This window comes from Nonomuraea sp. NPDC050022 (assembly GCF_044460705.1).
Lineage (GTDB): Bacteria > Actinomycetota > Actinomycetes > Streptosporangiales > Streptosporangiaceae > Nonomuraea.
Map to the genome: position 1 here is coordinate 973,346 of NZ_JBITKE010000003.1, position 106,411 is coordinate 1,079,756.

Genomic DNA, 106,411 nt, shown 5'->3' on the forward strand with positions numbered 1-106,411 from the left:
GTAGCGGCGTGCGGGGGGCTCCGCGGCGAACTGCATCAGCCGGGCGAGCCGCCGGGGCAGAGATCCGCCGGTGGTCCGGTCCGCGATCAGGTCGCCGATGCGGCCGGTCGCCATCGCCAGCGGGCGCGGCATGACCGGTATCCGCCCGGCCTGCCCCATCCGAACGTAACGCTGATATCCCCCGAAGCTCTCGTCGCCGCCGTCACCGTTGAGCACCACGGTGACGTGCTTCCGGCTCAGCTGCGCGACGTAGAAACTGGGGATGGCCGAGGCGTCGGCGAACGGCTCGTCGAAGTGCCAGGCGATGCGCGGCAGAACGTCTAGCAAGTCGGACGTGACGACGAGCTCATGATGCTCGGTGCCATATCGCTCCGCCACCATCCGGGCCTTGTGCCGCTCGTCATAATCACTGTCCTCGAAACCGATGCAGAATGTGCGTACCTGTTCCTGGCTCTGCATGGCCATGGCCGCGACCACCGCGGACGAGTCGACCCCGCCGGACAGGAACGCGCCGATGGGACGCTCACTCACCATTCGGATGCGGGTGGCCTCCAAGAGCAGCTCACGCAGCCGCTCCTCTTCCCCTTCCTCATCCAGCACCGGTCGCGGCGAACTGTCCAGCGCCCAGTAGCGGTCCACGGAGGCGTTTCCGCGTTCCCAGACCAGCAGATGGCCGGGCGGAAGTTTGTGTACGTCCTGGTAAATGGACCACGGCGCCGGGACGTACTTGTACGTCAAATAGTGGTCCAACGCCACCGGATCCACCTCGCGGCGCAGGCGTGGATCCTGCGCCAAGGACTTCAGCTCCGATCCGAACGCCAGTGAGTTGCCATCCGAACGCCAGTAAAGGGGCTTCTTCCCTACGCGGTCACGCGCGAGGACCAGTCGTTCTCGCGCGCGGTCCCAGATGGCGAAGGCGAACATCCCCCTGAGCCGGTGGACCATCTCGGTGCCATGCTCCTCGTAGAGGTGGACCAGGCACTCGGAATCACCTGTCCCGCGCAGCCGGTGCCCTCGTGCGGCCAGGTCTCGCCGCAGCTCGGCGAAGTTGTAGATCTCACCGTTGAAGACGGCGACGACCTGGCCGTCCTCGCTGTAAACGGGCTGGTCACCCGAGGCCAGGTCGATGATCGCCAGCCGGCGCATGCCGAGGGCCGCGTGCTCGTCGCTGTGGAATCCGTCGCCGTCGGGACCACGGTGCACGATCACCTCGCACATGCGGCGCACCAGCGCCGGGTCGGGCCGTGTCGTCGATACGATCCCGGCTATCCCGCACATCGGTCCTCCATCAGTGGACGCAAAAACCGTATTCCTCGACCAGGCGATTGACCGCGCGACAGGATTTTCCGCATTCCGCGGAACGGCGCCGCCAGATATTTGTCGACGCGGCGGCCTGGAAAGCCACATGATTCGCTGGAAACGGATCATAGATCACCGTGGACCATGCACCGCGACATCCCACCGGGGTGGGCGTGGCTCCAGATCATCAACCGTTTCGTCCGTTTCTCCCGACTGACATCGTCTGCGGACTGCGCGACCGGCGCAAAACACATCGAAGACGACTATTCGCCGGTTGCTCGCGTTTACGCAACACGCCTTCCCACCGCAAGTGCCCGCCCGATCATTCTCGGTATCATGGCTGGCGGAACATATCGGCGGGACGGTCGAGACCATCCCGGATTTCCCACCCGCATACCTCGATGCCGTCGGCGAGACGCCAAAAGGCAACAGGATGCAAAGGGCTTCTATTCCGGTTCACAGCGACTCTCGCTGGACCGGCCAATTTCTCTGTACTCAGGTGAGGAGAACCGATCGATGAAACCCATGGATACCGTGGACAGACCGGCCGGGAAACGCATCGTCGTGACGGGAGTCGCCGGGTTCATCGGCTCCCACATCGCGAGGTCGCTGCTCGACGACGGCCACGAGGTCATCGGAATCGACCATTGCCTGGGCCATCCGCCGGAGATCACCGAGCGGAATCTTCGACTCAACGAGGCCGGCGACCGCTTCACGCTGATTCGCGGCGATCTTGCGGAGATCCCCCTCGAACCCCAACTCGATGGGGCCGACACGGTCTTCCACATCGCGGCCCGGCCCGGCGTCCGCCCCTCATGGGGAGCCGAGTTCCCCAGCTATGCGAGGAGCAACATCGTCGCCACTCACCTCCTGATGGAGGCGGCCGCCCGTACCGCTGTCCGCCGTGTCGTGGTGTCGTCCTCCTCGAGTGTGTACGGCGGTGCGCCGAACGGACCGGTAACCGAAGCTGACCTCCCCGCCCCGCTCTCGCCCTACGGGGTGACGAAGCTCGCCGCGGAGCAGTTGGCCCTGGCTCACGCGCGGCGCGGACCATCCGGGCCAACGGTCGTGGCGCTGCGCTACTTCACGGTCTACGGTCCGCGGCAACGTCGTGACATGCTGATCAGCAAGTTGATCGAATCGGCGCTGTCCGGGAAGACCGTCACGATTCTGGGCGACGGCAAGCAGCGAAGGGACTTCACCTTCGTCGCGGACGCCGTACAAGCCAATCTGATGGCCATGCGCGCGGAGGTCGAAGCGGAGGCGCTGAACATCGGCACCGGTGTCACCACCTCGGTGCTCGACGTGGCCGACCTCGTCGGCGACATCGTCGGGCGGCCGGTCGTCCTGGAGTTCGGGAGCGGACAGGCCGGCGATGTGCGGGACACGCATGCCGATGTCTCCCTGGCGAAAGACGTGATCGGCTATCAGCCCACGATCGATCTGCGAACCGGGCTGACGACGCAGGTGGAGTGGACCCTCAAGAACGAAGTCATTCCCGCACCGGAGTAGTGGAAGATCGCCGGGTTTCGCGTGCGGACCGCGGGATCCGGCCATTCCGGCAGCTCGGCCATCCCCCGCCCTTGCCTCAATAGCCGTGTCGTCGGCGCGGCGCGCGACTACGGCCGTTCCGCTCGCCATCGGTGACGACTTCGTCGTAGAGACGCTCGAACCACTCCGCTGTCTGGGTTATGTCCACAGGATCGGCGGTGTTCCGGATCCCTTCGCGAAGCTGGGCGTGCGTGTCCGGCCGCATGGCCCGAAGGATGGCCTCAGCGAGCGCGTCGGGGTCTCCAGCCCTGGTGAGCAGGCCGTTGCGACCGTTGTCGATCAGGTCCGGCACCCCGCCCACGGCTGTGGACACGACCGGCACGCCGGCCGCCAGGGCCTCCATGACGACGACAGGCAGCCCTTCGTGCGCGGAGCTGAGCACGAGCAGATCGGCCGAAGCGATCAGGCGGGCAGCGTCCGGCACATGTCCGAGGAGCCGCACGTTGTCTGACCCCAGCTCGGCGACCCGGCGAGCCGTCTCCTCATACAAGGGTCCGGTGCCGGCCAGCAGAAAGACGGCGCGCGGATCGCGGCCGACCACCTTGGCCGCCGCCTCGATGAGCACGCCGTGCTGCTTCTGCGGGCGGAAGTTGCCGACATGTGCGATGAGGAAGGCGGACTCGGGAACATTCCACTCCTGCCTCGTCCGCGCGGCCTCCCCCGCCCGGCGGCGCATCTCCGCGACGTTGATGCCGTGGATCCTGGTCACCAGGTTGCGCGCACCCCGGCTGACGACGGCCCGCGCGACCTGCGGCGAGACGGCCACGGTACGGGCGTCCAGCCATCCTGTCGCCCGGTCGAGCAGCATCGTCGGCAGGCGGTAGCGGACGTTGTGCACGGTCGAGATCAGCGCGGGCCGCGGCCTGGACAACCGCGACGTCACCCGGAGCAGCGACGCGGGCAGGGGTGAATGGAGATTGAGAACGTCCGGCCGCAGGCGCCTGACCTCCACCGCCAGACGGGCGAGGCGGAGCCGCCGCGGCCAGGCGGCGAGACTGATCACCTCTGTCCCCGCCGCGCGCAGCCGCTGGATGAGCTCGTCGGTCTTCGCGCCCTGGCATATGACCGTGTAGCGCACGCCCGTGGCGGGCGCCGCCAGCAATCGCTCGACGAGCAGCATCTCCGCGCCGCCGACCCCCAGGTCCTTGATGACCTCGCAGACGTGCAGGCTCCTCATGACGCGACCTCCGATGCCCTTGGCATGATTCTTCTGATTCAAGCGCGGTAGCTCCAGCCGGCCGCGCGCCAGCGTTCCGGTGCCAGCGCGTTGCGCCCGTCCAGCACATTCCGGCCGCGCACGACGTTGCTGAGCAGTGCGGGATCCATGTCTTGGAACTCGGTCCAGTCGGTCAACAGCATGACGAGGTCGGCCTCCGACGCGGCCGTGACAATCGTGTCGGCGTACTCGATCTCAGGGTGAGCAAGCCGTGCGCTGGTCATCGCGACGGGATCGTGCATGGTCACCCGCGCGCCCTCGCGATGGGTGGCGACCGCCACCGCCAGCGCGGGAGAGTCTCGGACGTCGTCGGTGTTCGGCTTGAACGCGGCACCGAGGACGCAGACCCGCCTTCCCTCGTACGTGCCTCCGAGAAGTTCCCGGCCGAGCGCGAGGGCGCGGTCCCTGCGGCTCAGATTGATGGCGTCGATCTGCCTGATGAACGTGGCGACCTCGTCCAGGCCAAGGTCCGTCGCGCAGGCATACAGGGCACGAACGTCTTTGGGGAGGCAACCGCCACCGAAGCCGAGCCCAGGGCCCAGGAAGCGTCGGCCGATCCTGTCGTCATAGCCGAGCGCCTCGGCGAGCGGCAGCACGGCACCGCCGGTGGCCTCACATATCTGCGCCATGGCGTTGATGAATGAGATCTTCATCGCGAGAAAGGCGTTGGCCGAGACCTTGACGAGCTCGGCAGTGGCGTAGTCGGTCACCACGAGGGGACAGCCGTCCTCGATGATCGGCTGGTAGACGGCCCGGAGCAACTGCTCCGCCCACTGGGACTCCACCCCGAAAATGAGCCGATCGGGTTGGAGCGTGTCCTGAACCGCGTGCCCTTCGCGAAGGAATTCCGGATTCCACGCCACCTCAACTCGGCCGCCGTCGGTCTGATGGCGGACGACATCGGCCATGCGCCGCGCGGTTCCAACCGGCACCGTGGATTTGCCCACGATGATCGCCGGTCCGCTCACCCGCCGCGCCAGCTCGGCGAAGGCCGTCTCGACCCATCGCAGATCCGCGTTGAAGGAGCCGGGAAGCTGCGGTGTTCCCACGCAGACGAAATGGACGTCCGCCTCGGCGACATCGTCGTACGAGGCGGTGAAGCGAAGCCGGCCCGCCTCCACGCTTTTGCGCAGCAACTCGCCGAGGCCAGGCTCGAAGAAGGGCAGCTCGCACGCCGACAGCCTCGCGATCTTCTCCTTATCGATGTCCATGGCGACGACATCGTGCCCGAGCTGTGCCATCCCCACCGCGTGGGCGGTGCCCAGATATCCGGCGCCGATCACGCTCACTTGGAGGCGGTCGGACGACTCGAGGGACTGCGAAATCTTCACTCGGGTCGAATCTTGGCGTATCAGCGTATGATCCTGCAAAGTTTCTCCCTCGCTCGGTAATTGAAGGTGCTGGTCCCGCGATGTCGTCCTCGTCCACGTCGCCCGAGACCAACCAGATCACCTTACTTTCTTACTCGGAGACGCCTGATAACGCGGCGGCCAACGACTGAAAGACATGGCAGAGCTTCCTTAAAATCCCGCCAAATGTGGTCGGCACCGAGCGCGGAATGTGCCAGGCACCATGTGAGCTTCGGGAAGGTCGAAACGGACGTATCCGGTCGACGGGCGACAGGCTTTGGAGATCGGCCCACGACCGGCATCGCCCCCTGGGGACGTAGACACGCCGGTATGTGTGCCACGGGTAGATATCCGCGATCGGCGATCGTATTGTTGACGGCGTTGCCCGGCCAGCGATCGCACCTTTGTCAGCCGAGGGCGATTTCCACGTTTTGGTGCGGATCCAGCGTTGCGCGGATGCCCGCGACGCGCTCTTTGGAGCATCTCTCAGAGCGGAGTGAAGTCATGACGGTAAATTCAGTGGACAAGACCACCCAGGACCGCTTCGCCTTCGGCGACAACTGGTTGAGCTTCCTCGAACTGGTCGACGAACACCGGATCGCCATGGCCGTGACGTCGCTGAGGGACGCCCTCGGGGTCGCCGACCTCAGCGGGCGCACCTTCCTGGACATCGGCTGCGGCAGCGGCCTGTTCTCGCTGGCCGCGCACCGCTTGGGGGCGAAGGTCCACTCTTTCGACTTCGATGTGAATTCCGTCGCCGCCTCGGCGAAACTGCGTAGCATATTCGCGCCGGAAAGCGCTTGGAGCGTGGCGCAGGGATCCATTCTCGACGAAGCTTACACACAATCTCTGGGCCTGCACGATGTCGTATACTCCTGGGGAGTGCTGCACCACACGGGTGCCATGTGGCGGGCGATCGAGGCGGCCTCCCGACTTGTCGCGCCGAATGGGCTGCTGTACATCTCGATTTACAATGATCAAGGGCTGGAAAGTCGTCTGTGGTGGTACGTTAAACGCCGCTACGTGCAGTCCGGTCGCATCTCGCGGGCCCTGCTCATTCTCATCTTCCGAGCATATTTCGGCCTTCGTTCGGCCTTGGCCAGGCCGGTGAAACGGGCGTGTGCCGTCGGGCTCCCCGCTGCTGTCCGGCCTCGCGGAATGTCCACGCGCCACGATCTGATCGATTGGATCGGCGGTTTCCCCTTTGAAGTGGCCTCGCCCGGGGAGATTTTCGACGTCTTGCGCAAGCGCGGCTTCGAGCTGCGTTACCTGAAGACTTGCGCGGGTCATGGCTGCAATGAGTATGTGTTCGCGCGAACCGCGGCTGGGCTTGACGGCCCGGTTGGCTGATCGGTCGGACGGCCGCTGCCGCTGCTGACTGGGAGCGACGGTGGCTTGGGTTGAGCGCGGGGGTCGCGCCGGCGGGTGTCGGCGACGGTCGCCGCGTTCTGCCATGTCCAGGCGATCAGGCCTAAGGGCTCCCCGGGGTTCGTCACACGACCGCATCAAGCCCTGTAACGGTCCGTCGTGGCTGAGGTCCCTTGATGGGATACCCCCTCCGGGGGAGCAGAAGAAACCGGCCCGTCGTGCCCGACGTCCCCAGGTCGGGCACCCCCTCCCGGGAGAGCAGAAGAAACCGACCCGCCGTGGCTGAGGTTCCTGCGGAGGGACGCCCTCTTCGGGAGGGCGGAAGAACCGATGCCCGGCGAACGTTTGTGGGCGCCGTGCTACCCCGGCTGACGTGCTTCCGAGGAGGGAGCCGGGGGCGTCGGCTTCGCGTCGTCAGAGGGTGCTCCCGGCGGCTGGTCCGCCGTGGGGAGCCGGTAGACGGCGTAGTCGCCGTCACGGAGCCGGAGGTCGGCGAAGGCGGCGAGGTTGGCGTCGGGGCTCAGCCGGTGCTCGTCCACGAAGAGCCATCGGACCCCGTAGTCGTCCCGCAGGCGCCGGATCGCCTCCGCTGAGGGTGCCTGGAACACCGCTTCGTTGGCCTGGAGCCGTTCGCCATCCCAGAATGGGCGGGTTTCCACTACCTCGCCCGGGCGCCAGCTGTCCATGTTGGTCACCGTGTAGGCCCAACCCTCGACCAGCACCCGCCGCTCGCTCAGCGCTGTCGCCCAGAACGCGCGGCTGTCGCAGGGGTTTTCGTAGCCCATGCGGCAGTGCACGTTCGTCGCGATGAGATCGTCGACACCCGAGTGCGCGCGCAGCCACCGCCCAGCGGTGAAGGCCCCCTTGGGAATCGCCTGCAGCGGCACTGTCCCGTTCCGAACCTGAACGGCGGCCACCCCACCAGGTGGGTTAGCGGTCGCCCCGGTCGGGTTCTGGGCGGTGGTCACGGGGCTTCTGAAGGTGCCGGGCATGACGCGGGCGAACCAGGCGGCGGGCGTGCCGGCGGCCGTGACCATGCAGATCACCAGGGCACAGGTACGGAGCCCGCTCTGGCGTGCGGCCCGCAGCACGACGACGGCCAGCAGGACCACGCCCAGCAGGACGAGGTACGGCAGGAACAGGACGGTGTAGTCCGCGCCCGGAGCCAGCGGGAGCCTGACGCCGCAGAGCGTCCGGATGGCGTAGACGGCCACCACCCCCACACCGGCCGCGCACGCCATCGCCGTGAGCCGCACGCGCGCCTTCCGTACGATGAGCATGAGCCCGTAGACCGCGAGCATGGCCAGGTAGGGATAGGACGCCTGGAGGAAATACCCCTCCGACTGATGCGGATGGCCGAGCACCAACGCCGCGGCGAGACCGGCCGCGCTCATGCTGAGCACCAGCACCACCACGGGCCGCGCGAGCAGGTTCGGCCGGCCCGCGAGGCCGACGATCCCGCACCACGTGATGACCCCGCAGAGCACGCACAGCAGGGCGGCGCCGATCGTGACGGCCGACGGCGGCTCGGCCCCGGCCGCCAGGCCGGTCATACCCCGCAGGGTCAGGCGCATGATCGACAACGGATCGAGCACGATCCCCTGCCGTGCGCCGCCGAACAGCACGCACTGCGCGAACAGCAGGCACGCCGCGGTGAGGCCGAGTGCGGCGAGCGGGCGCCGGGGCAGGCTGAACCACTTGACCGTTTCGACCAGCGCGACGGCCACGAGGCCCACCACGAGCAGCGGCAGATAGGTGGCCTTCGCCCCCATGACCGCCGCGAGCAGGATCCCCAGGAGGACCCATCTGCCCCGAGGCTGCGGCTTTTGGCCGAGAAGGTCGATGAGGAGCAGAACGATCGGGGCGAAGAACAGGGCGCCGAAGGTCTGGGTCGGGCTCGACCATGACTGCACGGTCTTCCAGGTGAACACTCCGGTGGTCTCGCCGAGATACAGGCTCGGCGCCGTGATGAAGATGATGCTCACGAGGCCGGCCAGCGCTCCCCCGTACGAGCGCGTTATGCGGCGGCCGACCATCCCGAGGACGACGATGAGGGCGGCGAGCATGGGCAGGATGGCCAGGCGGAAGAGCAGGACCAGTGGCTCCACCCCGGTGACCCAGCTGGCGGCCGCGAGATGCGCGTAGACGAACCAGTGGTAGACGAGGGGTTCGCCGGCGACCGTCGGCACCATGGGCGGCATGTGGTGCTTCAACTCGCCGACCAGGGCCAGGTGGAAGGGCATGTCGATGAACGACGTGCCCATCGCCGGCCAGGTGAGGGCTTGGGTTCTGAAGACGTTGACGGCCGACCACACGATCAGATAGATCATGGTCAGCGCGGTGCACCATGACCACCACAGCGGTGTCCTGCCCGCGCCGGGGGCGCCCTTCCAATGTCCGCGCAGCCGGGGGACGGCGAGGAAGAGCACGTAGGTGCCGATCGGCCAGGCCATCACCAGCAGCGGCATGCCGAGCGCGCGTGCCGGGATGTACGTGAGAACCTCCAGCGCGTAGCCGAGTATCAGGCCGAGCGCGAGCCCCTCCGTCAGCGTGGGGGCGCCCCGGTACAGCGCCCGGACCCACAACAGGCCCGGCAGCGCGAGGCCCACGGCGATGTAGAGGCTGAAGAGAGCCAGGTCGGTGGCGGAGACGCCATAGAACCCCAGCGCGACTCCGACGCAGGCGACCACGGCCGTCGCGGGAAGCCAGATCGAACAGCGCTTCAGCAGCGACGCGCGTTTCCTCCCGGACGGTGGCCGGGCCACGCCCGGCTCCGGCGTGGGTGCGTAGGAAGGCGGCGCGGAGCGCGGAAAGGGTGGAGCGTCGGCCATGAACGCAAGCTTGACCACACCGGCGCCGCGGAAAGATGCGAACGCCCGAGTACGGCGATGTTCTTGCCGGTCCTTGGCGGGTTCTTAAGGATCGCGAGGTGCTCCGGCCCGAGTTTCGGCCTCGGGCCGGAGGACTTCCGTACGATGGTGCTAACTCGTGGCGTCGAACAGCACGTCGACCCAGTAATTGGTGAGCTGGTAGGTATTGGCGGGGAACGTGAGCGGCGGTCCGTATTTGTACACCCCGTTGCTTCCCGCCACCTCCACACCGGCCGGTGCGTAGAGCGGACCGCGGCCATATCCCGTAGTGAAGTACGGCCTGGTTATGGAGTAGTTTCCCGGATTCATGGAATAGGCGGTCACGTACGTGGTGTTCGCGACGAGCGGGACCGGTGTCGCGAAATTCACCTGTTGCCATCCGGATGGAGTCTCGTTGGTGAAGGTCGCGCTCGCGAGCAGCGTGCCGTCGGCCGCCCACAGAGACCCGACGTGGGTTCCCGTGTTCTGCGGAGCCTTGTAGAACCGGACCCCGGTGGCGACCCCGTTCGAGGTGGGACGGAACTTCGCCCCGACGACGACCGCCTTGGTGTCACCGGTGGAATCGATCGCCGGCTGCGCCGTCTCGTCCCACAGCGTGCTCGACGGGGAGAACACCACGTCTACCCAGTAGTTCGTGGCCTGGTAGGTACTGGTGGGAAAGGCGGGCGTCGCGGTGTACGAATAAACGCCGTTACCTGGGGTGACAGCGCCGTTCGCCAGCCCGATGAGCAGCCCGGACGAATACTGCTGGTTGAAATACGGCCGGGTTACCGAATACCTCCCGGATGTCGTGTGGTATGCGGCGACATAGGTGGTGTTGGCACTCACCGCGACGGGCGTCGAAAAGTTCACCTGCTGCCAGCCGCTCGCCGATTCATTGGTGAACGTCGCTCTGGCCAGAAGCTGACCCGTGGAGCTCCAGAGATCTCCCGTGTGCGTTCCGGTGTTGAGCGTCCCCTTGTAAAATCTGATGCCGGATATGTGGCCCGGACTGGTGGGCTGGAATTTCACGCCCAGCTCCGTCGCGGCGGGATCCGACTGCGAAACGGTGGCGGGTGTCGCGGACGGCGGCCACGTGGTGCACGGGCATGGTGTGGTGATGGTGACGGGCCTCTGGGTCGGCGTGGTCTGGAGATTCCCACTGTCGTCGACCGCTCGCGCCAATATCGTCACCGGCCCGGCCGAGCCGGTCGTCCAGCTGTACTGCCAGTCCGTGAGCCCTTTCGCCTGGAACCACCTGGTGCCGCCGTCTGGGGAGACTTCGACGCCCCCCACCTGACCGCCCCCGACGTCGACCGCCGTCCCCCGGATGGAGACCGTGGTGCCGCTCGGCACGGTGGCGGCGGCGGACGGACTCGTGATCGTCGTCGTCGGAGGGGCCGTGTCCGGTGTCGGGACCCCCGGAACCAGGCCCGCCTGCAGGCTCGCCGGCTGCAGGTTCATGTCGGCGAAGAGATTGACGGTCGCCTGCTGCATCCGGATGTCCGTAGGCGTCCCAGGGCGGTAGTGAACTGCGTCGAGCCCCCACGACCACTGCACGGTGCCCGCGCCGAAGACGCGCGCGCCGCTGGAGTGCCGGTAGAGGATCAGATTGTGGGTCGCGACCCCGGCGCCGTACGAGCCACCGAAGTTGAGCAGGATCTTGTCCAGCCGGCCTATCGTGGCGCTGGAGAATTTCACCGAACCCGCGGGAGTCGTCAGGTTGTCGGGCGCCGCATCCCATTCATAGCCCAGCGTTCCGGCTGGAAAGATCGCTGTCTGGCCGGGCAGGAGATTCGCCACGGACGTGTTGCGCCACAGCCGCATGCTCCGGTAGGCCGCGGGAACGGCCACCGAGTCGGAGACGGTCCCGTTGACCTGGAACATGGTGCCCGTCACGGCATTCTCCGGCCGGCCGCCGTTCGACGGCGGCGAGAAACGCGGGTCACGCCAGGTGCCGGTCCATTGTGTACTCGGGTCGATCTTGGCGTTCGCCAGCGTTTCCTTGTAACAGACGAGGGTCCGGAAAGCGAGGACAGGTCCGGCGATACTGCTCTCCCACCTGGTCTTCCAGAACATCTCGTTTCCCGAGAAGAAGGCGAGATTGACCGCGCTGGCGCGGGCGGCCTCGACATTGTTCCGCATTTCCAGGGACCAGTACTCGTCGTGGCCGACCGACAGGAACGCGCGATGTTCGAGCAGCTCCGCCCCCATCCTGGCGGTGTCGACGCTGGTGGCATAGCTCACGTCATAGGCATTGGCCTCAAGCCATCTGACCATGGGGTATTCGGAGTTGAAGAAGAAAGACTCCGCCGAGCCGCTGACGTCGGCGCTCCGGTTGAGGAACGGCCGGTTATAACTGACCTTGAAGGCACGCCCCGCCGGGCTTCCGGTGTACAGGCTGTTTCCGCCGTAGTCGTTGTACGCCTGCCACGTCGAGTCAGAGGTCTGGACCAGGACGTCCGCGCCACGCGTGTCATCTCGGATCACGAAGGTGATCTGGCTCTCGCCGGGGGTGCCGTCTTCGCGTACCAGCTTGGCGAGATAGACGCCCGAAACGACGGTGTCCGGCACCGCCCAGGACGCGGAGACGTCCCAGTTCCCGCAGTCGACCAGGCCGGTGACATCATCGCTCACGCACGTGGGCTGAACCTGAGGCAGCGTGGCGGACGGCTGCAGTGTGGTGATCAGCCGCGCGCCCATGCCGCTGTAGTAGCCGATGCGATAGACGTCCAACCGGTAGTCGGTGGCGTCTGTATCGATCTTGAAGTCGACGGTCGTCCCTTTATTGACGCTCATATCCGCCGCATATCCCTGAATGCTGGGACTGCCTGCCCCCACGATGTCCCACTCGCTCGGCGGATTGCCGGGAAGAGAATTCTCCAGGCAGATGACCGAGGTCGGCGGGCAGGTCGCCGGCCGAGCGCCCTTCTTCCTGAGCGGGCCCGGCGGGCGGCCGTGGGCCACCTTGATCGCTTTCAAATCCTTGCGCGTGGCCTTGCTGATCCGAGCGCCCACGGGGGCGGACTGCGGCGTCCCTCCCCCGAGGCTCACCGTCGCGCCCTGGCCCGGGTGGGAGGCGAGGTTCGCAGTGATGCCGACCACGCCGCTCTCCTTCACCGGTGCCTGGGCGGCGCCGAGGATGGCGAGCGCGGCCGCAATGCCCGCACTCAGAAGAAGGGGTGGGCTACGAAAGGCGCGCCATCGCAAACCGGTCTTTTTTTCACTTTGTTGCATGATGCATCCCTCGATCGCGCTGATTTCAGCAGGTCGCGGGGGGGTCATGAGCAAATAAATACAACGATGCCCGGTTCTCTCGTGAACCGGATGAGGGAAGGGCGATTTCCCAGCAGGACGGACGTCGATGTTGATTCAACGCTAAGAACTCAATCGCCGCAGAGATCGGCATATCTCCGGAGAACGCGAGCCATCACCCTTTGGCCCGGACAAGGAAGCGGCAAGAAACAACCGTGAGCAGGGGGACAAGCCCGATCGAAGCGCTCGCCGCACCAAGCTTGCGGCCATGGACAAGATCTTGCCTGTCAACGGTTCGGCGCCGAGCACCGTGGAGACAGCGCATCCGGCTCGGCCCGCACGGACCACCCGGCGCCCAGCGCGTTGGAGGCCCGCGCTGTCGGGACGGCTCGCGGCCGCCTCCGTGACGGCTTTCACCGCTGCCGTACTGATCCGCTACGGAGTATCCGTCACGGACATGGCCTTGTTCGCCGTCTACGTCGCCTTGGGGCTGGCGCTGCCCGGGGTCCTGGTGATCAGAGTTCTGTACCGCGGCCCACGCACGGCGGCAGAGGAGATCGCCCTGGGCCTGGCCTTCGGTTACGCCGTGGAGATCCTGGTCTACATAGGCGCTCGCGCGATCGGAATGCCACTGCTCGTCGCGGTGTGGCCGTTGACCACTTACGCGCTCTTCCTCGCGGTCCCGTCCCTGCGCGGGCACTGGCGGGCGGGATCCCGCCCGGCGACTCCCCTGTGGTGGTCGTGGTGCCTCGCCCTGGTCATCGCCGTCCTGGTCGCCGGGAGCGCACTGAAGTTCTTCGGCACCCACGCCATCACCTGGCCCGGTCTCGGGGCGTCGTATCCCGACATGCCGTTCCATCTGGCGCTGGTCGGCGAGTTGAAGCACCATGTGCCGCCTTCGGTGCCGATGGTGGTGGGTGAGCCTCTCGCGTACCACTGGTTCGTGTACGCGCATCTGGCGGCGGCGAGCTGGCTGTCCGGAGTGGAGCCTCTTGTCCTTCTATACCGCTTGGCCATGCTGCCCATGCTGGCCGGGCTCGTCGTCCTGGCCGGCATGACCGGGCGCCGCGTCACGGGCTCATGGATCGGTGGGGCAGTCACCGTCGTGGGCACGGTCTTCGTCGGCGCCCCGACCCTGTATCTGGGCACGAACGGGGTGTTCACCTGGGGAGGGGTTCCGGACACCGCGTGGATCAGCCCCACGCAGACGCTGGGCGCCCTGTTGTTCGCTCCCCTCGTCCTCGTTCTCCTGGACCTTCTCGAGCGCCGGCGGCCCGACACCGGCAAATGGTTGCTGGCCGGGCTCTTCCTGGTGGTTCTGACCGGTGCCAAAGCCACCTATCTGCCCCTGCTCGGCGCTGGGCTGGTGCTCGTGGCGGCGGTCGAGGTGATGAGGCGACGCCGGCCGTCCACGAACGTACTGATCATGCTGGGCATGACCACGGCCTGCATCCTGTTCGCGCAGTTCGTCCTGTTCGGCCGGGAGCGGCAAGGGCTGGTCGCGGACCCTCTGTCCTTCATGCGCATGACCTGGAGCAAACTCACCGGCCTGACCACGCCCTCGCCGGGCTCGCTGCTCGGCCTCACCTTGGTGTACCTGCTCTGCTGGGCCGTGACCTGGTCCGGCATCCTCGGGCTGTTGAGCAGGCCGCGGCTGCTCCTGCGACCACGGGTGAGCCTCATGCTCGGCATGGGCGCGGCCGGGCTCGGCGCGGTGCTGCTCCTCGGGCACCCCGGCCAGAGCCAGCTCTTCTTCTTCTGGGGGGCCTATCCCTATCTGGCCGCCGTCGCGGCTTACGGGATCCTCATCCTCCTGCGGCGAGCACGGGTATCGCCCAAGGCGGTCATGTGCTCGATGGGCGCGGGACTCCTCGCCGCCTACCTGCTGCCCCTCCTCTGTGGCGTCACGATTCCGCTGAGCGCCGGCCAGGACGATGGGATCCTGTACCGGCCCTATCTCACCCTGGTTGCCCTGGCCGTACTGGCGGGCCTCCTCGTGGCGATCCTCAGGGGACGCGCTCGCGCCGCGGCCCTCGTGATCGTCGCGTTCACGACCATCGGACTGCCCGCGTACTGGCACGCCCGCGTCCTTTCCGCCGTCGACAACGTCACCGGGGACGATCCCAACCCGGTGGTCAGACCGGTGGAGAACCGGGTGATCCCCCAGGGAGCCCTGGCCGCCGGACGGTGGCTGCGCGACCACTCCGGGCCGGACGACCTGGTGGCCACGAACACGCACTGCCGCCTGGGGTACGAGAACCCGTGCGACACCCGCTACCCGTGGGTGGCCGCGCTGTCGGAACGGCATGTGCTGGTCGAGGGCTGGGCCTACACGGCCACGAACCTGAGCCGCTGGCGTCCGGGGCTGCTGCCGGAGGGTCTGCCGTTCTGGGACACCGAACTGATCAAGCTGAACGACACCGCCTTCCAGTCGCCGAGCCAGTCCTCCATGCGAACCCTGCGAGAGCGCTACGGGGTGCGCTGGCTCTTCGTCGACGAGCTTCGGGGAAAGATCAGCCCGCGGATCGGCGAGTTCGCGGAGTTCCGGTTCCGGTCCGGAGATTACGCCGTCTATCGGCTGCCGGACGGCTCGGTATGAGGTGGGCAGGTAAGGCTTGTGTAATGCCTCATCCAGCCACCAGGCGCCACGCGTGTCGGCCGATCCGGCCCGTTGTTCACTGCGTTCGTGAACGCATCCGGCCTGACGGCGATCCCCTTCAACGTGCCGCATATCTCGGAGAACGAGCTCGACTATCTGGCGGAGGCCGTACTCCAGCGGTTCACCCGCGGGGACGGGCCCTTCACCCAGCGAGCCACCCGTCTCCTCGCGGAGATCACCGGGGCCCGCCAGGTGCTGCTGACCACCTCGTGCACACACGCGCTGGAGATGTCGGCGCTCCTGCTCGATCTGCGGCCCGGCGACGAGGTGATCATGCCGTCGTTCACCTTCATGTCGACGGCCAACGCCTACGCGCTGCGCGGCGCCGTCCCGGTGTTCGCCGACTGCCGCCCTGACACGCTGAACCTGGACGAACGGCGGCTCGAAGCCGCGATCACCGACCGCACCCGGGCCATCGTGGTCGTCCACTACGCGGGTGTCGGGTGCGCGATGAAGGAGATCGGCGAGCTCGCGGAACGGCACGGGCTCGCGGTCATCGAGGACAACGCCCATGGACTGGGCGGGTTCTACCAGGACCGTCCGCTCGGGTCGTTCGGCCGCATGGCCACCCAGAGCTTCCATGAGACGAAGAACATCCAGTGCGGAGAGGCCGGCGCGCTGCTCCTGAACGACGCCGACCTCGGCGAGCGCGCGGAGATCGTCAGGGAGAAGGGCACCGACCGGAGCCGGTTCTTCCGCGGACAGGTGGACAAGTACCGGTGGGTCGACATCGGGTCCAGCTATCTGCCGTCGGACGTGCTCGCCGCGCAGCTCACCGCCCAGCTGGAGTCGTTCGACAAGATCCAGTTCCGGCGCCACTACGCGTGGGACCGGTATCACGAGGAACTGGCGGACTGGGCCGCGGAGAACGGGGTCGCCCAGCCGACGATCCCGGACGAGTGCCTGCATCCGGCGCACTTGTACTACCTGCTGCTCCCCGACCTGGCGAACCGGCAGGCCTTCATCGCTCATCTCGCCGAGCGTGGCGTGCAGGCGGCCTTCCACTACCAGCCGCTCCATGATTCACCCGCCGGCCTGCGGTACGGGCGGACGGCCTCGGGTGGCTGCCGGGTCACCGAGGAGGTCGCCGACCGTCTCGTACGGCTGCCGCTCTTCGCCGACCTGGACGACGCCCACCTGTCCCGCGTGATCGACGCGGCCCGAGCCTACGAGGTGCGCTGATGGCCTGGAACGACGTGATCGAGGCGGGGGCCGTGCGGACGCGGGAGTCTCCGCTAGAGTCCGCGCGGTTCGGCTGCTCGATCGAGCGGCTCGCCGTTTCCGGATCGTCGTTCGCCGCGGTCCGTGAGGCCGTCGTACGATCCGCCGCGGACGTGATCATCCTTCGCTACCCGGCCGAGTACGTAGGCTGGTACGCCCGGCTGACCGCCCTGGGCCGGACCGCAGTCTTCGCGGACTCCCTGGTGTACTGGCGGCTGCGCGCCGGCGAGGGCCGGGCGCCGGAGGCGTCACCCGATCTGCGGGCGGCGCAGCTTTCCGGAACAGCCGTGATCGAGGATCTGGTGTCCGACATCTTCCCCTCGTACGGAAACCACTACCTGGCCAATCCCCTGTTCGACGCCGCCGACGCGCTCGCCGGCTACCAGGAATGGGCGCTGCGCTCGGCCGCCGAAGGGGGCTGCCTGGCACTGCTGGATCGGCCTGCCGCCGGGGCGGCCTCGCGTGTCCTCGCGCTGGCCACCCTGGACGAGGCCGAATCCCGGACGGAGATCCTGCTCGCCGGCGTGGTCTCGAAGGCGCAGGGACGCGGCCTGTACGCCCACCTGCTCAAGGCGGTCGAGGACCGCACGCTGGCGCGCGGCGGGGACGACGTCGTCATCTCCACCCAGGGGCACAACACGCGCGTGCAGCGGGCGTGGGCCCGATACGGGTTCGAGCCCGTACGGACGGTCCTCACTGTTCATCTGGTCCGGAGCGCGCTCCTGCCTGGGCCGGAACACTAGGACCGGCGGGACCCACGTCGGCGGAGGCGGTCGGTCCGACGCGCTCGCGCACGACGTAGGTCGGCCGGCCCATGCCGCTGCCATGAATGCGGCCGATGTACTCCCCGAGGACCCCGATGGAGATGAGTTGCGCGGAGGAGAAGAGCGCGACCATCGAGGCGATCGTCGTGAAGCCGGCCACCGTGGTCTCTCCCGTGGCGAACCGCCACAGGACGGCGCCGCCCAGCAGCAGGCCGACGATGCCGACGAGGAATCCGAGATAACTCGCCGCCCGCAGTGGCGCCGTGCTGTAGCCGAGCAGCATGTTCACCGCGTGCCGGATCAGCAGCCGCGGCGAGTAGTTGGAGCGCCCGTGATGGCGTTCGTTCATGCGTACGCTGACCGACCCCACCTTGGAGGTGGCCCAAGACAGGGCCACGTCGACCGAGGCATGCGGCCCCGACAGCTCTTGGAACCCGTCGCGCAGCCGCGTACGAAAGGCGCGGAAGGCGCTGATCGCGCGGGCGGAGCGGATGCCCAGCGCGCTGGACATCCCGGCTTTCACCGATCGGGAGGCGAAGCTCCGGAGAAAGCCGTGCTCCTCACGGTAGGAGACGCCGTAGACGAGGTCGAGACGGTCACCCTCAAGGGCGGCCAGCAGGAGGGGGATCTGCTCCGGCGGATGCTGCAGGTCGTCATCCATCGTGACGACGACCTCGAAGGCCGCCTCCCTGATGCCGGCGATCAGCGCGTTGTGCTGACCGTAGTTACGGGAGAGGTGGATCGCCCGCACGGCCTCGTTCCGCCGGGCCAGCCCGGCGGCCGTCGCCCAGGTGTCGTCCGGGCTGCCGTCGACGACGAGGATCACCTCGTGCCGGACGGATGCCTCGCTCATGGTCGACAGGATTCTGGCCACCAGCGCTGGAAGAGTGCGCGCGGATCGGTAACACGGAATTACCACCGACACCGACATTGATCCCCCGATCATCCAGTGTGAGCCGGTTACAATCGTGCCGCCCCCACCACGTGACGATCTGGAGTGCGGGCGACATGGTTGACGTGGAGAGCCACACCAAAAGCGACAAGAAGCAGCATTTCTGGTGGCGGGCTCTGATCTCCACTTTTGCTGGAAACCGCATCACATACCTAATGGCCGGCGCCATGACGGCAGTTGTCTATTACTGTCTCCTTGGCCTAGCATTGCTCGCCGCCGAGAGTGCGGTGCCCTACCTTGTCCTGGTCGTGACCAGCCACTTCGTCACTGTGGTGATCGTCTACCCGTGGTATCGACTGGTGGTGTTCCGGGTCTCCGGCGACTCCTGGCTGCGGGGGTACCTGCGATTCTATGTGGTCGGCCTGAGTTTTCTCGGGGCGTCCCTCATCAGCCTGCCGATCCTCGTGGGCTTCATCGGAATTCCCATCATGATCGCACAGGGCTTGATAATTCTCATAAGTCCCCCGCTAAGCTACCTGATACACCGAACATGGACTTTTCGTGATCGCGGATCCATCTAGTCTCGGCAACGTGCCGGGCGTTCTTCGACAAACGCGCGGAACCGCGCAGTTCCCCCGGTGGGGCTCGGCATAAACTCCAGCGGACAGGCGGCCATCGCCGCCATGTCCTCCTCGCGGAAGGACTCAGGGAGCCGATGAAGGCGCTCGTTCTAGCGGGTGGCAAGGGGACGAGGCTGCGCCCGCTCACCCATACCTCAGCGAAACAGCTGGTCCCCGTGGCCAACAAACCGGTCCTGTTCTACGGGCTCGAAGCGCTACGGGACGCGGGCATCACCAGCGTGGGCATCATCGTCGGCGACACGGCCGCGGAGGTGCGCGAGGCCGTCGGAGACGGCTCGCAGTTCGGTCTCGAGGTCACCTACATCCCGCAGCAGGCCCCCTTGGGGCTGGCCCACTGCGTCCTGATCGCCAGAGAGTTCCTCGCCGACGAGCCGTTCGTGATGTACCTGGGCGACAACTTCCTGGTGGGCGGCATCACCGCCCTGGTCGACGCGTTCCGCCAGGCCGACCATGACGCGCAGATCCTGCTCACCAAGGTCGCCGAACCGCAGTTCTACGGCGTGGCCGAGCTCGGGCCGGAAGGCGAGATCATCGGGCTGGCGGAGAAGCCGGAGCACCCGCGCAGCGATCTGGCGATCGTCGGGGTCTACATCTTCTCCCCGGTCATCCACGAGGCCGTCCGGCGCATCACCCCGTCCGCGCGCGGCGAGCTGGAGATCACCGATGCCGTCACGTGGCTGATCGACAACGGCTTCCGCGTCCACTCCCACTTCGTCAACGGCTACTGGAAGGACACCGGCCGGCTGCAGGACATGCTGGAATGCAACCGGATCATCCTCGAACAGATCGAGCCTGACATCCGGGGCACCGTAGACGGCCGGAGCGAGATCACCGGGCGAGTCGTCGTCGAGCAGGGCGCGGTGGTGGAGAACTCCGTACTCCGGGGGCCCATCGTGATCGGGGCCGACTCCAAGATCGTCTCTTCCTTCGTCGGCCCCTTCACCTCGATCGGGGCCAGTTGCGTGCTGGAGGACGCCGAGATCGAGTACTCGATCGTGCTCGACAGTTCGTCCATCCGCGGCGTGTCGCGCATCGGGCATTCCCTCATCGGGCGCAACGTCGAAGTGAACCGCGCGGAAGGCATGCCGAACACCCACGAGCTCATGGTCGGCGATCACAGCAAGATACAGGTGCGTACATGAGGATTCTGGTCACCGGCGGCGCCGGCTTCATCGGATCGCACTACGTGCGGTCGCTGCTGCTCGGCTCGTATCCGGGCTACGAGACCGTGAACATCACCGTTCTCGACAAGCTCACCTACGCCGGAAATCTCGCCAATCTCGCACCGGTGGCCGGACATCCCGGCTACCGGTTCGTTCACGGAGACATCACCGACCTGGAGCTGCTCGCGCAGATCGTTCCCGAGTGCGAGGTGATCGTGAACTTCGCGGCCGAGACGCACGTCGACCGGTCCATCACGGGTGCCGGCGACTTCCTGACGACGAACGTGCTGGGCACGCAGCGACTCCTGCAGGCGGCGCTGGAGACCGGCGTCCGCACGGTGGTGCACGTCTCCACCGACGAGGTGTACGGGTCGATCGCGGAAGGATCCTGGTCCGAGGACGAGCCCCTGCTGCCGAACTCGCCGTACTCAGCGGCCAAGGCCGGCAGTGACCTGCTCTGCCGGGCCTATCACCAGACCTACGGCCTCGATGTCCGGGTGACCCGCTGCTCCAACAACTACGGCCCTTACCAGTACCCGGAGAAGCTCATCCCGCTCTTCGTCACCAACCTGCTCGACCGCGAGCCGGTCCCCCTCTACGGCGATGGGCTGAACGTACGGGACTGGCTGCACGTCGACGACCACTGCCGGGGCATTCAGCTGGTGCTGGAGAAGGGCTCGCCGGGAGAGACGTACAACATCGGCGGCGGCACCGAACTCACCAACCGGGAGCTCACGGAGCTGCTGCTCAACGCGCTCGGGATGGGCTGGGAGATGGTCAGGAACGTGCCGGACCGGCTCGGGCACGACCGCCGCTATTCCGTCGACTGCGGCAAGCTCCGAGGGCTCGGCTACGAACCTCGTATGGGGTTCGCGGACGGCCTGGCCGCGACGGTGCGCTGGTACCAGGACAACCAGCGGTGGTGGCGGCCGCTGAAGGCTCCTGCCACGCCTCGATCCATGTGACGGTCCGTGGTGACTGAGGTCCCTTGGGAGATCCCCCCTCCCAGGGGAGCGGAAGACCACGGCCCGCCGGGGCCGGGGTCCCTCAGGGGATTCCGGGGGAGAGCAGAGGAAGACGGCCCGCCGTGGCAGGGCCTCATGGGCGGACACCCCCTCCGGGGGGAGAGGGAGTACGCCCGTCGTCACCGCACTATGGGGTGACGGTCTGGGTCACCGGGCCTGACGTGCTCGGGGCCAGGTGGATTAGGGCCTCGTGGTCGAAGACGTCGCCGCCCAGATAGACCGCGACGATCCGATGCTGCCCCGGGGCCAGGCTCGACGTCGTGAACATCGCACGACCGGTGCTGGTGTTGAGGAATACCGAGCCGAGAATGGTCGAACCTTCCTTGAAGACCACTTCGCCGAAGGGGGTCTGGCTGCCGCTGACCCGTGCCACGGTGGCGGTGAACGTCACCGGCTGTCCAGCGGCGGAGGGGTTCGGGGAGCTGGTCAACGTGGTGGTGGTCGGCGGGTCGTCGGGAAGGCTGATCTGGGTGGCCGGGATGCTGTCGGTGCCGGTGATGTTGACGGAGCCGTTCAGGGAGAAGACCCGGCCCTGGACGTTGGCACCGAAGTTCACGGTGGCGTTGCCCTGGGCCAGCACGTTGCCGCGGAAGGTGCTGTACACCCCCAGCGACGTAGCGCCGGTGGACTGCCAGAAGATGTTGTCGGCCTGCGCGCCGCGCAGCAGGGCGATATTGCTGACCCTGGCGGTGGTGAGAGTGGCCGCTCGGAAGATGAAGGTCGCGGCCGGATCCCCCTGGGCGTCGAGGGTGAGCGTGCCGTTGATCACGAAGGCGCCGTTGCCGGCGTCGTACAGGCCGGGCCCCTTGGTCGTACCGCCCAGCTCCCCCGGCACCGTGGAACCGCCGGACCGCCCGGCGATGTCGTTGTAGGCGGCGACCACGTCAGACTTGACCGCCGCCGCGGTCGCGTTGCCCAGCTGCCGGTTACCGTTCACGGTGCCGGGCGGGAAGCCCGTCAGCGTGCTGTTGGGACTGATCGCCAGATCTCCGGAGACCGTGGTCAGATGCGCGTTGTTGACCGACATCCCGGCCACAACCCCGTACGGCTTCCCACCGCCGATGTTCACCGGCGGTGTCGCGCGCGCGCCCTCCGGCAGAGTCACCAGGACGACCGCGGTCACCACTCCTAGCGACAACCGACCGAACTTCCCCGAAAAACGGGACAAATCAACATTCGCCATGAGCCGATCCCTATATCCGCGACCCGGGGAAGATGCTCCACCGGTCATATGACGCTGGATATTCGACATTAGCGGGCATCGATGCCGTTCCAGAGAAATGACATGCGACGCGGCCCGTGTCGTATTCACGCCAGAGACATGACGCGGCCCGGTCGTGCGGAAGCGCACGACCGGGCCGGTGGAGAATCACGGATTCGCTAGGAGTCGAATACCGGATCGACCCAGTAGTTGGATGATTGGTAGGAGGTCGCCGGGAAGGTGTTGGTCCCCCCGTAGGTGTACACCCCGTTCGGGTCCGTACCGTTCGCCAGCGCGGTGAGCGGGCCGTTCGTGAATGCCGAGGTGAAGTAAGGCCGGTTTACCGAATAAAATCCCGATGTAGTGTGATATGAGGCCACATAGGTGGTGTTTGCGGTGATCGCGACAGGCGTCGGGAAATTCACCTGCTGCCAGCCAGAGGGCGTCTCGCTGGTGAAGACCGCGCTCGCGAGCAGCTGACCACTGCTGCTCCACAAACTCCCGGTGTGAGTGCCAGTGTTCGAAGCGCCCTTGAAGAACCGGATGGCGACGATGTTCCCGCTCGTCGAGGCGCGGAACTTCACGCCGACCGTGACCGCCTGCGTATCAGGCTGAGACTGGACGGCCGGAGTTGCCGCTTTGTCCCACAGGCTGTCCGCCGGCTCGAATACGACGTCGACCCAGTAGTTGGTGGACTGGAAGGAGGTCGTCGGGAAGGTGCTGGTCGCCCCGTAGGTGTACACCCCGTTCGGGTCCGTACCGTTCGCCAGCGCGGTGAGCGGGCCGTTCGTGAATGCCGAGGTGAAGTAAGGCCGGGTCATCGAATAATATCCCGACGTGGTGTGATATGAGGCCACATAGGTGGTGTTGGCGGTAATCGAGACAGGCGTTGAGAAATTCACCTGCTGCCAGCCGGAGGCCGTCTCACTGCTGAAGACCGCGCTCGCGAGCAGCTGACCACTGCTGCTCCACAGACTCCCGGTATGAGTTCCCGTGTTCAGGGAGCCCTTGAAGAACCGGATGCCGATGATGGTCCCGCTCGTCGAGGCCCGGAACTTCACGCCGACCGTGATCGCCTGCGTGTCGGGTTGAGACTGCACGGCCGGCGTGGCCGATCTGTCCCACAGGCTGTCCGACACATGCTGAACCACTTCCGGCGAGAAGCTCGGCGCGAAGTGGATCAGTGCCTCGTGGTCGAAGACGTCCCCGCCCAGGTAGACGGCGGTGAGGTGGTGATCCCCCGCGCTGAGGCTCGGGGTCGTGAGCGTGGCCGGATTGTCGGCGTCCTGGTAGCCCGAGCCGAGTACGGTCGAGCCGTCCTTGAAGACCACTTCGCCGGCAGGGGTCAGAGTGCCGCTGACCGGCTGCACGACCGCGGTGAGGAGAACCGGCTGCCCCCTCCAGGAGGGGTTGGGCGAGGTGGTCAGGGTCGTCGTGGTCGGCGGGTCGTTGGGGAGGGTGATCTGAGTGGCCGGGGTGCTGTCGGTGCCGGTGATGTTGATGGAGCTGTTCAGGGAGAAGATGCGGCCGTTGGTGTAGGCACCGACATTCACCGTGACGGCGTTCTGGGCCAGCACGTTGCCGCGGAAGGTGCAGTAGTTGCCCAGCGTCACGGTGTCGCTGAACTGCCAGAAGACGTTGTCGGCCTGCGCGCCGCGCAGCAGGGCGATGTTGGAGACGTTGGCGGCGGTCAGGCTGGTCGCCCGGAAGATGAAGACGGCGTTCGGATCTCCCTGCGCGTCGAGGCTGAGTGTGCCGCTGATCGCGAAGACGCCGGTATTGGAGGCGTACAGGCCGGGCCCCTTGGTCGTGCCGCCCAGCTGCTGCGCCACCGTGGCATCCGGGGTCCGCCCGGCGATGTCGTTGTAGGCGGCGACCACGTCGGCCTTGGCCGCCGCCGCGGCCGCGTTGCCGAGGTCCCGGTCACCGTTGACGGTGCCGGGCGGAAAGCCGGTCAGCGTACTGCCCGGACTGATCGCGAGGTCTCCGGTGACCGTGGTCAGATTCGTGTTGGTGACCGACACCCCGGCCACGACCGCGTAGGGCTCCGCGACACCGATGTCCACCGGCGGCGTCGCGCTCGCGGCCTGCGGCAGCCCCACCACCGCACCTGCCACCAGCACGACCGCCGCACTCACCCCCATCCACAACCGACCGACATTCCCCGGCGAGCGGGAATATCTGACTTTGCTGGTCGCTTCGCGCTTGAGAGCTTCGGGGAGGGCCTTGCGGGCTGCTCGATCGGGCGCATCGCTATGTGATTTTGACATGCGCCACAACTCCTCACTTTATCTTGTGCTACTCAGGCAATCGGCTGGCTCGCCGCAGCCTGCGGCTCGTCAAGAACACATACGGCGAGCGTCGCCGCTCGCCCGGTTCGTCGCGTTTGCCATAAATGCGGCTAAAGTCCAGCCATAAGAGATGCGACCCGAATGTCGCCGATCCCGTTGAAGACGCTACGACATCCGGGAGGACCACGCCTTGAACGGCATGGCGCGAAAAACCTATATGTGATCAAGAAAAGCCTAGGATAGCGTCCTATTGGACCGCTCTTTACCCTTCAATACCCGGTTGCCACACTTACCGGAAAGCTTGAACAAGGTATCCCCGTACGGGCGACTTTTTCTTGGGCGCGCGGAAATATTCCGCTTAATGCCCTTATGCACCCCTAATCGCTGGCCTTGCCATGGAAACGCCATCAGACGACACGCCGGGCATCACCATCAAATCGGCGATATAAGAACTCCGGCCTCCTACAGTCGGATCGTGTCTCATCTCGATGTAACGGGGGCTCCTGACATGGGAGAGAAACTGGTGGTCGTCGGCCAAGGCTATGTCGGCCTGCCGCTGGCGATGCGGGCGGTCAGCGCGGGATTCGACGTCGTGGGCATTGACGTGGACCAGTGGCGGATCAAGCGGTTGGCCGCCGGCGAATCCTATGTCGAGGACATCGGGGACGACGAGCTGATCGCCGCGCACCGCTGCGGCCGTTATCTGGCGAGCACCGATTACGCCGACGCCGAGATGTTCGACATCTGTGTGATCACGGTGCCGACGCCGCTTCGCGAGGGTGTGCCCGATCTCCGGCACATCGCCACGGCCGCCCAATCCATCGCGCCGCTCCTTCGGCCGGGCGCCACAGTGGTGCTGGAGTCCACGACTTATCCCGGAACCACCGAGGAATATCTCCTGCCCCTGCTTCAGGAAGGCTCCGGACTGCAGGCGCCCGAGGATTTCTACCTTGGCTACAGCCCCGAACGGATCGACCCGGGAAACACCCGCTGGCGGCTGGAGAACACCCCGAAGATCGTGTCCGGCATCGACGAGTCCTCGCTGAAGAGAGTCCAGACTTTCTACGAGCGCATCGTGCGCGATGCCGTTCCCGTCTCCTCGGTCCAGGTGGCCGAGCTGAGCAAGCTCCTGGAGAACACCTTCCGGCACATCAACATCGCCCTGGTGAACGAGCTGGCCATCTTCGCGCGGCAGCTGGGGATCGACGTCTGGGAGGCCATCGACGCCGCCTCCACCAAACCGTTCGGCTACATGCGCTTCACCCCGGGCCCCGGCGTCGGCGGGCACTGCCTGCCGATCGACCCGTCCTACCTGTCGTGGAAGGTCAAGCGCAGCCTGGGGCACAACTTCCGGTTCGTGGAGCTGGCGAACGACATCAACGACCACATGCCGGATCACGTCGTCCACCGGCTGACCCTCGCGCTGAACCAGCGCTCCATGCCGATCAAGGGCAGCCGGGTGATCGTGCTCGGCCTCGCCTACAAAAAGAACGCCGGCGACTGCCGCGAGTCGCCGGCGATCGAGGTGGCCAGGGCCCTGCGCAAGCTGGGCGCGGATGTACGGGCCGCCGACCCGCACGTGGACCACTTCCTGCTGCCGCAGGGGATCGCGATCATCGACGCCACGCGCCAGGAGCTCGCTCGGGCAGACGCGGTGCTGATCCTCACCGACCACGACTGCTTCGACTACGAGATGGTCGAGCAGGTGAGCGCCTTCGTCTTCGACACGCGCAACCGCTGCCGGGGGTCCAACGTCGAGCGGCTGTGAAACCCGGAGGGGACTACAGGTAGCCCCCTCCGCCGTTCCTAGAGCATGGCCTTCATCGAGTCCGCGGCCGACAGCACGTACGGCTGCTCGGCCATGACCGCCGCCCAGTTGTCCGCCAGCGACTCCGGCGTGAGCTCGTCCGACTTCCAGCCGGGCCCTTCGGCCACGAACACCCGCGCCACCCGGCCGCCGCCGACGCTGAACACCTCACCGCTCGGCTCGCACGACTCGTGTACGAGGTAGGCCACCAGCGCGCTGACCCGCTCGGGCGTGAACTTGGCCTCGAACTCGGCCGGCAGCAGCGACTCGGTCATCCGCGTCCAGGCGATCGGCGCGATGGCGTTGGCCTTGATGCCGTTGCGGGCCCCCTCGATGCCGAGCGTCTTGGTCAGGCCGACCAGGCCCATCTTGGCGGTGGAGTAGTTGGCCTGGCCGAAGTTGCCGAACAGGCCCGCCGGGCTGGAGGTGTTGACGATCCGGCCGTAGCCGGCCTCCTTCATGTACGGGTAGGCAGCCTGGCTGACCAGGTAGGAACCGCGCACATGTACGGCCAGCACATTGTCGAAGTCCTCGACCGCCATCTTCCCGAACGACCTGTCACGCAGGATGCCCGCGTTGTTGACGACGATGTCGATCTTGCCGAACGCGTCGACCGCGGCCTGCACGATCGCCCTGGCCCCTTCCGGCGTGGCCACGTTGTCGGCGTTGGCGATGGCCTGACCGCCGTTCTTGGTGATGAGCTCGACCACGTCGGCGGCGGGACCCGCGGAGGCGCCGGTGCCGTCGAGCGCGCCGCCCAGGTCGTTCACGACGACCTTGGCACCCCGCTCGGCCAGCAGGAGCGCGTGCGACCTGCCGAGGCCGTGCCCGGCTCCCGTTATGATCGCGACCCTGTCATCGAACCGAAGCATCGAACCTCCAGCGCAGGAGAACAACGTTCTAGTAATGGCACAATAACCCGAGTCCGCCGCACTACGACTGATCGTCGCGGATAGTGATCAGAAGGTTCATTCTCTGCTAGAGTTCTGGGCTTCTCATGGGCGGCGACCCCCAGAGCCTGTCCGCCCTCCACCGGGCCTTCGGAGGCCGGACATGCCGGTAAACGCGCCCCTTCGCGTGGTTCAGTGGGCCACGGGAGCCGTCGGCCGCTATGCGCTGCGCAGCGTGCTCAGCAGGCCGGGCCTGGAGCTCGCGGGAGTCCTCGTCTATGACCACGACAAGATCGGCAAAGACGCCGGCGAGCTGGTCGGCCTGCCGTACACCGGCGTGAGCTGCACGGGCGATCCGGAGCGCGTCATGGCCATCGAGGCCGACTGCGTGCTGCACATGCCGCTGCCGTCCTTCTACTTCGGCCCGGACCGGGGTCTGGACCTGGAGACCATCTGCGCGCTGCTCGCCTCGGGCAAGAACGTCATCACGACCACCGGCTTCGTCTACCCCAAGTCGTACGGTCCCCGGGTGGTCGAGCGCATCGAGGCCGCCTGTGACAAGGGCGGCACCACGCTCCACGGCACCGGCATCAACCCGGGCTTCATGAGCGACTTCCTGCCGCTGGCGCTGACCGGGCTGTCGGACCGGGTCGACCACATCTATGTACGCGAGTCGTCGGACTTCCGCGGCCACCCCTCGCGCCAGGTCGTCGTGGACCTGGTCGGGTTCACCCGCACGGCCAAGGACTACGCCGAAGCGGTCCGGCCGTTCCGTACCTTCCAGCGCTCGCTCTTCGCCGAGAGCGTGCAACTCGTGGCCGACGCGCTCGACGTGCGGCTGGACGAGGTGGAGGAGCGGGACGAGTTCGAGGTGGCCGGGCGGGAGTTCGAGATCGCGGCCGGCCGGGTCGAGGAGGGCGCGGTGTGCGCCTCACGCTGGGTGTTCTCGGGGCTGGTGCGGGGGCGGCCGTTCATGACGGTCGAGGTGGTCTACAAGGCCGACGCCGGCAAGGTGGCGCGCTGGCCGGAGCCGGGCTTCGCGATCCACATCGAGGGGGTGCCGCAGATGACGATGTCGATCGACGAGGTCTCCCACGGACTGGCCGCCGCGGCCGCCCACGCCATCAACGCCATCCCCGCCGTCTGCGCCGCGCCGCCCGGCATCCGCACCCTGCTTGATCTCCCCCTCCCCACCGCACGCGACCGGGTCCGCATCCGGTAGGCGGGCCACGTGCGGCGGGGAAAGAGTCAGTTGTGCGGGAGGAAGCGCCCGTACTGCCCGCGGTGGTAGAGGAGCGGCCGGGCTGGGGTGGTCTGGGCGGCGGTGACCAGGCCGACCACCAGGGTGTGGTCGCCTATCTCCACGGTCGTGTGCGGAATACAGATGAGATGTGCGGAGACGTCCTCCAACAACGGCGTGTCGTGCGGGCCGGGCTGCCAGCGGGTGGGTTCGGCGAAGCGGTCGATGCCGCGCCGGGCGAAGCGGGTGGCCAGGTCGTGCTGGTGGCCGGCCAGGACGTTCACCGCGAAATGGTCGGCCAGCCGGAGCCAGGGCCAGGTGGTGGACGACTGGTCGACGTAGAAGGACACCAGTGGCGGATCAAGGCTCACCGAGGAGAACGAGGTCGCCGTGAGGCCTACCGGGACCCCCTCCGGTCTGGCCGTCACGATGACCACTCCGGCGGCGTGCTGGGCCAGGGCCGTACGGAACTCGTCGCGATCCAGGGAGATGGTCATCTCAGCGCTCCCTCCCTAAACGCTCCCTCCCTAAACGCTCCCTCCCTGAACGCTCCCTCCCTGACCGTTATCTGCGGCACGACCCGATCCGCCCAGCGGGCCAAGGGCCCGTCGTCTCCTGGCAGCTCCGACTCCAGAAGGGCCAGGCCGGGGGTGGGGACGAAGGCGCCCAGCTCCACCAGGAGCGGGCGGAAGTGGACCTCCACCGCCAGGGCGTGCTTGGGGTCGCCCACGACGAGGATCGGCAGGGCCGCCGTACCGGCCAGGGCGTTCGGCGGCAGCCGGTCGAGGAACGCCTTGAGCAGGCCGGTGTAGGTCGCCTTGTAGGTGGGGCTGGCCACGACGGCCACCGAGGCGCTGGTGAGGAGTTCGAGGGCGATCTCCACGTTCGCGGTGCTCTGCGGGAGGAGCAGTTCCGGAGCAAGGGCCGACAGGTCGATGACGTCCCTCGGACCCGTGTGGCCGAGCCGGGCGGCGATGGCGTCGGTCGCCGCGACCGCCGCTCCCAGCGTGCGCGATCCGGAGCGCGGGTTGCCGACGACGGTGACGATGCTCATGAGGCGGTGGCCAATCCGTAGTGGTCGCGAAGGGTTCGGGCCTCGTAGTCCTTGCGGAACAGGCCGCGGATCCGCAGTTCGGGGACGACCTGCTCGACGAAGTCCGCGAGGCCGCCGGGCAGGTGCGGGGGCATGATGTTGAAGCCGTCGGCCGCGCCGTTCTCGTACCATTCCTGGAGCTGGTCGGCGATCTGCTCGGGCGTGCCCGCGACGACCCGGTGGCCGCGGCCGCCGGCGAGCTTGCCGATGATCTCGCGGATCGACAGGTCGCCGCGGGCCGCCAGGTCCTTGATCAGCTTGATGCGGCTCTGCTGGCCATCCGGGTTGGGCGGGATGTCCGGTAGTGGGCCGTCCAAGGGGTGGGCGGTGAGGTCGACGCCGAGGATGTTCGAGAGCTGCTGCACGCCGTACGCCGGGACGATGAGGTCTTCCAGCTCCTTCTCCAGCCGCAGCGCCTCGCGCTCGGTCGAGCCGATGATGGGCGAGACGCCGGGCAGGATCTTGAGGTCCTGGGGCCGGCGCCCGTACGCGGGGAGCCTGCCCTTGAGGTCGGCGTAGAACTCCTGGGCGTCCTCCAGGGTCTGCTGCGCGGTGAACACCGCCTCCGCGAACCGCGCCGCGAACTCCTTGCCGTCCTCCGACGACCCGGCCTGGACCAGGAGGGGGCGGCCCTGGGGCGAGCGCTGGACGTTCAGCGGGCCCTGGACCTTGAAGTGCGTGCCCACGTGGTCGATCGGCTGGACGCGGGAGAGGTCGGCGTAGACCCCGGTGCGCCGGTCGCCGACGACCGCTCCGTCCGCCCAGCTCTCCCAGAGCGCGTTGGCCACCTGGAGGAACTCCTCCGCCCGGTGGTAGCGCTCGCTGTGCGGCGGGCGTTCGATGCCGAAGTTGCGGGCCTCGGCCTCGCCGGCGGAGGTGACGATGTTCCAGCCCGCCCGGCCGCCGCTGATGTGGTCCAGCGAGGCGAACTTGCGCGCCACGTGGAACGGCTCGTTGTACGTCGTGGACACCGTGGCGATCAGGCCGATGTGGTCGGTGACGGCGGCCAGGGCGGCGAGCAGGGTGAGGGGCTCCAGCCCGCCGAGCGCGTTGTGCCGGACATTTCCCCACAGGGCGAGGCCGTCGGCGAGGAACACCGAGTCCAGCTTGCCGCGTTCGGCGATCCGGGCCAGCTCCTGGAAGTGCCGGATGTCGGTGATGCGGCTCGGCTCGGTCAGCGGGTGCCGCCACGCGGCCTCGTGGTGGCCGACGCCCATCAGGAAGGCGTTCAGGTGCATGGTCACGTGGTCCTCCAGGTGGAGAAGCGTCGCTCCAGGCGTACGAGGAGCAGGTTGAACAGCAGGCCGAGCACCGAGATCGTGATGATCCCCGCGTACATGTCGGGCACCCGGAAGTTGTACTGCGCGTAGTTGATGAGGTAGCCGAGCCCCGCCTTGGCGCCGACCATCTCGGCGGCGATCAGCACGAGGATCGAGTACGCCCCGGCCAGGCGGATGCCGGTGAAGATGGTGGGCACCGCGGCGGGCAGGATGACCTTCTGGAACAGCCGGTACGGCCCGAGCCCCATGGACCTCGCCGACTTGATCAGGAGCGGGTCGACGCTTTTGACGCCCGCGATGGTGTTGAGCAGGATCGGCCAGGCGCAGGCGTACAGGATGATCGACACCTTGGACGTCTCCCCCAGCCCCAGGACCAGCACGAACACCGGCAGCAGGGCCAGGGCGGCGGTGTTGCGGAACAGCTCCAGGACCGGGTTCAGCAGCTCGGCCACCGGGCGGTACCAGCCGATCAGCAGGCCCAGCGGGATGGCGACCACGATGGCCGCCCCGAACCCGGCCAGCGACCTGGCCAGCGAGGCCTGGGCATGGTCGGCCAGCTCGCCGCTGCGCAGCAGGTCGTACCAGGCGGTCAGGACGTCGCTCAACGGCGGGAGGAAGGTGGGGTCCACCACCTGGGCCCTGGGCAGGATCTCCCAGACGGCGGCCAGCACGACGATCGCGGCGGACGCGTTGACCACCCGGCGGATGATGCCCGGCAGGCTTCGGCGCCGGACAGTGGCGGGACGCACCGGCGCGAGGGTCCTGACAAGGAGGCGGTCGTCCTCAAGCGGGGAGGCCGAGAGGCTGAGTGAGGGTCTGGCCAACGGGGGTCACCTCCTCGCGCAGCAGCGTCCAGATGGCGTGGCGGTACTCGCCGAACACCGGATCGGCCCGCAGGTCCCCCTCGCGGGAGGCGAACGAGACCGGTACGACGGCCCGGATCCGACCGGGGCCAGGCGTCATGACGGCCACCCGCTGCCCCAGGTAGACGGCCTCGTCGATGCCGTGGGTGATGAACACGATGGTCTTGCCGGTCTTGTTCCAGATGCGGAGCAGCTCCTCCTGGAGGGACTCGCGGGTCTGGGCGTCGAGGGCGGCGAAGGGCTCGTCCATGAGCAGGACGTCGGGGTCGTAGGCGAGGCTGCGGGCGATGGCGACCCGCTGCCGCATACCGCCCGAGAGCTCGTGCGGGTAGCGCTCGTCGAAGCCGCGCAGCCCGACCAGGTCGAGGTAGCCGCGGGCGCGCTCACGGCGTTCGCGCCGCGGCACCCCCTTGGCCTCCAGCCCGAACTCCACGTTCGCCACCGCGGTCCGCCAGGGGAACAGCGCGTACTGCTGGAAGACGATGCCCCGGTCGAGTCCCGGACCGGAGACGGGGACGCCGTCGATGCGGATCTCGCCGCGCGTGGGCAGGGTCAGGCCGCTGAGCAGGTCGAGGAGGGTGGACTTGCCGCATCCGCTGGGGCCGACGAGCGTGAGGAATTCGCCTTCGGCCACGTCGAGCGAGATGTCGGACAGGGCGGTGAAAGAGCTGCCGCGGACGGCGAACTCCTTGGTCACGGACACGAACTCGATCTTCATCAGGAGCCTCCCGAGACGAACGGGTTGTAGGCGTTGGTGTAGACGTCCTGGGGTTTGATCTGGCCGGGCTTGATCTCGCCGGCGCCCTCCAGCCAGGAGATCCACCGCTGGAACTCCTGCGGCTCGATCACTCCGCCCTTGGTCGCGACACCGCTGCTCTTCCAGAAGCCGACGGTGGTGGAGTCCTCGTTCCTGGCCCGCTTGGCGATGATCTCCTTGAACTCGGCCACGACCTCTTCACGGGTGTGCGTCTGGGTCCACTGGATGGCCTTGGCAGTGGCCTCGACGAACTTCCTGGCCGTGTTCGGGTTCTGCTTGATGAAGCGGTCGGTGAGCACGTACGTCCCGGCCGAGAAGTCGCCGAACAGGTCGACGTCCTTGAACAGGGTCGTGAGACCGCCGCGTTCCAGCGCCTTGTCGCGCAGGATGCCGCCGAGCGCGGCCACGTCGATCTGTTTCTGGCGCAACGACTGCTCGGCGCTGACGGGTGGGACGGCGACCAGTTCGACCTGCTTGATCTCGGCCGGGGTCAGGCCGCCGCGCTTGAGGTATTCCTTCAGCACGGCCTCGGCGTGGGCGCCCAGGGTGTTCATGCCGACCTTCTTGCCGATCAGGTCGCGGGCGCTGTGGATCGGGCTGTCCTGGAGGGTGAAGTAGCCCTGGTAGGAGTTCTGATCACTGCCGTAGTAGCTGATCACGGCTTTGATCGGGGCCTTGGCGGCGACCAGCTTGACCACGGCGCCGTTGAACGCGCCACCGAAGTCGCTCTGGCCCGTGGCGGCCGTCTGGATGTCCTGCGGTCCGCTGGTCGTGTTGCCGATCCACTTGAGCTTGACGGGTTTGAGATAGCCGAGCTCCTCGGCCAGCTCGGGGAAGGTGACGGTGCCGACACTGCCCTGGTAGCGCAGTTCCTGGGTTTCGGCGGCGCCCTGGGCGGTGCCGCACGCCGTGACGGCGAGGAGAAGAGGGACAAGGGAAGCGAGACGCTTGATCACGAGATGTCCTCAAATAAAGGGGGACGGGGACTAAGTCGTGATCAGTGACACTGTGCGCTGACGACGCGGCAGAAGTCGACATGCGCGCGCCGGGTGAGGTCCGGGCTCATGCACTCGACGCTACGCAGGCGCGGTCAAGAAGTCAACATTTCCTACTGGGTTTACATGAAATAAATGTCGCCTGGTCAGGCACCCGCGAACCACAGCTCCGGCTCGCCGAGCACGCGCCGCGCCCGTCCCCGCGACTCCAGCCACACCAGGTGCGCCAGCGTCTCGTTGGTGGCCGCGCGCCGCATGAACGGCGGGATCGTCTCCCAGGGCCGCGACCAGGTCAGGCCGGTCGCGATGTCCCAGCAGCAGACCCCGGCGGAGGCGCCCCCGAGCATCCGCTCGATCTCCGCCAGCCGCTCCTCGTGATGCGCCATCACATAGTCGACCCGTTCGGCCAGCTCCAGGAAGCGGTACTCGTGCGCGGGCAGCACCTCCTCCACATCCAGCTTCCGTACGGCGGCCAGCGCGTCGAGGTAGTCGGCCAGCGGGTTGGGCGCGGACTGCGGATGCACGGCCACCATCGGCGTGATCTTGGCCAGCACGTGATCGCCGGAGAACAGCAGCTTCCTGGACGGCGACACGAAGCAGAGGTGGCCGGGCGAGTGGCCAGGGGTCCAGACGGCCCGCAGATCCCAGCCGGGCAGGTCCAGCCGGTCGCCGTCCTCGACCAGCCGGTCGGGCTTGGCCATCGACACCATGTGCCTGATCATCATCGAGGCGCCGGCCAGCTCGTCCAGGGTCAGCTCGGGCACCCCGGACCGGGCCAGCTGCGCCCGTTCGCGCTCGACCAGCGAGTCGATGGCGCTGTCGTCGTACCGATCGTGGACGAGGCGCGCGTCGGCGGGGTGCAGGGCGATCCACGCGCCCGACATCTCCCGGACCCGCCCGGCCAGGCCGTAGTGATCGGGATGGATGTGGGTCACCAGTACGCCCTTGACGTCGGTGATCGCATACCCGGCGACCCGCAACCCCGCGACCAGCGCCTCGCAGGCCTCGTCGGTGTTCCATCCGGCGTCGACGATGGCGACCCCGTCGGGCAGTTCCAGGACGTAGACCAGCACGTAACGCAGGGGATTGACCGGGATCGGCACCGGAACCGACCACAGTCCCGGCCGCACCCGCTCGACCTCGGGAATCGTGCCGCCGAGCCACGCCGCGCGCTGGGTCTCGCTGGATGGAGTCACCACAAACTTCGCCATGCTCAGCATTGTGCCCGAACCATGTTCTACTACCGAGCAGCGGGCTGGCCGGGGAAACGGCCGGTGACAGGCTGGTTCAGTCGGCTGTGAGCCCTTCGGCGATCTTCAACAGCTCACGCTTCGTCTTGGCGCCGCCGAGCTTCTTGGCGTACACCGGGCTGATCATCACCTCGGCCCGCCGCCCCTCGCTCATGGTCAGCATGAGGCTCGGGGTGCCCTTCCCGCCGTCCTCGCCGACGTTCTGCGTGATCAGGTACCCGGTCCGGTCGCCGATGGCCACCTCTTCGCCCTTCCCGTCCTTGCGGTACTCCTGGACGCGGTCATCGGGTTCCTGGACGGCCGCGCCTTCGTACACGTAGATCTGGACGCAGTAGAAGCCGTGCTTGTCCCCGTCGTAGTTCCATGAGGTCGTGTACTTGTCGCCGAAGTTCAGGGACCAGTTGCCCCACCGCAACCCGTCGGGCAGGTAACCCACCTTGACGCGCCCGAAAGCCCTTCCGTCGCCCAGGTCTCCGAAATCGGGGGTCGGAGACGGGGGCGCCGGGGTGTCGTCGATGGCGGGGGTGTCCGGCTGCGTCGGATCAGGGGTCGCGGGTGACGTGCTGACCGTGGGCGTCAGCACGGTCGTGGGGCTGGGCCCGAGGATCAGAAAGGCGGGGACCGCGGTGGCGACGACGGCCGCCGACACGGCCATGGCGGCGAGCTTGACCCGCTTCCTCTTCCTCCGCGAGGACCGGAGCACCCGCTCCACCAGGTCGGGCGCGGCCCGCAACCGCGCGGTCTCGTCCGCCATGATCTGGCGAAGGCGCTCCTCAAGTACGGACATTCCTGATCACTCCTTCCAGCGTTCCGTCGCCGAGCGCCGAACGGAGCTTGGCCATCGCCTTGGCTGCCTGACTTTTCACCGTGCCCACCGAGCAGCCGAGGACCTCGGCGGTCTGCGTCTCGCCGAGGTCCTCCCAGTACCGCAGGACGATCACCGCGCGCTGCCGGGGAGGCAGGGCGCGCAGGACGTCCATGAGCATCCGGCGCAGGTCGATGTCGGTCTCGGGCGCCGCCGACTCCGGCGGGGTGTGCACCGGGATGAAGCGCAGAATCGCTCGCCGCCGGGCCCGGCTGATGGCCGTGTTCACGATGATGCGGCGGATATAGGGCTCGGGGTTGGCGTACCGCACCCGGTCCCAGTTGCGCCATGTACGCTCCAGCGCCGTCTGCAGCAGGTCTTCAGCCTCCGCCTCGTCGCCGCAGGTGAGGTAGGCGACCCGCAGCAGGCTTGTGCCGCGCGCGGCCACGAACGCGGCGAATTCCTGTTCCTCTGCGCCGCTCACGGCTGTCCGTCCGATTTCACGCCCTCTATACGCCCGAGCGAGTCGCGGGGTTGCCTGTGTGTGGGACAGCCCTTTGGCGCGAGGCAACGTCTGACGCGGTCCAGGCGTATTAGGAGGCATCAACTACCACCGGCCCAGCCGGTGGTTTGCTCTCACGGTCCCATCTGGGTGAAGGGAGGCCGGTAGCGTGTGGCTGGTTGATAACAGCCCAGCCCGCGACGCCGCGTACGGCGATGTTGCGGGCCGCGATGTGGTCGGCGTGCCCAGCGAGGCCACACCTTGTGCAGACGAACCGGCCCCGCGCCGGTCGATTCGCCCCGCTGACGTTCCCGCATTCCGGACAGGCCTGCGAGGTGTAGGCGGGGTCGACCAGCAGGAAGGCGACTCCGGCGCGGGCGGCCTTGTAGCGGGTGAACGTGGTCTGCTGGGCGAAGGCCCAGCTGTGCAGGGTGCGCCGCTGGAACCGATGAGCCCTTACCCGGCTGCGGATGCCCTGCAAATCTTCCAGGGCGACCCCGCGGCCGGTGCGTTCGGCTTCGCGCACCACATATTTGCTGATTTGGTGGTTGAGGTCGGTCATCATTCGGTGCTCACGCCCGGACAGGCGGCGCAGCACCCGCCGCGCCGCAGACGTGCCCTTGCGCTGCAGGCGTCGGCGTTGGCGATGCCGCCGCTCCCGCAGAGTGCGGACGTGGCCGTTGCCGCCGATCGGGCCGGGGAGGGCAGGGCCGGGCAGCACCACCCGGTCGGAGGTGACCGCCAGGTTCGCCACCCCTTGATCCACCCCCACAAAGCCGCCGACCGGCTCGCGCACCGCCGGTGTGGGCAGGGTGAGGGTGACCTGCAGCAGCCACACCCCGCGACGGCAGATCAGGTCGGCCTCCCCCCTCGGCAGCGTATCCATGGCCTTGAGATCTTCGGGCCGGCCGGTGTAGGGCACGCTGACGCGGCCGGTGGGGGTCCACAGCGACACCGTGCGGGCGTCACGGTTGAAGCTCATCAGCCGGGCGTCGTAAGGGACGGCGCCGTACGGCCGGAAGATGTGAGCCCGTCTCTTGCTGGCGCGCCGGTTGGCGTAGGCGCCCGCGACCCGGGCGATCGCCCGCACAGCCGCCTGCGCGCCCAGCCCGGCCATCTGTGCCCGCACCTCGTAGTAGGCCAGCCGCTGCAACTCCACCACCGCGAACACGCGATGCTGCCAGGCCAAGCGGGAGAGGACGGTGGCCGCCTGATTGCACAACAGCACCGCCGCCGCCAGCGCCTCGGCTTGGGCGGGTGTAGGCGTGAGCCGCAGTTGCACGATCGTGGGCAGGCCGTTGCGTTTGGTGGCGGAGCGGCTGATCGCCATCGCGCACCTCCTGTCACAGCGCCATCACCCACCGCACATATTACCGAACGTAACCGAGCTTTTCCATACTGTTTTCGAGAGGAGGCATGGCGCTTTCCCCCGGTCCTGAAGAACCGGGTATCCGCGCCACAATTCAGATGAAACTCGTGACCACAACTGATCCGGCCGATGATCGCCGTCGAGATCGGCTTGGCCGTGCTGTGCACCATCGCCCTGCTGGGCCTGCCGAGCACGCCCAGCCTCCTGGACGCGCCGGAGCTGCGGCTCGCGGCAACCGCCCGTACGGTAACGGCTCCGGCGGAAGGCACCTACTGGCATACGAGGACGCTGCTGCGGAGCACCCAGCCCCGGCAGTTCGGGAGAGGCTCCAACCGCTACTGGGTGGAGGAACGGCGGATCGCGGAAACCTGGACCTCGCCCGATGGCAAGGCATGGTCCGGGCTCCGAACGCTGGGGGCACGACCGCAGAGCGCGGCGGACGAGAAGGCGTGGCGCCGCGACGGCTCTCCGTCCAGATTGAGCCGCACGGCTGGTCGCGGCACCGTGTCCCTGGCCACCAAAGCGGACAAGGGCCGGGTCATACCCTCGAAGCGTCCAAACGCCTTCTTTCTGGCCGGGCAGCAGATGTCGTACGCGGAGCTCCAGGAACTGCCCGCGGACCCGAGCGGTTTGAAGGACTGGCTCGCGAAGGCCGTACAAGTCGGGAGGGCTCCGGACGACGCCGTCGGCGGCTACGTGACAGCGGCGCTGCGCACATTGCTGCACACTCTTCCCGCGCCGAAGGAAGTCCGCGCCGCGGCTTACCAGGCGCTGCTGACGATGCCCAACGTACGCGCCCAAGGGACGGTCAAGGACGCTCTGGGCAGGGCCGGTGCGAAACTCTCCATCGCTCCCGATCAGGTCCGTCAGAAGATCACAGCCAACATCGAGGTGATCGTCGACACCGACGAGATGGTGTTGCTGGCCGAAAGCCTGACGACCGAGCTCAACGGCAAGCCGTTCCGGAATTACACCTCGACCATGCTCCAGGTCGGCTGGACCGACACCGACCCGTCGGTGCCCGCTCTCCCCTGAGCCATACTCCGTACGGGCCCCTTTACCGGGCAGGGCGAGCCGGTCGGAGCGCGGGCATGCGGACGAACAGCAGCGCGGAGGCCAGCACCACCCCCGCGGCGAGCGACCACGTGGCGGACAGACCGGCCTGGCCGGCCAGGGTGCCGAACGTCGTGTTGGACAGCGCTGCCCCCGCCTGCAGTGACAGGGAGCTCGTCGAGGTCACGGTCGTGCGCTGCGCGGCCGTGACGGCGTGGTGCGTCATCTCCGAGCACAGCACTCCAGCCACCGAGAGCCCGGCGAACATGACGACATAGGCCAGCCCGGTGGCCGCGAAACCGGGCGGCCCGTCGAGGCCCGCCGTGGCCGCCAGGGCGGCGATGGCCAGCGCGGTCAGGACGACGCCCGCCGCCGCGCCGCGTACCGAACCGCCCGCCGACCCGGCCACCCGGGGCGCGATCGCACTGCCCATCGCGCTGCCGGCGAAGCCGAGCGCCGCCACGACGGCATAGCCGGTGCTGCCCAGCTCCGCCGTGCCCGCCAGCGCCGCCAGCCTGCCGGGGGCGAGCAGCTCGACACTGGCCAGCGCGACGCCGGACGCCGCGGCGGCCAGCATCAGGCGACGCAGCAGCGGTCCGCCGGCCGCCAGCCGCACGCCCTCGGCCACGGTCGAGGGCACGTCCCGGACGACCCGCCCGAGCGGTCGCCCGAGTGACTGGCCGACACGCCGCGGGTGCTCCCCGGCGCGGGTCGGGTGCGCGGCCTCGGGCAGCGTCTCGGGTAGCGCGAAGAGCACCGTCACCAGCAGCACGAGCCCGGCCACCGCGCCAAGCAGCGGCGGCAGCGCCAGGGGCGTCATCACCGCCGGCGGCACCGCGAGCGGCGCGAACCCGCCCACCAGCACGCCCAGCAACAGCGCCACCGACTCCAGCGCGCCGCCACGCGCCAGGCCCGGCTTGAGGTCGGCGTCCGGCCCTTCGAGGGCGTGGAGTGTGTCGACGTACCAGGCGGCGGCGGGGCCGCTGGACAGGGCGCGGGCGACGCCCTTGAGCACACCGGTGGCCAGGAACATCCAGAACGTGGTCGAGACCGCCATCAGCGTGAGCGCGGCGACGGTGAACGCGGCCGAGATCGCCAGGACCGTCCGGCGGCCGATCACGTCGGCCAGGCCACCGGTGGGCAGTTCGAGGCTGATGGTGACGATCGAGAACACCACGAGGGCGAGCCCGACCTGGGCCAGGCTGAGTCCCCGTTCGGTCATCAGCAGCACAAGCACGGCGCTCATCAGGCCGGGCGGCAGCCAGGTCAGGAAGCTGACCAGCAGGTAACGGCGTAACGCGGATCGGGCTGTCATCAGCTGTCCTCCCCGTCCAGCGGCCCGCGGGGGAAGACCGCCGACCAGACGCTCATCGGCACGGCGCAGGGATCGTCCGCGTAGCGTTCGCTGAGCTCGCGCACCAGCGCGTCGACGCGCTCGCTGAGCTCACGGACACCCGCGGCGGGCAGCCGCACCAGATGGTCGCTCATCCCGGAGACCTCGACCAGCTCGGCGGGCCACTCCCCCGCTTCGAACGCCTCGACCGCCCGTCCCAGCGCTTCCAGCTGGCGCAGCTGCATGATCCGGACGGCCTCCTGCCCCTCCGGCGTGGCCGCCATCTCCAGGTTGTCCCAGGAGGTGTACTGATGGCGGGCCCGCCAGCGGCGTTCCCGGCCGTCGCGTCGCTCGGGGTCCTCTTCGATGAAGCCGTACTTGGCCAGCTCGCGCAGGTGGTAGCTGGTCGAGCCGGAGCTCTCCTCCACCTTGCGCCCCAGCTCGCTGGCCGTCGCGGGCCCGTCGCCGCGCAGCAGGCCGAGCAGCCGCACCCGCAGGGGGTGCGCCACCACCTTGAGCACCTGCGGATCGCTGATCTTGAACTTCTCTTCCATAGACGAAGGCTAAACCGCAAAGGCAATTTTGCAAAGAGAATTTTGCGGGTTTTCCTGCCGAATAAACTGGGCCGCATGCTTGATGAGATCTGGGTGGACGAGGCGGTCTTCGCCCTGCGTCCCGACTTCGCGGTGCTGGTCATGACGGCGCACGGGCTGCGCAACGGGCCCACAGACGACCGTTCCCGCGCCTGGCTGGCCGCGGCCTCGGAGCAGCCCGTACAGACCGAGAAGATCGACGCGTGGAAGGACGCCTACCGCGCGTTCGGCGCCAAGCCGCAGAAGACCAGACCCTCGGTCGACGCCCTGACCCGCAGGCTGCCGCTGCCGGAGATCAACCAGGCCGTCGACGCCTACAACTCGATCAGCGTGAAGCACGCGCTGCCGATCGGCGGCGAGGACCTCGACCACTACGCCGGCCCGCCGCGACTGGTCCGGGCGGAAGGCGGCGAGGAGGCGGAGGCGCTCGGCGCCCCGGAGCCCGGCGAGGTGATCTGGCGCGACGACATCGGCGTCACCTGTCGCAGGTGGAACTGGCGCCAGGTGGCGCGCACCCGCCTCACCGAGGAGACCACCAATGCGATCTTCATCCTGGAGCGGCTGGAGCCGATGTCCATGGAGGAGCTCAAGGAGGCGGGCGAGGAGCTGGCGACCCTGCTGACCGAGCTGTCCCCCGAGGTGCGGATCAGCGCCAGAGTGCTGTCTGAGGTGAAATAAACCTGCCGCACAGCTGTTGATACCAAACAGTGATAATTGCGGCACCCCCTGGATTGACTAGGGGGGCGTGACCTCTTCGGACTCTCTTGAGAGGATCGGGCGAGGCCGCGGGGCGTCTCTTGCGCGCGCCGCCGGGCAAGACGAGTAACCTTGGACAGGTTCTCTAACATCAACGCCGATCTGCGGAAGAGGGCGATTTCCGCCGTGTCGTCTGAGTCGTCGCGGACAAACCCGCTGGCAAGCTTTGGACAGAACGAGTGGCTTGTCGACGAGCTGTACCAGAAGTACCTCCAAGATCCTGAGTCTGTGGACCGGGCTTGGTGGAACTTCTTCGCTGACTACAACCCTGATTATGGACCGGGCAGAATGCCCGCCAAGGAGGCGGCGAACGGCACAGCGACCGCTCCGGCTCCCATGGCGGCTCCACCCAAGGCTGCACCGACTGCCCCGGTCCCCGATGTCAAGCCGAAGCAGCCTGCGGCCCCGGTGCCCGCGGGCGCCGAGGAAGTCAAACTGCGCGGTGCCGCCGCACGCACCGCCGCCAACATGGACGCCTCGCTCGTCATTCCGAGCGCGACCAGCGTCCGGGCCATCCCGGCCAAGTTGCTCATCGACAACCGCATTGTGATCAACAATCACCTCAAGCGGGGACGCGGCGGCAAGGTCTCCTTCACGCACCTGATCGGCTATGCCGTCATCAAGGCGCTGCGGGCCATGCCGGAGATGAACTACTCCTACACCGAGGTCGACGGCAAGCCGACCCTGGTCAAGCCGCAGCACGTAGGGCTCGGCCTGGCCATCGACGTCCAGAAGAGCAACGGCGAGCGGCAGCTCATGGTGCCTTCCATCAAGGGCGCCGAGGACATGGACTTCCGCCAGTTCTGGATGGCCTACGAGGAGGTCGTCCGCAAGGCCCGCTCGGGCAAGCTCGGGGTCGACGACTTCGCGGCCACCACGATCTCGCTGACCAACCCCGGCACGATCGGCACCGTCCACTCGGTCCCGCGCCTGATGCCCGGGCAGGGCACGATCATCGGCGTCGGCGCGATGGAATACCCGGCCGAATACCAGGGCGCCTCGCCCGACACGCTCTCGCGCCTGGCCGTCTCCAAGGTCATGACGCTGACCAGCACCTATGACCACCGGATCATCCAGGGCGCCCAGTCGGGTGACTTCCTGCGCACGATCCACCGGCAGCTGCTCGGCGAGGACGGCTTCTACGACGAGATCTTCGAGGCGCTGCGGATCCCCTACGAGCCGGTCCGCTGGGTCCAGGACATCTCGGCCTCGCACGATGACGACGTGGCCAAGTCCGCTCGGGTGATCGAGCTGATCCACGCCTACCGCGTCCGCGGCCACCTCATGGCCGAGACCGACCCGCTGGAGTACAAGCAGCGCAAGCACCCCGACCTCGACATCCAGTCCCACGGCCTGACGCTGTGGGACCTGGAGCGCGAGTTCGCCACCGGCGGCTTCGGCGGCCGGCCACTGATGAAGCTCCGCGAGATCCTGGGCGTGCTGCGCGACTCCTACTGCCGCACGGTCGGCATCGAGTACATGCACATCCAGAACCCCGAGGAGCGGGCCTGGATCCAGGCGCGGGTGGAGAAGCCGCACGCCTCCCCGGCCCGTGACGAGCAGCTCAACATCCTGAGCCGGCTCAACACGGCCGAGGCCTTCGAGACGTTCCTGCAGACCAAGTTCGTCGGGCAGAAGCGCTTCTCGCTGGAGGGCGGCGAGTCCCTGATCCCGTTGCTCGACTCGGTGATCAGCGACGCCGCCGACGAGGACCTCGACGAGGTCGTCATCGGCATGGCCCACCGCGGCCGGCTCAACGTCCTGGCCAACATCGTCGGCAAGTCCTACGGGCAGATCTTCGGTGAGTTCGAGGGCAACATCGACCCGCGCACCGCGCACGGCTCGGGCGATGTGAAGTACCACCTCGGCGCGTCGGGCACCTTCACCGCTCCCAGCGGCAAGACGATCGCCGCCTCCGTGGTGGCCAACCCGTCTCACCTGGAGGCGGTCGACCCGGTGCTCGAAGGCGTCGTCCGCGCCAAGCAGGACCTGCTGGAGCGCGGCGAGGAGGGCTTCACGGTCCTGCCGGTGCTCATCCACGGCGACGCGGCCTTCGCCGGCCAGGGCGTCGTGGCCGAGACGCTCAACCTGTCGCAGCTGCGCGGCTACCGCACCGGCGGCACCGTGCACGTGGTGGTCAACAACCAGGTCGGCTTCACGACATCGCCCGCTTCGTCCAGGTCGAGCGTCTACGCGACCGACGTGGCCCGGATGATCCAGGCGCCGATCTTCCACGTCAACGGCGACGACCCCGAGGCCGTCGTCCGCGTGGGCGAGCTGGCCTACGAATACCGCCAGGCGTTCCGCAAGGACGTCGTCATCGACCTGATCTGCTACCGCCGCCGCGGCCACAACGAGGGCGACAACCCCGCCTTCACCCAGCCGCTGATGTACGACCTGATCGACGCCAAGCGCTCCACTCGCAAGCTCTACACCGAGGCGCTGATCGGCCGGGGCGACATCACGGTGGAAGAGGCCGAGCAGGCGCTGCGCGACTACCAGGCCAAGCTGGAGCAGGCGTTCACCGAGACCCGCGAGGCGGCGAAGAAGCCGCCGGAGGCGGGCGCGATGCGGGTGCCGCCCGCTGAGGTGATCAAGTGGTCGCACAACGACACGCCGACCGAGATCACCGACGAGACGCTCAAGCGGATCGTCGACACCCAGCTCAACCTGCCCGAGGGCTTCACGCCGCATCCGCGCCTGGCGCCGGTGCTGCAGCGCCGTGGCCAGGCGGTCGAGCAGGACGCGATCGACTGGAGCATGGGTGAGACGCTGGCCTTCGGCTCGCTGCTCATCGATGGCCACCCGGTCCGCGTGGTCGGCCAGGACACCCGGCGGGGCACGTTCACCCAGCGCCACGCGGTGCTGGTCGACCGGGTGACCGGCGAGGACCACACCCCGCTCAAGGTCTTCAACCAGGGCACCACGAAGTTCTACATCTACGACTCGCTGCTCAGCGAGTTCGCGGCGCTGGGCTTCGAGTACGGCTACAGCGTCGTGCGTCCCGACGCCCTGGTGGCCTGGGAGGCCCAGTTCGGCGACTTCGTCAACGGCGCCCAGACGATCATCGACGAGTTCATCTCGTCCGGTGAGCAGAAGTGGGGCCAGAGGTCGGCTGTCGTGCTGCTGCTGCCGCACGGCTTCGAGGGCCAGGGTCCCGACCACTCCTCGGCCCGCATCGAACGGTTCCTGCAGGTCTGCGCGCTCGACAACATGACGGTCGCGCAGCCGTCCACTCCGGCCAACTACTTCCACCTGCTCAGGTGGCAGGTCGAGTCGGGCAGGCGCAAGCCGATGGTCGTCTTCACGCCGAAGTCGCTGCTGCGTCACAAGCGGGCGGTCTCGAAGGCGTCCGACTTCACCTCGGGCACCTTCCAGCCGGTCCTCGGCGACACCATCGTCGAGCCGGGCAAGGTCACCAAGGTCGTGCTCTCCTCGGGCAAGATCTACTACGACCTGCTCGACCGGCGGGAGAAGTCGGGCCGCGACGACGTCGCACTGGTCCGTCTGGAGCGGCTCTACCCGTTCCCGGCGGAGGAGCTCGCCGCCGAGCTCTCCCGCTACGGCTCGCAGGTCGAGCTGGTGTGGGCGCAGGACGAGCCGGTCAACATGGGGCCGTGGCCTTACCTCACGCTCAAGCTGGCCGAGGACCCGGATCTGCTGAACGGCCGCGCGCTACGTCGCGTCTCGCGGACGCCCAACAGTTCGCCCGCGACCGGCTCGCACTCCTCCCACGACAACGAGCTCGAGGGGATCTTGAGCGAGCTGTTCGGCTAGTCAGCCAGTCGCCTCACCGCATGAGCCCTCGCCGTTATCGGCGGGGGCTCACTGCTGAAAGCCTCACCACATGAACCCCCGCCGCTATCGGCGGGGGCTCACTACTGAAAGCCTCACCACATGAACCCCGCTCCTATCGGTGGGGGCTTGCTGCTAAAATTGGCAGTTACTAACAGCTAATTAGCTGCTAGTAACTGCTAAATCTGGCAGGTGATCGTGCGCCGACCCCAGCAGCCGCCACCATGGCGGGAGCTCTGGCTGGAAGCCGACAGCCTCTGGCTCCTGTCGGCGGTCGACTCGTCGGAGCGCTACCTGCCCTGGGACGAGATCCGCCACCGCACCCCGCCCGCCGGGCTCACGCACGAGCAGTGGTGGCTCGGGCTCAAGATGGCCCGACTCGGCATGCGCCGCGATCTTCCCCTTGTCGACGCCGGCGGCCTGTCGTTCACCTACGCGCTGCCGGACGACGTCCTTCGGGGGGTCGAGGCGCTCAACCGGGATCTCAGCGGCCGCATCGGCATGCCGGAGCCGGTGACCGATCCGCTGACCCGTGATCGCTACCTGGTCAGCTCGCTGATCGAGGAGGCCATCACCTCCAGCCAGCTGGAAGGCGCGGCGACCACGTACCTGGTGGCCAAGGAGATGCTGCGTAGCGGCCGCAGTCCGCAGACCGTCGACGAAGTCATGATCCGCAACAACTACGTCGCGATGCGCCGGATCGGCGAGATGCGCGATGAGGCGCTCACTCCGGCGCTGATCTGCGAGATCCAGCGGATCGTCACCGAGGGCACACTGCGCAACCCGACCGCGGCCGGGCGCTTCCAGCTGCCCGGCGAGGAGCGGGTGGTCGTCGCCGACACCTACGGTGACGTCCTGCACATCCCTCCTGCGGCCGAGCAGCTGCCCGAGCGGATCCAGCGACTGTGCGACTTCGCCAACGGCACGTCGCCGACCGCGTACGTCCCACCGGTGATCAGGGCGTTGACCGTGCACTTCATGCTCGCCTACGACCACCCGTTCGAGGACGGCAACGGAAGGACCGCGCGGGCGCTGTTCTACTGGTCGATGCTCAACCAGGACTACTGGCTGACCGAGTTCATCTCCATCTCCCGCATCCTGAAGAACGCCCCCGCGCGCTACGGGCGCAGCTTCCTCCACGTCGAGCAGGACGAGAACGACCTCACCTACTTCGTCCTCTACCAACTCGACGTGTTGCGCAGGGCGGTCGACGACCTCCACGCCTACCTCGGCAGGAAGGCGGCGCAGACCCGCGAGGTACGGGCGAGCCTGGCGCGCAGCCGTACCGGCGACTTCAACGCCCGCCAGATCGCCCTGCTGACGCACGCCACCCACCACCCCTTGGCCGAGTACACCGTCGCAGGCCACGCACGAAGTCACAAGATCGTCTTGCAGACCGCGCGGACCGATCTGCGCGAGCTCGAGCAGCGCGGCCTGCTGACTAAAGTCAGACGTGGACGCGCCGATGCCTGGACCCCAGCCGGCGACCTGACGACGCGGCTGCGCGACTGATGAATGGAGAGCGATGTACTTCACCGACCGGGGGATCGAGGAGCTGGTCGAGCGGCGTGGCGAGGAAGAGGTCAGCCTGCTGTGGCTGGGTGAGCGGCTGCGTGAGTTCGTGGACCTCAATCCCGAGTTCGAGACGCCGGTCGAGCGCCTGGCCACCTGGCTGGCCCGGCTCGACGACGAAGACGACTGACGCGGCGCGCCGCACCGGACCCTCGTGACCGATAAGCCGGAGGCGTTCCGGACCCTCGCGACCGATGAGACGGAGTCGCGTCGGATCCTCGCGGCCGATGAGAAGCACGAACGGCGCGACCTGCCCGCCACACGCGATACATCTTGAGTTTTCGACAGACGCGACATATCGTGTCTTGTGTAGACGTGTCGTCGGAAGGGACAGGCATCATGCGGCAGTGGACGATCGAGCGGCCGGAGCAGCTGACGTTCGGCTCGGTGACCGCGCTTGACGTGCGGATCGTCGCGGGACGAGTGGCCGTGCTGGCCACCGACGGACCACCGACACTGGAGGTGGCCGAGATCGACTCCGCTCCGCTGATCGTGACCTACGACGAGGAGAGCGGGGAGCTCAGCGTCGCCTACAAAGACCTCACCTGGGAGGGCATACTCGGCTGGCTGCGGCGCGACCGGCGCAAGAGCGTCCTGACGCTCGCGGTGCCCAAGAAGTGCACGGTCAACGTGGGAGTCGTCTCCGCCTCGGCGGTGGTCGCCGGGTTCGAGAAGGCGACCCAGGTCAGGAGCGTCTCCGGGGACATCGTGCTCGACGGGGTGAGCGGCGACGTGAGCGCCACGACCGTCTCGGGCACCGTGGAGAGCCGGGCGATGGACGGCGACCTGGCGTTCAAGAGCGTCTCGGGCGAGCTCACCGTCGCCGACGGCACGCCGCGCCGCCTGCGCGCCAACACCGTGTCCGGACGGATCACCGCCGATCTGGAGCTGCGCCCGACCGGATATGTGACCTTGAACAGCGTGTCCGGTGACATCCTGGTCAGGCTGCCCGAGAACGTGGAGGCGGACGTCAGCATGCGATCCACCTCCGGCAGGCTGGTCAGCACGTTCGAAAACCTGTCAGACGCGGGCCGCCCGGGCAACAAGTCGGTGTCCGGACGGCTGGGTGGTGGCATGGCCTCGGTGACAGCGACGACCGTCTCCGGCGAGGTCACGTTGCTCAAGGGAGAGAAGCGATGAGCCCTGTCTTCGGTCACGGCCGGCTCCGGCTGTACCTGCTGAAGCTGCTGGAGGAGAGCCCTCGGCATGGCTACGAGGTCATTCGCCTGCTGCAGGACCGCTTCCTCGGCGTCTACTCGCCCTCCCCCGGCACGATCTACCCGCGTCTGGCCCGCCTGGAGGAGGAGGGCCTGGTGACGCACGAGGTGATCGAGGGCAAGAAGGTGTTCTCGATCACCGACCGGGGCCGCGACGAGCTCAACGCTCGCCTGGACGAGCTCGACGACCTGGAGCAGGAGATCTCCGCCTCGGTGCGCGACATCGCGCGCGAGGTGAAGGAGGACGTCCGCGAAACGGTCAAGTCGCTGCGCGACGAGCTCACCAAGATGGCCAAGGACGTCCGCACCGGCGTCGCCGACGACCCCAGGCGCGTGCGCGACCAGCAGAAGGCCAACATCCAGCGGCTCAAGGAGCAGCAGAAACGCCAGTGGATGGAGCACGCCACCAACTGGCAGGACCAGGGCGAGCGGATCACCGGCGAGTGGCGCAGGATCTGGTCCGAGGTCTGGAGCACGCTGGGGGGCGCGCCGCCCAGCCGCGCCGAACTCGACGCCGAGTTGGGCGAGCGCCTGGCCGACTTCGTCGAGCAGGTGCGCCGCGAGGCGTCGGCCGCCCCGCTCACCCGCAAGGCGATCGACGAGGTACGCGCCACTCTCGACGAGGCCGCCCGGCAGATCCGCGACTCACTGAAACCCTGACCCCGACGGGTCAATACGCCGGGCGAAGGGCCCGCTCCAAGCCGCGCAGGCCCCGGGCGCTAGGCCGAGCGGAGGGCCTGCTCCAAGCCGCGCAGGCTTCGGGCGGCCTTCCGGGCGTGATAGGCGATCGGCATATACCGCAGCCGCTCCGGCAGGCGCGGGGCGATCACCGCCACCGCCCGCCCGAGCTGCCGCAGCCGCCACTCGTCCCGCGCCGACCAGGGCAGATCCAGCTTCTTCCGTACGATGGGCGGCAGCGTCCCCACCGTCACGAAGTAGTTGAACTCCCCCGATCCCACCCCCACCGGCGCCCAGAGCCGGCGCAGCGGCCGGGGCAGCCCGGGCGGCATCGGGGTCCCCCGCATAACGGCGAGCACGTCGATCGCCGTCGGATGCGGCTCCAGCCGCTCGGCCGCCATCTCGTCGAAGTAGCACCAGAACTCCTCGACGGTCGCGGGCATCTCCCGCTCCGGGACTCGCAGGATCGCCCCCAATTGCCGCGACTCTTCGTAGAGCCGCCGTTCAGCGTCTTCGGTGTAGGGAGTGCCGAAGTAGCGATTGAGAGTGACGAAGCGCTCGAACAGCGACAGGTGCACCCAGGCCCAGGCCGCGCCGTTGAGCGCGTGGTAGGACCTGCCCCGCTCGTCCACCCCACTGATCGGCTTGTGCAGCTCACGCAGCCGCTCACCCTCCGCCAGGCCGCCCACTCCGCCGTACACCCATTTCTGGACCGAGGTGAGCGTGCGGTGGAGCCGGCCCCACGGGTCCTGCTTGTACGTGGAGTGCCTGGCGACGGCCGCGCCCACTGCGGGGTGCATGGTCTGCAGGACCAGCGCGCTGCCCGCCACGAGCAGGTTGCGGTATTCACCGGCGGTTTCCCAGTGCAACGAGCCTGGGCCGAACGGTTCGACGTCCATGACGGCGCCTCCCGGGTGATACAACCTCACCTTCTTTGTATCATCCCGGGTGCGCATAGGTAACCCTTCACTTATTCAGCGCGTAAAGACGATTTTCCCAAATATGTCGCCTTCAGCCAGGGCGGCGAAGCCGTCGCGGGCCTCGGTCAGCGGCATCGTCCGATCGATGACCGGCCGCAGCCCGGTCTGCTCCAGGAACACGGCCAGCCGCTGAAGCTGGTCACGCGTGCCCATCGTGGAGCCGATCACCGACAGCTGAAGGAAGAACACTCGGTTCAGGTCGGCGGGCGGGACCGCGCCGCTGGTGGCGCCGCAGACCACGATGCGTCCGCCGGGCTTGAGTGACTTGAGCGAATGGTCCCAGGTGGCCTGGCCGACGGTCTCCATGACGGCGTCGACCCGTTCGGGCAGCCGCGCGCCGGGCTCGAACACCTGGTCCGCGCCGAGCTTGGCGGCCTGCTCCCGCTTGGCGGCCGAGCGACTGGTCGCCCAGACCCGGTAACCGCCCGCCCGGCCGAGCGCGATGAGCGCGGTGGCGACCCCGCCACCGGCGCCCTGCACGAGCACGGTCGAGCCGGGCTCGAGACCGGCCTTGTCGAACAGCATGCGGTAGGCGGTCAGCCAGGCCGTGGGCAGGCAGGCGGCCTCCTCGAAGCTGAGCGCGGCCGGCTTGGGCACCAGGTTGCGGCGCGGCACGACGACCCGGTCGGCGAACGTGCCGTCGTGGACCTCCGACAGCAGCGAACGCTTGGGGTCGAGCGTCTCGTCGGCCCCGGAGCCGATCACCGAGTGCACGATGACCTCGTTACCGTCGGCGTCCACCCCCGCCGCGTCGCAGCCGAGCACGATCGGCAGCCGGTCCTGCCTGATGCCCACGCCTTTGAGCGTCCACAGGTCATGGTGGTTGAGGGCGGTCGCCCGTACGGTGACGGTCGTCCAGCCGTCCGGGACCTGCGGGTCCGGATGCTCGCCGAGCGTCAGCCCGGCGAGAGGATTGTCGGGATCGGTCTGTGAGGCGGTTACGGCGAACATGGCCGCACCTTACTTCAGGGTGATCCGGATCCCGGCGATGGCCTGCTGGACGAAAGCGCGCGAGCCCGAGGCGACGATCTGCACATCGCCCCTGCATACGGTACGGATGGGCCGCTTGAGGCCGTTGATCGCCGACGGCGTCCTGGCCTTTTTCCGGCAGTTGGGGGTCGGGATGAACACGACCATGTCGCCGGTCCCGCCGCCGAACCAGAGCTGCGGCCCGACCGGTTCGCCCTGGACGCTCTCGCCCGGCTTCGCCAGACGGATCGAGCCACCGCCACTCAGGACGAGGTAGCCGTCCTTGCCGACCTTCCCGCGCAGGCCCTTGGCCGTCGCCAGCCGATCTTCGAAGGTCAGCCCCTCCCGCCGGTCGTACATCGCCAGCCGCCACTTGCCGAACGCGAACATCAGCACCTGCCCGGCCGCGCCGACACCCGGCGGGCCCGGCCAGAGCGTGACGTTGGGCGTGAGGTTCCTGATCGGCTGAGCACCCCTGGAGATCTCCATCTCACCGCCGTAGGGGGCATAGAACCCGCGGTATTGCCCGGCGATCCAGGCCCCCTGGAACGGCCGCGCGCCCAGCTCGTTGAGCCGCAGCTCGGCGGGGTAGCGAACCGCCGCCCGCGTCCCATCGGGGAACATCACCGCGATGACCTCCTTGCCGCCCTTGGCCTTGACCGGTGCGCTCACCACGTTGGGCGCGCCCTCGATCCTGGTCAACGACCGGATGGGCTGCGGGGCAGGGGTCGATGTCGGCGGCGCGCGATCCGGCTCGGGGTCGCGGCTGGCCAGCAGGCTGACGACGGGGACCGCCAGCAGCACCGCCACCACACCGATCCCGACCCACCGGCGCCGACCACGGGCGCCCGCCTCGATGACGTCGAACTGATCGGCCACGGACATCCCCTGCCGAGGAGTGCTGTTTTACTCCCCAGTTCAATTGAGGGGATGCCGCCAGCGCAAGCCCTGGAACTTGGCGAAATCAGCGTCACAGGTCACGAATTCACAACCGTGCTCGATGGCCAGTGCGGCGAGATAGGCGTCGGGCAGGAGCTTGCCGGTGGCGCCCGACGAACGGCAGATCTTGGCGAAGATCTCCCAGTGTCTCGATCCGGCGTTCACCAGGACGGCATGCGGCTGGTTGCGGACGCTCTCCGCGAACTTGACGGCTGTCTCGAACGAGGTGCTCTGCGGAATGCGGTGGTTGGTCACGACCCGCAGGAAACCGTTGATCACGAAGTCGCTGACCGCATAGGCCTCGTCACCATTGACGAGCTCCTCGACGAGGGTCAGGCACTCGTCATGGTGCTCGGTGTCGCGGCGCTGCGCGTTGACCAGGATGTTGACGTCAGGCATCCGCATCGCGGCCTCCACAGCGCGCCATCTTCGCCAGCTCGTGCTCCACGAAGTCCGCTTCCATCAGCTCCTTGATCTCGGCCCAGGTGAGCTTGGGCCCGGCCACAGCGCCGGACACAGGGAGCTCCACCCGAGGCCGGGCGGCCGTTTCCGTGGAGCGGTTGAGTAGTTGTCGCAAAGCGTCCTCCATCACTGAGGTGAGACTGCGTCCGTTTCGTGCCGCGTACGCCTTGGCCTCGTTGAGGAGTGCGTCGTCGATCCGCACCGTGGTCCTCCGCATGACACCAGCATCCGCCGCAGACATAAAAATGTCAACAGCAGATAGTAATCGCGCGGTCACAATTCTTGCACAGTCTTTAACCTCACCAGAGCGCCACATTGACCTTCCCGTCGGACGCCAGCCGCACCCGCTGACCGACCAGTTCCCTGGACATGGCGTCCCCCAGGAGTTCGGCCTCCAGCACGTGGGCATGAGCGCGCCCCCCGCCCGGCAGGTCCACGACGAGGATGCCCTTCTCCGGCGCCCCGTCGCGCCCATGCGCCACCGTGTAACCGGCCACCGTGGCGGGACCGTCGTACAGGGCGACGATCTCCACCGGGTCGGCGGTGAAGACAGGCGCGGCATCGCCCAGGGTGCCGCCCGGGTCCGTGGACCAGATCGCGTACGTGTGCTTGGTCAGGTGCATGCCGACCCCCGTCACCAGCCCGTGGCCCTGCTGGGCGCGCAGCAGCCCGGCCATGGTGGCCGTCGAGTGCAGGACGTAGTCGCTGGAGGGGCCGCCCGCGTACGGCAGGCCGCCGGTGACCGTCAGGCCGCGCCGGTCGAGCGGGTCCAGCTTGATCGCGTCGCACGCCTGCCGCAGCGCGATCGCGAAGCAGCTGTAGAGGTCGAGCGCGTGGATGTCGTCGAGGCCCAGCCCGGCCCGCGTGAACGCGGCCTCGGCGGTGCGCCCGATGGCCTGCGAGGCGCCGAGCGCGGGCCGCGCCGCCACCTCCCACGTGTCCTCGCCATAAGCCCAGCCGCGCAGGTACACGCGCTGATCGCGCGGTACGCCGAGCCGGTCGGCCAGTCCGGCGGCGACCAGGACGACGGCCGCCGCCTGATCGACCTCCCCCACGGCCACGGTGTTGCGTGTGTACGGCCACCCGATGAAGCGGTTGCCGGTAACCAGTTCCTCCGGGGTTCGAGCAGTACGCCGCCAGGCGTGCGGGTTCGCGGCGGCGACTTCGGTCATCGGCGCCATCATCCGCCCCCGGTCCACCATTTCCTCATTTATCGACATACCGAGGGACGCGCGGCGGGCCGTCTCCATGATCGGGTAGGTGTGGACCGGCATGAACAGCTCGTGGGCCAGCTCCGCCGGATGCGGCGGGCGTTCCCAGCCGTAGGGCGGCCTGGGATCGGCCGGATGGCTCCACGGCACGTGCTCGCCCGCCTGCCGGTAGGCCCGACGCGTGGCCAGCGCCTCGGCGCCGGCGATCAGCGCCGAGTCGAGCTCCCCCGCCGCGATCCGGCCCGCGGCCTCGCCGATGAGGAGTTGCGGGGCCGTACCGCTGACCATGGAGTAGGCCCGGTGCCGGGGCGCGGCGCCGAGGCGGTCGGCGAGCCGGCCGACCGGGGAGTCGTACTGCCACGAGTCGGTATAGACGAGCTGGATCGAGTCGAGTCGCTCGACCGGCAGCCGCGCCTCGCGAGCCGCCTCGCGCGCGACGTCCTCCCACAGGTCGAGTGGCTCCGGGCCCGGCTGGTCGCGAACGGTGCGCTGGGCCGTACCTATGAGACAGGGGGTGCGTGGATCCATGTCACCCATCTAACCAGAATAACATTCGGTTGATAAGCGGTGGCATTTGATAATCACTGTTACCAGTGGTGCCAGTGGAAATTAACACCGACCTTGACCTGGTGAAATGCTTTCTAGGAATACATGCGATCCGGTTATTTCCATAACGGAATGGAGCCGGGCCAGACTTTTTCACATGGTTTCCTGGCCGTCGGGTTGCGCCATTCATTAACGTTCCGAACGTTTTCCTGGCCCACCGGGGCGCAGTACCCCGCTCTGGGCCGCCGAGAACTGAGAGGAGCTTCATGTATTCCCGAGCAAGGCACATCGCGATCCCGCTCGCCGGTCTGACGGCCATCGGCCTGGCCGCGGGGATGGTCGGCAGCACCGCCGCCAGCGCGACCCCACCCTCCGACGTCGTGTCCAAGAACGCGGCCACTCCCGCGGAGCAAGCGGTCCAGTTCTGGACGCCTGACCGCATCAAGCGGGCGGCCGACTACGACGCCAACCTCGACGCGCGTTCCAACGGCGTCAAGGGCGTCAACTCCACCCCCGACGGCCCGCCCGGATCCGTCCCCCCGATCGGCGAGGAGAAGACCAAGAACGTTAAGGGCAAGAGCATCAAGAGCAAGCAGGTCAACCTGCCCAACACGGTCGGACGCGTGTTCTTCACGCTGCCGGGGTCGAACCCGGCGAACCCGGCGAGCTGGCGGTACTGCTCGGCCAGTTCCGTACAGGGCAAGTACCGCAACCTTGTGGCAACGTCGGCCCACTGTGTCTACGACACCAAGAAGGACACCTTCTACGACAACTGGATCTTCATCCCGTCGTACTGGGACGGCGACAACGCCTGGGAGGGCAAGGCTCCCTACGGCATCTACGCCGCCAAGACGTTCAACGCGCATGACGATTTCGTGGTGAAGGAGGACTACGACTACGACTACGCGTTCGTCAACGTCTACAACGGAATCAAGGTCAAGTGGGAGAAGGTCAACGACAAGTGGCAGTGGACGCGGAAGAACGTCGGCCGCCTCGGTGACAACGTCGGCGGCCAGGGCTTCACTTGGAACCGCGGCACCAAGGCGAACGTGTTCTCCTTCGGCTACCCGGCGGGCGAGCACCCCGACGGCGACAAGCCGTTCACCGGCCGCACGATGAAGTGGTGCTACGGCAAGACGGCCCCGATGCCCGCCGCGCCGAAGTACAACCTCCAGGAGCACATCGGCCTCAAGTGCACCTTCACCGCCGGCGCCAGCGGTGGACCGCTCCTGTACAGCTACAAGAGCTCCACCCGGACCGGTTACCTGATCGGTGTCAACAGCGTCGCGTGGGACACCGACGGTAACGACCGCTACGACCACATCTCGTCGCCGTACTTCAACACCGACACCTACAACGTGTACAAGGCCGCCGCGAACCGGTGGACCGGCAACATGCCGTAGCAACCGACCCTAGGCCCCGGCTACTCCCGGCCGGGGCCCTTCTCACGCGTGATCAAGAAACACACAGGAAAGGCGGATGGACAACGAAGTCGGCTCATGTACTATGCCTCTGACATGCGGAAACGATCCTCACATGGATCGGAGACGCTATCCGGATCGAACCCCTTGACGCACTCCTTATGGGACACAAGTCACGCTTGATCAGATAACGAATCTCCATCCGAGCTGCAATACAGTGAGTGATCTGGAAAAATCCATCGTTACACCCCCAGAAGTACTAACCCCCAAAGGCAAGGCATTTCCATGATCCCCCGGGCATGGCACCTGGTAGCGGCTGCGCTCAGCGCGCTGCTGATGCTGCCTGCCCTCGCGGGGACCGCCTCGGCCGCGCCGAACAGCCGGGTCTACTCGGTCACGCTGGCCAAGTCTGCGGCGGACATGAAGAAGGTCGCCGAATACTGGAAGCCTGACCGGCTCAAGAATGCCGACCAGTACAGCCCCGCCACGCCGGCCTCGCAGTCCTCGCCCACCTCCAAGACCGCCTCCGGGGGCGGCCAGATCGTCCCAGCGATGAGCCCGCGGATCGTCCCGGCGAGGAGCCCGCAGATCCTGCCGACCGTCGGACCCGCCCTCCCGAAGGACAGCGCGGCCGCCAAGACCATGGGCAAGGTCTTCTTCCGCTTCGGTGACAAGGAATATTGGTGCTCGGCCAGCTCGATCGCGGCCAAGAACCGCAGCGTGGTGGCGACCGCCGGACACTGCGCGTACGACTCGCGCCAGGGCAAGCCCGCCGATTACTGGATCTTCGTCCCCAATCCGGGTCCCGGTGGGGCGACGCCCGACGGCATCTACGTGGGCGCGTCGATCAGCATGCACGAGGACTGGCCGGGCAAGGGCGACTACGACTTCGACTACGCGTTCGTGACCGTGCACCGCGGCTTCAAATGGGTCGAGAAGAGCGGCCAGCTCGCCATGCAGGATGTCGGCCGTCTGCAGGACAACGTCGGCGGGCAGGGCCTGACGCTCGGCAAGGGCCTGGCCCTCACGATCACCGCCTTCGGCTACCCGGCGGGCCCGCAGCCCGACGGCAGCCACCCGTTCGACGGCAAGACGCTGAAGGTCTGCTCGGGGAGCACGAGACGCACGGTCGCCCCCAGCCTCGACCTTCAGTACGGCGTGCAGCTCCAGCCGTGCGACTTCAGCGCCGGCGCCAGTGGCGGCCCCTGGTTGCTCAACTTCCAGCCTGCGCAGAAGCTCGGACTCCTCACCGGGATCAACAGCCTGACCTGGAACAGAGACGCCAAGGGCGGTTATGACGCGGTGTCCTCGCCGACCTTCAACGCCACGACCGGCGAGGTCTACCGACGCGCCGCAGGGCTCGCAACACCGCAAAATGTGACGTAAGTTACACCCAGCGTATCGCCACCCCGAGTGATCAGCCGGTTTCACATCTCAAGATGGTTACGGCCATGATCGTTGCGCTTTACGGCAGTTACGGGTAATTCCCACGACCAGAGTCAGACCGATAGGTTCCCGCCTGTCCGTTTGCTGCATTCTGGGGTGCACGAGGCGCCCCGCGTCTGGAGTTTTACCTTGAAGCGCATCCTTCTCCCGGCCGGTAGCGCCGTCCTGGCGACCGGCCTCCTGGCCGCCGGCCTGGCAGGCACCGCTCAGGCACAAGGCGACATCGCCACCGACCCCATGGCCCGCAACACGCAACAGGCCTCCTCGGTCGCGTCCTTCTGGGCCGCGTCGAACTTCGCCGCCCTCCGCTCCGCCACCGCGTACACCTGGGACGCCAAGGAAGTCAGGAAGGTCGTCTCGAAGGGCGGCTACAGCCCCGACGGCAACCCGGGCAGCGCCACTCCCATCGGGGAGGAGAAGAAGGCCCCCGGCAAGGCCCAGAACGTGAACATGCCCAAGACGCTCGGCAAGGTCTTCTTCGTCGACGGCAAGGGCAAGTTCCGCTACTGCTCGGCCACGTCCATCCAGTCGAACTACCGCAACCTGGTCGCCACGGCCGGCCACTGCGTCTACGACACCGACAGCAACAAGGCGCTGCTCGACAACTGGGTCTTCGTGCCCGGCTACTACGAGGGCAAGGCCCCGTTCGGGATCTACGTGGGCAAGCAGGCCTTCACCCACACCGACTTCGACGTGTACGAGGACTACGACCGCGACTACGCGTTCGTGACCGTCTACAACGGCATCTCCTTCAACGGCGTCAAGCAGGTGACCAAGAAGGAGTACGACGGCTTCGTCGGCCCCAAGCGGAACTGGGGCGGGCGCTTCTACATCCTGCTGTCCAAGGACGCCGGCCGTCTCGGCGACGTCGTCGGCGGCCAGGGCGTGTCCTGGAACCAGCCCACGGGCAAGCAGGTCCGCGCGTTCGGCTACCCGGCCGGCCCGCACCCCGACGGCAACAAGCCCTACAGCGGCGTGACGCCGAAGTGGTGCTACAACAAGACCACCGCCAAGGCCGTAGGCGCTCCGTGGCTGAAGATCGAGGAGCACATCGGCCTCAAGTGCGCCGTGACTCCCGGCTTCGACGGCGGCCCCTGGCTGGCCAACTACAGCAACGGCAAGCGTCTGGGCTACGTCAACGGCGTGACCAGCACCTTCGCCGACCAGGACGGCAACGACCGCATCGACTACATCACCTCGCCGTACTTCGACGGTGAGACGGCCTCTGTGTACAACTCGGCCAAGAACACGTGGTCGGGCAAGATCGTCGGCCCGAACGGCGAGCTGTACAAGTAACCACTCAACACCCCAAAAGGGGCTCGGCCGGGTTCGGCCGAGCCCCTTTTGCGTGCTCCCACAAGATCATTTATGCGGATTTGGCGATATTAGACGGGGCTCGCGCCAATCTGGTTCCTGTGATCTGAATCACATTGAGTCGCCTACTCGACGTGACGCACCGCTCACCGCCCATCCGCGCCACCCTGCGCATACCCAGCGAAAACGTGGTCTATCGATCACTTTCCGCGAAGATCTCTGACTGGTAACAGGACGGTCACAGCGGTAAGGCGGGCTTCCAGATGCCCCAGAACGGCTTTTACCTGCGGAGATCACCACGCTATGTTCCTTGCTATCCCTTTACTGACGCATGGGACGCGTGTTGCGACCCACGACAGAGCAAGGAGCAGTTCCCTTGAAGCGCATCCTCATCCCCGCCGGTGGCGCCATCCTGGCTACCGGCCTTCTGGCTGCCGGCCTCGCCGGTACGGCCACGGCCGCCAGCGACGTAGCCTCCGACCCGATGGCGAAGAGCGCCGCTGACGCCAAGGCCATCGCGGACTTCTGGTCGGCGACCAACAACGCCGCCCTCAAGGCCGCGAAGGAGTCCAACGTCTGGGACTCCGGCGACGTCGCCAAGCTGCAGAGCAAGGGCGGCTACAGCGCCGACAGCAAGCCTGGCTCGTCCGTCCCGATCGGCCAGGAGAAGAAGACCTCCGCCAAGGTCCAGAACGTGAACATGCCGAAGACCATCGGCAAGGTGTTCTTCGTCAACAGCAAGGGCGAGAAGAAGTGGTGCTCGGCCACTTCGGTCCAGTCGAAGTACCGCAACCTGGTCGCCACGGCCGGTCACTGCGTCTACGACACCGCCACCAACTCGGACGTCATGTCCAAGTGGGTCTTCGTGCCCGGCTACTACCAGGGCAAGACGCCGTTCGGGATCTACGTGGGTAAGCAGGCCTTCACCCACTACGACTTCGACGTGTACGAGGACTACGACCGCGACTACGCGTTCGTGACCGTGTACAACGGCATCCAGCTCGGTGGCGGTACCGCGAAGAAGGTCTCCAAGGCCGACTTCGAGAAGTACCAGGGCATCAAGGACGCCAAGGACGTCGAGATCTCGCGGGACGAGTTCCGCAAGTGCAAGCTCGACCCGACGTCGATCGAGGCGTGCTGGGCCAAGCGCGGCTCCGACGCCGAGGCGACGGGTCCGGACTTCCCCGGCGCCGAGGTCACCAAGGTCGAGGTCACCCAGGCCAAGTACAAGGCCGCCCGCGTGGGCAAGGGCAACGGTTTCAAGTTCGGTGAGCCCGTTACCGAGATCGTGACCGACGCCCAGGCCGCCGCGTACAAGAAGGCTGCCGAGAGCAACGCCGACAAGTACCCGGGCACCGTCGTTCAGGACGCTCGTGGCAACTGGACCATCACGCACTACTACGTGCAGCAGTGGTACAAGCCCGGCACGGCGACCAAGTTCTACAAGACCGAGTTCTTCATCATCGAAGGCGCTGCCAAGGACGTCGGTCGCCTGGGTGACGTCGTGGGCGGCCAGGGCGTGTCCTGGAACCAGCCCACGGGCAAGTACGTCCGCGCGTTCGGTTACCCGGCTGCGCCGCACCCCGACGGCCACAAGAACTACACGGGCATCACGCCCAAGTGGTGCTACGGCAAGACCAGCAAGAAGGTCGTCGGCTCGGCCGCCAAGAAGATCGAAGAGCACGTCGCGCTCAAGTGCGCGATGACCGAGGGCGCCGACGGTGGTCCTTGGCTGCTCAACTACAGCAACAGCAAGCGTCTCGGCTACGTGAACGGTGTCACCAGCACCTTCAACGACCAGGACGGCAACAAGCGAGTCGACTACATCTCCTCGCCGTACTTCGACGGTGAGACCGCTGCGGTGTACAAGTCCGCGGCGAACGTGTGGTCCGGCAAGATCATCTAAGTGACGCACAGCGACCGTTTTTAGGACGGTGCGCACAGCGGTAACTCGCGAAGGGCCCGGCATCGCCGGGCCCTTCGGCGTTCCAGGACAAATCTGAAGGGCGTTTGGACGCATGGGGCGCTCGGACGGTGCCATCAAGTCGATGTGATCTGCATCACATCAGCCGACTGGCGGTCGGGAGGCCGGCACTGGAGCCACCGCAGCCACACTGACAACTTCCTTATGTTGATCTGCGGAAACGGTGTCATCCGGCACTTCCGGCAAGTCATCCTCTATCGCGACTTAAACATCACAGAACGATCACGCCGGACTTAGGGCTGTTTTTCCCTCCAAAGCAGCTACCTAACTTCAAGATCGACACTGTATGTTCCTGGCTATCCCTTTACTGACGCATGGGGCGCAAGAAGCGCTCCACGACAGACCAAGGAGTTACCTTGAAGCGCATCCTCCTCCCCGCCGGTGGCGCCATTCTGGCCACCGGTCTGCTGGCTGCCGGCCTCGCCGGCACCGCTGCGGCCAACGCGAGCGGCGACGTCGCGTCCGACGCTCTGGCGAAGACTCAGGCTCAGGCAGAAGAGACCCTGGAGTTCTGGACCAAGTCGAACAACGCGGCGCTGACGCAGGCTGTGGCCTTCAACCCCGACTCCCTCGAGGTTGAGAAGATCTCCCGTGGTGGCGGTTATAGCGCCGACACCAAGCCGGGCTCCTCCGTGCCGATCGGCGAGGAGAAGAAGGTCGCCGTCAAGTCCCAGAACGTCAACATGCCGAAGACCATCGGCAAGGTGTTCTTCGAGGGCCGCGACGGCAAGCTCTACTACTGCTCGGGTACCTCGGTCCAGTCGCAGTACCGCAACCTGGTCGCCACGGCCGGGCACTGCGTCTACGACATCGCCGGCAACGACGAGGTCGTTTCGCGCTGGGTCTTCGTCCCGGGTTACTACCAGGGCAAGACGCCTTACGGTGTGTACGTGGGCAAGCAGGCCTTCACGCACTACGACTTCGACGTGTACGAGGACTTCGACCGCGACTACGCGTTCGCGACCGTGTACAACGGCATCGGTGGCGCTCTGCACCAGCCGACCAAGGTGGACATCGCCACGTACAAGAACTACACGGGCGAGAAGTTCACCAAGGACGTCGAGGTCTCCCGCGAGGAGTACCGCAAGGGCCGCCTCGACCCGAAGACCGCTGACTACTACTCGCGCGTTCGTGGCAGCAAGGCCGAGGCCACTGGTCCGGACTTCCCCGGCGCCGAGGTCACCAAGGTCGAGGTTCCCGGCTCCGTGTACCAGGGCGCCAAGACCGGCCCCGGCAACGGTAACAAGTTCGGCGAGCCCGTCGTCGAGAACGTTACCTACAACGACGCCGTCAAGTACATCCTGGGTCAGAAGCCGTCCTGGAAGCCCGGCGACGCGCTTCCGGCTCCGACCGAGGAGTTCCCGGCGACCGTCGCCCTGGACGAGCGCACCAACTCCACCCTGACCCACTACTACGTGCAGCAGTGGTTCAAGCCGGGCACGGACCGCAAGTACATCCGTACCGACTTCTACACCGTTGCTTCTGCGCTCAAGGACGTCGGTCGCCTCGGCGACAACGTCGGCGGCCAGGGCGTTGCGTGGAACCAGGCTCCGGGCAAGGTCGTTCGCACCTTCGGGTACCCCTTCGGCCCCAACCCTGACGGTAGCAAGCCCTACACCGGTGTTACGCCGAAGTGGTGCTACGGCAAGACCGCCAGCAAGGTCGTCAAGATCCCGGCCCGCAAGGTCGAGGAGCAGCAGTCGCTGAAGTGCGCCGTCACCGCCGGTTACGACGGTGGCCCGTGGCTGGCGAACTACAGCAACGCCAAGCGTCTCGGCTACGTCACCGGTGTCACGAGCCTCATCGTCGACCTCGATGGCAACAAGCGCTACGACACGATCACCTCGCCGATCTTCGATGGCGAGACCGCCGCGATCTACAAGGCCGCTGCGGCCTCGTGGTCCGGCAAGCTCGTTAAGTAGTTAGCTGAACCGAACGAGGATCTAGGTCATCGTTCACCTGCTTCACCGAAGGGCCCGGCATCCTGCCGGGCCCTTCGGCCTTTTCTTGCACAAACCATGCCATGACCTGGTACTCCACCATTTCTGTAACACTCCTGAACAATCTGTTACCAGAGTGACCAGAGGGTCGATAGGGTCTCAACACCTGCTTGTTAACCTTGTGGAGATCCCCAGTGAAGCGCCTGCTCGTCCCCCTGACCGCCGCCAGCCTGAGCGCCGCCGCCCTCACCCTCCCCGCCAACGCCGCCGCCCCCGACTGGGTACAGGACCCGCTCGCCCCCAAGGCCGCCGAGGCCTACAGCAACGCCTACTTCTGGCTCGACGCCAACGGTGCCGCCCTCAAGAAGGCCACGCAGTACAACGTCGACGCCAAGGACGTCCAGAAGCTGGTCTCCACGCAGGCGAAGGCGCCCGACGGCAAGCCCGGCTCGGCCTCCCCCACCGGCACCACGCCCGCCGCCACCAAGACCAAGGCCGTGAACCTGCCCAAGACCATCGGCAAGGTCTTCTTCCTCGACAGCGGCGGCAACTACCGCTGGTGCTCGGCCACCTCCGTCCAGGCCAGGAACCGCAACCTGGTCGCCACGGCCGGCCACTGCGTCTACGAGCGCGGCAAGGACGTCTTCCGCAAGTGGGTGTTCGTCCCCGGCTACTACCAGGGCAAGGCGCCATTCGGCGTGTACGCGGGCGCCTACGCGTTCACCACCTACGACCTCGACACCTACGACGACTACGACGGCGACTTCGCGTTCGTGGCCGTGCACAACGGCTTCGCGCTCCCCAACGACAAGAAGGTGTCGTTCAAGGAGTTCCAGGAGTGGCGTGGCGACAAGTGGGTCAAGCCGGTTGAGATCAGCCCCGTCGAGTACGCCAAGTGCGTCCTGACGCTCGGCAACTGCTGGTCCGAGGGCGCCGACACCCCGGCCGACAAGGTGGGCCCCGACTACCCCGGCGCGGTCCTGGAGAAGGTCGAGGTCGGTAAGAAGGAGTACGACGACGCCAGGACCGGCAAGGGCAACGGCTTCAAGTTCGGCGCGCCCGAGACGCTCCCCGTGACGCAGCTGGAGCACGCCGCCTACAAGGGCCTGGGAGAGAAGGGTGTCGACAAGCTCGGCAACTACTCCATCACCCACTACTACACGCAAAAGTGGGTCAAGCCCGGCACCTCGCGCAAGTTCTACAAGGCCGAGTACGTCATCGGCATCGCCAAGGACCTCGGCCGCCTCGGTGACATCGTCGGCGGCCAGGGCGTCGCCTGGAACCAGCCCATGGGCCAGACCGTCACCGCCTTCGGCTACCCCAGCGCCCCCCACCCCGACGGCGACAAGGCCTTCACCGGCGTGACGCCCAAGTGGTGCGCCGGCAAGACCGGTACGAAGACCTACCAGGTCAACACCTTCAAGGTCGAGACGCACCAGGTGCTGAAGTGCTCCATGACCCCCGGCGCCGACGGCGGCCCCTGGCTGATGAAGTACGACAACAACAAGCGCACCGGCTACGTCAACGGCGTGACGAGCATGTTCCACGACCAGGACGGCAACGGCCGGATCGACTTCATCAGCTCCGCCTACTTCGACGGCGAGACCGCTGACGTCTACAACAAGGCCCAGTACGCCGAGACCAAGTCGATCGTCGGCCCCAACGGCGAGATGATGCAGTAATAGATAGGAACAGAACGAGCCCGTCGCCGGAGATCCGGCGGCGGGCTCATCTAATAGAGGAAGGCTCAAACAGCGGATAGCTCGCGCAGCGCCCGCACTGCGGGTTCGCTCTTGTACGGCTCCAGCCGCCGCCGCAGGTCGGCCGCGTACGAACGAGACCGCACCGACTGCAGCTCACCGGCCAGCTTGAACGCGGTCTCCGCCACCTTGCACGCCTCCTCCAGCTCCCCGCACTGCAGCAACCCGGCCGCCAGGAGCGACAGGTTGAACATCCGCCCGCGCACATAGCGGCCGTCCATGTCGAGCGAGCGGTGCGCCTGCCGCACGACCCGCTCCCCCTCCCCCAGATCGCGGAAGCAGTGGGCGAACTTGGCCGACAGGTACGCCTCGTCGAAGTAGCTCAGCCAGGCCGGCTCGTCGGCGGGAGCCCGCGAGTCGAAGGCCACCTCCGCCGCGTGCAGCGCGTTGCCGCAGGAGCGCGCGTCGCCGAGGCCCGCCTGAGCGTGCGCCTCCAGCACCAGGCCGGAGCACAGCAGGGTGTGGACGCCCGCGCGGCGGGCCGAGAGCTGGGCGGCCCTGGCCAGGTCGAGCGCGTGGGCGTGCTGGCCCATGTAGATGGCCTGGTGCGCCATGCCGGCCAGGATCTCGCCGCCCAGCGCGTGATCGTCGGCGCCCTGAGCCAGGCGCAGCGCCTGGATCAGGTAGCGCTGGGCCAGGCCGTGCTGCTCCAGGTCGTAGGCCATCCAACCGGCCAGGCGGGTCAGCTCCGCGGCGGCCCCGGCCAGTTGCCTGCCCGTGGCCTCGCCGTAGGCGCCCTCTTTGAGCAGCGGCGAGACCGCGGTGTCGAGGTATTTGATGACCGACGCGCGGACACGTCCGCTGCCGAATCTGTTGTCGAGCTCACCGAACGAACGGGTGACCTCGTGGATCGCGGTGATGTCGGCCCTGCCGACGCGGCGTGCGCCGGAGCCGCCCGGGCGTTCCTCCGGCGGGGCCGTCAGCCAGCGGACGGCCCCTACCGAGCCCGCACCAATCGCGAAAGTCGAATCGATCAGGAAGCGCCGCCTCTCCATATCGGCCCGCCACAGCGCCGTCACGGTCGCGACCCCCTCCTTCCACGTGTGCGTGAACTCCTGTCCGAGATCCAGGGGTGTAACGATGGCCGGCATGCCCACCTCCACGGGGGAGAAGGGCCTGCCGAGCCGGAGTGCGAAAATCTCGGTAAGGAGGCACGGCACAGGGTCCCGAGGCCGCTGACCACCGATCCAGCGCAGCACGGAGCTGTGGTCGTACTTCAGGCCAGGGGTGCCACGCGCGGCTCCCAGGTCGTTGAGGCGCCTGGCCAGCCCCTTGTGAGAGAAGCCGGCCTCCGCGATCAGCTGCTGTAGCAGTCGATTGGGCTCGCGTTCCATCGCTCTCCTCGCGGCAACAGGAGTCTGCGCCCGCATCCTTACAGAGAGCCCTCTTTATAGCACGGAGAGTAAAGGAAATTTGGCGGTTCCCTGAGGAAGTGCAGGTTCCTGCGGAAGTGCAGGTTCCTGCACAAGCGCAGGTTCCCGTTCCCGGGGAACTACAGGCGGGCGACCCCGTCGGCACGAGCCTGGGCGGCCACGGCGGCGGTCACCGCGGGCGCCACACGCGCGTCGAACGGGCTGGGGATCACGTAGTCGGCCCTGACGTCCGCACCCACCACGTCGGCGAGCGCGACGGCCGCCGCGACCTTCATGTTCTCGGTGATCGTGGTGGCCCGTACGTCGAGCGCGCCGCGGAAGACGCCGGGGAAGGCCAGCACGTTGTTGATCTGGTTGGGGAAGTCGGAGCGGCCGGTCGCGACCACCTTGGCGTACTTCGCGGCCACCTCGGGATGCACCTCGGGGGTGGGGTTGGACAGGGCGAACACGATCGAGTCCGCGGCCATCGAGGCGATGGCCGCCTCCGACACCGTCGAGCCGGACAGGCCGAGGAAGACGTCGGCGCCCGCCAGGGCCTCCTCGGTCGAGCCCTTGTGGCCCGCCTTGTTGGTGTCGCGGGCCAGGGCCTGCTTGACCGGGTTGAGCCCTTCCCTGCCGTCGTAGATCATGCCCTTGGAGTCGGCGACCGCGATGTCGCCGATGCCGCCCTCCAGGAGGATCCGGGTGACCGCGACCCCGGACGCGCCGGCTCCGGCCACCACGGCGCGCAGGTCGCCCAGGGAGCGGCCGGTCAGCCGGGCCGCGTTGGTCAGCGCGGCGAGGGCCACGATGGCGGTGCCGTGCTGGTCGTCGTGGAAGACGGGGATGTCGAGCAGGTCCCGCAGCCGGTCTTCGACCTCGAAGCAGCGGGGCGCGCTGATGTCCTCCAGGTTGATGCCGCCGAACGAGGGCGCCAGTCGTACGACAGTCTCCACCAGGGCGTCGACGTCGGTGCAGTCGAGGCAGATCGGGACCGCGTCGACGCCCCCGAACTCCTTGAACAGCAGCGCCTTGCCCTCCATCACGGGCATGGCGGCCGCCGGGCCGATGTCGCCGAGGCCGAGCACGGCCGTGCCGTCGGAGACGACGGCGACCACGTTGGAGACCCAGGTGTAGTCGTTGACGAGTGACGGCGTGTCGGCGATCGCGGTGCAGACGCGGGCGACCCCGGGGGTGTAGGCAAGGGAAAGGTCGTCGGCGTTGCGGACGGGGATGGTGGATCGGACCTCGAGCTTGCCGCCGCGATGCAACGCGAAGGCGGGATCGAGATCGAGGGATTCAACGGAAGCGGGTGTGGTAGTCACAGCGACCCCAGTAGTCATCGGACGGAAGAGACCTTCGGCAGACGGCGCGAGAGGCCTGGCTTCGGTAGCCGCCAGGTGCCCCTCCTCGATCGTCTCGTAAGAGGGGTTACGGGGGTCACCCGTCGCTCCATAGTGCCACATGCTGAGATGGGGTCTGTCTCAGGACCGACTCCGTTCTGTTGACGCATTGTTAATTCTCAGATGACGGTCTGCAGCAAAAGGCCATTTAAACTTCACAAAAACCAACTTTCCTTACATATCACTCGAGGAGGCCCGCACATGGCCCTCTGGCCCAGGACGCGCCGTGGCTACACCACCGGTGCGCTCGCCTTGACCGCCGCTCTGGCGCTGTCCGCCTGCGGCAGCACCTCGCAGACGGGCGCCAGCCCTTCGTCCTCCGGACCCGCCACGGCGGCGGGCGGAGTACAGCTGGTCGCCCCCGGAAAGCTGACCACCTGCACCAACCTGCCGTACCCGCCGTTCCAGTCCAAGGACGCCAGCGGCAAGGTCGTCGGGTTCGACGTGGACATGATCGACCTGGCCGCCAAGAAGCTGGGCGTGACGCAGGACATCGTGGACATCGACTTCGACTCGATCAAGGGCGGTGCCGCGCTCAGCGCCGGCAAGTGCGACGTCGCCGCCGCCGGCATGACGATCACCGAGGACCGCAAGCAGCACCTCGACTTCTCCAACCCCTACTTCGACGAAGTGCTCGGCCTGGTGACCAAGAAGGGCGCCGGCGTGCCCGACCTCGAGACCGCCAAGTCCAAGGGCCTGAGCGTCGGCGTGCAGGCCGGTACGACCAGCCTCACGCTCGCCAAGAGCAAGGGCATCGAGGCCAAGGAGTTCAAGGACTCCGGCAAGCTGCTGCTCGCGCTGCAGTCCGGCCAGGTCGACATGGTGATCCAGGACCTGCCGGTCGTCGTCGACTGGATGAAGAAGCCGAACGTCAACTCCGCCTATGAGCTGTCCGGCCAGGTGCCGACCCACGCCCAGTACGGCTTCGCCGTCAAGAAGGGCAACGCCGCGCTGCTCAAGGTCATCAACGAGTCCCTGGCCGAGGCCATCAAGGACGGCACCTGGACCAAGGAGTACCAGGAGTGGATGGGCGCCGCGCCCGTCACGACCCCGACGCCCACCTCCTGATCATGACGACCACGCCGACCACGGCTGAGCCCGCGAAAAGCGGGCTCAGCCCCCGCCAGCGCCGTCGCGTCAGCCTCGCCATCCAGTACGCCGTCTTCGCCCTCGTCCTCATCGCGGTGATCCTGCTCGCGGACTGGCCGAAGATCTTCGAGAACTTCCTGAACGGCAAGGTCGCCGCGGGGATGTTCCCCACGCTGTTCACGGTCGCGTTGAAGAACACCCTGATCTTCACCGTGGCCGGCTATGTGATCGGCTTCGCGCTCGGTCTCGTGCTGGCGCTGATGCGGTTGTCCTCGGTGGTCCCCTACCGGGTGGTCGCCCTCGTCTACATCGAGATCTTCCGCGGCCTGCCCGCGCTGATCATCTTCCTGCTGCTCGGGTTCGGCCTGCCGATCGCCTTCCCCGGGTTCAAGCTCCCCGGCGACGTCTACGGTACGGTGGCGCTCGCGCTGGGCCTGGTGGCCGCGGCCTACATGGCCGAGTCGTTCCGCGCGGGCATCCAGGCGGTGCCCAAGGGGCAGATGGAGGCGGCCAGGTCGCTCGGCATGAAGCCGGGCCGGGCGATGCTGTCCATCATCCTGCCGCAGGCCATCAGGATCGTGATCCCGCCGCTGACCAACGAGCTGATCCTGCTGTTCAAGGACTCCTCACTGGTCTTCACGCTGGGCGTGACGGCGGCCACCACCGAGCTGACCAAGTTCGGCTCCGACACCACGATCGACCAGGCCAACAGCACGCCACTGATCGTGGCCGGCGCCACGTACCTGCTGATCACGATTCCGCTCGGGTTCGTGGTACGCCGCCTCGAAGCGCGCCAGGGGAGGAAACGGTGACGCACGCCGTAGAGATCAGGGAACTGCACAAGTACTTCGGCGACAACGAGGTGCTCAAGGGCATCGACTTCACCGTCGAATCCGGTCAGGTGGTCTGCGTCATCGGCCCTTCAGGCTCGGGCAAGTCGACGCTGCTGCGCTGCGTGAACGTGCTGGAGACGCCGACCAAGGGCCGGGTGTTCGTCAACGGCTTGGAGCTGACCCATCCCGACGCCGACATCGACGCGGCCCGGCGGCACGTCGGCATGGTGTTCCAGCAGTTCAACCTGTTCCCGCACCTGACCGCGCTGCAGAACGTGATGATCGCCCAGCAGCGGGTGCTGAACCGGAGCAAGAAGGAGGCCGAGATCGTCGCCAGGGAGAACCTGGCCAAGGTCGGTGTCGGCGACAAGTGCGACGAATATCCCGGCAAGCTCTCCGGCGGACAGCAGCAGCGGGTGGCCATCGCCAGGGCGCTGGCCATGAACCCGGACCTGATGCTCTTCGACGAGCCCACCTCGGCGCTGGACCCGGAGCTGGTCGGCGACGTGCTCGCCGTCATGCGGAAGCTGGCGGAGGAGGGCATGACCATGCTGGTGGTCACCCACGAGATGGGGTTCGCCCGCGAGGTGGCCGACCGCGTGGTGTTCATGGACGGCGGGGTGATCGTCGAGGAGGGGACACCCACCGAGGTGATCGGCGACCCGAAGCAGGAGCGGACCCGCTCCTTCCTCAGGCGCGTCCTGCACCCGGAGGGCTGACCTTCAGCGGGGCCTCCAAAGCGAGCCCCGCGGCCCCTGAGAGCCCATATGCGGGGCGTCCGAGGCTGGGCGCCCCGCGGCTCCGTGTAATACTCCGGCATGGACCTCACCTCTTACGCCGAGTGGGCGGTCCGGCTGGTGAACGATCCGCACCCCCCGCCGGAGCTCCTAGAGCTGCGTGACGAACTGGCGGCCGTGTTCGACGGGACCGGTGGCGAGCAGGCCGTCGTGGCGCGCCTGAACGCGCTGCTCGTGCGCCATCCGGTGCGCCCCCAACTGTCGGACCACGACGGGCAGCGCTGGCACCTCCACCTCGCTGTGGACGCGCACGGCACAGCCGCCGCCGGCGCCGTGATGGGCCTGGCCGCGCTCGTCGCCGAACTGGGTGCCGACCGGCTCGGCCGCTGCCAGGAGCCACGATGCCTGCGGGCCTTCCTCGACACCTCCTCCAACCGCTCGCGCCGCTACTGCTCCGCCCGGTGCGCCAGCAGGGCCAACGTCGCCGCCTACCGTGCCCGCCGCAGGAGCGGCCAGTAGCGCAGCACCACCCGGCCCACGATGTCGCTCACCGGGCCGAAGTCCCAGCTGTCGCGGCGCCCGCCGGCCCGCTGGTTGTCGCTCTCCAGCCACCAGCCGTCGTCGCCGTGCCATTGGGCCCGCTTGACGATGAGCCGCTCGGGCTCGCCCGGGAGCCGCGCCACGACCAGGTCGCCGGGACGCACCGCGGCGCCACGCCGTACGAGGAGCCAGTCGCCGGGCACCAGCGCGGGCCGCATCGAATCCCCCTCGACACGCACTCTCATGGGCTGTGACCCCCTCCGCCGCAGGCGTTTGGACCCGAGTAAGGTCGGTAGTTGGACCAAGCTGATTCAGCATCAAGGAAGGACTTTCTGATGCTCGCACGACTGCTACGACCCAAGCATGTCGCTTCCGCCCACTGCGACCTGCCCTGTGGGGTGTACGACCCCGCGCAGGCCCGGATCGAGGCGGAGTCGGTCAAGGCGATCATGGAGAAGTACGCGGCCAACGAGGACCCGATCTTCCGGGCCCGGGCGCTCTCCATCAAGGAGGAGCGGGCCGAGCTCGTCAAGCACCACCTGTGGGTGCTCTGGACCGACTACTTCAAGCCCCCGCACCTCGAGCAGTACCCCCAGCTTCACCAGCTCTTCTGGGAGGCCACGAAGCTCGCCGGCGCGGCAGGCGGCAAGGGCACGGTCGAGGTCGCCAAGGCCGAGGACCTTCTCGGCAAGATCGACGAAATCTCCAAGATCTTCTGGGAGACGAAGGCCGCCTAAATCGGCATAAAGGCTCTGTGCGGCGACCTTCCGTGCAGAGCCTTTTCGGTCGATGGCGAGTCTGATTCCGCCAACCACCTCCCGGGGGCGGTAAGTTGCAGTCAGCGCCGTATACGCGAGGAGGAACGTGACCGAGGAAACCGAGACGCGGGCTGAGGGCGTGGCCGGCATCCGCGACGTGGTGAGCATCAGGCTCCCGGCCGCGAGTGCCTACCTGTCCGTACTGCGTACGGCCACTGCCGGACTGGCCGCACGGCTCGACTTCACGCTGGACGAGATCGAGGATCTGCGGATCGCGGTCGACGAGGCGTGCGCGATGCTGCTGAGCGAGGCCGTGCCCGGGACCGATCTGACCGCCGAGTTCGAGCTGACCGGGCAGGAAATGCAGGTCAGGGTCGAGGTCGCGACGGTCGGCAGCTCCGCGCCAAAGCGGGACGACTTCGCCTGGATGGTCTTGACCGCCCTGGCAGACGATGTGGAAGCGGTGATCGACTCTCCCGATCGCATGGCGATCGTCCTGCGTAAGCGCCGAGGCACGGCGGGGCCGGCGTGACGGAAAGGACTGGAGCCATGGCCACCAGCGACCACGCCGTGCCCGACAGGGTGCGGGCCCGCATCCTCTTCGCCGAGCTGTCCGAGCTGGGGCCTGACGAGCCGCGTCGGCAGCGCATCAGGGACGAGCTGGTCGAGCTTCACCTTCCTCTGGTCGAATATCTGGCCCGCCGCTTCCGCAACCGGGGCGAGTGGCTCGACGACCTCACTCAGGTCGCCACCATCGGACTGATCAAGTCCATCGACCGCTTCGACCTCAACCGCGGCGTGGAGTTCTCCACCTACGCCACGCCCACGATCGTCGGCGAGATCAAGCGCCACTTCCGTGACAAGGGCTGGGCGGTGCGCGTGCCGCGCCGCCTGCAGGAGCTCAAGCTGTCGCTGACCAAGGCGATCAGCGAGCTGTCGCAGCGCGAGGGCCGCGCGCCGACCGTCGCGGAGCTGGCCGCCTTCCTCAAGATGACCGAGGAGGAGGTCCTCGAGGGCCTGGAGTCGGCCAATGCCTACTCCACCGTGTCCCTCGACGCGCCCGACTCCGGTGACGACGACGCGCCCGCCGTGTCCGACTCGCTGGGCATCGTGGACGAGTCGCTCGAAGGCGTCGAATACCGCGAGTCGCTCAAGCCGCTGCTCGAACGACTACCGCCCCGTGAGAAGCGCATCCTGCTGCTGCGCTTCTTCGGCAACATGACCCAGTCGCAGATCGCCACCGAGCTGGGCATCTCGCAGATGCACGTCTCACGGCTGCTGGCCCGCACGCTGGCCCAGCTGCGCGAGGGCCTGACCGCGGACGACTGACGCTGGACGACGACTAACCCTTCTGCGAGTCCTCGCCATATAGGGCGTGGGTGGTGGGGGGCGCGAGCAACGTGCCGAGGCCGGCGACGGCCACCACGATCAGCGGGATCCCATAGAGCGGCTTGTCCGACTGGATGAGCGTGATCGCGACGGGGAGCACGAAGATCTGGGCCAGCACGCTGGGCGATCTCCCCCATCGCTCCATCTTGTACAGGCCGCCCCGGGCCACCCAGACCAATCCCGCGCCGATCAGCACCCCGAACGCCGACTCGGCCAGCGCGCTGGTGATGTCCTCCGCCGCGCCGGCCAGCGTCTCCACCGCGACGTACAGACCGAGACCGAGCGCCACGAGGCCCTCCAGGGCGACGATGAGCGCGGCGGCGAGAAGTGTCCAAGGTCGGTTCACGCCCCAAACCCTATCGGTGCCCCTCGCCGCCTCCAGATTCCGACTAATGGCCGATAAGCCAGATATCGGGCACCGGCTAGTCTGAACGACATGCGAGCGATGCTCCTGGTCAACCCCAAGGCCACGACCACGAATGCCCGCCGGCGTGACGTACTGATCCGCGCGCTCGGCGCCGCCGTCGAGTTGACCGTGGAACAGACCCGGTACCGGGGCCACGCGGCCGCGCTGGCCACCACCGCGCACGCCAAGGGCTACGACGTGGTGGCCGTGCTGGGCGGCGACGGGACGATCAACGAGGCCGTGAACGGCCTGCTCAACGCCGTCAACGGCGACGACCCCGCGTACCAGGACGACCCCAGCGCCGGGCGGCCCGCGCTGATCGTCATCCCCGGGGGCAGCGCGAACGTGTTCGCCCGCGACCTGGGCCTGCCGAACGACCCGGTCGAGGCCACGGGCGCTGTGCTCGAGGCGCTGCGTGACGGCCGCCGCAGGACCGTGGGGTTGGGGCAAGCCCTTTGGGAGGATCAGAGCCGATATTTCACCTTCGGCGGTGGGATGGGGTACAACGCCGAGGTCATCCGGGCCGTCGAGGGGCTGCGCGGCACGGGCCGGAAGGCGACACCCACGCGTTACGTCAACACCGCGCTGCGCCATTACTTCGCCACTGACAAGCGCCACCCGGCGATGACGCTGAGCGGCCCCGGCATTCCGGCCGCCAAGGGCGTGTACATGGCGATCATCTCCAACACCTCGCCCTGGACCTACATCGGCACCCGGCCGGTCCTGCCCACGCCCTGGGCCGGCTTCGAGACCGGGCTCGACCTGCTGGGACTCCAAGAGATAGGCGTGACCTCGATACTTCCCGCCATCCGGCAGATCCTCACGGAGCGTGACACCCTTCCATCGGGCCGGCACCTCGTCCAGCTCCACGACGAGTCCGAGTTCACGCTCGCGGCAGACCGCCCTGTGGCCTTCGAGCTGGACGGCGACTACCTGGGGGAACGGGAATCAGTGACATTCCGCTCTATCCCGAACGCATTACAAGTTCTGGTCTAGCTGGTTACATTCGGTCATTGTGTGACGCATCCGACATCCATCCACGCCAAAACTTCCTACCAACCCTCTTGCGTGCACTCTCAGTGGCTGACAGGCTCAACTTTGACGTCGGAACGTAGGACCTTTAACAAGCCTTACCGGGTCCGCTCCGACGCTCAGCGGGCAACCCCGGTCCAACGCAGGATCCGGGTCGTTGCTCGCGCGAGTTAGTGAAACTCTTCACAAAGTAGTAGCCGCACGGAGCCGACCAGAGGTTCCATCTACTAAGGAGTGAAACGCATGGACTGGCGCCACCGAGCTGCCTGCCGTGACGTCGACCCCGAGCTGTTCTTCCCGATCGGCAACACCGGCCCGGCACTCATGCAGATCGAAGAGGCCAAGCAGGTGTGCCGCTCGTGTTCGGCGGTCGACCTGTGCTTGAAGTGGGCCCTTGAGTCCGGCCAGGACGCCGGCGTCTGGGGCGGCCTGAGCGAGGACGAGCGCAGGGCGTTGAAGCGCCGCAGCGCCCGTGCCCGCGCTCGCGCCTCCGCCTAGCCGAACCGCCCGACCTACAGCTCGTACGGCAGGCATCGCCCGGCCCCACCCGCCATCCGTGGTGGAGGGCCTCCAGGGAGACGCCCGCTGAACCCGCACGTGGCGGGCCGCCGACACGCGCGCCCGTGACAAGGCACGCCGTCAGGCGGCCGGCAGTGGGATGGAGAGCGTCACCTCTGTGCCGCCCTCCAGGCGAGGGGCGATCGAGAGCTTGCCCGAGAGCTCGCCGACCACGAGCGTGCGGACGATCTGCAGGCCCAGGCTCGTGGAATTGTCCAGCTCGAAGTCGTCGGGCAGACCCTGACCGTCGTCCCAGACGGTCACGTGCAGCCTGTCGGGAGTCGGTTCCACGACCACTTGCAGGTGTTTGGGGCGGCCGTGTTGCAAGGCGTTCTGGAGAAGTTCGGTGAGAGCCATCGCCAGAGGTGTGGCGATGAGCGACGGAAGGGTGCCGAAGCTGCCTATCCGTCGCGGGGTGACCGCCGCCTCCGCCGCCGACACCTCGCCCGCCATCGCGATCACGCGGTCGGCGATGTCGTCGAAGTCGACGAACTCCTCCGGCGCGTGAGAGAGCGTCTCGTGCACGATCGCGATCGAGCCGACCCGCCGCACCGCCTCCTCCAGGGCCTCCCGCCCCTCGGGCACGCGCAGGCGCCGCGCCTGGAGCCGGAGCAGGGCCGCCACCGTCTGCAGGTTGTTCTTGACCCGGTGGTGGATCTCGCGGATGGTCGCGTCCTTGGTCATCAGCTCACGTTCGCGGCGGCGCAGCTCCGTCACGTCACGGATGAGCACCAGCGCGCCGATGCGGCCGCCGCCGACGATCAGCGGGATCGCCCGGAGCTGCACGATCGTCCCGCCGGACTCGACCTCTGTCTCCTTGGCCGCGCGCCCGCTGGCCACGATCATCAGGTCCTCGTTGATCGGCTCGTCGGAGTAGCAGAGCGTGGCGGTCACCCGGCCCAGCTCGGCCCCGACCAGATCCGCGTGCAGACCGAGCCGCCGGTAGGCCGACAGCGCGTTCGGCGACGCGTACGTCACGCGCCCCGCCCGGTCCAGCCGCAGCAGGCCGTCGCCGACGCGCGGGGAGCGGACCAGGATCGGCTCCTCGCCGGAGAACGGGAAGCGTCCCTCGGCCACCATCTGCGCCAGGTCCGAGGCGCTCTGCAGGTAGGTGAGCTCCAGGCGCGACGGGGTGCGCGCCGAGGACAGGTTCGTGGAGCGCTGGATCACCGCGAGGAAGCGGGCCTCGCCGACGGGGACCGCCCGACGTACGGGGATGGTCTCCTCGCGGACGGGCACGCCCGTCGACCAGTCGGGGTCGCCTTCGCGGCAGATGCGCCGCTCGTTCCACGCCGTGTCGATCAGGTAGCGCTCGCCCTTGGCCGCGACGGTGCCGACGATGTCGTCGTGGTAGACGGTGGGCCCGGTGGTCGGGCGCATCTGCGCGATCGCGATCCAGCCGCCGCCCTCGCCCTGGAGCGGCGCCCACAGGATGAGGTCGGCGAACGACAGGTCGGCCAGCAGTTGCCAGTCGGAGACCAGCGAGTGCAGCCAGTCGAGGTCCGCCGCGTCGAGAGCGGTGTGGCGGACGACGAGGTCGCTGAGAGTCGGCACGAGTGCATCATGCGTGCTTTCCGCCGCAACAACCAAACCGGCGACCCGGCCCGCCCCTCCCGCCGGCGTGCTCACCGGGCCGCGAACACCGATGAACACGGGCGTGTCGCCGTGCGGTCAACCGCTGATTTTCGGGAATCTCACACTGTGAAAACCGTCACACTGTTCCGTTCGGTCGACCATCGGAGCGGGACCGTTCGGCGCGCAACGGAGGTGATCGACACGGTGCTCATCTTTGTCCCGACCTCGGCTACTGCCTCGGTTGCCGCCATACCTGCCACTGTGTATATCCTTCACAATCAACCTGAGCTGCCCGATCCGGCATGTATCACGGCGGGCGAGCCCGGTCTGACGACGAGCGCGCCTCTGCCTGTGTCGTGCCGGTGGTTGACCGCTCGGGCCAATCTGAGTTCCGATGATCTCGCGGTGATCAGACACGCCCTCACCGCCGTGGCAGAAGTGAAGGTGAGAGCGTGACGGACGACGGCCCTCGCGTACCGAAGTACTACGACGTGAAACGGAGCCTGCTCGAGCTCACCAAGAGCCTGCCTCCCGGCGCGGCGCTGCCTCCCGAGCGGGCGCTGGCCGTACGTTTCGAGACCTCGCGCACCACCGTCCGTCAGGCGCTGACCGAGCTGGTCGTCGAGGGGCGGCTGCTCCGCATCCAGGGCAAGGGCACCTTCGTGGCCCAGCCGAAGGTGGCGCAGGTGCTGCAGCTGACGTCCTACATCGGCGACCTGCGCACGGCCGGCCTGGAGCCCGACACCAAGATCCTGGAGATCGGCTACATCACCGCCGACGAGCCGCTCGCGCGGCGGCTGGCCATCAACCCGGGCGGGCGCGTCCTGCGCATCCACCGCCTGCGCCTGGCCAACGGGGAGCCCGTCTCGATAGACACCACTCACCTGTCGGCCCGCCGCTTCCCCAGGCTGCGGCGGGAGCTCGAGGTGCACGCGTCCCTGTACGAGACGCTGCACAACGCCTACAACGTCCGGCTCACCGACGCAGAGGAGATCATCGAGACCGTGCTCGCCACGCCCTATGACGCGAAGGCGCTCGGCGTGGACGTCGGGCTGCCGATGCTGCTCCTGACACGGCACGCCTTCGACGCCGACGGAAACCCGGTCGAGTGGGCGCAGTCGCTCTATCGCGGCGATCGGTACAAGTTCGTCACGCGCCTGCGCCGCCCGTGAGGGAGCCTCTTCAGCAGGCCGCCTTCGGCAGGTCGCAGACCTTCACCCTCATCCGCTCCGCCTGGGAGATGAGGCCCTTGAAGCGCTTGAGCGGCAGGCTCTTCCCCGGCCAGGCCGATCCGCCCACGACGTAGACGGTCGCGCCGTTCCGTACGACGACCGTCTGCTCACCGCTCTCGAAGAAGCTGCTGCCGGCCCGGAGAGCGTCGTCGCCCACCTTGAGGGGCTTGGTGTAGTAGTGATGGCGGTCGGGGCCCTTGCCGAAGTTCTTGCACCGGGCCAGATCCGCGCGCAGCCCCCGCATCGCCGTACGGGCGGCGGAGACGCTCTTGTAGACGACGAGCTGCTCGTACTTGATCGTGTCTTCCGAGCGGTAGTGGACGGTCCGGGTCGCCAGGCGGTCGGCGGCCGAGGCCGTGCGGCGCTCGCACGGGTTCAGCCGGAGCGGGAGGCTCTTCGACTCCGTCGTCTTGTAGGACTCCCACTTCTTGGCCGGTGGGTGGGTCTCCAGGAAGAGCATCCCGTCGGGCAGGGCGCCCGCCCCCATCGACATCGCCGCGGCGACTGCCACGGCTACCCCGATCTGTAACATCTGGACCTCCAGCTCATCCGTCACCACGTGAGACGGCCCGCAATACCGATTCGTTCAACTATTTCGGGACTTGCAGCCATCGCGGGGTGATGATGCAGGCATGGCAAAGGCGATCGAACAACCCGTTCCCGGCGTCACGGTCGGGCACGCTCTTCTCGGCCGCTCCAGAGGCGCGGCCCAGCCGGTGGACAAGATCGTGCATGACGGCGACACGATCAACATCGCGGCCGACGGCAACTTCGGCGTACGTCTGCTCGGTGTCGACGCTCCCGAAGTCAGCTTCGAGTTACCCCGCAACCCGAACTTCCCCGACTTCCCCAAGGGCTTCGTCGCCATCGACAAGCCCGCCTGGACGACCTTCCTCACCGACCCGTTCGAGAAGGGCTACCAGGAGCTCACGCTCCGCACGGCCCTGCACAACAACCTGCTGGGCAGGCTGGGCCCGGCGGCCGCGCCCAACCACGCCGCCCATGCCGCCCCGGCCACCCAGGCGCTCAAGACCATGATGCAGCTCGACATCACCGAGCAGGGCCTCACCGACGAGACGTTCAAGATCAGGCTGGCCTTCGCGTACGAGATCCTCGACCGGTACGGCAGGCTCCTCTGCTACGTCAACCGCGACCAGCGCGACAAGCCCCGCCCCGATCCGTACAACGAGCGACTGCTCGCGGCCGGGCACGTGATCCCCTACTTCATCTGGCCCAACGTCGATCCCTTCGTCCGCCAGGAGGGCCGGTTGGCCGATGCGGTGCCGGCGCCGGGCAGCGCCAGGACGGTCGCCGAAGCGGGGGCGCTGGGCCGGGCCAGGCAGGCCGTACGGCGGGCCCGTGAGGCGGGGCTGGGCCTCTGGGACCACGCGAACCCGCTCGCCCTGCTGCCGTTCGAGCTGCGCTTCCTGGCCCAGCGGCGGGCGCCCGACCGCTACGTGCTCGACCTGTCGGACAACGCCAGGGAGTTGCTGCACCCGCAGAGCTACTTCCGCATCCCCAACCCCGAGGACCGGCTGTTCGTCAACGCCGAGCACGCCCCGCTGTACAGAGAGAAGGGCTGGTCCGTCCCGCCGCTGTGAGGCCGGCCCCTCTTCGCCCGCGGGGTGGGGCTAGCCCTACCCCGCAGGCACACACCAAGCCCATGTCGCGCGGGCCCCGGAGGTCAATACCGTTGGTGCCATGAAAGTCCCCCGCCCGTGGTCGGCACGCGCCTGGCTGGACACGGCGCATGTCGTGATCGGGCTGCCGGTCGGCGTGATCCTCGCCGGGCTGACCCTCGTGTGCGCCGCGGTGCCGCCCCTCATGCGCCGCGGTCTGCCGCTCTTCACCCGGGTGCAGCGCTCCCGGTTCGAGGCGTTCCTCGGGGCGCGTATCCCGCCGGTGCGCTCACCGACCACCTGGCGCAGCCGCGTCACCTGGCGGCAGATCGGCTACCACCTGCTCTCGCCGCTGGTGGGGCTGGCCGGGACCGTCCTGGTGGCGGCCGCGTGGGGGGCGGCCGGGGTGGGGCTGACGGCGTTCCTGCAGCCGATGCTGCAGAAGCGTCCGCTCGTGTTCGAGTTCAACCTGAGGGAGCCGGGCGTGGTCTCGGTGTACATGGCGGTCGGGTTCGTCCTGCTGCTGGTGGCTCCGACACTGGCGCGGGGAATGGCGCGTCTGGACCTGTCGGTGGCGCGTACGCTGCTCGGCCCCAGCCGCCACGAGCTGGGGCAGCGGATCGAGACGCTGACCGAGAGCCGCGCCGGGGTGATCGACGCGGCCGACGCCGAGCGGCGGCGCATCGAGCGGGACCTGCATGACGGCGCCCAGCAGCGGCTGGTCTCGCTGGCCATGAACCTCGGGCTGGCCCGCGCCACGCTGACCGACCTGCCCGAGCCCGCCCGCGAGGCGATCGCGCAGGCGCACGAGGAGTCCAAGCAGGCGCTCAAAGAGCTGCGCGACTTCGTCCGCGGCCTGCACCCCGCCGTGCTCAACGACCAGGGCCTCGACGCGGCGCTCTCCGGCATCGCCGCGCGCGCTCCCATCCCGGTGCGGCTGCGCGTCGACATCGATCTGCGCGCTTCTCCTACCATCGAGGCGGTGGCGTTCTTCATCGTGTCCGAGGCCCTCACCAACATCGCCAAGCACGCGGCGGCCACCAAGGCCCAGGTGAGCGTGGTCCGCGAACGCGACCGGCTGTGCCTGCGCGTCTTCGACGACGGCTGCGGTGGCGCCCGGCTCGACGGCGGCACTGGGCTGCGCGGCCTCCTCCAGCGGATCGACTCGGTCGACGGGACGCTCCGCCTGTCCAGCCCGCTCGGCGGGCCGACCACGATCGAGGTGGACCTGCCGTGCGAGTAGTTCTGGCGGAAGACTCCATTGAGGTGGACCTGTCGTGCGAGTAGTACTTGCGGAAGACTCCGTACTTCTGCGTGAAGGGCTCGTCCGGCTGCTCGACGCGGCCGGCATGCGGGTGGTGGCGGCCGTGGACGAGGCGGAGGGCCTGCTGCGCGCCGCTGAGGAGCACCTGCCCGACCTGGTGGTCACGGACGTACGGATGCCTCCCACACACACGGACGAGGGCCTGCGCGCGGCCCTCGTGCTGCGCCGCGAGCATCCCGACATGCCGGTGCTGGTCCTGTCTCAATACGTGGAGGAGCGCTACGCGGCCCGGCTGCTCGCCTCGGCCACCGGAGGCGTCGGCTACCTGCTCAAGGACAGGGTGGCCGACGTGACCGACTTCATCGACGCGCTGCGCCGGGTGGCGGCGGGCGGCACCGCGCTGGACCCCGAGGTCGTCGCCCAGCTGCTGCTGCGCGGGCACAGCGACCCGCTCGACCGGCTGACGCCCCGGGAGGGCGAGGTGCTCAAGCTGATGGCCGAAGGCCGCTCCAACGCGGGCATCGGCCAGGAGCTGGTGCTCAGCGAGGGAGCGGTCGGCAAGCACATCGGCAACATCTTCACCAAGCTCGACCTGTCCCCGGCCGAGGGCGACCACCGCCGGGTCCTCGCCGTCCTGCAGTTCCTCAAGATCAGGAGTCTGCCATGAGGGCCCTGTGGCTGAGCGCGGGCGCCGTGGCGACCGTGTGCGCCTTGCTGATCAGCGGTACGGCGTTCTGGGATGGGTTCGCTCACGCCAGTCCACCGACGGAGACGACCAGCAGAAGCATCTCGTTCAAGCTGTCACAGCTGAAGGTGATCGCGGGGCGCGGAAGCGTGAACGTCAGCATCCATCCCGGCGAGGCGGGTGAGCTGTTCCTCGAACGGTCACTGAGCTGGTCGAAGACGAAACCGGTCGTCAAGGAGGACTGGGACGGCCGGACGCTGCGGCTCGATGCCTCTTGCCCAGGCACGGATGAGCGGCACGCGCCGGTCTGCCAGGTCGACTACGCGCTGTTCGTGCCGGTGGAGACCGATGTAGCGGCGGAGTCGGCCAACGGCATGCTGGCGGTCAACGGTCTCTTCGGCAATGTCCGGATGATCTCCGAGTCGGGTCCGCTGCGGGTGACCGAGACATCGGGCACCGTCTGGGCCAGGAGCGGTTCCGGCGATGTCACGGGTCGCAGGCTCACGGGGAGCGATGCCGACGTGGAGATCGGCTCGGGCCAGGTCGACCTGTCCTTCGAAAACGCTCCGACGAAGGTCCGCGCGGTCGTCAGAACCAGAGGCGATGTCACCGTGGCGGTCCCCGGCCTGTCCTACGACGTGGACGCGCGTGCCAAGAACGTCGACCTCGACATCATGAAGGAGCCCGCCTCGCCAAGGAAGATCACCGTGCAGGCGCCGGCCGGCATGGCGAATGTCTGCTGCAGGTGAGGACCGGGAACTGGCCGCCATGGCCGCGTGACGACGCGACCGTTGACATCTGTTTACTCTGATGGCTCGTTGGTAGGTTCCCGGCATGGAGTCTGCGAAGCACGCCGGTGACGCCGCCGTCGCCGTGTCCAAGGCCTATGGTGTCGAGACCATGTTCACGCTGTCGGGAGGGCACGTCTTCCCGCTCTACGACGGCGCCGTGCACGAGGGCATGCGGATCCTCGACGTACGCCACGAGCAGAGCGCCGTGTTCGCCGCGGAGGCCACGGCCCGGTTGACCAGGAAACCCGGGCTGGCCGTCCTCACGGCGGGGCCCGGCATCACCAACGGGATCAGCGGCGTCGCGACCGCGCACTTCAACGGCTCCCCCGTGGTCGTCATGGGTGGGCGGGCCCCGCGCTCACGCTGGGGCAGCGGGGCCCTGCAGGAGATGGACCACCCGCCGCTGCTCGGGCCGATCACCAAGCTGTCGTTCACCGCGACCGGAGCCGACTCCATCGGCCAGGACGTCGAGGCGGCGTTCCGCACGGCCGTCGCGCCGCACCGCGGGCCGGTCTTCCTCGACTTCTACATGGACGACCTGTTCGCGCCGTCGCCGGCGCACCCGGTCGAGACGCAGAGCCCGTCGCCCCTCGAGCCCGACCCCGAGTCCCTGGCCACCATCGCCAGGCTGCTCGCCGAGGCCGAGCGCCCGGTGCTGGTCTACGGGTCCGACGTGTGGATGGACCGGGCCGAGGAGGCCGCGCGCGACTTCGCCGAGAACTGGCGGCTGCCGGTCATCCCCAACGGCCAGGGCCGCGGCATCCTGCCCGCCGGCCATGAGCTGCTCGTCACCCGCGCCCGCGGCCTCGCCTTCGCCAAGGCCGACCTGGTCATCGTGGTCGGCACCCCGCTCGACTTCCGGCTCGGCTACGGCTGGTTCGGCGGCAAGCAGGGCGCGCCGCCGGCCAAGGTCGTGCACATCGCCGACACACCGTCGCAGCTGGCCACGCACACCCAGCCCGCCGCGTCGGCCGCCGGCGACCTGTCCGTGGTGCTCTGGAGCCTCGGCACCGCCTGCGGCGACGCCGGCCTGAAGCCCACGGCCTACTCCGGCTGGGTGTCGCAGCTGTCGGAGGCCGCCGCCGCGGCGATCGCCGACGACGCCGCCCTGCTCACGGCCGACTCCGACCCGATCCACCCCATGCGCATCTACGGCGAGCTGGGCAAGGTGCTCGACGACGACGCCGTGGTGATCGGCGACGGCGGCGACTTCGTCTCCTACGCGGGCAAGTACGTCGAGCCCAAGCAGCCCGGCAACTGGCTCGACCCGGGCCCCTACGGCTGCCTCGGCACCGGCCTCGGCTACTCCATCGCCGCCCGGCTGGCCCGGCCGTCCTCACAGGTGGTGCTGCTGCTGGGCGACGGCGCGGCCGGGTTCTCGCTCATGGACGTCGACTCCCTCGTACGGCACAACCTGCCGGTGGTCATGATCTGCGGCAACAACGGCATCTGGGGCCTGGAGAAGCACCCGATGCAGATGCTCTACGGCTACGACGTGGCCGCCGAGCTGCAGCCGCAGTGCCGTTACGACCAGGTGGTGACGGCGCTGGGCGGCGGCGGCGAGCTGGTCACCCGGCCGTCGGAGATCGGCCCCGCGCTGCGTCGCGCGTTCGACTCCGGCGTGCCGTACATGGTGAACATCGCCACCGACCCCCAGATCGCCTACCCCCGCACCACGACGGGCATCTGACCTGACCGGCCCCCAGATCGCCCACCCGCCGGAGGATCTGACCTGACCAACTCCCAGATCGCCCACCCGCCGGGCGATCTGACCTGCCCATCGCCTACCCCCGCACCACGGCGGGGGTCTGAACTACCTGGCCCCGAGCGTCGGCGTCGGGGTCGGGGTGGGTGACGGGCAGGGGCCGCCGTCGATAACGACGATCTTGACCGGCTTGTTCACCTCTAGCCACGTGCCGCCGTTGGGGAAGGTCTCGCCGATCCGGCCGCAGGTGATGCCCTGCTCGGTGGTGGTCTGGTCGTCGATCCTGATGTTCTGGAAGCCCGCCGCTCGGATCCGCTGGGTGGCCTGCGCGTACGGCAGCTCGACCACGGAGGGGACCTGCTTCTTCGTGACCGTCGTGCTCGGCTTCGGCGAGCTGCTGGGGGTCTTGGTCGGCGTCTTCTTGTCCGTCGGCTCCGGGGTCGGTGGCTCCTTCTCCGTCTCCGTCGGCTCGGCGGCCGTCCTGGTGGGGACCGGCTCCTGCGTGGTCGGCTTGGGCTTGATCGGGCGTTTGGTGGGCTTCGTCGACGTGGGGGTCGGATCTGGAGTGGGCTCGGAGTTCGCCTTCGACGTGGTGACGGTCGGCTCGGGTTCGAGCTGGCTCGACATGTTCGTCAGCGCGACAGCACCGGCGCCCGCCCCGAGTACGACCGCGGCCGCGATCCCGGCGACGAGAGCACCTCTACGAGGCGCCTTGGCGCTGGCACGGCGGGCACCCTGACGCGGCCCGGCCACCGTCTGCGCCTCAGACGTCCCAGCCTGATGTGACCCGGTCGGGTGCTGCCCAGCCTGGTAGGACCCCGTCTGATGGGGCGCTCCCTGATAGGACCCCGTCTGGTAAGGGCCCGCCTGGTGGGATCCGGTCGGGTGGGGACCCGACTGACGGGACCCGGTCTGGTACGCCTCCAACGGCGCGGCCATGGTGGCACCCGTCACCGGCGGCGCGGGCTCTGGAGGGGGTGTCTCGCCGGCCGCGATCTTGCGGGCCGTCTCACTCATCGCCCTGGCCGTCGGGTAACGGGCGAGCGGATCTTTCGACAGGGCGCGTTCCACGAGGGCGCGCGCGGGTGCGGGGATCTCGGCGGGCAGCGGCGGAGGCGCCTCGCGGATGTGCTTCAGCGCGATCGTGACCGCGCTCTCGCCGTCGAAAGGCCGCTGCCCCACCAGGCACTCGTAGGCCACCACGCCCAGCGCGTAGATGTCCACCGCGGGCGTCACCGGCGCGCCCTCGGCCTGCTCGGGCGCGCAGTAGGCGGCGGTGCCGAGCACCATGCCCGCGTCCGTGAGCCGGCTGGCCACGTCGGAGCGGGCGATGCCGAAGTCGGTCAGCACGAGCGTGCCGTCGCGCTGGACCAGCAGGTTGCCCGGCTTCACATCACGATGCACGATCCCCTGTTGGTGCACCGCCTGCAGCGCCGAGGCAGCCTGCGCGATCAGCTCCATCGCGGGCTGGGGCGGGATCCGGCCCAGCCGCATCAGCAACTTGTCGAGTGGCTCCCCGTCGACGAACTTCATCACCAGATAGACGGTGTCCCCGCTCACACCATAGTCGTAGACGTCGACGACACCCGGATGATTGATCGTCGCCATCGCCCGGGCCTCGGCCTGGAAACGCGCGACGAACCCGGGATCGTCCATGCGGCCGGGCAGCAGCACCTTGACCGCGACAGTGCGCGCCAGCACGATGTCCTCGCCCCGCCACACCTCGCCCATGCCGCCGGCGCCGATGCGGGTGTCCAGGCGATAGCGCCCCGCCAGCGTCGTTCCTTGGGCTACCATGACTCCCCCGTTACCCCTTTACCTCTATAACCTCTCCCACCCCAAGGATCTCCAACAAAGCGAAGTTGTGTCGCGGTGAGGTAACACAGAGGTCACGGAACTTCGAGAGTGTACGACTCACGAGTCCCACATGCCACTTAAATGCCGTAAGCCCTACAAACCCTATCCTGCGGCCTTCTGACCGTACTTGTCCGCGTTTCCGGGAGATCAGGGCCCTTGACAGCGGGCCGCGGTGATGATCGCAGTACGCTGGCGGTATGACGCTCGCTCCGGGTCTCCGCTCCCAGCTGCTCATCATGGTCGAGAGGTCCGACACCGCTGAGAAGATCGGCAGCGGCGACGTCCCGGTGCTCGCCACTCCGCGGCTGCTCGCGCTGGCCGAGATGGCGACGGTCAAGGCGGTGCACGCGCATCTCGCTCCCGGTGAGACGACCGTCGGCACCCGTGTCGAGCTGGTGCACCTGGCGCCGAGCCCACTGGGCACGCACGTACAGATCACCACCGAGCTCACCGAGGTCGACGGCAGGCGGCTGGTCTTCGGCTTCGAGGCCCGCGACAAACAGAACGTCGTCGGCCGGGGCACGATCGAGCGAGTGGTGGTCGATCGCGCCAAGTTCCTCGACCGCGCCACCCGCCAATAGTGATCGATCGCACTAAGTTTCTCGACCGCGCCGCCCGCTAAGGTCTTCGGACCGGCGGCTATTCGATGACGGCGATCAGGTCGCCCTCCTGAATCACGTCGCCCTCGCTGACCTTGAGCTGCGCGACGACGCCCTCGTCCTCGGCCAGGACGGGGATCTCCATCTTCATCGACTCGAGGATGACCAGTGTGTCGCCCTCGGAGACGGTGTCGCCCTCCTGGACGACGACCTTCCAGACATTCGCCACCATCTCCGCGCGTACCTCAGCCACCGCGACTCCCCTCTTCCAATGAGTTAACAATGTCATGTGCGCTAGGCGCGCATTCGCCCGATCAAGCCGGTGTCATAGTCGCCGCTGACGAACTCGGCGTTGTCCAGCAGTTCCGCACAGAACGGCAGGTTGTTCTTGGGTCCTTCGACGACGAACCCCGCGACGGCCTCGCGACCGGCCCGCAGCGCCTCGGCCCGGGTCGCACCGAAGACGCAGAGCTTGGCCATGAGGGGATCGTAGAACGGCGTGACCGTGTTGCCCTCTTCGTAGCCGGAGTCCACCCGGACGCCCTCGCCGGCCGGCTCTCGCCAGGCGGAGATCTTGCCCGGTCCCGGGAAGAACCTCCCGGGATCCTCGGCGTACACACGGAACTCGATGGCGTGGCCACCGGTCTCCGCCTTCACCTCGGGACTCTCGCCCGCGGCCACCCGCAGCTGCAGCTCGACCAGGTCCAGCCCGGTGACCAGCTCGGTGACGGGGTGCTCCACCTGGAGCCTGGTGTTCATCTCCAGGAAGACGAAGTCCTGCGCGTCGGCGTCGACCAGGCACTCCACGGTGCCCGCGCCCAGATAGCCGACGGCCTCGCCGGCCCGCACGGCGGCGGCGAGCATGCGCTCGCGCAGCTCGGGCGTGATGCCGGGCGACGGCGACTCCTCCACGACCTTCTGATGACGACGCTGCACAGAACAGTCACGCTCGCCCAGGGCCACGACCGTGCCGTCGGGCAGGCCGAGGATCTGCACCTCGACGTGGCGAGCCCGCGCGATGTAGCGCTCCAGCAGAATGGCGGGCCCGTCGAGGACGTCACCGGCGGCGAACCTCGCCGCCGCTCGGGCGGCCTGCTCGAAAGCCTTGGCCAGTTCTTCGTCGTCGTGGGCGACGCTCATCCCGATGCCGCCACCCCCGCCCGCGGTCTTGACCATGACCGGGTAACCGATCCGGCCCGCCGCCCGCAGCGCCTGCTCCAGATCGGTGACGGGCTCCCGGGTGCCGGCCGCCACGGGCACACCCGCGTCCTCCATCAGGTTGCGGGCATTGATCTTGTCGCCCATCTGGTCGATGGACTTGGGGGCCGGGCCGATCCACACCATCCCGGCATCGATCACCGCCCTGGCGAACGCCGCGTTCTCCGCGAGAAACCCATAACCCGGATGAACCGCCCGCGCCCCGGTGGCCCGAGCCGCCTCCAGCACCTTCCCGGCATCGAGATAGCTCAGCTGAGGGTTGGCCGGCCCGATCAGCACGGCCTCGTCCGCCTCGCGCACGAACGGCAGATCCGCGTCGGCCTCGGAGTGGACGGCGATGGCCCGCAGCCCCAGCCGCTTGACCGTGCGGATGACCCGCCGGGCGATCTCCCCTCGATTGGCGACCAGAACAGCCCCAAGCGTCTCAGTAAGCACCCGCCCAATCTACGGCCGTTGGGCGGAAGGTCCCTTTCCCGCTAAACCACCGATCCGGCCGACGTCTTCTGTAGAAAACCCACAAACTCCATGTTTTACGGCAAGCCGCCCCCACCGCCACCCACCGCACATGGCTGAGGACCTCCAGGAAAACGCCCGCTGACCCCGCACAGGGCCGGGCGCCGTTACGTGCGCATCCTTGGCCGGTGGCGCGGACGGGCGAGCCAGTGGCGCGACCGAGTTCCAGGCTGACGGGCCTCTTCTTCCGCCCCCGGAGGGCATCCCTTCTTGAGGCCCACCCACCACAGACCGTCTGCTCCCGCTGCCCCGCAGAGGCATTCCTCCTCTGCAACCCCAGCCACAACGGGCCGTCCTCTTCCGATCCCCCGAAGGGCTTTCGCCCGCAAGGACCTCAGCCGCCACGGACCGTCACAGAGATCCAGACGGTCGCGTGACGAGCCATCCGGCGACCGCGGCGGAGGCCGGGCGCGCGGTCACCACCCACAGAGGGCGTTACAGCTTGTGGACCGCCAGCCGGTCCACCACCCTGGTCATCGCCTCGATCGCCGCCGGATCATACGCGGTCCCCACCGCCAGCCGCAGCCGCTCCAACGCCGCCCCTGCCCGGTCCCGATCAGCCGACCCCCCGACCAGGTCGTCGTAGGCGTTGGCCGCCTTGATGATCCGGCTGGACAGCGGCGGGTCCTCGGCGATCTGGTCGCACTGGCGGCGTACCAGCTCGGCCACCCGGTCGAGCACGCCCGTCTGCTTGATCACCTCAGCCCCCAGCTCCGCGATGCGGCGCGCCTGCGCGGGATCGGCGAGCACGGTCGCGCCGCCCGGGATGGGGTCGCTCAGGGACAGCTGGCCGATGTCGTGCATGAGGGCGGCGTACTCGAGTTCCAGCAGTTCCGGCTCCGCCATGCCCAGCTCGCGGCCGACCGCCACGGACAGGCGGCTCACCCGGCGCGAGTGACCGGGCTCGACGTAGCCGCCGACCTCCGTGACCCGCGACAGGGCGCGTACGGTCTGCAGGTAGGTGGCGCGGATCCCGGCGTACTTGCGGAAGGCCACCTGAGTGACCAGCAGCGGAGCGGCGAAGACCAGCAGCGCCACCAGGTCCATGCTGTGGGTGGCCAGCGCGAGCAGCACGCCGGACGCGGCCACGGCGGCGCCCAGCGGGAAGGCCATGTTGAGCTCGTCGCGTACGGCCACCTTGAAGGCGGTGCGCACCTGTTCGGCCCTGAGCAGGGCCGCGATCAGCACGTCGATCAGCAGGGTGAGCGTGATGAGCGTGACCATGACGCCCAGCGCGGGCCACCACGTCGGCGGGTCCTGCCGGGTGAGCTGGAAGAGCGGGTCGGCCAGCGGCCGGAAGGCGAAGGCGAGCAGCGCGCCGGTCAGCAGGCGGCGCGCCATGGCGTCGAGGCGTGGCGGGCGGCCGACCGCCAGGTGCGGCAGCGCACCCGCGATCATGCCGACCGCGATCACGGCCACCACCTGGAGCGCCGTGTGGCGCAGCGGGTTGTCGCTGAGGTCGAGCAGCAGCGTGTAGCCGAGCGCGGCGGCGGCGCCGATGGGCGCGACCTCCCGGTTGCCCGGCATGGTGAGCCTGGCCAACTCGCCGACCGCGATCAGCGCGCCGAAGCCGATCGCGATCTCGGGCCGGTCGAGCCCCACGGCGGAGGTGTGCGCGACGCCGGCCACCGCGACCAGTCCCGCCCCGCAGATGAGCAGCAGTTGCCCGGAGTCCAGGCTTTGGAAGGCACGCGTCAAGGCCCGCTCACCACTTCGATCGGCCTGGTCGGGTCGTCATGGTCCTTGATCGGGGTCTCGGTCGCCTCGGGCGGCGGCGACTCGACGCGGCGGGGCGGCTGCCATGGCTCGCGTTCGAGTGCTCTGGCGAAGGCCGCCACCATGACCGGGTCGAACTGGCGGCCCGCGTTCTTGCGCAGCTCTTCGACGGCCACCTCGACCGAGCGGGCGTGGCGGTAGGAGCGATCGGACGTCATCGAGTCGAACGCGTCGGCCACCGCGATGATCCGGGCGAACTCCGGTATCTCGTCGGCCGCCAGTCCCATCGGGTAGCCCTTGCCGTCGTGGCGTTCGTGGTGGTGCATGATCCCGGCGTACGCCTCGTCGAGGAAGTCGATCCCCCGGACGATCTCCAGCCCGCGCATCGGGTGGAGCTGGATCGCGGCGAACTCCTCCTCGGTCAGCGGCCCCTCCTTCTGCAGCACCTTGGTCGGCACGCCGAGCTTGCCCACGTCGTGCAGCATGCCCGCGTAGCGGATGGCGCGCAGCCGCTCCAGGCCCATGCCGATCTCCTGAGCGATCATCGAGGAGGCCAGGGAGACGCGGGTGCAGTGGCCCCTGGTGTAGTAGTCCTTCGTCTCGACCGCCTGGCACAGGGCGGCGATCGTGGCGTCGTACGAGCGCTGCTGCGCGTGATATTGACCGAACGCCCAGCGGGCGACGAACAGCGGCAGCAGCACCAGCACCGCCGAAATCGACTGCACGGTCGCCCAGAGCCCGGCCACCAGCAGCCCGAACGTGCCGTAACCCAGATAGGACAGCAGGAACTGGACCATGCCCCGCAGCGGCACCTCCATGGCCCGCACCCGGGTGGCCAGCCGGATCATGGTCAGCGTGAGCACGATGTTGAGCGGCACGAACACGCCCGTGGCCGCGGCGTAGGGGCCGATGAGGCCGTCGAAGGCGTTGACCCCCGGCACGCCGGAGACCCCGCCCAGCCCCTGGTAGATCCAGCCGGCCGCGTAGCCGCAGATCGCGAACTGCGCCCCGTTGAACAGCCGCTTGATCAACGGCAGCCCCGGACGCACGCTGAAGACCGCCGTGAACCCCACCAGAGCGGCCCCTTCCGGACCGATCAGGACGACAGCCGCCAGCGCCGCGGAGAAGCTCACGGACACCGCGAACTGCTCCACGTTCAGCAACGTCGGCATCGACTCGCAGACCAGGAACAGCAGCGCGAGCACCAGCAGGATGCCCAGATCTCCGGGTGCCACCAGGCGCCCGGAGGTGATCACGCTGTGCCCGAGGAGGATGGTCGCCGCGCCGATGACGGCGATGAGATAGACCTTCGCAGGCCACGGCAGATCACGCATTGCGGCCCCCAAGGGTGCTCAGGTCCAGGACACCCCGTGAGGCAGGGCCCCGCCCGCGCTCATCAGCAGTGTCATCACAGGGGTGATCAGCACCGCGGCCGCGATCAGCCGGGCGATCATAGCCTTCAGCATGTGCTCGCCTCCACGTCGACTCGATACGCCGACTCCTGTGGGTCACGCTACAGAAGGCCCGGTCTGTGCAGGGCCAGAGTCGAGAATCGCAAGCAAAGCGTAATCAATCCACTACCTTGGGCGACGGGCGGCCCAGGCGACCGTGTTCTTCAACCCGGTCGCCAGGTCGGTGCGCGGCTGCCAGCCGAGCCCCTCATAGGCGGGCACCGGGTCGACCGCCATGGCCGGCAGGTCGCCCACCCGCGGCGGCGCGAACCCCGGCTTGTCCTGCGCGTCGGCCGCGTCGGCGATCAGCGCGTGCAGTCTGCGGTCGGTGGTCTGGATGCCGGTGCCGAGGTTGAACCTGCGCCCGTTGCCCTCGGCTCCACAGGCCCGGACGAAGCCGTCGACCACGTCCTCGACATAGATGTAGTCGCGGGTCTGCGTGCCGTCGCCGTAGAGCACCGTGGGCGTGCCGCCGAGCAGGCCGTCGGTGAAGATGGCCACCACTCCGGCCTCGCCTTCTGGCGACTGGCGCGGGCCGTAGACATTGGACAGCACGAGCGTGGTGTATTCGATGCCGTAGAGCGCCTTGAAGGTGGCGAGGTAGGTCTCGCCGCTCAGCTTGGAGGCGGCGTACGGCGAGCGCGGGTCGGTGGCGGCGTCACCGGGCACCGGGATCGTGGCGGGCCGGCCGTAGACCGCGACGGAGGAGGCGAAGACCACCTTGCGGGTGCTGGCCTCGTGCGCGGCGGTCAGGACCGACGCGGTGCCCTGGACGTTCACACTGGCGTCGTGGACCGGATCGGTGACGCTCTTACGCACGCTGATCTGCGCGGCGAGATGGCAGATGACCTCGGGCCGCAGCTCGGCGGCCAGCTCGATCAAGGCCGGATCGCGGACATCGACCTCGTGCAGGCGGAAGCGGTCATGCGTGGCCGCGTCGGCCAGGTTGTCCCGGCAGCCGGACGAGAAGTCGTCGACGACCGCCACGTCGTGCCCATCCGCCAGCAGGCGATCGACGAGATTCGAACCGATGAACCCGGCACCCCCGGTGACAAGCACGCGCATGGGGGAATCCTAGTCGGACAGCTCCGATCTCACCTGCGCGATGCGGGCCAGCACTTTGGAACGCAGGTCGCCGGGCACCGGGTCACAGCCGCAGTGTTTGGCCACGAGCGCCTTGATCGCCTTGTCGAGGTCATATTCCTTCAGGCACGGGCTGCACTCTTCGAGGTGCACGCGGATGTCGACCACGTCGCCCTCGGTCAGCTCGCCGTCGAGATAGGAATAGACCTTGTCGAGCACTTCCCGACAGTCGGTGTCATGCGGGTTGCCACAGCTCATTTCGATCCCTCCGCCGGGACCAGGCCGCGCTCACGGGCGTAGTCCTCGAGAAGTCCGCGGAGCTGCCTGCGACCGCGGTGCAGCCTGGACATCACGGTGCCGATCGGGGTCCCCATGATGTCGGCGATCTCTTTGTACGGGAAGCCCTCGACGTCGGCCAAATAGACCGCGATCCGGAACTCCTCGGGCAGGACCGCCAGGGCCTGCTTGATATCACCGTCGGGGAGATGCTCGAGCGCCTCGACCTCGGCCGACTTCAGGCCACTCGAAGTGTGCGACTCAGCGCGGGCGAGCTGCCAGTCCTCGATCTCCTCGGTGCCCGACTGCTTGGGCTCGCGCTGCTTCTTGCGATAGCTGTTGATGAAAGTGTTGGTCAGGATCCGGTAGAGCCACGCCTTGAGGTTCGTACCTTCCTGGAACTGGTGGAACGAGGCGAACGCCTTGGCGAAGGTCTCCTGAAGCAGGTCCTCCGCGTCCGCTGGGTTCCGGGTCATCCGGAGCGCCGCGGAGTAGAGCTGCTCGAGGTAAGGCATGGCTTCGCGCTCGAACCGCTCACTTCGCTGTTCCAGAGTCTCCGCGCCTGTCGCGGGCACCGGACCCACCCCCCTAAGATCACCGGTGGCCGGCTGTTGCGGTACACCGTACTCAGGGGAGAATACCCGCTCGTCACGGACCGGTCCGTCACTGGGGAGGGGTTCGAGCAATGTGAGCATGCACGTCGCAACACGCCCGCGCCCTCGTCTGTTCCCGCAAGATAGAAGGTGACGAACGACCCGGTGCGGGGAAAACCATACGTACCGGCTGGTAGCCATTTTCCCGGAACCCAGGAGTCGCGTGTGCTGCCCATTCCGGCCGAGGAACTGAACGGCTCAGGGACGCTCGGGCCGTACTGGACCTTCTACCGCGCCGTTGTCGCCGAGCAGCTGACCCGGTGGCTCCCCGCCCAACCCTCCGTCGTACTCGATCTGTCAGGAGGCCGCGGACGCTGGTCCGGGCAGGCCGCCGGAGCCGGGCACCGGGTGATCGAGCTGCTCGACTTCCGCCGCTCCACCTCGCTGGCGTTGACCCCCGCGTCGCTCAACTCCCAGTCGCCGAGCTCCCCCTTGATGCCCGACCCGCAGGCGCGGCTGCGCGACGCCGGGCGCGTCCGTCACGTACGCGCCGACGACCTGGCCTTCCTCCCCGACGAGAGCGTGGACGCGGTCCTTGCCGAAGAACGCGCCATGTCGATCGAGCTCATGGCCGAGTCGGCGATGAGCGACGTGTTCCGGGTGCTGCGGCCCGGCGGCCGGGCGCTGATCTGCGTCGACTCCCTGGTGCTGGGCATGGCGATCCTCGCCGAGCAGGAGCAGTGGCAGCACCTGCGGCAGACGGGCGAGGTCATGCTGGTGCCGTGGCCCGACGGCAGCATCACCCGCTGCTTCAGCAGCGCGCAGCTGCGCGAGCTGCTGACCGGCGCCGGTCTGGAGGTGGAGTGGGTACGCCCGCGTACCGTGCTGTCGCCCTCCACCGTCGACCACGTGCTGGGCTCCGACGCCAGATCGCTGGCCTGGCTGGTCCGCACCGAACTCGACGCGCACCCGGACGACGACGACACGGTCGGCATCCACCTCGTGGCCAGCGCCCGCAAGACCTAGCCGCTTTCGTTGGCGGTACCGCCAACGAAAGCACCGCTAGCGGCGGCGTTCCTGCCTGCCCTGGCACTCCACGCACCGCGCGGCCTCCGGACGGGCCTCCAACCGGCCCTCCGGGACCGGCTTGCCGCAGTCGACGCACCTGCCGTACGTGCCTTCGTCCACGCGCTTGAGCGCCTCGATCACGGACCTGCGCTGCGCGGTGGCCACGGTGAGCATGGCCTGGGCGCGGTCGGCGTCGGTCAGGTCGGACCCCGCGTCGGCCGCGGAGTGCTCGCGGATCGCGACGGGGTCGCCCTGCAGCACCCCGATCGATCGGTCCAGGTCAGCGAGCATCTTCTCCAGCTGCTTACGAGCGGTCGCGTCGTCCACGGATCCGCACCTCCGGGTAAAGGGGGGCAAGCCGCAGCGGGACTCCCCGGAAGTCCTACCCGGCGCGTTGGGGGGCATGTGTGGCGGTGACTCCGGGTGAACGGATGCATCGCTTTCCCCACCGAATGCCCACTAAGCGTGGCTCTTACACCTTTAGCGGAGAGCGGTTTCCTCCTCCGGGGGCAGGGGTTTGATGAGGTCCGGGCCGTTGTTCCGAACATTGTTGACATCGGTGGAAACGGCCACCGCCGTAAGCCGCCCGGTGTCGGCCGGCACCAGCAGACCCGAAGCCTGCTCGGGGTCGGTGAGCTTGGGGTCGAGCCACTCCGCCCAGCGCTCCTGCTCGATCATCATCGGCATCCTGTCGTGGATGCGGCCCAGCTCGTCCTCGGCGTCGGTGGTGATGACCGTGCAGGTCACCAGCCACTTGAGTGGATCGTCGTCGTCGCGCGACTTGTCCTTCCAGAACTCGTACAGGCCCGCCATCGCCAGCACCCCGCCGTCCTCCGGGTGGATGAAATACGGCTGTTTCTTCTTCTTGTCGCCCTCGACCGGCATCCACTCGAAGTAGCCGTCGGCCGGCAGCAGGCACCTGCGCTTGGCGAACGCCTGGCGGTAGGACGGCTTCTCGGCCACCGTCTCGATCCGCGCGTTGATCATCCGTGAGCCCACCGACGGGTCCTTCGCCCAGGCCGGCACCAGCCCCCACTTGACGATCCGCAGCTGCCGCACGGCCCGCTCGGCGTCCTTGGGGACTCGGCTGAGGACGGCGTAGACGTTCTTGGTGGGCGCGACGTTGTAGTCGGGCCCGAGCTCCTGGTCAGGGTCACCGTCGAGCTCGACCTGGAACTCCTCCAGCAGCTCGTGCTTCTTGCGCGCCGACGCGTATCTCCCGCACATGTCCCCACACTGCCATGTACCTGTGACCGCATGCGCGCCCGCCCGAGTCGCCGGCAGCCGTGAACTTCACCGGCGCCAGTATTCTTTGACCATGCCCGCACCGCACTGGCCCGCGCCCACCGCGACCGCTCCCGTGGTCGCGTCGATCCCATTGCCCGGCTCCAAGTCCGTGACCAACCGCGCGCTGCTCCTCGCCGCGCTGGCCGACGGCCCCGGCATGGTGCGCCAGGCACTGCGCAGCCGCGACGCCGACCTCATGGTCGCGGCGCTGCGTGCCTTGGGCGCCACCCTGACACCGGTGCACGAGACCACGGCCGCCGTCGACTGGCAGGTGACGCCCGGCCCGATCCGTGGCGGCGCGAGCATCGACGCGGGCCTGGCGGGCACCGTCATGCGCTTCGTGCCGCCGATGGCCGCCCTGGCCGACGGCCCGGTCGCCTTCGACGGCGACCCGCACGCCCGCAAGCGCCCCATGGGCCCCATCCTCGACGCCCTGCGCGCGCTCGGCGCCCGCGTCGACAACGACGCCCTGCCCTTCACCATCCACGGCCCGCTGGCGGGCGGCGAGGTCACGCTCGACGCGTCGGGCTCGTCGCAGTTCGTCTCGGGGCTGCTGCTCACGGCGGCGCGCTTCGAGAAGGGCGTCACGATCCGCCACGTCGGCCCGCCCGTGCCGTCGCAGCCGCACATCGAGATGACGATCCAGATGCTCAGGGCGGCCGGGGTGACGGTCGACGACAGCGAGCGCGACATCTGGCGGGTCGAGCCGGGACCGATCGCGGCCAGGGACCTGGCCGTCGAGCCCGACCTGTCCAACGCGGCGCCCTTCCTGGGCGCGGCTCTGGTCACGGGCGGCACGGTCACCATCCCCGGCTGGCCCCACACGACCACGCAGCCGGGCGACGCCCTGCGCTACCTGCTCACCTCGATGGGCGCCACGGTCCGGCTGTCCCCGGCGGCACACGAGGCGGCAGGCGAGGCCGGCTCATTGACCGTGACCGGCACGGGGCGGATCGAGGGCATCGACGCCGACCTGCGCGAGGTGGGCGAGCTGACGCCGACGATCGCCGCGCTGGCCACACTGGCGAGCTCGCCGTCCCGGATCCGGGGCGTGGCGCACCTGCGTGGCCACGAGACCGATCGCCTGGCCGCCCTGGTCACCGAGATCACCCGGCTGGGCGGCGACGCGGAGGAGACCGACGACGGCCTGCTCATCCGCCCCCGCCCGCTGCACGGCGGTGTCTTCCACAGCTACGACGACCACCGCATGGCCACGGCCGGCGCGGTCATCGGGCTGGCGGTCCCGGACATCGAGGTGGAGAACATCGCGACGACGGCCAAGACTCTCCCGGAGTTCGTCCAGATGTGGACGACCATGCTGAGCGAGCGATGACCACCCTCCCGACGCGGATGCTCCTGCGGGCGGCCATGCCGGTCGGCATGGTGGGATGGACACGCGGGCACGGTCTCCTGGGCATCCCGCCCGGTGGGGCAACATGTGGACAGGACCGCCAGGGTCGACAGGCGGCGGATGGTGACATGGGGGTAGACCGCTGAGAAAGCGGGAGTACGACGAGGACGACGTACGGGTCAGGCCGAGCAAGGGCTCACGGCCGCGGACCCGGATCCGGCCTGCGCATGAGGACGCCGTGGAGGGGTTCGTGGTCGCCGTCGACCGGGGCCGCTACACCACACTGGTCGAGCCCGAACGCGCCAAGGGATCGGCCCAGAAGCGCAAGCAGCCCGAGCGTCGCCTGGTCACCGCCATGAAGGCGCGCGAGCTCGGCCGCAAGGGCATCGTCGTCGGCGACCGGGTGGCCCTCGTGGGCGACGTCTCGGGCCGCCCCGACGCCCTGGCCAGGGTCGTACGCGTGGAGCCGCGCACGTCGATGCTGCGCCGTTCGGCCGACGACGTCGAGGACACCGACGGCATCGAACGCCCCGTGGTGGCCAACGCCGACCAGCTGGTCATCGTGACCGCGCTCGCCGACCCGCCGCCCCGGCCGCGCATGATCGACCGGATCCTGGTGGCCGCCTTCGACGCCGAGATCGAAACACTCCTCTGCCTCACCAAGTCGGACCTGGCGCCGCCCGACGAGCTGGTGGCGATGTACGAGCCGCTCGGGGTGTCGCACGTCGTCGTCCACAAGGGCGGCTCGCTTGACCATCTCCGCGACCACCTCACCGGCCGCCTCAGCGTCATGGTCGGCCACTCGGGCGTGGGCAAGTCGACCCTGGTCAACGCCCTCGTCCCGGCCGCCAACCGGGCGGTCTCCCAGGTCAACGCCGTCACCGGCCGAGGCCGCCACACCTCGACCTCGGCCGTGGCCCTCGAACTCCCGGAGGGCGGCTGGATCATCGACACGCCCGGCGTACGCAGCTTCGGCCTGGCCCACGTGTCGGTCGAGACCGTCCTCGCCTCCTTCCCCGACCTCATCGAAGGCACGGTCGACTGCCCCAAGGGCTGCACCCACCTGGACGCCGACTGCGCGCTGGGACCCTGGGTGGCGGCCGGGCACGCCGAGCCGGCCCGCCTGGAGTCCCTCCGCCGCCTCCTGTCCAGCCGCGAGGGCACCCCGGACGACGGCACCTGAGGCCCCGCAGCGGGACTTATCAGAAGAATCAGCCATCCGTCGGGGAACGGGACTTACCAGAAATCCAGGGCCGCTCGACTGATGTTCGGGAGGTAAGTCACGGTAGCGTGGCTCATCGTGACGGGTTATAACGATGATCTACGTCTGGCGCATGTCATGGCGGACCACGCCGATGACCTGACCATGCGAAGGTTCAAGGCGGTCGATCTCAAGGTCGACACCAAGCCGGACCTCACGCCGGTCAGCGATGCCGATCGCGCTGTCGAGGAGGCCATTCGCGGCACCCTCCGGCGGGCCCGGCCACGTGACGCGGTCGTGGGCGAGGAGTTCGGCAAGACGGGCTGGGGTGCCAGATCCTGGATCATCGACCCGATCGACGGCACAAAGAACTACGTACGCGGCGTGCCCGTGTGGGCGACGCTGATCTCACTGATGGAGTACGGCCAGGTCAAGGTGGGCCTGGTGTCCGCCCCCGCCCTGGGCAAGCGCTGGTGGGCGGCCACCGAGGGCGGCGCCTGGACCGGCAAGAGCCTGACCAAGGCGACCCGGATGCGCGTCTCGTCGGTCTCCGATCTGGAGAACGCGTCCTTCTCCTACTCCAGCTTCGGCGGCTGGGAGAAGATGGGCCGCCTCGACAACTTCCTCGACCTCGGCCGGGCCTGCTGGCGCACCAGGGCCTATGGAGATTTCTGGTCGCACATGATGGTCGCGGAGGGCTCGGTGGAGCTGTCCGCCGAGCCGGAGCTGTCGCCGTGGGACATGGCGGCCCTCACCGTGATCGTCGAGGAGGCCGGGGGCAGGTGGACGGACCTCGCGGGCGTCCCCGGGCTGGAGGGCGGCAGCCTGGTCTGCACCAACGGCCTCCTGCACGACGAGGTCCTCAGGCGCCTGAACGCCTCATAGCGCCAGCACCCGCGCCACGGCAGCCAGCAAGCTGTCGCGATAAGTCCCACCAAAGAGCACCACGTGGACGAGCAGCGGATGCAGCTGATGCAGCGGCACCCGCTCCCGCCACCCGTCCGCGAGCGGCGTCTCCTCCTGGTAGGCCTCCAGGATCCGATCCAGATAGGGCGCCCCGAACAACGCCAGCATCGCCAGGTCCGTCTCCCGGTGCCCGCCGTGCGCCGCCGGGTCGATGAGCACCGCGCGTCCGTCCGACCAGAGCACGTTCCCGCTCCACAGGTCGCCGTGGATGCGCGCCGGCGGCTCCGGCGGCCCCGCCACCTCGCCGAACCGCGACACCGCCCGCTCGATGAGCGCCGCGTCCCGCGTGGGCAGCCGCGCCTGGCGTACGAAGGGCAGCACCCGGCGGGTGGCGTAGAAGGCCGGCCAGTCGTCGGCGGGCGAGTTGTCCATCGGCAGGTCGGCGATGAAGCCCGGCCAGGGCGCGCCGAAGGCGGGCGCGCCGGCGCGGTGCAGCCGCGCGAGATCGCGCCCGAACCGCTCGGCGGCCGCCGCCGTCGGCGCTGAGGTGTCCACCCACGAGAGTACGAGCCGATCCCGGGAGACCTCGACCACCTCCGGCACGGCGATGACCTCACCGAGCCACCGCAGCCCTTCTGCCTCGGAAGTGAACACCGGAGAAACGGCTCCGGTCTTGGCGAACACCACGCGCCCGTCGTCGAGCACGCCCCGCTGCAGCCGCCACCCGTGGGAGGCCCCGAGATCCTCAGTCGATCTCATCGGCTATGTGCTTCGCGACGCCGTCAGAAGCGGCCTCGACCAGCCGCAACACCTCTTCGAAACCGTCGGCCTCGCCGTAGTAGGGATCGGGCACCTCGGCGCCGTCCGGCGCGTCGGGGTCGAACGAGCGGAACAGCCGTACCTCCACGCCCTCAGGGGCCATCCGCCGCAGGAACGACAGGTTGTCCCGGTCCATGGCCAGCACCAGGTCGTAGCGGTCGAACCACCCCGAAGTGAACTGCCTGGCCCGGTGCGCCGAGCCGTCATAGCCGTGATCGGCCAGCGTCCGCAGAGCCCGCGCGTCCATGGGATCGCCCGCGTGCCAGCCGCCGGTGCCGGCGCTGTCGACGGCCACCTGTTCATCGAGTCCGTGGTCGGCCAAGGTCCGCCTGAGCACGGTCTCCGCCATAGGTGAACGGCAGATGTTTCCCATGCACACCAGGCATACGCGATAGGTCATACCTCCCATCATGAGGGTGACCAGGGCCGTTCACTGTCCGTTCACCCTCGGTAGGGGGATTGAGTCACTTTGGCTGCATAACTTCGTAGCGACTAAGGACCGAGTGGGAGGAAACCCAACCGTGAAGTATGCAGGCCGGCTCGCCGCCGTCGCCGTCGTCGGCGCGCTCTCGCTCGCTGCGTGCGGCACAGACAACAACAGCGGCGCCGACGCCACCGCGTCCGCCGGTGCCACCACCGCCGCGGGTAACGACAACGGTCTGAGCGGCACGATCAACGCCGCCGGATCCTCGGCCCAGGCCAACGCGATCGACCAGTGGAAGAAGGACTTCCAGAGCAAGAACCCCGGGGCCAGCCTGAACTACCAGCCCAGCGGTTCTGGCGCGGGTGTCCAGGCCTTCATCCAGGGTACGGTCGCCTTCGCGGGTTCCGACTCGGCCCTCAAGGACGACAAGGGCGAGCCCGCCCAGGCCGACGCCCGGTGCAAGACCGGCAAGGCCATCAACATCCCGATGGTGACCGGCCCGATCGCGGTCGTCTACAACCTCCCGGGCGTCGACGGGCTGCAGTTGTCCCCCAAGACTCTCGGCGGCATCTTCAGCAGCAAGATCACCAAGTGGGACGACGCGGCCGTCAAGGCCGACAACCCGCAGGCCAAGCTGCCTTCGACGCCGATCCAGGCCTTCCACCGGGCTGACGAGTCCGGCACCAGTGACAACTTCACCAAGTTCCTCAAGGCCACGGCCGAGTGGCCGTACGAGCCGGCCAAGGCGTGGCCCGCCGAGGCCAAGGGCCAGGGCGCCAAGGGCTCCGACGGCATCGCCTCCTCGGTGAAGGGCGCCGAGGGCTCGATCAGCTACGTCGAGCTGTCGTTCGCCGAGAACTCCCAGCTCCAGAAGGCCAAGGTCGCCAACGGCGCGGGCGAGTTCGTCGAGCTGAACTCCGACAGCGCCGCCAAGACGATCGAGACCGCGGAGATCAAGGGCACGGGCAACGACCTGAAGCTCGGCATCGACTACGCCACCAAGACCGCGGGCGCCTACCCGATCGTCCTGGTGACGTACGAGATCACCTGCGAGAAGGGCCTGCCCGCCGACCAGGCGAAGCTGGTCAAGTCCTTCCTCACCTACACCGCCAGCGACGAGGGCCAGGCCGCGCTGAAGGACCTCGGTTACGCCCCGCTCGCGGGCGATTTGCTGACCAAGGTCCGCACCGCCGTCGAGGCGATCTCCTAGCAGCCGATGACGACCAACGTTCGTACCCGTGATGGCGGACCGGCCACGAGCCGGCCCGCCTCGCGGCGCAGCCATGGTGAAGGGCCCTTCCGTTACGCCGCCACCGGCGCGGGCGTCATCCTGCTGGGGATCATGGCGGCGATCGCCGTCTTCCTCATCAGCGAGGCGATCCCCGCCCTGCAGGCGAACAAGGGTCACTTCTTCTCCGAGCTGGTCTGGGACCCGAACGGCAGCCAGGTCTTCGGCATCGCCGCCCTGGCGTTCGGCACCGTGCTCAGCTCGGCCCTCGCGCTCGTCATCGCGACGCCCATCGCGGTCGGCGTGGCGCTGTTCATCTCCCACTACGCGCCCCGCCGCCTGGCCGGGCCGCTCGGCTACCTGATCGACCTGCTCGCCGCCGTCCCCAGTGTGGTGTACGGCCTGTGGGGCGTGGTCTTCCTGGTGCCGCTGCTGAAGACGCCCTCGCAGTGGCTGAACGAGAACCTGGGCTGGTTCCCGCTCTTCGCCGGCGAGGGCGCGATCGGCGGCAAGACCATGATCGCGGGAGCCATCGTCCTGGCGATCATGATCCTGCCGATCATCGCGGCCATCTCCCGCGAGGTCTTCCTCCAGGCTCCCAAGATGAACGAGGAGGCGGCGCTCGCGCTCGGCGCCACCCGCTGGGAGATGATCAGGATGGCCGTGCTGCCGTTCGGCCGTCCCGGCGTCATCAGCGCCTCGATGCTCGGCCTCGGCCGGGCGATGGGCGAGACCATCGCGGTCGCGTTGATCTTCCCCGCCACCTTCGACATCAGCTTCGAGATCCTCACCCCGCACGCCAACAGCATCGCGGCGAACATCGCCAACGGCTTCGGTGAGGCCACCCCGATCGGCAGGGGCGCGCTGATCGCCTCCGGCCTGGTGTTGTTCGTCATCACACTGCTCGTCAACATAGCGGCCCGCATGATCATAAACCGCCGCAAGGAGTACGCGAGGGCCGCCGCATGACCGCGATCCAGCACATCTCGACCAGCCGCCGCATCAAGGACCGCGTCGTCCAGGGGCTGGTCTACCTGGCGTTCGCCCTGGCCGTGGTCCCGCTCGTGTCCGTGCTCTGGCTGGTGATCAAGAACGGTCTCGGGCGCTTCGACCTGGACTTCCTCACGCACTCGATGCGCAACATCAGCGCCCGCGACGCGGGTGGCGGTGCCTACCACGCGATCATCGGCACGCTGGAACAGGTCCTGCTCGCCTCGCTCATCTCCGTCCCCATCGGGCTGCTGACCGCGATCTATCTGGTCGAGTACGGCAACGGCGGCCGGTTGAGCCGGTACATCAGCTTCTTCGTGGACGTCATGACCGGCGTCCCTTCTGTCGTCGCCGGCCTGTTCATCCTGGCGTTCTGGGTCCTGTTCCTGGGCCAGCCGTTCTCCGGGTTCGCCGGGGCGCTGGCCCTGTCGATCCTGATGATGCCGACCGTGGTCAGATCGGCCGAGGAGATGCTCCGCCTGGTCCCGAACGACCTGCGCGAAGCCTCGTACGCGCTGGGTGTGGCCAAGTGGCGCACGATCATGAAGGTCGTCCTGCCGACCGCGCTGACCGGCATCATCACCGGCGTCATGCTGGCCGTGGCCAGAGTCGCCGGAGAGACCGCGCCCCTGCTGCTCACCGTGTTCTTCACCGACTCCATCAACAACGACCCGTTCAGCGGGCCGCAGATGGGGCTCCCCCTGTTCGTCTTCGACCAGGCGGGACGTCCCAACGACACCGCCGTGGATCGGGCCTGGACCGGAGCCCTCACGCTCATCCTGATCGTCATGCTGCTCAACCTGGTCGCGCGCCTGATCGCCCGGTGGCGCGCACCTGCCAGAGGCCGATAAGGGGTAAAGCCACTATGTCCAAGCAGATCCAGGTCTCCGGCCTCCACGCCTACTACGGGGGCCACAAGGCCATCGAGGACGTCTCGATGACCATCGAGCCGCGCTCGATCACCGCGTTCATCGGCCCGTCCGGGTGCGGCAAGTCGACGTTCCTGCGCACGCTCAACCGTATGCACGAGGTCATCCCCGGCGCGCGCGTGGAGGGCAAGGTGCTGCTCGACGGCGAGGACCTGTACGCCTCCAGCGTCGAGCCGGTCTCGGTGCGCCGGATGATCGGCATGGTCTTCCAGCGCCCCAACCCGTTCCCCACGATGTCGATCTACGAGAACGTGGCCGCCGGGCTCCGGCTCAACGGCCGCGTGTCCAAGTCGGAGATGGACGGCGTCGTCGAGACGTCACTGAAGGGCGCCAACCTCTGGAACGAGGTCAAGGACCGCCTCAACAAGCCCGGCGCGGGCCTGTCGGGCGGCCAGCAGCAGCGACTCTGCATAGCCAGGGCCATCGCCGTCCAGCCGCAGGTGCTGCTGATGGACGAGCCCTGCTCCGCGCTCGACCCGATCTCCACGCTGGCCATCGAGGACCTGATGGCCAAGCTCAAGGACGACTACACGATCGTGATCGTCACCCACAACATGCAGCAGGCCGCCCGGGTCAGCGACCGGACCGCCTTCTTCAACCTCGCCGAGCAGGGCAAGCCCGGCAAGGTCGTCGAGATGGACGAGACCTCCCGCATGTTCACCAATCCCACAGAGAAGGCGACCGAGGACTACATCACCGGGCGCTTCGGCTGATGATCCACCAGCAGGCGGCATCCAGTGTGAACGGGGACACGAGGACGAAGCCCATCCTGCTCATCGCGGACCCGGACAACGGGGTCGTGGAGGACGTGGCCACCGCCCTCGAACGCGAGGGCGTCTCGGTCACCGGCGTCCCCGACGGCGCCCAGGGCCTGATCCAGGCCGGGGCGCTGCAGCCTGACGTGGTACTCGTGTCGGCCACGCTGCCGGTCATCGGCGCCGTCGACTTCGTACGGGCGGTACGGCTCTCACGGGCCGTGCCCGTTCTGCTCGGCGTCGGCGAGGGGCACGCCGAGCAGGCCGTACAGGCGCTCGCCGCCGGTGCCGTCGCCTGCGTGGCCAGGCCGTACCGGGTGCCGGAATTATTGCCGTTCATCCACGCCGCCTCCCCGGAGGGCCGCGAGGTGCTGGTCGTGGGCGGCGTCGAACTCGACGCGCAGGCCTACCAGGTACGGGTGGACGGGCGGGTCGTGCATCTGCCGCTGCGCGAGTTCGAGCTGCTGCAGTATCTGATGCGCAACGCGAACCGCACGGTCACGCGCGAGCAGATCATGCGGCATGTGTGGCACACGGTGTCCAGCACCTCGACGAACACGATCGCGGTGCACGTCAAGCGGCTGCGGGCCCGGCTGGGCGACGACGAGGACGCACTGATCCAGACGGTCCGCGGCGTGGGCTACCGCCTGATCGCCCCCGCCCCGTCCGACTCGGTGTGACCCTGCTCGACCCCGTACGACCTGCATGGCCCTGTGCGGCCCTGCATGGCCCTGTGCGGCCCTGCATGGCCCTGTGCGGCCCTGTGCGGCCCTGTGCGGCCCTGCATGGCCCTGCACGGCCCTGCATGGCCTGTATGACCCTGCTTGACCCCGCGAAGCTGTTCAGTTCTGTGCGACTACGTTCCGCCCCGCTTAACCCCGCTTAACCCCGTTCAGCCCGTGGGACGCCCCCTCCGGGCCCCGCGTGACCCCGTGCGGTCAGGCGTGGCGCGACCGGCCCCGCGTGACCTCGTGCGGTCAGGCGTGGCGCGACCGGCCCCGCGTGACCTCGTGCGGTCAGGCGTGGCACGACCGGAAAGACTTCATGATCCGCTCGGCCACGCCCTGAACGGTCGCGATGCCCTGGCCGGTGTCGGCGTTGTTCTCGGTCAGCACGGCCAGCGCGTAGTCATGGCCGTGGCCGTGAATGAGGCCGACGCTGACGATGGCCCAGCGCTTGGTGGACACGCGCTTCAGCCAGCCGTTCTTCAGCGCGACATGGTCGCCCTTGCACTTGGCGGCGCTCACGCCCCAGTTCTGGCCGTCGATCACCTTGCCCATCAGCCTGAGCACCTGCGCACGATCCTTGGCCCGGAGCGGGCTCTTGGCCGACACGAGGGCCTTCATCAGCCGCACCTGGTCTTCGGCCGAGGTGCTGGTGATGCCCCAGCAGTACAGGTCGACGCAGTCACCCGGAACCCCCTGAGTGTGGCGCAGCCCGTACTTCTTGCCCGCCTTCGTGAACCCGGCGGCCCCACCGATCCGCAGCCAGAGGCGATCGGCGGCGTGGTTGTCGCTGTAGCGGATCATGAGGTCGGCGTCGTGCCTGGTGGCCTTCGAGAGCTTGTGCCAGGGGGTCTTGAGGAGGAGCGCCATGAGGATCTGCACTTTGGCGGTGCTCGCGGTGATCAGTCGTTCGTCGCGGTGATAACGGTAGAGGCGCCCGGTGGTGAGATCTTCGACCATCGCTGTGACAGGCCCCGGACGCCCGGCCAGGTAGCGATCGAGCCGCTTGGTGATCTTCTTGGCCACGATCGGCGGATCCGGCTTGGGCTTCTTGCGATGCTTCACCGGCGCGGGGACCTCGACCAGTGCCTGCTGCTGGACCAGGACAGGGGCCTGCTGGTGGAAGGCGGCCCGACGCTGAACCGGCTCTCGCGGGGGCGGCGCCGGCCAGACGGCCAAGAGCAGCAGGAGAAGCCCAGTTAAGGCCACGCGGGAGAACCCCCCGAAGCCTCTCCCCCCGACCATTCGTAAATTATCACGAATGGTGCCGATGTGACGCTAGTGGCCAGTGGTGCCCAGTTTGACGATCGAGCCGACGCCACAGATGTCCCCTTCGGCAACCCTGTGGGGTGGTCTCGTTCTATGGGGCGGCCCCGCTCAGTGGGGCAGCTACCTGGCGGCCCGACCTGGCCAGGGCGAGCACAAGCTGCCAGCGCGCCTGTGCCCGCGGGAGATGCTCACCAACGAGCTCAGTCAGCTCGGACGGACGCACGGACGCACGGACGCCAACGTTCCTACGCCCGCACGGACACCACGGGCTTGCTCGCGCGAACACCACGATCTCGCTGGCCGCCCAAGTCGTATCATCTCGAGTTTCCATTGACGGACGGATAGTCCAGGTCAGGAGCCAGACCAGGAGTGCGGCTCGGGTCGGGAATCCGGCTCGGGCCAAGTGCAGCTCGGGTGGGAAGTGCGGCTCAGGTCAGAAGTCCGACTTGGGTTAGGGGTGCGGTTCGGGGTCTTCGAGGGTCGGGATCGTGGGAGAGAGCAGGGTGTCGGCGTGCTCGCTCAGCCGGCCGCGTACGAGCCGGTAGACGCGGAACTCGTTCGGGTGAGCGCCTTCGTCGTCCCAGAGATGGAGCAGCCCGTAGGAGCCGGGCGCGATCTGGCCGACCCGCTGGAACAGCTCGATGATCATGCCGCTCCAGCCGCCGTCGCGGTTGGGTTGGCCGGCCACGTGCAAGGAGGGAATGCCGTTCAACCAGCGCAGGTCGATCAAACCGTAGTCGGGGAGCTGCGCCAGATACGCACGGATCTCCTCCACCTGCCGCTTCAGGAGACCGTCGGATCCTTCGTCGTCAGCGCGGGCCGTCTGACGGATGGTCACCCACCCGTGGTACTCCATCACCGTCATCCCCCTGCCGCCGTCGCCGTCTCTCCATCACCCTCACAGTCCCCTCCGACCTTGCCATCCCTCCCGCAGGCTGCCTCGCGCGGGCCGCCGAGAAGGCAGCAACGCCTGAGCGGAGAAGCCGCGTTGCCGTCGGCCATCCCCCTCCCGCCATCCCTCTCCCGCCGTCGCCATCCCTCCAGCAGACCGCCTTGCGCAGACCGCCGCGATCGCTCCAGCAGACTGCCTCACGCGGACCGCCAGCACCTTCGCCGTCGCTCCAGCAGGCCGCCTCCAGGCCGCCTCGTGCGCGCCGAGCCTTCCAGGCCCCCGAGAACGGCGCGAGGCCTGGGAATGTAGAAATGCCCGGCAACGGCGCCAGACCCCGCAACGCAGAAAAGGGCCCCACGCGCCACGCGTAAGGCCCCACAACGCGAAAAAGGGCCCCACGCGTCATGCGTGGAGCCCTTTCTGCAACCAAAGATTGTCCGGCGGTGACCTACTCTCCCACACCCTCCCGAGTGCAGTACCATCGGCGCTGGGAAGCTTAACTTCCGGGTTCGGAATGTAACCGGGTGTTTCCTTCCCGCCATAACCGCCGTAACCCTATGAAACTGTCAAACACAACCAACCAACCAGGGCGTGTTTGTTGTTTCAGAATTACATAGTGGACGCGAGCAAGATGCTTTGTGGTCAAGTCCTCGGCCTATTAGTACCGGTCAGCTCCACACGTTACCGTGCTTCCACCTCCGGCCTATCAACCCGGTCGTCTACCGGGAG

General features: G+C 68.0%; 95 protein-coding genes and 2 rRNA genes (1 of these 97 only partly in view). 48 read left to right on the forward strand and 49 right to left on the reverse strand.

The window, feature by feature from the left end; all coding sequences use genetic code 11:
- On the reverse strand, positions 1 to 1,278 hold the 5' portion of the coding sequence (asnB, locus tag ACIBO2_RS16005) for an asparagine synthase (glutamine-hydrolyzing) (RefSeq protein ID WP_358538961.1). 636 nt of this gene lie to the left of the window's left edge; the window shows 1,278 of its 1,914 coding nt (coding positions 1-1,278); the start codon lies at positions 1,276 to 1,278; its stop codon lies off the left edge, out of view.
- A 165-nt stretch (positions 1,279 to 1,443) separates the two neighbouring features.
- Between asnB and ACIBO2_RS16010 the strand changes: the two genes are divergently transcribed.
- Positions 1,444 to 2,811, forward strand: coding sequence for an NAD-dependent epimerase/dehydratase family protein (locus tag ACIBO2_RS16010; protein ID WP_358538959.1), 1,368 nt, complete (start codon positions 1,444 to 1,446; stop codon positions 2,809 to 2,811).
- A 76-nt stretch (positions 2,812 to 2,887) separates the two neighbouring features.
- On the opposite strand, the gene ACIBO2_RS16015 is transcribed toward ACIBO2_RS16010, so the two are convergent.
- Positions 2,888 to 4,027, reverse strand: coding sequence for a glycosyltransferase (locus ACIBO2_RS16015; protein ID WP_358538957.1), 1,140 nt, complete (start codon positions 4,025 to 4,027; stop codon positions 2,888 to 2,890).
- A 38-nt stretch (positions 4,028 to 4,065) separates the two neighbouring features.
- Positions 4,066 to 5,397: a UDP-glucose dehydrogenase family protein gene (locus ACIBO2_RS16020; protein ID WP_397297561.1), complete on the reverse strand. Its 1,332-nt coding sequence runs from the start codon at positions 5,395 to 5,397 to the stop codon at positions 4,066 to 4,068.
- A 537-nt stretch (positions 5,398 to 5,934) separates the two neighbouring features.
- Here ACIBO2_RS16020 and ACIBO2_RS16025 point away from each other — a divergent pair.
- Positions 5,935 to 6,765 (forward strand): class I SAM-dependent methyltransferase, encoded by an 831-nt coding sequence (locus ACIBO2_RS16025; RefSeq protein ID WP_358538951.1) that lies wholly within the window; start codon positions 5,935 to 5,937, stop codon positions 6,763 to 6,765.
- A gap of 377 nt (positions 6,766 to 7,142) precedes the next feature.
- Here ACIBO2_RS16025 and ACIBO2_RS16030 read toward each other — a convergent pair whose 3' ends face one another.
- Both ACIBO2_RS16030 and ACIBO2_RS16035 read right to left on the reverse strand, forming a co-directional pair.
- Positions 7,143 to 9,614, reverse strand: coding sequence for a hypothetical protein (locus tag ACIBO2_RS16030; RefSeq protein WP_397297563.1), 2,472 nt, complete (start codon positions 9,612 to 9,614; stop codon positions 7,143 to 7,145).
- Positions 9,615 to 9,764: 150 nt separating this feature from the next.
- Complete coding sequence (locus ACIBO2_RS16035; protein ID WP_397297565.1) at positions 9,765 to 12,917, reverse strand: N,N-dimethylformamidase beta subunit family domain-containing protein; 3,153 nt, start codon at positions 12,915 to 12,917, stop codon at positions 9,765 to 9,767.
- A gap of 238 nt (positions 12,918 to 13,155) precedes the next feature.
- Here ACIBO2_RS16035 and ACIBO2_RS16040 point away from each other — a divergent pair, with 238 nt between their 5' ends.
- The 3 genes from ACIBO2_RS16040 (at position 13,156) to ACIBO2_RS16050 (ending at position 17,510) form a co-directional block, all read left to right on the forward strand.
- Positions 13,156 to 15,486, forward strand: coding sequence for a hypothetical protein (locus ACIBO2_RS16040; RefSeq protein WP_358538943.1), 2,331 nt, complete (start codon positions 13,156 to 13,158; stop codon positions 15,484 to 15,486).
- A gap of 87 nt (positions 15,487 to 15,573) precedes the next feature.
- Complete coding sequence (gene rffA / locus ACIBO2_RS16045; protein ID WP_397297567.1) at positions 15,574 to 16,728, forward strand: dTDP-4-amino-4,6-dideoxygalactose transaminase; 1,155 nt, start codon at positions 15,574 to 15,576, stop codon at positions 16,726 to 16,728.
- Positions 16,728 to 17,510, forward strand: coding sequence for a GNAT family N-acetyltransferase (locus ACIBO2_RS16050; protein WP_358538937.1), 783 nt, complete (start codon positions 16,728 to 16,730; stop codon positions 17,508 to 17,510). The genes rffA and ACIBO2_RS16050 overlap by 1 nt, the downstream gene beginning before the upstream one ends.
- Here the strand turns inward: ACIBO2_RS16050 and ACIBO2_RS16055 are convergent.
- On the reverse strand, positions 17,461 to 18,477 hold the full coding sequence (locus ACIBO2_RS16055) for a glycosyltransferase family 2 protein (RefSeq protein WP_397297569.1): 1,017 nt from the start codon (positions 18,475 to 18,477) through the stop codon (positions 17,461 to 17,463). The two genes, ACIBO2_RS16050 and ACIBO2_RS16055, sit on opposite strands and share 50 nt — an antisense overlap.
- Positions 18,478 to 18,539: 62 nt before the next feature.
- On the opposite strand from ACIBO2_RS16055, the gene ACIBO2_RS16060 reads away from it, so the two are divergent.
- From ACIBO2_RS16060 to rfbB, 3 genes are all read left to right on the forward strand, one after another.
- Complete coding sequence (locus ACIBO2_RS16060; RefSeq protein ID WP_358538930.1) at positions 18,540 to 19,004, forward strand: GtrA family protein; 465 nt, start codon at positions 18,540 to 18,542, stop codon at positions 19,002 to 19,004.
- 134 nt (positions 19,005 to 19,138) lie between these two features.
- On the forward strand, positions 19,139 to 20,206 hold the full coding sequence (locus ACIBO2_RS16065) for a glucose-1-phosphate thymidylyltransferase (protein ID WP_358538927.1): 1,068 nt from the start codon (positions 19,139 to 19,141) through the stop codon (positions 20,204 to 20,206).
- A complete protein-coding gene (gene rfbB, locus ACIBO2_RS16070; RefSeq protein ID WP_358538924.1) occupies positions 20,203 to 21,192 on the forward strand; it encodes a dTDP-glucose 4,6-dehydratase in 990 nt (329 codons plus the stop codon). Before ACIBO2_RS16065 ends, rfbB begins: the two co-directional genes overlap by 4 nt.
- A gap of 187 nt (positions 21,193 to 21,379) precedes the next feature.
- On the opposite strand, the gene ACIBO2_RS16075 is transcribed toward rfbB, so the two are convergent.
- Both ACIBO2_RS16075 and ACIBO2_RS16080 read right to left on the reverse strand, forming a co-directional pair.
- On the reverse strand, positions 21,380 to 22,375 hold the full coding sequence (locus tag ACIBO2_RS16075) for an ice-binding family protein (RefSeq protein WP_358538922.1): 996 nt from the start codon (positions 22,373 to 22,375) through the stop codon (positions 21,380 to 21,382).
- Positions 22,376 to 22,632: 257 nt separating this feature from the next.
- Positions 22,633 to 24,591, reverse strand: coding sequence for a DUF4082 domain-containing protein (locus ACIBO2_RS16080; RefSeq protein WP_397297572.1), 1,959 nt, complete (start codon positions 24,589 to 24,591; stop codon positions 22,633 to 22,635).
- Positions 24,592 to 25,252: 661 nt separating this feature from the next.
- Between ACIBO2_RS16080 and ACIBO2_RS16085 the strand changes: the two genes are divergently transcribed.
- The gene (locus ACIBO2_RS16085) at positions 25,253 to 26,512 is read left to right on the forward strand and encodes a nucleotide sugar dehydrogenase (RefSeq protein WP_358538915.1); all 1,260 of its coding nucleotides are present in this window, start codon (positions 25,253 to 25,255) and stop codon (positions 26,510 to 26,512) included.
- A gap of 38 nt (positions 26,513 to 26,550) precedes the next feature.
- Here the strand turns inward: ACIBO2_RS16085 and ACIBO2_RS16090 are convergent, their stop codons facing one another.
- Positions 26,551 to 27,423, reverse strand: a complete 873-nt coding sequence (locus tag ACIBO2_RS16090) for an SDR family oxidoreductase (RefSeq protein ID WP_358538913.1) — start codon at positions 27,421 to 27,423, stop codon at positions 26,551 to 26,553.
- Between the two features lie 181 nt (positions 27,424 to 27,604).
- On the opposite strand from ACIBO2_RS16090, the gene ACIBO2_RS16095 reads away from it, so the two are divergent.
- A complete protein-coding gene (locus ACIBO2_RS16095) occupies positions 27,605 to 28,663 on the forward strand; it encodes a dihydrodipicolinate reductase (protein ID WP_358538910.1) in 1,059 nt (352 codons plus the stop codon).
- A gap of 26 nt (positions 28,664 to 28,689) precedes the next feature.
- Here the strand turns inward: ACIBO2_RS16095 and ACIBO2_RS16100 are convergent, their stop codons facing one another.
- From ACIBO2_RS16100 to ACIBO2_RS16145, 10 genes are all read right to left on the reverse strand, one after another.
- A complete protein-coding gene (locus ACIBO2_RS16100) occupies positions 28,690 to 29,178 on the reverse strand; it encodes a flavin reductase family protein (protein WP_358203655.1) in 489 nt (162 codons plus the stop codon).
- Positions 29,175 to 29,735 (reverse strand): NAD(P)H-dependent oxidoreductase, encoded by a 561-nt coding sequence (locus ACIBO2_RS16105; protein ID WP_397297575.1) that lies wholly within the window; start codon positions 29,733 to 29,735, stop codon positions 29,175 to 29,177. Before ACIBO2_RS16105 ends, ACIBO2_RS16100 begins: the two co-directional genes overlap by 4 nt.
- A complete protein-coding gene (locus ACIBO2_RS16110; protein ID WP_397297671.1) occupies positions 29,732 to 31,012 on the reverse strand; it encodes an LLM class flavin-dependent oxidoreductase in 1,281 nt (426 codons plus the stop codon). Before ACIBO2_RS16110 ends, ACIBO2_RS16105 begins: the two co-directional genes overlap by 4 nt.
- A 2-nt stretch (positions 31,013 to 31,014) precedes the next feature.
- Positions 31,015 to 31,803 carry an ABC transporter permease gene (locus tag ACIBO2_RS16115; RefSeq protein WP_358538906.1) on the reverse strand — a complete coding sequence of 263 codons (789 nt, stop codon included), beginning with the start codon at positions 31,801 to 31,803 and terminating at the stop codon, positions 31,015 to 31,017.
- A gap of 34 nt (positions 31,804 to 31,837) precedes the next feature.
- On the reverse strand, positions 31,838 to 32,635 hold the full coding sequence (locus tag ACIBO2_RS16120; protein ID WP_358538903.1) for an ABC transporter ATP-binding protein: 798 nt from the start codon (positions 32,633 to 32,635) through the stop codon (positions 31,838 to 31,840).
- Positions 32,635 to 33,630 (reverse strand): ABC transporter substrate-binding protein, encoded by a 996-nt coding sequence (locus ACIBO2_RS16125; RefSeq protein ID WP_358538901.1) that lies wholly within the window; start codon positions 33,628 to 33,630, stop codon positions 32,635 to 32,637. Before ACIBO2_RS16125 ends, ACIBO2_RS16120 begins: the two co-directional genes overlap by 1 nt.
- Positions 33,631 to 33,815: 185 nt before the next feature.
- A complete protein-coding gene (locus ACIBO2_RS16130) occupies positions 33,816 to 34,880 on the reverse strand; it encodes an MBL fold metallo-hydrolase (RefSeq protein ID WP_397297578.1) in 1,065 nt (354 codons plus the stop codon).
- Between the two features lie 76 nt (positions 34,881 to 34,956).
- The gene (locus ACIBO2_RS16135) at positions 34,957 to 35,706 is read right to left on the reverse strand and encodes a hypothetical protein (protein WP_397297580.1); all 750 of its coding nucleotides are present in this window, start codon (positions 35,704 to 35,706) and stop codon (positions 34,957 to 34,959) included.
- Positions 35,693 to 36,208 (reverse strand): SigE family RNA polymerase sigma factor, encoded by a 516-nt coding sequence (locus tag ACIBO2_RS16140; RefSeq protein ID WP_358538894.1) that lies wholly within the window; start codon positions 36,206 to 36,208, stop codon positions 35,693 to 35,695. The genes ACIBO2_RS16135 and ACIBO2_RS16140 overlap by 14 nt, the downstream gene beginning before the upstream one ends.
- Positions 36,209 to 36,317: 109 nt before the next feature.
- The gene (locus ACIBO2_RS16145; protein ID WP_358538892.1) at positions 36,318 to 37,556 is read right to left on the reverse strand and encodes a transposase; all 1,239 of its coding nucleotides are present in this window, start codon (positions 37,554 to 37,556) and stop codon (positions 36,318 to 36,320) included.
- Positions 37,557 to 37,724: 168 nt separating this feature from the next.
- Between ACIBO2_RS16145 and ACIBO2_RS16150 the strand changes: the two genes are divergently transcribed.
- Positions 37,725 to 38,630, forward strand: a complete 906-nt coding sequence (locus ACIBO2_RS16150) for a hypothetical protein (protein WP_397297582.1) — start codon at positions 37,725 to 37,727, stop codon at positions 38,628 to 38,630.
- A gap of 22 nt (positions 38,631 to 38,652) precedes the next feature.
- Here ACIBO2_RS16150 and ACIBO2_RS16155 read toward each other — a convergent pair whose 3' ends face one another.
- Entirely contained in the window at positions 38,653 to 39,963 is a 1,311-nt protein-coding gene (locus ACIBO2_RS16155) for an MFS transporter (protein WP_397297584.1), read from the reverse strand.
- Positions 39,963 to 40,535 (reverse strand): helix-turn-helix domain-containing protein, encoded by a 573-nt coding sequence (locus tag ACIBO2_RS16160; RefSeq protein ID WP_358538884.1) that lies wholly within the window; start codon positions 40,533 to 40,535, stop codon positions 39,963 to 39,965. The genes ACIBO2_RS16155 and ACIBO2_RS16160 overlap by 1 nt, the downstream gene beginning before the upstream one ends.
- 75 nt (positions 40,536 to 40,610) lie before the next feature.
- Here ACIBO2_RS16160 and ACIBO2_RS16165 point away from each other — a divergent pair, with 75 nt between their 5' ends.
- From ACIBO2_RS16165 to ACIBO2_RS16190, 6 genes are all read left to right on the forward strand, one after another.
- Positions 40,611 to 41,252: a B3/4 domain-containing protein gene (locus ACIBO2_RS16165; protein ID WP_397297586.1), complete on the forward strand. Its 642-nt coding sequence runs from the start codon at positions 40,611 to 40,613 to the stop codon at positions 41,250 to 41,252.
- Between the two features lie 204 nt (positions 41,253 to 41,456).
- A complete protein-coding gene (locus tag ACIBO2_RS16170; protein WP_358538880.1) occupies positions 41,457 to 45,107 on the forward strand; it encodes a multifunctional oxoglutarate decarboxylase/oxoglutarate dehydrogenase thiamine pyrophosphate-binding subunit/dihydrolipoyllysine-residue succinyltransferase subunit in 3,651 nt (1,216 codons plus the stop codon).
- Between the two features lie 210 nt (positions 45,108 to 45,317).
- Positions 45,318 to 46,637 carry a Fic family protein gene (locus tag ACIBO2_RS16175; RefSeq protein ID WP_397297588.1) on the forward strand — a complete coding sequence of 440 codons (1,320 nt, stop codon included), beginning with the start codon at positions 45,318 to 45,320 and terminating at the stop codon, positions 46,635 to 46,637.
- A gap of 13 nt (positions 46,638 to 46,650) precedes the next feature.
- Positions 46,651 to 46,827 (forward strand): DUF6104 family protein, encoded by a 177-nt coding sequence (locus ACIBO2_RS16180; protein WP_225301873.1) that lies wholly within the window; start codon positions 46,651 to 46,653, stop codon positions 46,825 to 46,827.
- A 209-nt stretch (positions 46,828 to 47,036) separates the two neighbouring features.
- A complete protein-coding gene (locus tag ACIBO2_RS16185) occupies positions 47,037 to 47,837 on the forward strand; it encodes a DUF4097 family beta strand repeat-containing protein (protein WP_358538874.1) in 801 nt (266 codons plus the stop codon).
- Positions 47,834 to 48,574, forward strand: coding sequence for a helix-turn-helix transcriptional regulator (locus ACIBO2_RS16190; protein WP_358538872.1), 741 nt, complete (start codon positions 47,834 to 47,836; stop codon positions 48,572 to 48,574). The genes ACIBO2_RS16185 and ACIBO2_RS16190 overlap by 4 nt, the downstream gene beginning before the upstream one ends.
- A 59-nt stretch (positions 48,575 to 48,633) precedes the next feature.
- Here ACIBO2_RS16190 and ACIBO2_RS16195 read toward each other — a convergent pair whose 3' ends face one another.
- The 6 genes from ACIBO2_RS16195 to ACIBO2_RS16220 form a co-directional block, all read right to left on the reverse strand.
- Positions 48,634 to 49,491, reverse strand: a complete 858-nt coding sequence (locus tag ACIBO2_RS16195) for an oxygenase MpaB family protein (RefSeq protein ID WP_358558298.1) — start codon at positions 49,489 to 49,491, stop codon at positions 48,634 to 48,636.
- A 75-nt stretch (positions 49,492 to 49,566) separates the two neighbouring features.
- The gene (locus ACIBO2_RS16200; protein WP_358558295.1) at positions 49,567 to 50,523 is read right to left on the reverse strand and encodes a zinc-binding dehydrogenase; all 957 of its coding nucleotides are present in this window, start codon (positions 50,521 to 50,523) and stop codon (positions 49,567 to 49,569) included.
- Between the two features lie 9 nt (positions 50,524 to 50,532).
- The gene (locus ACIBO2_RS16205; protein ID WP_358558292.1) at positions 50,533 to 51,420 is read right to left on the reverse strand and encodes a hypothetical protein; all 888 of its coding nucleotides are present in this window, start codon (positions 51,418 to 51,420) and stop codon (positions 50,533 to 50,535) included.
- Between the two features lie 39 nt (positions 51,421 to 51,459).
- Entirely contained in the window at positions 51,460 to 51,885 is a 426-nt protein-coding gene (locus ACIBO2_RS16210) for a type II toxin-antitoxin system VapC family toxin (RefSeq protein WP_358558289.1), read from the reverse strand.
- Positions 51,872 to 52,144, reverse strand: a complete 273-nt coding sequence (locus ACIBO2_RS16215) for a DUF6364 family protein (protein ID WP_363996137.1) — start codon at positions 52,142 to 52,144, stop codon at positions 51,872 to 51,874. Before ACIBO2_RS16215 ends, ACIBO2_RS16210 begins: the two co-directional genes overlap by 14 nt.
- A 97-nt stretch (positions 52,145 to 52,241) precedes the next feature.
- On the reverse strand, positions 52,242 to 53,690 hold the full coding sequence (locus ACIBO2_RS16220; protein WP_397297592.1) for an acetyl-CoA synthetase: 1,449 nt from the start codon (positions 53,688 to 53,690) through the stop codon (positions 52,242 to 52,244).
- A gap of 275 nt (positions 53,691 to 53,965) precedes the next feature.
- Between ACIBO2_RS16220 and ACIBO2_RS16225 the strand changes: the two genes are divergently transcribed.
- The 6 genes from ACIBO2_RS16225 (at position 53,966) to ACIBO2_RS16250 (ending at position 63,486) form a co-directional block, all read left to right on the forward strand.
- Complete coding sequence (locus tag ACIBO2_RS16225) at positions 53,966 to 55,102, forward strand: trypsin-like serine peptidase (protein ID WP_397297594.1); 1,137 nt, start codon at positions 53,966 to 53,968, stop codon at positions 55,100 to 55,102.
- Between the two features lie 303 nt (positions 55,103 to 55,405).
- On the forward strand, positions 55,406 to 56,506 hold the full coding sequence (locus ACIBO2_RS16230) for a trypsin-like serine peptidase (protein WP_397297596.1): 1,101 nt from the start codon (positions 55,406 to 55,408) through the stop codon (positions 56,504 to 56,506).
- Between the two features lie 189 nt (positions 56,507 to 56,695).
- Positions 56,696 to 57,862, forward strand: a complete 1,167-nt coding sequence (locus ACIBO2_RS16235) for a hypothetical protein (protein ID WP_358557351.1) — start codon at positions 56,696 to 56,698, stop codon at positions 57,860 to 57,862.
- 394 nt (positions 57,863 to 58,256) lie between these two features.
- Positions 58,257 to 59,786 (forward strand): trypsin-like serine peptidase, encoded by a 1,530-nt coding sequence (locus ACIBO2_RS16240; protein WP_397297598.1) that lies wholly within the window; start codon positions 58,257 to 58,259, stop codon positions 59,784 to 59,786.
- 434 nt (positions 59,787 to 60,220) lie between these two features.
- The gene (locus ACIBO2_RS16245) at positions 60,221 to 61,786 is read left to right on the forward strand and encodes a trypsin-like serine peptidase (RefSeq protein WP_397297600.1); all 1,566 of its coding nucleotides are present in this window, start codon (positions 60,221 to 60,223) and stop codon (positions 61,784 to 61,786) included.
- A gap of 212 nt (positions 61,787 to 61,998) precedes the next feature.
- Positions 61,999 to 63,486: a hypothetical protein gene (locus tag ACIBO2_RS16250; protein ID WP_397297602.1), complete on the forward strand. Its 1,488-nt coding sequence runs from the start codon at positions 61,999 to 62,001 to the stop codon at positions 63,484 to 63,486.
- Between the two features lie 65 nt (positions 63,487 to 63,551).
- Here the strand turns inward: ACIBO2_RS16250 and ACIBO2_RS16255 are convergent, their stop codons facing one another.
- Positions 63,552 to 64,898 carry a hypothetical protein gene (locus ACIBO2_RS16255; RefSeq protein WP_397297604.1) on the reverse strand — a complete coding sequence of 449 codons (1,347 nt, stop codon included), beginning with the start codon at positions 64,896 to 64,898 and terminating at the stop codon, positions 63,552 to 63,554.
- A gap of 158 nt (positions 64,899 to 65,056) precedes the next feature.
- A complete protein-coding gene (locus tag ACIBO2_RS16260) occupies positions 65,057 to 66,259 on the reverse strand; it encodes an NADP-dependent malic enzyme (RefSeq protein ID WP_397297606.1) in 1,203 nt (400 codons plus the stop codon).
- Between the two features lie 261 nt (positions 66,260 to 66,520).
- Here ACIBO2_RS16260 and ACIBO2_RS16265 point away from each other — a divergent pair, with 261 nt between their 5' ends.
- From ACIBO2_RS16265 to ACIBO2_RS16280, 4 genes are all read left to right on the forward strand, one after another.
- Positions 66,521 to 67,387, forward strand: a complete 867-nt coding sequence (locus ACIBO2_RS16265; RefSeq protein WP_358557364.1) for an ABC transporter substrate-binding protein — start codon at positions 66,521 to 66,523, stop codon at positions 67,385 to 67,387.
- The gene (locus ACIBO2_RS16270) at positions 67,342 to 68,220 is read left to right on the forward strand and encodes an amino acid ABC transporter permease (RefSeq protein WP_358557367.1); all 879 of its coding nucleotides are present in this window, start codon (positions 67,342 to 67,344) and stop codon (positions 68,218 to 68,220) included. Before ACIBO2_RS16265 ends, ACIBO2_RS16270 begins: the two co-directional genes overlap by 46 nt.
- Complete coding sequence (locus ACIBO2_RS16275) at positions 68,217 to 68,960, forward strand: amino acid ABC transporter ATP-binding protein (protein WP_358557370.1); 744 nt, start codon at positions 68,217 to 68,219, stop codon at positions 68,958 to 68,960. Before ACIBO2_RS16270 ends, ACIBO2_RS16275 begins: the two co-directional genes overlap by 4 nt.
- A gap of 99 nt (positions 68,961 to 69,059) precedes the next feature.
- Positions 69,060 to 69,497 (forward strand): CGNR zinc finger domain-containing protein, encoded by a 438-nt coding sequence (locus ACIBO2_RS16280; RefSeq protein WP_358557373.1) that lies wholly within the window; start codon positions 69,060 to 69,062, stop codon positions 69,495 to 69,497.
- Here ACIBO2_RS16280 and ACIBO2_RS16285 read toward each other — a convergent pair.
- Positions 69,467 to 69,823, reverse strand: coding sequence for a S24 family peptidase (locus tag ACIBO2_RS16285; protein WP_358557376.1), 357 nt, complete (start codon positions 69,821 to 69,823; stop codon positions 69,467 to 69,469). The genes ACIBO2_RS16280 and ACIBO2_RS16285 overlap by 31 nt on opposite strands.
- A gap of 30 nt (positions 69,824 to 69,853) precedes the next feature.
- Here ACIBO2_RS16285 and sodN point away from each other — a divergent pair, with 30 nt between their 5' ends.
- From sodN to ACIBO2_RS16300, 3 genes are all read left to right on the forward strand, one after another.
- The gene (gene sodN, locus ACIBO2_RS16290) at positions 69,854 to 70,255 is read left to right on the forward strand and encodes a superoxide dismutase, Ni (RefSeq protein ID WP_219533868.1); all 402 of its coding nucleotides are present in this window, start codon (positions 69,854 to 69,856) and stop codon (positions 70,253 to 70,255) included.
- Positions 70,256 to 70,382: 127 nt separating this feature from the next.
- Positions 70,383 to 70,808 (forward strand): anti-sigma factor, encoded by a 426-nt coding sequence (locus ACIBO2_RS16295; RefSeq protein ID WP_358557379.1) that lies wholly within the window; start codon positions 70,383 to 70,385, stop codon positions 70,806 to 70,808.
- Positions 70,809 to 70,825: 17 nt separating this feature from the next.
- Positions 70,826 to 71,605 carry an RNA polymerase sigma factor SigF gene (locus ACIBO2_RS16300; protein WP_358557382.1) on the forward strand — a complete coding sequence of 260 codons (780 nt, stop codon included), beginning with the start codon at positions 70,826 to 70,828 and terminating at the stop codon, positions 71,603 to 71,605.
- A 13-nt stretch (positions 71,606 to 71,618) separates the two neighbouring features.
- On the opposite strand, the gene ACIBO2_RS16305 is transcribed toward ACIBO2_RS16300, so the two are convergent.
- The gene (locus ACIBO2_RS16305) at positions 71,619 to 72,011 is read right to left on the reverse strand and encodes a hypothetical protein (protein WP_397297612.1); all 393 of its coding nucleotides are present in this window, start codon (positions 72,009 to 72,011) and stop codon (positions 71,619 to 71,621) included.
- Positions 72,012 to 72,101: 90 nt separating this feature from the next.
- On the opposite strand from ACIBO2_RS16305, the gene ACIBO2_RS16310 reads away from it, so the two are divergent.
- Both ACIBO2_RS16310 and ACIBO2_RS16315 read left to right on the forward strand, forming a co-directional pair.
- Positions 72,102 to 73,067, forward strand: coding sequence for a diacylglycerol kinase family protein (locus ACIBO2_RS16310; protein WP_357949595.1), 966 nt, complete (start codon positions 72,102 to 72,104; stop codon positions 73,065 to 73,067).
- A 279-nt stretch (positions 73,068 to 73,346) separates the two neighbouring features.
- A complete protein-coding gene (locus tag ACIBO2_RS16315; protein WP_225301850.1) occupies positions 73,347 to 73,601 on the forward strand; it encodes a WhiB family transcriptional regulator in 255 nt (84 codons plus the stop codon).
- A 141-nt stretch (positions 73,602 to 73,742) separates the two neighbouring features.
- Here ACIBO2_RS16315 and ACIBO2_RS16320 read toward each other — a convergent pair whose 3' ends face one another.
- Positions 73,743 to 75,215: a PAS domain-containing sensor histidine kinase gene (locus ACIBO2_RS16320; protein WP_225301849.1), complete on the reverse strand. Its 1,473-nt coding sequence runs from the start codon at positions 75,213 to 75,215 to the stop codon at positions 73,743 to 73,745.
- A 473-nt stretch (positions 75,216 to 75,688) separates the two neighbouring features.
- Here ACIBO2_RS16320 and ACIBO2_RS16325 point away from each other — a divergent pair, with 473 nt between their 5' ends.
- Positions 75,689 to 76,408 (forward strand): GntR family transcriptional regulator, encoded by a 720-nt coding sequence (locus ACIBO2_RS16325; protein ID WP_358557384.1) that lies wholly within the window; start codon positions 75,689 to 75,691, stop codon positions 76,406 to 76,408.
- A gap of 10 nt (positions 76,409 to 76,418) precedes the next feature.
- Here ACIBO2_RS16325 and ACIBO2_RS16330 read toward each other — a convergent pair whose 3' ends face one another.
- Positions 76,419 to 77,000 carry a hypothetical protein gene (locus ACIBO2_RS16330; RefSeq protein ID WP_358557387.1) on the reverse strand — a complete coding sequence of 194 codons (582 nt, stop codon included), beginning with the start codon at positions 76,998 to 77,000 and terminating at the stop codon, positions 76,419 to 76,421.
- Positions 77,001 to 77,100: 100 nt separating this feature from the next.
- On the opposite strand from ACIBO2_RS16330, the gene ACIBO2_RS16335 reads away from it, so the two are divergent.
- From ACIBO2_RS16335 to ACIBO2_RS16355, 5 genes are all read left to right on the forward strand, one after another.
- Positions 77,101 to 78,069 carry a hypothetical protein gene (locus ACIBO2_RS16335; protein ID WP_358557389.1) on the forward strand — a complete coding sequence of 323 codons (969 nt, stop codon included), beginning with the start codon at positions 77,101 to 77,103 and terminating at the stop codon, positions 78,067 to 78,069.
- A gap of 100 nt (positions 78,070 to 78,169) precedes the next feature.
- On the forward strand, positions 78,170 to 79,330 hold the full coding sequence (locus ACIBO2_RS16340) for a histidine kinase (RefSeq protein ID WP_397297616.1): 1,161 nt from the start codon (positions 78,170 to 78,172) through the stop codon (positions 79,328 to 79,330).
- Between the two features lie 34 nt (positions 79,331 to 79,364).
- The gene (locus tag ACIBO2_RS16345; RefSeq protein ID WP_358203762.1) at positions 79,365 to 80,018 is read left to right on the forward strand and encodes a response regulator transcription factor; all 654 of its coding nucleotides are present in this window, start codon (positions 79,365 to 79,367) and stop codon (positions 80,016 to 80,018) included.
- Positions 80,015 to 80,785 (forward strand): DUF4097 family beta strand repeat-containing protein, encoded by a 771-nt coding sequence (locus ACIBO2_RS16350; RefSeq protein WP_397297618.1) that lies wholly within the window; start codon positions 80,015 to 80,017, stop codon positions 80,783 to 80,785. Before ACIBO2_RS16345 ends, ACIBO2_RS16350 begins: the two co-directional genes overlap by 4 nt.
- Positions 80,786 to 80,870: 85 nt before the next feature.
- Entirely contained in the window at positions 80,871 to 82,517 is a 1,647-nt protein-coding gene (locus tag ACIBO2_RS16355; RefSeq protein WP_358557401.1) for an acetolactate synthase, read from the forward strand.
- A gap of 123 nt (positions 82,518 to 82,640) precedes the next feature.
- On the opposite strand, the gene ACIBO2_RS16360 is transcribed toward ACIBO2_RS16355, so the two are convergent.
- A complete protein-coding gene (locus ACIBO2_RS16360) occupies positions 82,641 to 84,329 on the reverse strand; it encodes a protein kinase (protein WP_397297621.1) in 1,689 nt (562 codons plus the stop codon).
- A 257-nt stretch (positions 84,330 to 84,586) separates the two neighbouring features.
- Between ACIBO2_RS16360 and ACIBO2_RS16365 the strand changes: the two genes are divergently transcribed.
- Positions 84,587 to 84,970, forward strand: a complete 384-nt coding sequence (locus ACIBO2_RS16365; protein WP_397297623.1) for a thioesterase family protein — start codon at positions 84,587 to 84,589, stop codon at positions 84,968 to 84,970.
- 58 nt (positions 84,971 to 85,028) lie between these two features.
- Here the strand turns inward: ACIBO2_RS16365 and ACIBO2_RS16370 are convergent, their stop codons facing one another.
- The 7 genes from ACIBO2_RS16370 to ACIBO2_RS16400 all read right to left on the reverse strand — a co-directional run bounded on the left by ACIBO2_RS16370 (position 85,029) and on the right by ACIBO2_RS16400 (position 91,829).
- The gene (locus ACIBO2_RS16370) at positions 85,029 to 85,241 is read right to left on the reverse strand and encodes a biotin/lipoyl-binding carrier protein (protein WP_357643180.1); all 213 of its coding nucleotides are present in this window, start codon (positions 85,239 to 85,241) and stop codon (positions 85,029 to 85,031) included.
- 41 nt (positions 85,242 to 85,282) lie between these two features.
- Positions 85,283 to 86,641 (reverse strand): biotin carboxylase N-terminal domain-containing protein, encoded by a 1,359-nt coding sequence (locus ACIBO2_RS16375; protein ID WP_358557410.1) that lies wholly within the window; start codon positions 86,639 to 86,641, stop codon positions 85,283 to 85,285.
- 513 nt (positions 86,642 to 87,154) lie between these two features.
- Positions 87,155 to 88,417, reverse strand: coding sequence for an HD-GYP domain-containing protein (locus ACIBO2_RS16380; RefSeq protein ID WP_397297625.1), 1,263 nt, complete (start codon positions 88,415 to 88,417; stop codon positions 87,155 to 87,157).
- Entirely contained in the window at positions 88,414 to 89,769 is a 1,356-nt protein-coding gene (locus ACIBO2_RS16385) for an HD-GYP domain-containing protein (RefSeq protein ID WP_357949560.1), read from the reverse strand. Before ACIBO2_RS16385 ends, ACIBO2_RS16380 begins: the two co-directional genes overlap by 4 nt.
- Positions 89,770 to 90,012: 243 nt before the next feature.
- Positions 90,013 to 90,951 carry an NAD-dependent epimerase/dehydratase family protein gene (locus ACIBO2_RS16390; protein ID WP_358557413.1) on the reverse strand — a complete coding sequence of 313 codons (939 nt, stop codon included), beginning with the start codon at positions 90,949 to 90,951 and terminating at the stop codon, positions 90,013 to 90,015.
- A 9-nt stretch (positions 90,952 to 90,960) separates the two neighbouring features.
- Positions 90,961 to 91,227, reverse strand: coding sequence for a mycothiol system anti-sigma-R factor (rsrA, locus tag ACIBO2_RS16395; RefSeq protein ID WP_225301833.1), 267 nt, complete (start codon positions 91,225 to 91,227; stop codon positions 90,961 to 90,963).
- Entirely contained in the window at positions 91,224 to 91,829 is a 606-nt protein-coding gene (locus ACIBO2_RS16400; RefSeq protein WP_214640210.1) for a sigma-70 family RNA polymerase sigma factor, read from the reverse strand. The genes rsrA and ACIBO2_RS16400 overlap by 4 nt, the downstream gene beginning before the upstream one ends.
- Positions 91,830 to 92,063: 234 nt before the next feature.
- On the opposite strand from ACIBO2_RS16400, the gene ACIBO2_RS16405 reads away from it, so the two are divergent.
- On the forward strand, positions 92,064 to 92,864 hold the full coding sequence (locus tag ACIBO2_RS16405) for a methyltransferase domain-containing protein (RefSeq protein ID WP_358557416.1): 801 nt from the start codon (positions 92,064 to 92,066) through the stop codon (positions 92,862 to 92,864).
- 36 nt (positions 92,865 to 92,900) lie between these two features.
- Here the strand turns inward: ACIBO2_RS16405 and ACIBO2_RS16410 are convergent, their stop codons facing one another.
- Both ACIBO2_RS16410 and ACIBO2_RS16415 read right to left on the reverse strand, forming a co-directional pair.
- Complete coding sequence (locus ACIBO2_RS16410) at positions 92,901 to 93,233, reverse strand: TraR/DksA C4-type zinc finger protein (RefSeq protein WP_358557419.1); 333 nt, start codon at positions 93,231 to 93,233, stop codon at positions 92,901 to 92,903.
- A 153-nt stretch (positions 93,234 to 93,386) separates the two neighbouring features.
- A complete protein-coding gene (locus tag ACIBO2_RS16415) occupies positions 93,387 to 94,133 on the reverse strand; it encodes an SOS response-associated peptidase (RefSeq protein ID WP_358557422.1) in 747 nt (248 codons plus the stop codon).
- 91 nt (positions 94,134 to 94,224) lie between these two features.
- Between ACIBO2_RS16415 and aroA the strand changes: the two genes are divergently transcribed.
- From aroA to hisN, 3 genes are all read left to right on the forward strand, one after another.
- Positions 94,225 to 95,526, forward strand: a complete 1,302-nt coding sequence (gene aroA / locus ACIBO2_RS16420; protein ID WP_397297630.1) for a 3-phosphoshikimate 1-carboxyvinyltransferase — start codon at positions 94,225 to 94,227, stop codon at positions 95,524 to 95,526.
- A gap of 160 nt (positions 95,527 to 95,686) precedes the next feature.
- Complete coding sequence (gene rsgA, locus ACIBO2_RS16425) at positions 95,687 to 96,727, forward strand: ribosome small subunit-dependent GTPase A (RefSeq protein ID WP_358557457.1); 1,041 nt, start codon at positions 95,687 to 95,689, stop codon at positions 96,725 to 96,727.
- A gap of 117 nt (positions 96,728 to 96,844) precedes the next feature.
- On the forward strand, positions 96,845 to 97,630 hold the full coding sequence (hisN, locus tag ACIBO2_RS16430) for a histidinol-phosphatase (protein ID WP_358557428.1): 786 nt from the start codon (positions 96,845 to 96,847) through the stop codon (positions 97,628 to 97,630).
- Here the strand turns inward: hisN and ACIBO2_RS16435 are convergent.
- Together ACIBO2_RS16435 and ACIBO2_RS16440 are read right to left on the reverse strand one after the other, a co-directional pair.
- Entirely contained in the window at positions 97,625 to 98,410 is a 786-nt protein-coding gene (locus tag ACIBO2_RS16435) for a fructosamine kinase family protein (protein ID WP_397297632.1), read from the reverse strand. The genes hisN and ACIBO2_RS16435 overlap by 6 nt on opposite strands.
- Complete coding sequence (locus ACIBO2_RS16440) at positions 98,397 to 98,870, reverse strand: low molecular weight protein-tyrosine-phosphatase (protein ID WP_358557434.1); 474 nt, start codon at positions 98,868 to 98,870, stop codon at positions 98,397 to 98,399. The genes ACIBO2_RS16435 and ACIBO2_RS16440 overlap by 14 nt, the downstream gene beginning before the upstream one ends.
- 121 nt (positions 98,871 to 98,991) lie before the next feature.
- Here ACIBO2_RS16440 and pstS point away from each other — a divergent pair, with 121 nt between their 5' ends.
- Genes pstS through ACIBO2_RS16465 form a run of 5 tightly spaced genes read left to right on the forward strand, consistent with a single transcriptional unit; the run spans position 98,992 to position 103,476 of the window.
- Complete coding sequence (gene pstS, locus ACIBO2_RS16445) at positions 98,992 to 100,104, forward strand: phosphate ABC transporter substrate-binding protein PstS (protein ID WP_358557437.1); 1,113 nt, start codon at positions 98,992 to 98,994, stop codon at positions 100,102 to 100,104.
- Positions 100,105 to 100,110: 6 nt separating this feature from the next.
- Positions 100,111 to 101,091: a phosphate ABC transporter permease subunit PstC gene (gene pstC, locus ACIBO2_RS16450; protein ID WP_358557440.1), complete on the forward strand. Its 981-nt coding sequence runs from the start codon at positions 100,111 to 100,113 to the stop codon at positions 101,089 to 101,091.
- Entirely contained in the window at positions 101,088 to 101,963 is an 876-nt protein-coding gene (gene pstA / locus ACIBO2_RS16455; protein ID WP_397297636.1) for a phosphate ABC transporter permease PstA, read from the forward strand. Before pstC ends, pstA begins: the two co-directional genes overlap by 4 nt.
- A gap of 14 nt (positions 101,964 to 101,977) precedes the next feature.
- Positions 101,978 to 102,754 (forward strand): phosphate ABC transporter ATP-binding protein PstB, encoded by a 777-nt coding sequence (gene pstB, locus ACIBO2_RS16460; RefSeq protein ID WP_358557446.1) that lies wholly within the window; start codon positions 101,978 to 101,980, stop codon positions 102,752 to 102,754.
- A gap of 26 nt (positions 102,755 to 102,780) precedes the next feature.
- The gene (locus tag ACIBO2_RS16465) at positions 102,781 to 103,476 is read left to right on the forward strand and encodes a response regulator transcription factor (protein WP_358557449.1); all 696 of its coding nucleotides are present in this window, start codon (positions 102,781 to 102,783) and stop codon (positions 103,474 to 103,476) included.
- A 336-nt stretch (positions 103,477 to 103,812) separates the two neighbouring features.
- On the opposite strand, the gene ACIBO2_RS16470 is transcribed toward ACIBO2_RS16465, so the two are convergent.
- The 4 genes from ACIBO2_RS16470 to ACIBO2_RS16485 all read right to left on the reverse strand — a co-directional run.
- Positions 103,813 to 104,700 (reverse strand): serine hydrolase, encoded by an 888-nt coding sequence (locus ACIBO2_RS16470; RefSeq protein ID WP_397297639.1) that lies wholly within the window; start codon positions 104,698 to 104,700, stop codon positions 103,813 to 103,815.
- Between the two features lie 541 nt (positions 104,701 to 105,241).
- The gene (locus tag ACIBO2_RS16475; protein WP_397297641.1) at positions 105,242 to 105,655 is read right to left on the reverse strand and encodes an Imm7 family immunity protein; all 414 of its coding nucleotides are present in this window, start codon (positions 105,653 to 105,655) and stop codon (positions 105,242 to 105,244) included.
- 462 nt (positions 105,656 to 106,117) lie between these two features.
- A 5S ribosomal RNA gene (gene rrf / locus ACIBO2_RS16480) occupies positions 106,118 to 106,234 on the reverse strand.
- Positions 106,235 to 106,320: 86 nt separating this feature from the next.
- A 23S ribosomal RNA gene (locus ACIBO2_RS16485) occupies positions 106,321 to 106,411 on the reverse strand; the annotation flags it as partial.

Excerpts from the sequence above, each read along its gene's own strand:
- ACIBO2_RS16350 (WP_397297618.1), top strand. The coding sequence starts at position 80,015 with ATGAGGGCCCTGTGGCTGAGCGCGGGCGCCGTGGCGACCGTGTGCGCC.
- ACIBO2_RS16190 (WP_358538872.1), top strand. The coding sequence starts at position 47,834 with ATGAGCCCTGTCTTCGGTCACGGCCGGCTCCGGCTGTACCTGCTGAAG.
- ACIBO2_RS16265 (WP_358557364.1), top strand. The coding sequence starts at position 66,521 with ATGGCCCTCTGGCCCAGGACGCGCCGTGGCTACACCACCGGTGCGCTC.
- ACIBO2_RS16135 (WP_397297580.1), bottom strand. The coding sequence starts at position 35,706 with ATGTCCGTACTTGAGGAGCGCCTTCGCCAGATCATGGCGGACGAGACC.
- ACIBO2_RS16355 (WP_358557401.1), top strand. The coding sequence starts at position 80,871 with ATGGAGTCTGCGAAGCACGCCGGTGACGCCGCCGTCGCCGTGTCCAAG.
- ACIBO2_RS16040 (WP_358538943.1), top strand. The coding sequence starts at position 13,156 with ATGGACAAGATCTTGCCTGTCAACGGTTCGGCGCCGAGCACCGTGGAG.
- ACIBO2_RS16145 (WP_358538892.1), bottom strand. The coding sequence starts at position 37,556 with ATGGCGATCAGCCGCTCCGCCACCAAACGCAACGGCCTGCCCACGATC.
- ACIBO2_RS16330 (WP_358557387.1), bottom strand. The coding sequence starts at position 77,000 with ATGTTACAGATCGGGGTAGCCGTGGCAGTCGCCGCGGCGATGTCGATG.
- ACIBO2_RS16310 (WP_357949595.1), top strand. The coding sequence starts at position 72,102 with ATGCGAGCGATGCTCCTGGTCAACCCCAAGGCCACGACCACGAATGCC.
- ACIBO2_RS16010 (WP_358538959.1), top strand. The coding sequence starts at position 1,444 with ATGCACCGCGACATCCCACCGGGGTGGGCGTGGCTCCAGATCATCAAC.
- ACIBO2_RS16155 (WP_397297584.1), bottom strand. The coding sequence starts at position 39,963 with ATGACAGCCCGATCCGCGTTACGCCGTTACCTGCTGGTCAGCTTCCTG.
- ACIBO2_RS16390 (WP_358557413.1), bottom strand. The coding sequence starts at position 90,951 with ATGCGCGTGCTTGTCACCGGGGGTGCCGGGTTCATCGGTTCGAATCTC.
- pstA (WP_397297636.1), top strand. The coding sequence starts at position 101,088 with ATGACCGCGATCCAGCACATCTCGACCAGCCGCCGCATCAAGGACCGC.
- ACIBO2_RS16050 (WP_358538937.1), top strand. The coding sequence starts at position 16,728 with ATGGCCTGGAACGACGTGATCGAGGCGGGGGCCGTGCGGACGCGGGAG.
- ACIBO2_RS16160 (WP_358538884.1), bottom strand. The coding sequence starts at position 40,535 with ATGGAAGAGAAGTTCAAGATCAGCGATCCGCAGGTGCTCAAGGTGGTG.
- sodN (WP_219533868.1), top strand. The coding sequence starts at position 69,854 with ATGCTCGCACGACTGCTACGACCCAAGCATGTCGCTTCCGCCCACTGC.
- ACIBO2_RS16090 (WP_358538913.1), bottom strand. The coding sequence starts at position 27,423 with ATGCTTCGGTTCGATGACAGGGTCGCGATCATAACGGGAGCCGGGCAC.
- ACIBO2_RS16435 (WP_397297632.1), bottom strand. The coding sequence starts at position 98,410 with ATGAGATCGACTGAGGATCTCGGGGCCTCCCACGGGTGGCGGCTGCAG.
- ACIBO2_RS16225 (WP_397297594.1), top strand. The coding sequence starts at position 53,966 with ATGTATTCCCGAGCAAGGCACATCGCGATCCCGCTCGCCGGTCTGACG.
- ACIBO2_RS16280 (WP_358557373.1), top strand. The coding sequence starts at position 69,060 with ATGGACCTCACCTCTTACGCCGAGTGGGCGGTCCGGCTGGTGAACGAT.
- ACIBO2_RS16030 (WP_397297563.1), bottom strand. The coding sequence starts at position 9,614 with ATGGCCGACGCTCCACCCTTTCCGCGCTCCGCGCCGCCTTCCTACGCA.
- ACIBO2_RS16300 (WP_358557382.1), top strand. The coding sequence starts at position 70,826 with ATGGCCACCAGCGACCACGCCGTGCCCGACAGGGTGCGGGCCCGCATC.
- ACIBO2_RS16100 (WP_358203655.1), bottom strand. The coding sequence starts at position 29,178 with ATGACCATCTCCCTGGATCGCGACGAGTTCCGTACGGCCCTGGCCCAG.
- ACIBO2_RS16440 (WP_358557434.1), bottom strand. The coding sequence starts at position 98,870 with ATGACCTATCGCGTATGCCTGGTGTGCATGGGAAACATCTGCCGTTCA.
- rfbB (WP_358538924.1), top strand. The coding sequence starts at position 20,203 with ATGAGGATTCTGGTCACCGGCGGCGCCGGCTTCATCGGATCGCACTAC.
- ACIBO2_RS16315 (WP_225301850.1), top strand. The coding sequence starts at position 73,347 with ATGGACTGGCGCCACCGAGCTGCCTGCCGTGACGTCGACCCCGAGCTG.
- ACIBO2_RS16260 (WP_397297606.1), bottom strand. The coding sequence starts at position 66,259 with ATGACTACTGGGGTCGCTGTGACTACCACACCCGCTTCCGTTGAATCC.
- ACIBO2_RS16130 (WP_397297578.1), bottom strand. The coding sequence starts at position 34,880 with ATGGCGAAGTTTGTGGTGACTCCATCCAGCGAGACCCAGCGCGCGGCG.
- ACIBO2_RS16230 (WP_397297596.1), top strand. The coding sequence starts at position 55,406 with ATGATCCCCCGGGCATGGCACCTGGTAGCGGCTGCGCTCAGCGCGCTG.
- ACIBO2_RS16360 (WP_397297621.1), bottom strand. The coding sequence starts at position 84,329 with ATGGTAGCCCAAGGAACGACGCTGGCGGGGCGCTATCGCCTGGACACC.
- ACIBO2_RS16165 (WP_397297586.1), top strand. The coding sequence starts at position 40,611 with ATGCTTGATGAGATCTGGGTGGACGAGGCGGTCTTCGCCCTGCGTCCC.
- ACIBO2_RS16220 (WP_397297592.1), bottom strand. The coding sequence starts at position 53,690 with ATGGGTGACATGGATCCACGCACCCCCTGTCTCATAGGTACGGCCCAG.
- ACIBO2_RS16210 (WP_358558289.1), bottom strand. The coding sequence starts at position 51,885 with ATGCGGATGCCTGACGTCAACATCCTGGTCAACGCGCAGCGCCGCGAC.
- ACIBO2_RS16105 (WP_397297575.1), bottom strand. The coding sequence starts at position 29,735 with ATGAGCATCGTCACCGTCGTCGGCAACCCGCGCTCCGGATCGCGCACG.
- rsrA (WP_225301833.1), bottom strand. The coding sequence starts at position 91,227 with ATGAGCTGTGGCAACCCGCATGACACCGACTGTCGGGAAGTGCTCGAC.
- ACIBO2_RS16055 (WP_397297569.1), bottom strand. The coding sequence starts at position 18,477 with ATGATCGGGGGATCAATGTCGGTGTCGGTGGTAATTCCGTGTTACCGA.
- ACIBO2_RS16195 (WP_358558298.1), bottom strand. The coding sequence starts at position 49,491 with ATGGACGTCGAACCGTTCGGCCCAGGCTCGTTGCACTGGGAAACCGCC.
- ACIBO2_RS16200 (WP_358558295.1), bottom strand. The coding sequence starts at position 50,523 with ATGTTCGCCGTAACCGCCTCACAGACCGATCCCGACAATCCTCTCGCC.
- ACIBO2_RS16110 (WP_397297671.1), bottom strand. The coding sequence starts at position 31,012 with ATGCACCTGAACGCCTTCCTGATGGGCGTCGGCCACCACGAGGCCGCG.
- ACIBO2_RS16065 (WP_358538927.1), top strand. The coding sequence starts at position 19,139 with ATGAAGGCGCTCGTTCTAGCGGGTGGCAAGGGGACGAGGCTGCGCCCG.
- ACIBO2_RS16120 (WP_358538903.1), bottom strand. The coding sequence starts at position 32,635 with ATGAAGATCGAGTTCGTGTCCGTGACCAAGGAGTTCGCCGTCCGCGGC.
- ACIBO2_RS16340 (WP_397297616.1), top strand. The coding sequence starts at position 78,170 with ATGAAAGTCCCCCGCCCGTGGTCGGCACGCGCCTGGCTGGACACGGCG.
- ACIBO2_RS16180 (WP_225301873.1), top strand. The coding sequence starts at position 46,651 with ATGTACTTCACCGACCGGGGGATCGAGGAGCTGGTCGAGCGGCGTGGC.
- ACIBO2_RS16085 (WP_358538915.1), top strand. The coding sequence starts at position 25,253 with ATGGGAGAGAAACTGGTGGTCGTCGGCCAAGGCTATGTCGGCCTGCCG.
- ACIBO2_RS16185 (WP_358538874.1), top strand. The coding sequence starts at position 47,037 with ATGCGGCAGTGGACGATCGAGCGGCCGGAGCAGCTGACGTTCGGCTCG.
- ACIBO2_RS16060 (WP_358538930.1), top strand. The coding sequence starts at position 18,540 with ATGGTTGACGTGGAGAGCCACACCAAAAGCGACAAGAAGCAGCATTTC.
- pstB (WP_358557446.1), top strand. The coding sequence starts at position 101,978 with ATGTCCAAGCAGATCCAGGTCTCCGGCCTCCACGCCTACTACGGGGGC.
- ACIBO2_RS16035 (WP_397297565.1), bottom strand. The coding sequence starts at position 12,917 with ATGACCCCCCCGCGACCTGCTGAAATCAGCGCGATCGAGGGATGCATC.
- ACIBO2_RS16385 (WP_357949560.1), bottom strand. The coding sequence starts at position 89,769 with ATGCGTGATCTGCCGTGGCCTGCGAAGGTCTATCTCATCGCCGTCATC.
- ACIBO2_RS16415 (WP_358557422.1), bottom strand. The coding sequence starts at position 94,133 with ATGTGCGGGAGATACGCGTCGGCGCGCAAGAAGCACGAGCTGCTGGAG.
- pstC (WP_358557440.1), top strand. The coding sequence starts at position 100,111 with ATGACGACCAACGTTCGTACCCGTGATGGCGGACCGGCCACGAGCCGG.
- ACIBO2_RS16150 (WP_397297582.1), top strand. The coding sequence starts at position 37,725 with ATGATCGCCGTCGAGATCGGCTTGGCCGTGCTGTGCACCATCGCCCTG.
- ACIBO2_RS16365 (WP_397297623.1), top strand. The coding sequence starts at position 84,587 with ATGACGCTCGCTCCGGGTCTCCGCTCCCAGCTGCTCATCATGGTCGAG.
- ACIBO2_RS16335 (WP_358557389.1), top strand. The coding sequence starts at position 77,101 with ATGGCAAAGGCGATCGAACAACCCGTTCCCGGCGTCACGGTCGGGCAC.
- ACIBO2_RS16095 (WP_358538910.1), top strand. The coding sequence starts at position 27,605 with ATGCCGGTAAACGCGCCCCTTCGCGTGGTTCAGTGGGCCACGGGAGCC.
- aroA (WP_397297630.1), top strand. The coding sequence starts at position 94,225 with ATGCCCGCACCGCACTGGCCCGCGCCCACCGCGACCGCTCCCGTGGTC.
- ACIBO2_RS16015 (WP_358538957.1), bottom strand. The coding sequence starts at position 4,027 with ATGAGGAGCCTGCACGTCTGCGAGGTCATCAAGGACCTGGGGGTCGGC.
- ACIBO2_RS16255 (WP_397297604.1), bottom strand. The coding sequence starts at position 64,898 with ATGGAACGCGAGCCCAATCGACTGCTACAGCAGCTGATCGCGGAGGCC.
- ACIBO2_RS16475 (WP_397297641.1), bottom strand. The coding sequence starts at position 105,655 with ATGACGGTGATGGAGTACCACGGGTGGGTGACCATCCGTCAGACGGCC.